The sequence below is a fragment of the Pseudoxanthomonas sp. 134C1 genome (assembly GCF_057773065.1).
Map to the genome: position 1 here is coordinate 1 of NZ_JBYMTH010000004.1, position 112,341 is coordinate 112,341.

Annotated in this window: 106 protein-coding genes, 1 tRNA gene and 1 riboswitch (1 of these 108 only partly in view); of the genes, 69 read left to right on the plus strand and 38 right to left on the minus strand. The window is 67.7% G+C overall.

The features are described from left to right. The coding region (locus AC3DEZ_RS09220) for a hypothetical protein (RefSeq protein WP_488387955.1) at nt 1-595 on the plus strand (595 nt) is incomplete at its 5' end. A gap of 2 nt (nt 596-597) precedes the next feature. Beyond that, entirely contained in the window at nt 598-1,830 is a 1,233-nt protein-coding gene (locus AC3DEZ_RS09225) for a Tle-like phospholipase domain-containing protein (protein WP_488387956.1), read from the plus strand. On the opposite strand, the gene AC3DEZ_RS09230 is transcribed toward AC3DEZ_RS09225, so the two are convergent. Further along, nucleotides 1,831-2,805 carry a mitochondrial fission ELM1 family protein gene (locus AC3DEZ_RS09230; protein ID WP_488387957.1) on the minus strand — a complete coding sequence of 325 codons (975 nt, stop codon included), beginning with the start codon at nt 2,803-2,805 and terminating at the stop codon, nt 1,831-1,833. It lies immediately after the preceding gene. Between the two features lie 231 nt (nt 2,806-3,036). Between AC3DEZ_RS09230 and AC3DEZ_RS09235 the strand changes: the two genes are divergently transcribed. The 4 genes from AC3DEZ_RS09235 (at nt 3,037) to AC3DEZ_RS09250 (ending at nt 6,484) form a co-directional block, all read left to right on the plus strand. Beyond that, nucleotides 3,037-3,612 (plus strand): YceI family protein, encoded by a 576-nt coding sequence (locus AC3DEZ_RS09235; RefSeq protein WP_488387958.1) that lies wholly within the window; start codon nt 3,037-3,039, stop codon nt 3,610-3,612. 209 nt (nt 3,613-3,821) lie between these two features. Beyond that, nucleotides 3,822-4,019: a zinc-finger domain-containing protein gene (locus tag AC3DEZ_RS09240; RefSeq protein ID WP_141455457.1), complete on the plus strand. Its 198-nt coding sequence runs from the start codon at nt 3,822-3,824 to the stop codon at nt 4,017-4,019. Between the two features lie 16 nt (nt 4,020-4,035). Then, entirely contained in the window at nt 4,036-5,178 is a 1,143-nt protein-coding gene (locus AC3DEZ_RS09245) for a glycosyltransferase (RefSeq protein WP_488387959.1), read from the plus strand. Continuing rightward, nucleotides 5,150-6,484: an O-antigen ligase family protein gene (locus AC3DEZ_RS09250; RefSeq protein ID WP_447103555.1), complete on the plus strand. Its 1,335-nt coding sequence runs from the start codon at nt 5,150-5,152 to the stop codon at nt 6,482-6,484. The genes AC3DEZ_RS09245 and AC3DEZ_RS09250 overlap by 29 nt, the downstream gene beginning before the upstream one ends. Nucleotide 6,485: 1 nt before the next feature. Here the strand turns inward: AC3DEZ_RS09250 and AC3DEZ_RS09255 are convergent, their stop codons facing one another. After that, a complete protein-coding gene (locus AC3DEZ_RS09255; RefSeq protein WP_488388289.1) occupies nt 6,486-7,385 on the minus strand; it encodes an LpxL/LpxP family Kdo(2)-lipid IV(A) lauroyl/palmitoleoyl acyltransferase in 900 nt (299 codons plus the stop codon). A gap of 49 nt (nt 7,386-7,434) precedes the next feature. Between AC3DEZ_RS09255 and waaA the strand changes: the two genes are divergently transcribed. Both waaA and AC3DEZ_RS09265 read left to right on the plus strand, forming a co-directional pair. Beyond that, nucleotides 7,435-8,733 carry a lipid IV(A) 3-deoxy-D-manno-octulosonic acid transferase gene (waaA, locus tag AC3DEZ_RS09260; RefSeq protein WP_488387960.1) on the plus strand — a complete coding sequence of 433 codons (1,299 nt, stop codon included), beginning with the start codon at nt 7,435-7,437 and terminating at the stop codon, nt 8,731-8,733. 7 nt (nt 8,734-8,740) lie between these two features. Then, entirely contained in the window at nt 8,741-9,982 is a 1,242-nt protein-coding gene (locus AC3DEZ_RS09265) for a CaiB/BaiF CoA transferase family protein (protein WP_488387961.1), read from the plus strand. 84 nt (nt 9,983-10,066) lie between these two features. Here AC3DEZ_RS09265 and AC3DEZ_RS09270 read toward each other — a convergent pair whose 3' ends face one another. The 3 genes from AC3DEZ_RS09270 to AC3DEZ_RS09280 form a co-directional block, all read right to left on the minus strand. Further along, nucleotides 10,067-11,455 (minus strand): TolC family outer membrane protein, encoded by a 1,389-nt coding sequence (locus tag AC3DEZ_RS09270; RefSeq protein ID WP_447103552.1) that lies wholly within the window; start codon nt 11,453-11,455, stop codon nt 10,067-10,069. A gap of 19 nt (nt 11,456-11,474) precedes the next feature. After that, nucleotides 11,475-12,131 carry a protein-L-isoaspartate O-methyltransferase family protein gene (locus AC3DEZ_RS09275; RefSeq protein WP_488387962.1) on the minus strand — a complete coding sequence of 219 codons (657 nt, stop codon included), beginning with the start codon at nt 12,129-12,131 and terminating at the stop codon, nt 11,475-11,477. A gap of 147 nt (nt 12,132-12,278) precedes the next feature. After that, entirely contained in the window at nt 12,279-12,944 is a 666-nt protein-coding gene (locus tag AC3DEZ_RS09280; protein ID WP_447103550.1) for a TetR/AcrR family transcriptional regulator, read from the minus strand. 110 nt (nt 12,945-13,054) lie between these two features. Here AC3DEZ_RS09280 and AC3DEZ_RS09285 point away from each other — a divergent pair, with 110 nt between their 5' ends. Next, the gene (locus AC3DEZ_RS09285; RefSeq protein ID WP_488387963.1) at nt 13,055-14,152 is read left to right on the plus strand and encodes an efflux RND transporter periplasmic adaptor subunit; all 1,098 of its coding nucleotides are present in this window, start codon (nt 13,055-13,057) and stop codon (nt 14,150-14,152) included. A gap of 76 nt (nt 14,153-14,228) precedes the next feature. After that, the gene (locus tag AC3DEZ_RS09290) at nt 14,229-17,399 is read left to right on the plus strand and encodes an efflux RND transporter permease subunit (protein ID WP_488387964.1); all 3,171 of its coding nucleotides are present in this window, start codon (nt 14,229-14,231) and stop codon (nt 17,397-17,399) included. 83 nt (nt 17,400-17,482) lie between these two features. Here the strand turns inward: AC3DEZ_RS09290 and AC3DEZ_RS09295 are convergent, their stop codons facing one another. The 11 genes from AC3DEZ_RS09295 to ilvC all read right to left on the minus strand — a co-directional run bounded on the left by AC3DEZ_RS09295 (nt 17,483) and on the right by ilvC (nt 27,965). Then, a complete protein-coding gene (locus AC3DEZ_RS09295) occupies nt 17,483-17,806 on the minus strand; it encodes a low molecular weight protein tyrosine phosphatase family protein (RefSeq protein WP_488387965.1) in 324 nt (107 codons plus the stop codon). Between the two features lie 8 nt (nt 17,807-17,814). Continuing rightward, nucleotides 17,815-18,510, minus strand: coding sequence for an aspartate/glutamate racemase family protein (locus tag AC3DEZ_RS09300; protein ID WP_488387966.1), 696 nt, complete (start codon nt 18,508-18,510; stop codon nt 17,815-17,817). A 74-nt stretch (nt 18,511-18,584) separates the two neighbouring features. Then, on the minus strand, nt 18,585-18,935 hold the full coding sequence (locus AC3DEZ_RS09305; RefSeq protein ID WP_488387967.1) for a hypothetical protein: 351 nt from the start codon (nt 18,933-18,935) through the stop codon (nt 18,585-18,587). 171 nt (nt 18,936-19,106) lie between these two features. After that, on the minus strand, nt 19,107-20,195 hold the full coding sequence (leuB, locus tag AC3DEZ_RS09310) for a 3-isopropylmalate dehydrogenase (protein ID WP_488387968.1): 1,089 nt from the start codon (nt 20,193-20,195) through the stop codon (nt 19,107-19,109). Then, nucleotides 20,185-20,766 (minus strand): 3-isopropylmalate dehydratase small subunit, encoded by a 582-nt coding sequence (gene leuD / locus AC3DEZ_RS09315; protein ID WP_488387969.1) that lies wholly within the window; start codon nt 20,764-20,766, stop codon nt 20,185-20,187. The genes leuB and leuD overlap by 11 nt, the downstream gene beginning before the upstream one ends. Next, on the minus strand, nt 20,766-22,193 hold the full coding sequence (leuC, locus tag AC3DEZ_RS09320) for a 3-isopropylmalate dehydratase large subunit (RefSeq protein ID WP_488387970.1): 1,428 nt from the start codon (nt 22,191-22,193) through the stop codon (nt 20,766-20,768). Before leuC ends, leuD begins: the two co-directional genes overlap by 1 nt. Before the next feature lie 46 nt (nt 22,194-22,239). After that, entirely contained in the window at nt 22,240-23,799 is a 1,560-nt protein-coding gene (locus tag AC3DEZ_RS09325; protein WP_488387971.1) for a 2-isopropylmalate synthase, read from the minus strand. After that, nucleotides 23,796-24,920: a threonine dehydratase gene (locus AC3DEZ_RS09330; protein WP_488387972.1), complete on the minus strand. Its 1,125-nt coding sequence runs from the start codon at nt 24,918-24,920 to the stop codon at nt 23,796-23,798. The genes AC3DEZ_RS09325 and AC3DEZ_RS09330 overlap by 4 nt, the downstream gene beginning before the upstream one ends. 78 nt (nt 24,921-24,998) lie before the next feature. Then, entirely contained in the window at nt 24,999-25,250 is a 252-nt protein-coding gene (locus AC3DEZ_RS09335) for an ACT domain-containing protein (protein ID WP_447103540.1), read from the minus strand. After that, entirely contained in the window at nt 25,234-26,958 is a 1,725-nt protein-coding gene (ilvG, locus tag AC3DEZ_RS09340; RefSeq protein ID WP_488387973.1) for an acetolactate synthase 2 catalytic subunit, read from the minus strand. Before ilvG ends, AC3DEZ_RS09335 begins: the two co-directional genes overlap by 17 nt. After that, nucleotides 26,955-27,965 carry a ketol-acid reductoisomerase gene (gene ilvC, locus AC3DEZ_RS09345; RefSeq protein ID WP_295377655.1) on the minus strand — a complete coding sequence of 337 codons (1,011 nt, stop codon included), beginning with the start codon at nt 27,963-27,965 and terminating at the stop codon, nt 26,955-26,957. Before ilvC ends, ilvG begins: the two co-directional genes overlap by 4 nt. Before the next feature lie 387 nt (nt 27,966-28,352). Here ilvC and ilvD point away from each other — a divergent pair, with 387 nt between their 5' ends. Continuing rightward, a complete protein-coding gene (gene ilvD / locus AC3DEZ_RS09350) occupies nt 28,353-30,194 on the plus strand; it encodes a dihydroxy-acid dehydratase (RefSeq protein ID WP_488387974.1) in 1,842 nt (613 codons plus the stop codon). Further along, nucleotides 30,191-31,078, plus strand: a complete 888-nt coding sequence (locus tag AC3DEZ_RS09355) for a phosphate/phosphite/phosphonate ABC transporter substrate-binding protein (RefSeq protein WP_488387975.1) — start codon at nt 30,191-30,193, stop codon at nt 31,076-31,078. The genes ilvD and AC3DEZ_RS09355 overlap by 4 nt, the downstream gene beginning before the upstream one ends. A 14-nt stretch (nt 31,079-31,092) precedes the next feature. Here the strand turns inward: AC3DEZ_RS09355 and AC3DEZ_RS09360 are convergent, their stop codons facing one another. Together AC3DEZ_RS09360 and AC3DEZ_RS09365 are read right to left on the minus strand one after the other, a co-directional pair. Further along, on the minus strand, nt 31,093-32,640 hold the full coding sequence (locus tag AC3DEZ_RS09360) for a BCCT family transporter (protein WP_488387976.1): 1,548 nt from the start codon (nt 32,638-32,640) through the stop codon (nt 31,093-31,095). A gap of 214 nt (nt 32,641-32,854) precedes the next feature. After that, nucleotides 32,855-34,756 (minus strand): S9 family peptidase, encoded by a 1,902-nt coding sequence (locus AC3DEZ_RS09365; protein ID WP_488387977.1) that lies wholly within the window; start codon nt 34,754-34,756, stop codon nt 32,855-32,857. A 144-nt stretch (nt 34,757-34,900) separates the two neighbouring features. Next, nucleotides 34,901-35,004, plus strand: a riboswitch (TPP riboswitch). Between the two features lie 70 nt (nt 35,005-35,074). Between AC3DEZ_RS09365 and thiC the strand changes: the two genes are divergently transcribed. From thiC to AC3DEZ_RS09385, 4 genes are all read left to right on the plus strand, one after another. Beyond that, nucleotides 35,075-36,952, plus strand: a complete 1,878-nt coding sequence (gene thiC / locus AC3DEZ_RS09370; RefSeq protein ID WP_488387978.1) for a phosphomethylpyrimidine synthase ThiC — start codon at nt 35,075-35,077, stop codon at nt 36,950-36,952. 109 nt (nt 36,953-37,061) lie between these two features. Continuing rightward, nucleotides 37,062-37,673, plus strand: coding sequence for a DUF4136 domain-containing protein (locus tag AC3DEZ_RS09375; protein WP_488387979.1), 612 nt, complete (start codon nt 37,062-37,064; stop codon nt 37,671-37,673). Continuing rightward, nucleotides 37,670-37,837 (plus strand): hypothetical protein, encoded by a 168-nt coding sequence (locus AC3DEZ_RS09380; protein WP_488387980.1) that lies wholly within the window; start codon nt 37,670-37,672, stop codon nt 37,835-37,837. Before AC3DEZ_RS09375 ends, AC3DEZ_RS09380 begins: the two co-directional genes overlap by 4 nt. Nucleotides 37,838-37,844: 7 nt before the next feature. Then, nucleotides 37,845-38,525, plus strand: a complete 681-nt coding sequence (locus AC3DEZ_RS09385; RefSeq protein WP_447103531.1) for an ion channel — start codon at nt 37,845-37,847, stop codon at nt 38,523-38,525. A 72-nt stretch (nt 38,526-38,597) separates the two neighbouring features. Here AC3DEZ_RS09385 and ppa read toward each other — a convergent pair whose 3' ends face one another. Then, complete coding sequence (ppa, locus tag AC3DEZ_RS09390; RefSeq protein WP_447103530.1) at nt 38,598-39,134, minus strand: inorganic diphosphatase; 537 nt, start codon at nt 39,132-39,134, stop codon at nt 38,598-38,600. Between the two features lie 183 nt (nt 39,135-39,317). Between ppa and AC3DEZ_RS09395 the strand changes: the two genes are divergently transcribed. The 3 genes from AC3DEZ_RS09395 (at nt 39,318) to AC3DEZ_RS09405 (ending at nt 41,322) form a co-directional block, all read left to right on the plus strand. Beyond that, nucleotides 39,318-40,109 carry a lytic transglycosylase domain-containing protein gene (locus AC3DEZ_RS09395; protein ID WP_488387981.1) on the plus strand — a complete coding sequence of 264 codons (792 nt, stop codon included), beginning with the start codon at nt 39,318-39,320 and terminating at the stop codon, nt 40,107-40,109. A gap of 105 nt (nt 40,110-40,214) precedes the next feature. After that, nucleotides 40,215-40,718, plus strand: a complete 504-nt coding sequence (locus tag AC3DEZ_RS09400; protein WP_488387982.1) for a hypothetical protein — start codon at nt 40,215-40,217, stop codon at nt 40,716-40,718. A gap of 94 nt (nt 40,719-40,812) precedes the next feature. Further along, on the plus strand, nt 40,813-41,322 hold the full coding sequence (locus AC3DEZ_RS09405) for a CcdC protein domain-containing protein (protein ID WP_488387983.1): 510 nt from the start codon (nt 40,813-40,815) through the stop codon (nt 41,320-41,322). A gap of 6 nt (nt 41,323-41,328) precedes the next feature. Here AC3DEZ_RS09405 and AC3DEZ_RS09410 read toward each other — a convergent pair whose 3' ends face one another. Next, nucleotides 41,329-41,964 carry a Rossmann-fold NAD(P)-binding domain-containing protein gene (locus AC3DEZ_RS09410; protein ID WP_488387984.1) on the minus strand — a complete coding sequence of 212 codons (636 nt, stop codon included), beginning with the start codon at nt 41,962-41,964 and terminating at the stop codon, nt 41,329-41,331. A gap of 131 nt (nt 41,965-42,095) precedes the next feature. On the opposite strand from AC3DEZ_RS09410, the gene AC3DEZ_RS09415 reads away from it, so the two are divergent. The 25 genes from AC3DEZ_RS09415 (at nt 42,096) to AC3DEZ_RS09535 (ending at nt 71,944) form a co-directional block, all read left to right on the plus strand. Next, nucleotides 42,096-42,497: a hypothetical protein gene (locus AC3DEZ_RS09415; protein ID WP_447103525.1), complete on the plus strand. Its 402-nt coding sequence runs from the start codon at nt 42,096-42,098 to the stop codon at nt 42,495-42,497. A 206-nt stretch (nt 42,498-42,703) separates the two neighbouring features. Continuing rightward, nucleotides 42,704-43,096, plus strand: a complete 393-nt coding sequence (locus tag AC3DEZ_RS09420; RefSeq protein WP_488387985.1) for an EF-hand domain-containing protein — start codon at nt 42,704-42,706, stop codon at nt 43,094-43,096. 173 nt (nt 43,097-43,269) lie between these two features. Continuing rightward, complete coding sequence (locus tag AC3DEZ_RS09425) at nt 43,270-43,611, plus strand: hypothetical protein (protein WP_488387986.1); 342 nt, start codon at nt 43,270-43,272, stop codon at nt 43,609-43,611. 55 nt (nt 43,612-43,666) lie between these two features. Beyond that, a complete protein-coding gene (locus AC3DEZ_RS09430; protein WP_488387987.1) occupies nt 43,667-44,014 on the plus strand; it encodes a hypothetical protein in 348 nt (115 codons plus the stop codon). 136 nt (nt 44,015-44,150) lie between these two features. Next, entirely contained in the window at nt 44,151-44,870 is a 720-nt protein-coding gene (locus AC3DEZ_RS09435; RefSeq protein ID WP_488387988.1) for an HAD family hydrolase, read from the plus strand. Nucleotides 44,871-45,080: 210 nt separating this feature from the next. Next, entirely contained in the window at nt 45,081-45,551 is a 471-nt protein-coding gene (locus AC3DEZ_RS09440; RefSeq protein ID WP_488387989.1) for a hypothetical protein, read from the plus strand. A gap of 83 nt (nt 45,552-45,634) precedes the next feature. Further along, on the plus strand, nt 45,635-46,108 hold the full coding sequence (locus AC3DEZ_RS09445) for a hypothetical protein (RefSeq protein WP_488387990.1): 474 nt from the start codon (nt 45,635-45,637) through the stop codon (nt 46,106-46,108). Between the two features lie 129 nt (nt 46,109-46,237). Then, nucleotides 46,238-47,254, plus strand: a complete 1,017-nt coding sequence (locus AC3DEZ_RS09450) for a sugar kinase (protein ID WP_488387991.1) — start codon at nt 46,238-46,240, stop codon at nt 47,252-47,254. 251 nt (nt 47,255-47,505) lie between these two features. Beyond that, nucleotides 47,506-48,345, plus strand: a complete 840-nt coding sequence (locus AC3DEZ_RS09455) for an HpcH/HpaI aldolase/citrate lyase family protein (RefSeq protein WP_488387992.1) — start codon at nt 47,506-47,508, stop codon at nt 48,343-48,345. Between the two features lie 97 nt (nt 48,346-48,442). After that, nucleotides 48,443-50,854 carry a sodium:solute symporter family protein gene (locus AC3DEZ_RS09460; RefSeq protein ID WP_488387993.1) on the plus strand — a complete coding sequence of 804 codons (2,412 nt, stop codon included), beginning with the start codon at nt 48,443-48,445 and terminating at the stop codon, nt 50,852-50,854. Nucleotides 50,855-50,939: 85 nt separating this feature from the next. Beyond that, nucleotides 50,940-51,815 carry a LysR family transcriptional regulator gene (locus tag AC3DEZ_RS09465; protein ID WP_447103515.1) on the plus strand — a complete coding sequence of 292 codons (876 nt, stop codon included), beginning with the start codon at nt 50,940-50,942 and terminating at the stop codon, nt 51,813-51,815. Nucleotides 51,816-52,093: 278 nt separating this feature from the next. Continuing rightward, nucleotides 52,094-54,349: a TonB-dependent receptor gene (locus tag AC3DEZ_RS09470; protein ID WP_488387994.1), complete on the plus strand. Its 2,256-nt coding sequence runs from the start codon at nt 52,094-52,096 to the stop codon at nt 54,347-54,349. Nucleotides 54,350-54,372: 23 nt separating this feature from the next. Then, nucleotides 54,373-55,680: a serine hydrolase domain-containing protein gene (locus tag AC3DEZ_RS09475; RefSeq protein WP_488387995.1), complete on the plus strand. Its 1,308-nt coding sequence runs from the start codon at nt 54,373-54,375 to the stop codon at nt 55,678-55,680. After that, complete coding sequence (locus AC3DEZ_RS09480) at nt 55,677-56,627, plus strand: ribokinase (RefSeq protein ID WP_488387996.1); 951 nt, start codon at nt 55,677-55,679, stop codon at nt 56,625-56,627. Before AC3DEZ_RS09475 ends, AC3DEZ_RS09480 begins: the two co-directional genes overlap by 4 nt. Nucleotides 56,628-56,653: 26 nt before the next feature. Next, nucleotides 56,654-58,840 carry a formylglycine-generating enzyme family protein gene (locus tag AC3DEZ_RS09485; protein ID WP_488387997.1) on the plus strand — a complete coding sequence of 729 codons (2,187 nt, stop codon included), beginning with the start codon at nt 56,654-56,656 and terminating at the stop codon, nt 58,838-58,840. A gap of 3 nt (nt 58,841-58,843) precedes the next feature. Then, nucleotides 58,844-60,751, plus strand: coding sequence for a glycoside hydrolase family 127 protein (locus AC3DEZ_RS09490; RefSeq protein WP_488387998.1), 1,908 nt, complete (start codon nt 58,844-58,846; stop codon nt 60,749-60,751). A gap of 138 nt (nt 60,752-60,889) precedes the next feature. Continuing rightward, entirely contained in the window at nt 60,890-62,074 is a 1,185-nt protein-coding gene (locus AC3DEZ_RS09495; RefSeq protein WP_488387999.1) for a CaiB/BaiF CoA transferase family protein, read from the plus strand. 107 nt (nt 62,075-62,181) lie between these two features. Next, nucleotides 62,182-63,135 carry a protein translocase subunit SecF gene (gene secF / locus AC3DEZ_RS09500; protein ID WP_488388000.1) on the plus strand — a complete coding sequence of 318 codons (954 nt, stop codon included), beginning with the start codon at nt 62,182-62,184 and terminating at the stop codon, nt 63,133-63,135. 170 nt (nt 63,136-63,305) lie between these two features. Beyond that, nucleotides 63,306-64,025 (plus strand): TorF family putative porin, encoded by a 720-nt coding sequence (locus AC3DEZ_RS09505; protein WP_488388001.1) that lies wholly within the window; start codon nt 63,306-63,308, stop codon nt 64,023-64,025. 11 nt (nt 64,026-64,036) lie between these two features. After that, complete coding sequence (locus AC3DEZ_RS09510; RefSeq protein WP_141455506.1) at nt 64,037-64,129, plus strand: potassium-transporting ATPase subunit F; 93 nt, start codon at nt 64,037-64,039, stop codon at nt 64,127-64,129. Between the two features lie 15 nt (nt 64,130-64,144). After that, nucleotides 64,145-65,863: a potassium-transporting ATPase subunit KdpA gene (kdpA, locus tag AC3DEZ_RS09515; RefSeq protein WP_488388002.1), complete on the plus strand. Its 1,719-nt coding sequence runs from the start codon at nt 64,145-64,147 to the stop codon at nt 65,861-65,863. Between the two features lie 10 nt (nt 65,864-65,873). After that, nucleotides 65,874-67,922, plus strand: coding sequence for a potassium-transporting ATPase subunit KdpB (kdpB, locus tag AC3DEZ_RS09520; protein WP_488388003.1), 2,049 nt, complete (start codon nt 65,874-65,876; stop codon nt 67,920-67,922). 35 nt (nt 67,923-67,957) lie between these two features. Then, complete coding sequence (kdpC, locus tag AC3DEZ_RS09525) at nt 67,958-68,563, plus strand: potassium-transporting ATPase subunit KdpC (protein WP_488388290.1); 606 nt, start codon at nt 67,958-67,960, stop codon at nt 68,561-68,563. Between the two features lie 4 nt (nt 68,564-68,567). Further along, nucleotides 68,568-71,198: an ATP-binding protein gene (locus AC3DEZ_RS09530; protein ID WP_488388004.1), complete on the plus strand. Its 2,631-nt coding sequence runs from the start codon at nt 68,568-68,570 to the stop codon at nt 71,196-71,198. A gap of 17 nt (nt 71,199-71,215) precedes the next feature. Next, nucleotides 71,216-71,944, plus strand: coding sequence for a response regulator (locus AC3DEZ_RS09535; RefSeq protein ID WP_488388005.1), 729 nt, complete (start codon nt 71,216-71,218; stop codon nt 71,942-71,944). A gap of 33 nt (nt 71,945-71,977) precedes the next feature. On the opposite strand, the gene AC3DEZ_RS09540 is transcribed toward AC3DEZ_RS09535, so the two are convergent. After that, entirely contained in the window at nt 71,978-73,081 is a 1,104-nt protein-coding gene (locus tag AC3DEZ_RS09540) for a PQQ-dependent sugar dehydrogenase (protein WP_488388006.1), read from the minus strand. Nucleotides 73,082-73,299: 218 nt separating this feature from the next. On the opposite strand from AC3DEZ_RS09540, the gene AC3DEZ_RS09545 reads away from it, so the two are divergent. From AC3DEZ_RS09545 to AC3DEZ_RS09580, 8 genes are all read left to right on the plus strand, one after another. Beyond that, complete coding sequence (locus tag AC3DEZ_RS09545) at nt 73,300-74,445, plus strand: sensor histidine kinase (protein WP_488388007.1); 1,146 nt, start codon at nt 73,300-73,302, stop codon at nt 74,443-74,445. A 2-nt stretch (nt 74,446-74,447) separates the two neighbouring features. Next, entirely contained in the window at nt 74,448-75,275 is an 828-nt protein-coding gene (locus AC3DEZ_RS09550) for a LytR/AlgR family response regulator transcription factor (RefSeq protein ID WP_488388008.1), read from the plus strand. Between the two features lie 116 nt (nt 75,276-75,391). Further along, on the plus strand, nt 75,392-75,883 hold the full coding sequence (locus AC3DEZ_RS09555) for a nuclear transport factor 2 family protein (RefSeq protein ID WP_488388009.1): 492 nt from the start codon (nt 75,392-75,394) through the stop codon (nt 75,881-75,883). Next, nucleotides 75,880-76,371 carry a YybH family protein gene (locus AC3DEZ_RS09560; RefSeq protein ID WP_488388010.1) on the plus strand — a complete coding sequence of 164 codons (492 nt, stop codon included), beginning with the start codon at nt 75,880-75,882 and terminating at the stop codon, nt 76,369-76,371. The genes AC3DEZ_RS09555 and AC3DEZ_RS09560 overlap by 4 nt, the downstream gene beginning before the upstream one ends. Before the next feature lie 198 nt (nt 76,372-76,569). Continuing rightward, the gene (gene dusA / locus AC3DEZ_RS09565; RefSeq protein WP_488388011.1) at nt 76,570-77,604 is read left to right on the plus strand and encodes a tRNA dihydrouridine(20/20a) synthase DusA; all 1,035 of its coding nucleotides are present in this window, start codon (nt 76,570-76,572) and stop codon (nt 77,602-77,604) included. Between the two features lies 1 nt (nt 77,605). After that, on the plus strand, nt 77,606-78,532 hold the full coding sequence (locus AC3DEZ_RS09570) for an arginine deiminase-related protein (RefSeq protein ID WP_488388012.1): 927 nt from the start codon (nt 77,606-77,608) through the stop codon (nt 78,530-78,532). Between the two features lie 640 nt (nt 78,533-79,172). Then, nucleotides 79,173-79,859 (plus strand): response regulator transcription factor, encoded by a 687-nt coding sequence (locus AC3DEZ_RS09575; protein ID WP_488388013.1) that lies wholly within the window; start codon nt 79,173-79,175, stop codon nt 79,857-79,859. Nucleotides 79,860-80,217: 358 nt separating this feature from the next. Further along, nucleotides 80,218-81,585: an ATP-binding protein gene (locus tag AC3DEZ_RS09580; protein WP_488388291.1), complete on the plus strand. Its 1,368-nt coding sequence runs from the start codon at nt 80,218-80,220 to the stop codon at nt 81,583-81,585. Between the two features lie 30 nt (nt 81,586-81,615). Here AC3DEZ_RS09580 and AC3DEZ_RS09585 read toward each other — a convergent pair whose 3' ends face one another. Next, nucleotides 81,616-82,359 carry a M90 family metallopeptidase gene (locus AC3DEZ_RS09585; RefSeq protein WP_488388014.1) on the minus strand — a complete coding sequence of 248 codons (744 nt, stop codon included), beginning with the start codon at nt 82,357-82,359 and terminating at the stop codon, nt 81,616-81,618. Between the two features lie 6 nt (nt 82,360-82,365). Then, a complete protein-coding gene (locus AC3DEZ_RS09590) occupies nt 82,366-82,701 on the minus strand; it encodes a hypothetical protein (protein WP_447103424.1) in 336 nt (111 codons plus the stop codon). A 182-nt stretch (nt 82,702-82,883) separates the two neighbouring features. Between AC3DEZ_RS09590 and birA the strand changes: the two genes are divergently transcribed. The 8 genes from birA (at nt 82,884) to AC3DEZ_RS09630 (ending at nt 87,722) form a co-directional block, all read left to right on the plus strand. Continuing rightward, nucleotides 82,884-83,897 carry a bifunctional biotin--[acetyl-CoA-carboxylase] ligase/biotin operon repressor BirA gene (gene birA, locus AC3DEZ_RS09595; RefSeq protein WP_488388015.1) on the plus strand — a complete coding sequence of 338 codons (1,014 nt, stop codon included), beginning with the start codon at nt 82,884-82,886 and terminating at the stop codon, nt 83,895-83,897. Next, nucleotides 83,894-84,646, plus strand: a complete 753-nt coding sequence (locus AC3DEZ_RS09600) for a type III pantothenate kinase (protein ID WP_488388016.1) — start codon at nt 83,894-83,896, stop codon at nt 84,644-84,646. Before birA ends, AC3DEZ_RS09600 begins: the two co-directional genes overlap by 4 nt. Nucleotides 84,647-84,668: 22 nt before the next feature. After that, complete coding sequence (locus AC3DEZ_RS09605) at nt 84,669-85,364, plus strand: SPOR domain-containing protein (RefSeq protein WP_488388017.1); 696 nt, start codon at nt 84,669-84,671, stop codon at nt 85,362-85,364. Nucleotides 85,365-85,397: 33 nt separating this feature from the next. Next, nucleotides 85,398-85,473: transfer RNA gene (locus AC3DEZ_RS09610), tRNA-Thr, on the plus strand. A 217-nt stretch (nt 85,474-85,690) separates the two neighbouring features. After that, the gene (rocF, locus tag AC3DEZ_RS09615; protein ID WP_447103420.1) at nt 85,691-86,614 is read left to right on the plus strand and encodes an arginase; all 924 of its coding nucleotides are present in this window, start codon (nt 85,691-85,693) and stop codon (nt 86,612-86,614) included. Nucleotides 86,615-86,770: 156 nt separating this feature from the next. Then, entirely contained in the window at nt 86,771-86,923 is a 153-nt protein-coding gene (locus tag AC3DEZ_RS09620) for an entericidin A/B family lipoprotein (RefSeq protein ID WP_141455525.1), read from the plus strand. 198 nt (nt 86,924-87,121) lie between these two features. Continuing rightward, complete coding sequence (locus AC3DEZ_RS09625; protein ID WP_447103419.1) at nt 87,122-87,256, plus strand: entericidin A/B family lipoprotein; 135 nt, start codon at nt 87,122-87,124, stop codon at nt 87,254-87,256. Nucleotides 87,257-87,506: 250 nt separating this feature from the next. After that, nucleotides 87,507-87,722, plus strand: coding sequence for a CsbD family protein (locus tag AC3DEZ_RS09630; protein WP_141455527.1), 216 nt, complete (start codon nt 87,507-87,509; stop codon nt 87,720-87,722). A gap of 74 nt (nt 87,723-87,796) precedes the next feature. Here AC3DEZ_RS09630 and AC3DEZ_RS09635 read toward each other — a convergent pair whose 3' ends face one another. Beyond that, nucleotides 87,797-88,615 (minus strand): hypothetical protein, encoded by an 819-nt coding sequence (locus AC3DEZ_RS09635; RefSeq protein WP_488388018.1) that lies wholly within the window; start codon nt 88,613-88,615, stop codon nt 87,797-87,799. Nucleotides 88,616-88,719: 104 nt separating this feature from the next. Here AC3DEZ_RS09635 and AC3DEZ_RS09640 point away from each other — a divergent pair, with 104 nt between their 5' ends. From AC3DEZ_RS09640 to AC3DEZ_RS09650, 3 genes are all read left to right on the plus strand, one after another. Then, a complete protein-coding gene (locus AC3DEZ_RS09640) occupies nt 88,720-90,015 on the plus strand; it encodes a tryptophan--tRNA ligase (RefSeq protein WP_488388019.1) in 1,296 nt (431 codons plus the stop codon). A gap of 1 nt (nt 90,016) precedes the next feature. After that, a complete protein-coding gene (locus AC3DEZ_RS09645; RefSeq protein ID WP_488388020.1) occupies nt 90,017-90,313 on the plus strand; it encodes a hypothetical protein in 297 nt (98 codons plus the stop codon). 240 nt (nt 90,314-90,553) lie between these two features. Continuing rightward, on the plus strand, nt 90,554-91,483 hold the full coding sequence (locus AC3DEZ_RS09650) for an MBL fold metallo-hydrolase (RefSeq protein WP_488388021.1): 930 nt from the start codon (nt 90,554-90,556) through the stop codon (nt 91,481-91,483). Here the strand turns inward: AC3DEZ_RS09650 and AC3DEZ_RS09655 are convergent, their stop codons facing one another. The 7 genes from AC3DEZ_RS09655 to AC3DEZ_RS09685 all read right to left on the minus strand — a co-directional run bounded on the left by AC3DEZ_RS09655 (nt 91,484) and on the right by AC3DEZ_RS09685 (nt 99,766). Beyond that, complete coding sequence (locus AC3DEZ_RS09655) at nt 91,484-91,867, minus strand: VOC family protein (RefSeq protein ID WP_488388022.1); 384 nt, start codon at nt 91,865-91,867, stop codon at nt 91,484-91,486. 46 nt (nt 91,868-91,913) lie between these two features. Then, nucleotides 91,914-92,297 carry a VOC family protein gene (locus AC3DEZ_RS09660; RefSeq protein ID WP_447103413.1) on the minus strand — a complete coding sequence of 128 codons (384 nt, stop codon included), beginning with the start codon at nt 92,295-92,297 and terminating at the stop codon, nt 91,914-91,916. Between the two features lie 71 nt (nt 92,298-92,368). Then, nucleotides 92,369-93,727, minus strand: coding sequence for a dihydrolipoamide acetyltransferase family protein (locus AC3DEZ_RS09665; protein ID WP_488388023.1), 1,359 nt, complete (start codon nt 93,725-93,727; stop codon nt 92,369-92,371). Next, nucleotides 93,724-94,092 (minus strand): SH3 domain-containing protein, encoded by a 369-nt coding sequence (locus tag AC3DEZ_RS09670; RefSeq protein ID WP_488388024.1) that lies wholly within the window; start codon nt 94,090-94,092, stop codon nt 93,724-93,726. The genes AC3DEZ_RS09665 and AC3DEZ_RS09670 overlap by 4 nt, the downstream gene beginning before the upstream one ends. Next, nucleotides 94,092-95,123, minus strand: a complete 1,032-nt coding sequence (locus tag AC3DEZ_RS09675; RefSeq protein WP_488388292.1) for an alpha-ketoacid dehydrogenase subunit beta — start codon at nt 95,121-95,123, stop codon at nt 94,092-94,094. Before AC3DEZ_RS09675 ends, AC3DEZ_RS09670 begins: the two co-directional genes overlap by 1 nt. 8 nt (nt 95,124-95,131) lie before the next feature. Then, nucleotides 95,132-96,208 (minus strand): pyruvate dehydrogenase (acetyl-transferring) E1 component subunit alpha, encoded by a 1,077-nt coding sequence (pdhA, locus tag AC3DEZ_RS09680; RefSeq protein WP_488388025.1) that lies wholly within the window; start codon nt 96,206-96,208, stop codon nt 95,132-95,134. Between the two features lie 333 nt (nt 96,209-96,541). Beyond that, nucleotides 96,542-99,766, minus strand: coding sequence for a lamin tail domain-containing protein (locus tag AC3DEZ_RS09685; protein ID WP_488388026.1), 3,225 nt, complete (start codon nt 99,764-99,766; stop codon nt 96,542-96,544). A 224-nt stretch (nt 99,767-99,990) separates the two neighbouring features. Between AC3DEZ_RS09685 and AC3DEZ_RS09690 the strand changes: the two genes are divergently transcribed. Together AC3DEZ_RS09690 and AC3DEZ_RS09695 are read left to right on the plus strand one after the other, a co-directional pair. Next, entirely contained in the window at nt 99,991-100,863 is an 873-nt protein-coding gene (locus AC3DEZ_RS09690) for a tryptophan 2,3-dioxygenase (protein WP_488388027.1), read from the plus strand. Between the two features lie 184 nt (nt 100,864-101,047). Next, the gene (locus AC3DEZ_RS09695) at nt 101,048-102,553 is read left to right on the plus strand and encodes a peptide MFS transporter (RefSeq protein WP_488388028.1); all 1,506 of its coding nucleotides are present in this window, start codon (nt 101,048-101,050) and stop codon (nt 102,551-102,553) included. Between the two features lie 106 nt (nt 102,554-102,659). Here the strand turns inward: AC3DEZ_RS09695 and AC3DEZ_RS09700 are convergent, their stop codons facing one another. Then, the gene (locus AC3DEZ_RS09700; RefSeq protein WP_488388029.1) at nt 102,660-103,184 is read right to left on the minus strand and encodes a MarR family winged helix-turn-helix transcriptional regulator; all 525 of its coding nucleotides are present in this window, start codon (nt 103,182-103,184) and stop codon (nt 102,660-102,662) included. A 99-nt stretch (nt 103,185-103,283) separates the two neighbouring features. On the opposite strand from AC3DEZ_RS09700, the gene hppD reads away from it, so the two are divergent. The 4 genes from hppD to AC3DEZ_RS09720 all read left to right on the plus strand — a co-directional run bounded on the left by hppD (nt 103,284) and on the right by AC3DEZ_RS09720 (nt 107,484). Continuing rightward, entirely contained in the window at nt 103,284-104,378 is a 1,095-nt protein-coding gene (gene hppD / locus AC3DEZ_RS09705) for a 4-hydroxyphenylpyruvate dioxygenase (RefSeq protein WP_488388030.1), read from the plus strand. Between the two features lie 91 nt (nt 104,379-104,469). After that, the gene (gene hmgA / locus AC3DEZ_RS09710) at nt 104,470-105,765 is read left to right on the plus strand and encodes a homogentisate 1,2-dioxygenase (RefSeq protein WP_488388031.1); all 1,296 of its coding nucleotides are present in this window, start codon (nt 104,470-104,472) and stop codon (nt 105,763-105,765) included. A 61-nt stretch (nt 105,766-105,826) separates the two neighbouring features. Further along, complete coding sequence (locus AC3DEZ_RS09715) at nt 105,827-106,453, plus strand: lectin (protein WP_488388032.1); 627 nt, start codon at nt 105,827-105,829, stop codon at nt 106,451-106,453. A gap of 83 nt (nt 106,454-106,536) precedes the next feature. Continuing rightward, a complete protein-coding gene (locus AC3DEZ_RS09720; protein ID WP_488388033.1) occupies nt 106,537-107,484 on the plus strand; it encodes a calcium/sodium antiporter in 948 nt (315 codons plus the stop codon). On the opposite strand, the gene AC3DEZ_RS09725 is transcribed toward AC3DEZ_RS09720, so the two are convergent. The 6 genes in view from AC3DEZ_RS09725 to AC3DEZ_RS09750 are tightly spaced (each overlapping or abutting the next) and all read right to left on the minus strand, a layout consistent with a single transcriptional unit that may run on beyond the window. After that, the gene (locus AC3DEZ_RS09725) at nt 107,485-107,847 is read right to left on the minus strand and encodes a Na+/H+ antiporter subunit G (RefSeq protein WP_488388034.1); all 363 of its coding nucleotides are present in this window, start codon (nt 107,845-107,847) and stop codon (nt 107,485-107,487) included. It abuts the gene before it with no gap. Then, nucleotides 107,844-108,128 (minus strand): K+/H+ antiporter subunit F, encoded by a 285-nt coding sequence (locus AC3DEZ_RS09730; RefSeq protein ID WP_295382420.1) that lies wholly within the window; start codon nt 108,126-108,128, stop codon nt 107,844-107,846. The genes AC3DEZ_RS09725 and AC3DEZ_RS09730 overlap by 4 nt, the downstream gene beginning before the upstream one ends. Further along, nucleotides 108,125-108,610, minus strand: coding sequence for a Na+/H+ antiporter subunit E (locus AC3DEZ_RS09735; protein WP_488388035.1), 486 nt, complete (start codon nt 108,608-108,610; stop codon nt 108,125-108,127). Before AC3DEZ_RS09735 ends, AC3DEZ_RS09730 begins: the two co-directional genes overlap by 4 nt. Beyond that, entirely contained in the window at nt 108,610-110,145 is a 1,536-nt protein-coding gene (locus AC3DEZ_RS09740) for a monovalent cation/H+ antiporter subunit D (protein WP_488388036.1), read from the minus strand. The genes AC3DEZ_RS09735 and AC3DEZ_RS09740 overlap by 1 nt, the downstream gene beginning before the upstream one ends. Then, nucleotides 110,142-110,537, minus strand: a complete 396-nt coding sequence (locus tag AC3DEZ_RS09745) for a Na+/H+ antiporter subunit C (RefSeq protein ID WP_447103398.1) — start codon at nt 110,535-110,537, stop codon at nt 110,142-110,144. Before AC3DEZ_RS09745 ends, AC3DEZ_RS09740 begins: the two co-directional genes overlap by 4 nt. Continuing rightward, nucleotides 110,537-112,341, minus strand: the 3' portion of a protein-coding gene (locus AC3DEZ_RS09750; protein ID WP_488388037.1) for a monovalent cation/H+ antiporter subunit A. The gene runs 1,030 nt beyond the window's last position; only the last 1,805 of its 2,835 coding nucleotides appear in the window; the start codon falls outside the window, past its right edge; the stop codon is at nt 110,537-110,539. The genes AC3DEZ_RS09745 and AC3DEZ_RS09750 overlap by 1 nt, the downstream gene beginning before the upstream one ends.

Genomic DNA, 112,341 nt, shown 5'->3' on the forward strand with positions numbered 1-112,341 from the left:
ATTCCTGCTGCTTTCCCTGTCCGCCTGTGGTGCCTCGATGAAACCCAAGCCCGTCTATCGCGAAAATCCCCATCCCACCCAGGCCTACCGGCTGACGATGCGCATTGCGGATGCGCCGGGGCCGTTGAGAATCATGCAGAGCGTGGCCTGGTATGAGGTGACCAATACCGAGTGCTTGCCGCCGCCCATGGAGAACTTTGGAGGTGTCCCGTCACCCATTCCGTTGGGGGACATCCCGATAGCGCTGACACGCGTGGCTGAGAATGAGTACACGGGTGTCTTTTACCTGGACGGCATGATTGACGAGGACTACCACGGCCGGGGTGTGTGCCGCTGGGAGATGAGCCAGGTGCTGATACACCTGGAGGCCACCGGCGCCGAAGGAGAGACCCTGTTTACGGCGAATCTGGAACAGCGATGGGATGGGTTCTCTTCGGACAAGCCGAAAACGACCTACTACTGGAAAAAGCGATACCCCCATTCAATGGTGGAAAACTATCCCGACCACGGTGAGGCAGCACGAGAGGAATACCGTCCCGAACTCAGAGACGACCTGTTCACCATCACGCTGGTGGCTGAAGAGGTGACGCGATGAGGTTGAGCTCACAGCAATATGCGAATCTTTCAGAGCATTGCTATGACGATGCCAGGACACTGCGCTCTCAAGTCGGTAAGGTGGCGAATATTGGAGGTGCGCGCTACAAGGTGCACGAATACGTCAACAATCCGCTTACCGGTTACCAGGGCGTCATCTACCAGCATGTCGACAGCGGTGCGGTGGTGGTGGCGCACCGGGGCACGGAAGGGGGCCGTGAGCCTCTGCAGGACGCGTTGCTGACCGATGCGGGCATGGTGTTGGCGCGGCACAATCTACAGACGCCCGAAGCCATGCAGCTGACTCAGCGGGCCATCAGGATTGCGCAAGACTACGTTGCCAACAAGGGACGAGAAGTTGAGGTCACCGTCACCGGCCACTCCCTCGGCGGCGCGTTGGCCCAGATCACGGCCCATCATTTCAACCTGCGCGGCGAGACCTTCAACGCCTATGGCGCCGCCAGTCTCAACCAGCGCATCCCCACGGGCGGCACACAGATGATCAACCATGTGATGGCCACCGATGTGGTGAGTGCCGCCAGTCCGCACTATGGACAGGTCCGTACCTACGCCCTGGCCCATGAGGTGGAGACCCTGGTGCGCAAGGGCGGTTACGACAACCACGCTTCGCGCCTGACCGACCTGCGTTCGCCGCTGGCGGCGGCCAGTCAGTCGCTGGGTTCGCACTCCCTGCACCACTTTCTGGCGGTGGATGGGGTGGGGCGGCCGGACCGTTCGGTGTTGGGCGATGCACGGGCCGAAGCGCTGGCCACACAGTTCGCACCGATGATCGGGAAGTACCGCGACGACATGCGGGACATGCGACGGGGCATGACGCTGCTGGCAAGCGGTTCGCAGGATTTGTTGCAGGAAAGCATCGACCGACTGCGGGGACTGGGCCAGTCGCGTCAGCCAACCGGGCGCTCCGGCTCACCCTCGCCGGCTTTGTCGCTGGAACCCTATGGTGGCGCGTCTTGGCCGGGCTGGGGCGGTCACGCGCCGAGCCCGGGTAAGGGGCGCGGGGCGTTGTCCCCCGAGGTTGATGCCCTGCTCCAGGCGGCGGGTTCGGGCGATTCGCGGGCATTGGACCGTGCCCTGCGGGACCTGGCCGGTTCCGCGGAGGGACAGCGCTGGGAACAGGAATGGCGGGGTCTGCATAACGCGGCGGCTTCCCGGCCGGCCGCGCCACAGGCGGAGTTCCCACCCCCGGAGTCGCGCGGCGGACGGGTGCGCTAGCTAGCCGTTCAATCGTTCCCGCAGCACCGCGGCCACCCGCGCGGTTTCGCGCAGGGGTTCGACGTCGAACGGCGCCGGCTTGCCGTCCAGCGCCCGGATCCGGCCACTGGCGAGCAGGGCATCGAGAAAACGGCGCGGACGTCCACTGACGCGCCGTGGATCGAAGACGAACACCGGCGCGCGGGTGGCGCAGGCCTCGGAGATCATGTTGACCGAATCCGGCGAGCACACCAGCCGATCCGCCCAGGCCAGCAGGCCGGCATAGGGATTGGGGCCGTCGCTTGCGTCGAGCCAGGCCAGCCCCGGGGTTTCCACGAAACGATGACGCAGGGCGGCCCGCACCTGGGCATCGGTGCGACGCGAGGCGGTGATCAGCAGGCTGCCGCCATCCCGCGCCAGCATCGCCTCCAGGCGACCGGCCAGGACTTCGAAGGCATTGCGATCAAAGCGCGCGTGCGCGCTGCTGCCGCCCAGCAGCACGGCGGTGCGCGGCGACGGCAACTGGGCGAACGCGGCGAAATCCATGCGCGCGCGCGCCAGCCAGTCGTCGTCGATCGGATTCAGACTGCCCTGCACGGTGAGCACGTTGGCTGCGCTCAGGCCGTCGTGTGCGGGGACGATCACCCAGTCCCAGCACGCCGTGTCCAGGCGCGGATGCAGGATCTGCACGGTCCGCGCACCCTGCGCGCGCAGCAGCCGGGTCGCCAATGCGGCCTGGCGGCCACAGCCGATGGCCAGCCGGGGCGGCGATGCGAGTGCCTGCCGGAATGCCGGACCGAACGCGCCGGCGTCGCCCGGCAGCCGGCGCGGGGCGAACCAGCGCCAAGGGACGCGTGAGCGCAGGACCTGCGGCGCATGCGCTCCCATCCCCAGCGCCACGGCCAGCGCCTCGGCCTGGCGGACATTGCCGGCGTGGCCGTCGGTGAGCGTCCAGAGGGGCTCGGAAGGGGGGGCGGGGCGGTCTATTTGTTCCACCTGTCAAAACAATCCGTTCCGGAGCAGCCGGATGATCGTCAAAGTCGGGACACTCTACACTGGCGCCGTTGTGATTCGACCGGCCGGGCGAATCCGATGCGCCCGATACCGCCTCCTTCCGGATATACCCCCGCCGGGTCATCCGCTGGAGCTTCGGTCGCGCCGCCGCCTCGACCCGGCCTTGACGAAGCCTGCCGTATTCGAAAGACCACCACCCCCGGAGATTCCATCATGCGCAAGACCCTGTTGATTGCCGCCCTGTTCGCGTTCGCCGGTTCCGCGTTCGCCGCCCCGGTCACCTACAAGATCGATCCCAACCACACCGACGTGATCGCCCAGTGGAGCCACTTCGGCTTCTCCAACCCCAGCGCCCATTTCGGCAAGGCCGACGGCACCATCGTCTATGACGCCGAGAACGTGTCCGCGTCCAAGGTCGAGGTGACCCTGCCGCTGTCCGGTCTCAACAGCTTCGTCGCCGATTTCGACGAGCACCTGCGCAGCGCCGATTTCTTCGACGCCGCCAAGTTCCCGGCCGCCACCTTCAAGAGCACCAAGGTGGAAGCCGCCGGTGAAGGCAAGCTCAAGGTCACCGGCAACCTGACCATCAAGGACATCACCAAGCCGGTGGTGCTGGACGTGACCCTGAACAAGTCCGGCGAGCACGCCATGGCCAAGCGCGCCGCGATCGGTTTCGACGCCACCACCACCGTCAGCCGCACCGAGTTCGGCGTCGGCAAGTACGCGCCGGCGGTCAGCGACGAGGTGAAGCTGCGCATCACCACCGAAGCGCTGGTACCGAAGGAGTAAAGCCCCCCGGGGCCGGTACCCCCGCTTCCCTCCCCCGACCGGCCCACCCGCGCCGCCCGGCTCAACCGGGCGGCGTTTTTCTTTCTTGTCCGGCTCCGGTTCCCGGGCTGTTCCGGGCTGGCCAGGCGCACGCTCTCCGCCGTGCGCGGAGGCTCCGTTCCCGCGCCGGTGGTAGACTTCCCCGGTTTTCCCGAATCGCATTCGTCGCCATGAGCCAGACCGCCACCGCGCCCGCCAACGCCGAGAAGCGCTACACCGTGCACCGCGCGGACCTGCCGTTGAGCTGCCCGCTGCCGTCGATGGCCCTGTGGAACTCGCATCCGCGCGTGTACCTGCCGATCGAGGATGCCCCGGGCGGCGAAGTGCAGTGCCCGTACTGCGGCTCGCATTTCGTCCTCGCCGACTGATTCACGCCGGGCCACGATGCCCCGCCTGACCGTGGTGCAACTGCTGCCGGCGCTGGAGTCCGGCGGCGTGGAGCGATCGACGCTGGAGATCGCCGAGGCGCTGGTCCGGGCCGGGCACCGCGCCATCGTCGTTTCGGCGGGCGGCCGGCTGGTGCCCGTGCTGGAACAAGCGGGCGCCGAACACATCGCGCTCGACATCGGCCGCAAGTCGCTGCTGACCTTGCGGCACGTCCGCACCCTGCGCGATCTGTTCCTGCGCATCGGCCCCGATCTGGTGCATGCGCGCTCGCGGCTGCCGGCATGGCTGGGCTGGAAGGCGCTGGGCGCGATGCCTGCGGCGCGGCGCCCGGGTTTCATCACCACCGTCCATGGCCTCAACTCGCCGGGACTCTACAGCGGCATCATGACCCGCGGCGAACGCGTGATCTGCGTTTCCGAGACCGTGCGCAGGTACGTGCTGGAACACTATCCGCGTACCGATCCCGGCACGCTGCGGGTGATTCCGCGCGGCATCGATCCGACATGCTTCCCACATCGGGCATGGCCTGATCGCGCCATGCGCGAACATTTCGCCAACGAACACCCGGCGCTCGGCGGGCAGGGCCCGTTGCTGCTGCTGCCGGGTCGCGGCACCCGGTTGAAAGGCCACGGCGACGCGCTGGCGCTGCTCGGCCGGCTGCGCGCCGGGGGACTGGATGCGCGCCTGTGGATGCCGGGCGCGCGCGAAGCCGGACGCGAGCAGTACATCGATGAACTGGAGCAGCAGGCCCGACGGGGTGGTTTCGGCGATGCGCTGGTGATCACGCCGCCGACCGCGCGCATCGCCGATGCCTACGCCGCCTCGGATCTGGTGCTGCAGCTGTCGCGCAAGCCCGAGGCATTCGGCCGCACGGTCATCGAAGCCCTGTCGGTGGGACGCCCGGTAGCGGGCTGGGCCCATGGCGGCGTCGGTGAACTGCTCGCCGAATTGCAGCCGCAAGGCGCGGTGGCGCCCTTCGACGAGGATGCCCTGCTGCAAGCCGCGCACACGTTGCTGGCGTCGCATCCGGCGGCGCCAGCGGCTACGATGCCGGCCTACACCCTGCGCGCGATGCAGGACGCCACGCTCGCCACCTATCTTGAACTCGCCCATGACCGTCACCGGATCGCCGCTCACTGAGAACGCGCAACGCGCGCCGCACGGTTGGCGCTGGGCGCCGGCCTGGGTGCTGACGTTCGTCGCGTTGTGGCCAATGCCGGGGTTCGCCGAGGGCGTGATGGTGCTCGGCGCGCTGGCGGCGATCATCCGCCTGCTGATGGCGCGCTTCCGCGGCAGTGCCAGCCTGCTCAGCAATCCGGCCTGGGCGCTCACCAGCGTGATGTTCCTGGCCTACTGGCTGCCCGAGCTGATTTCGGCGGTCGAAGCGGTCGATTCCGCGCGCGCGCTGCGCGAGTCCGTGGTGGATCTGCGTTACCTGCCGTTCCTGTGGCTGGTGGCCGCCGCGGTGGCCAACGAGCGTGGCCGGCGGACGACGTTCGGCGGCCTCGCCATCATCGTGGCGGTATGGACCTGCGACGCGCTGCTGCAGGCGGTGTTCGGCACCAGTCCATTGTTCTGGAGCCTGGATCAGCTCAAGCAGCTGACCAGCGGGCATTCGATGTGCACGCCCGAGGATGTGGCGGTGGTGGATCGCCTCAGCGGCTTCCTGGGGCCCTGCAACCTCAAGCTGGGCGTGGTCCTGGCCAGCCTTTCGCCGTTCGTCCTGTTCGGCGCGGGCCGCAGGCTGGGCACCTTCGGGTGGATCGTGGCGGCCGCGGCGGTGGGCGTGGTGATCATCCTGGCCGGCGCGCGCGCGGCATGGATCACCTATGCCCTGGTCCTGGTTTTCTCCGGCCTGCCGTTGCTGGGCTGGAAGCGACTGCTGGCGGTGTTCGCCTTCGGCGCGCTGGCGCTGGTCGCGCTCGGCGTGGCCTCGCCGCAATTGCGGGAGCGCCTGGACCGCACCAGCCAGGCGCTGGCCGCCGACGAGGATGGCGTGGACATGGCGTTGTCCGGACGCGCGCAGATCTGGGGCGCCGCCTGGTGCATGGCCAAGGAGCAGCCGATCAACGGGGTCGGGGTGCGTGGCTTCCGCAAGGCGTTCCCCGCATGCGATCCGCTGCATGGCGGGCGTCCGGCCTGGGGCCAGGGGCCGGCATTGCATGCCCACCAACTGGTGCTGGAAGTGCTGAGCGAAACCGGCGTCATCGGTCTGCTGCTGTGGCTGGCCGGCGCCGCGCTGGCCTGGCGCGCGTGGCGCTATGCGACCCCGCAGGCCAAGGAACGCGCGCGCCCGGCCATGCTGGCGCTGGCGGTGACCGTGTTCCCGTTCAATACCCACCTGGCCTTCTATTCGACTTTCTGGGGCGGCCTGACCCTGATGCTGGCCGCGCTGTACACCGGCAGCCTGCTGGCACGCGAGGGCGGTTCGCCATCCGCGTCCTGAGTCAGTCGTAGCGTTTGCTGCGGCCTTCGGGCTGGCGTTTGAAACGGCGATGGATCCACAGGTACTGGGCCGGCGCTTCCCGCACCATCGCTTCGATCCGCGCGTTGACGCGGGTGCTGTCGGCCACCGCGTCCTGGGTGGGAAAATCCTCCAGCGGCGGCGCCACCCGCAGGATGTAGCGGCCGCCCTCCCGCCGGTGGAAGAACGGCACCACCGCGCAGCCGGTCAACCGCGCGAGTTGGTGGGTGGCGGTGATGGTGGCCGCCGGCACGCCGAAGAACGGCGCGAACACCGTGTCCTTGCCGCGCATGTCCTGATCCGGCGCGTACCAGAGAAAGCCGCCCTGCTTGAGGTGGCGGACCGCGCCGCGGATCTCGTCGTTGGTGAACATGTGGGTGGCGTAGCGCAGGCGGCCGCGCTTGACCGCCCATTCGAACACCGGGTTGCGGTGGCGGCGGTACATGCCGGCCAGCTCGATGTGATCGCAGATCAGCCGGCCGCACATTTCCAGGGTCATGAAATGCCCGGACACCATCAGCACGCCACGCCCCTGCGCGCGCAATGCCTGCAGGTGTTCCAGGCCTTCGATGGCCACGTCGCGCCGCATCGGCGCGATCGAGCCCCACCAGGCGCGCGCGAATTCGAACAGACCGACGCCCAGCGCCTGGAAGCTTTCCTTCAACAGCGCCTGCCGCTCGGCATCGCCCATCTGCGGGAAGCACAGCGCCAGGTTGACCTCCGCCGCGCGTCGCCGGGACGGCGCCAGGTAGGGCGCGACCCTGCCGATGCACCAGCCCAGTCCACGCTGCACCGGCCACGGCAGCCATGCCCCGGCGACCATGACGCCCAGGCCGCACCACTTCAGCCAGAGGCGCGGGGAGAACGGAGGGCGGGTGGGCATCTGCGGGGCGGCCATGGCTTAATTCTAGCGTCTTACCTATCCTTTCCCGATGCGGAAGGACTTCACCGAGCGTTTGTTGCGTGGCCTGTACTCGGGCGCGCTGTACCTGTTGACGCCGGTCACCGTGTACCACCTGATCTGGCGCGGTTTCCGCTTCGCCGAGTATTTCCAGCGCTGGAACGAACGTTTCGGCAGCTACGAGCGCAAGCCGGAGCCCGCCGACATCTGGCTGCATGCGGTATCGGTGGGCGAGGTCAATGCCGCCGCACCGGTGGTGGAAGCGCTGCGCCGCGTCCGGCCCGACCTGCGTTGGGTGGTCACCACCATCACCCCGACCGGATCCGAGCGGGTCGCGGCGTTGTGGGGCGACAGCGTCGAACACGTCTATGCGCCCTATGATCTCCCCGGCGCGGTCGGGCGCTTCCTCGATCACTATCGTCCCGCCATCGGACTGGTGATGGAGACCGAACTCTGGCCCAACCTGCTGTTCGGTTGCCAGGACCGGCATATCCCCACCTACATCCTCAACGGCCGTCTGTCCGCGCGCTCGCTGCGCGGCTACAGCGTGCTGCGGCCCTTGATCGCGCGCACCCTGCGCACCCTGCGCCGGATCGCCGCGCAGTCCGACGCCGACGCGCGCCGTTTCGTGGTGCTCGGCGCGGATCCGGAACAGGTGCGGGACATCGGCAACCTCAAGTTCGACGTGCGCGCGCCGGACGGCCTGAACACCCTGGTGGCCGGATTCCGCGAGAGCGTCGGTCAGCGGCCGGTCTGGATCGCGGCCAGCACCCATGAAGACGAGGAATCGGCCGTGCTGGCGATCCATCGCCATCTGCGCCGGCAGTGGCCGGATCTGCTGCTGCTGTGGGCACCGCGCCACCCGGAACGCTTCGTGCGCGTGCAGGAGGCGGCCGAAGCCGCGCACCTGCGCACCGGAACACGCCGTGGACAGCGCTGGCCCGGTGCCGATACCGATGTGTTCGTCATCGACACGCTGGGTGAATTGGCCTCGCTCTATGCCTGTGCCGATGTCGCTTTCGTCGGCGGCAGCCTGCAGCCGATCGGTGGACACAATCTGCTGGAACCGGCGGCGGTGGGAACGCCGACGGTGACCGGCCCCCATCTGCACAACTTCGTCGAGATCACCAAATTGCTCAAGGAAGCCGATGCCTTGATCGTGGGCCAGGACGCGCAGGCGGTGGCCGCGGGCGTGCAGCGCCTGCTGGCCGACCCGGTGGAACGGCAACGCATGTCCGACAATGGACGCGCGCTGGTCGAGCACGGGCGCGGCGCGCTGGCGCGCACGCTGGCGATGATCGAGCCCGATCTGCCGCCCGCCGTGGATTGATGCGCCGATGAATGCCTCCCTTCCGTCGCCGCAATCACTGGCCGGCGTCCGCGTACTGGATCTGTCGAGGGTGCTGGCGGGCCCCTGGTGCACCCAGACCCTCGCGGACCTGGGCGCCGACGTGATCAAGATCGAACGTCCCGGCAGCGGCGACGACACGCGCGGCTGGGGACCGCCGTTCCTGCGCGATCGCGCGGGCGGGGAAACCGGCGAGTCCGCCTACTATCTGTGCGCCAACCGCAACAAGCGCTCGCTCGCGGTCGACATCGCTTCGTCCGCCGGACAGGCCGTGATTCGACGACTGGCGCGCGACTGCGACGTGGTGGTCGAGAACTTCAAGGTCGGCGACATGGCCCGCTATGGCCTGGACGCGGACAGCCTGCGTACCGCCGATCCGCGCCTGATCTATTGCTCGATCACCGGCTATGGACAGACCGGCCCGTATGCGCGCCGTCCCGGCTACGACTTCGCGATGCAGGGGCTGGGCGGTCTGATGAGCGTGACCGGCGAGCGCGATGGCCTGCCCGGTGCGGGGCCGCAGAAGGTAGGCGTCGCCGTCGCGGATCTGTTCACCGGCATGTACGCCACGGTCGCCATCCTGGCGGCGCTGCGGCATCGCGATGCGACCGGGGAAGGGCAAGTCATCGACATGGCCCTGCTCGATGCGCAGGTGGCGATGCTCGCCAATCTGGGCAGTCAGTACCTGGTGGGCGGGAGTGTGCCGCACAGGATGGGCAACGGCCATCCCAGCATCGTGCCGTACCAGGCGTTCGAGACCGCCGACGGCCACGTCATCCTCGCGGTGGGCAACGATGCGCAGTTCGCGCGCTTCTGCGCGATCGCCGGACATCCGGAATGGGCCGGCGATCCCCGCTTCGCGCGCAACGCCGATCGCGTGCGCAACCGGGAGGCGCTGGTACCGTTGATCGCCGGCGTGATGCAACGCCGCGGCCGCGCGGCGTGGCTGGCCGCGCTGGAAGCGGCCGGCATTCCCTGCAGCCCGGTCAACGGCATCGACGAAGTGTTCGCGGATCCGCAGGTGCGTGCCCGCGGTCTGCAGGTGGACATCGATCATCCGGAACAGGAGGCATTGCCGATGGTGGCCAGTCCGTTGCGCCTGTCGGCGACACCGGTGCGTTATCGCCGCGCGCCGCCGATGCTCGGACAGCACACGGAGGATGTCCTGCGCGAATCCGGTTGGTCGGTACAGGAAATCGACGAGCTCCGTGCACAGGGCGTCGTTGGCTGACGCCATCGCTGCTCGCTGCATGGCAGGGCAAAAAAAAACGGCGGGCCTGGCCCGCCGTCTTTCGTTCCCGCAGTGAATCGCCGATCAGTTCGTGGTGCTAGCCGGAGCCAGGCGGGCTTCGGCGTTGACGGTCAGCAGGCGGTTCACGTCCTCGATGTCGGTGCGCTCCAGAGTGCCGGCGGCCTGCTCCAGCAGCAGCCGGTTCTGCAGGTACTGGTACTTGGAGCGGGCGTACTCGACCTGCGCCTGGAACAGCGTGCGCTGGTTCTGCAGCACATCCAGCACGGTGCGGGTACCGACTTCCAGACCGACTTCGGAAGCGTCATAGGCGCTCTGCGCCGACACAACCGCCAGGCGACGAGCCTCGACTTCGCTCACGCCCGCGACCAGCGCCTGGTAGACGTTGCTGGTGTTGCGGACCAGGGCGCGCTTGGTCTGCTCGACGGTGTCGTCGGCGACGTCGCGTTGGGCCAGGGCCTGGCGCACACGCGACTGGGTGGCACCGCCGGCAAACAGCGGCACGTTCAGGGTGACGCCCCACTTGTAGCCTTCATTGTCCCGCGAGGTGCCCGGGCTGCCGGGGCCATGCACGGAATCCCAACTGGCGCCGTTGTTGTAGCTGCCGAGGAAACTGAGCGTGGGATAGTGGCCGGCGCGCGCGCTGGACACGCCAAAGTCGGCGGCCTGCTTCTGGAACTCGGCGGCCTTCAGCGCCGGATTCTGCTCCACTGCGCGATCCACCCAGCCCTGCGCCGACTGCTCGGCCGGCAGTTCGGGACGGAAATCGTCCGGCAGGCCCTGCAGGTTGCTGATCGGCTGGCCGGTCAGCTCCGTCAGTGCGCGATAGGTGTCGTCCAGGGTGTTGCGGCTCAGGATGGTGCTTGCGCGGGCACTGTCGTACTGCGCACGGGCTTCATGCACGTCGGTGATCGGCGCCAGACCGACCTCGAGGCGCTTCTGGGTGTAGTCGAACTGCTTCTTGGCGGCGGCTTCGTTGGTCTGGGCCGCGGCCAGCGACTCGATCGCGATCAGCACATCGAAGTAGGCCGCCGAGGTGCGGGTGATCAGTTCCTGGTTCGACGAGTTGAGGTTGTAATCGGCCGCGGCGCTGTTGGCGCGTTCGGCGCGCAGGTTGGAGATGCGGCTCCAGTCGAAGATCGACTGGCTCAGCGTGGCGCCGTACGAACGGCCCTTGGTGTCACCGACCGAGACGACATTGCCCAGCGCGTCGGTCTGGAAACTGCCGGGACGGCTGCTGTGGGTACGATCGTAACCGACCGAGCCATCGAGCTGCGGCAACAGCGCGGCACGCGCCTGGACCTTGCCTTCCTTGGTGTTCAGCGTATTGGCCTCTGCGATCGACAGCTGGGTATCGCCGGTCCGGGCCAGATCGAAGGTCTGGAGCAGGTCGGTGGCGCTGGCGCTGAAGGGCAGGGCAAGGGCGAGCGCGAGTACGAGGGGGCGACGGCTCATGCGGGTTCCTTATTTATCCTTAGAAAACGAACTTCGGCGCCGGGGCGGCACCGACAAGGTAGGCGAGATCGGTTTCGAACAACGATTCGATGCGGGCGCCGTTGACATCGGCGTGGTGCAGCACCGCTTCCATCACCGGTGACTGGCCACGGACCACGAACAGGCGGCCGCCCGGACGCAGCCATTCCAGGAAGCGCTCCGGGATGCTTTCCACCGCCGCGGTCACGCAGATCGCGTCGAACCGGCGATCGGTGGTGTAGTGCAGCGCGTCCGCGGTCTCGACGCGGACATTGTTGCCCAGCCCGGTGCGCTCAAGGCGCTCACGGGCAGCGGCGGCGAGTTCGGGCTGGATTTCCAGGCTGACCACATCGCGCGCGAGCGCGCCGAGGCAGGCGGCCAGGTAACCGCTGCCCGTGCCGATCTCCAGCACTTCTTCATCGGACTGGATGTTCAGCGCCTGCAGGGTACGACCCTCGAGGACCGGCTTCATCATTTTCTGGCCGTGGCCCAGCGGGATTTCCAGGTCCGCATACGCCAGGGCGCGATGAATCTCCGGCACGAACGCCTCGCGCGGCAGTGCGGACAGCACGTCCAGCACGCGAACTTCCAGCACGTCCCAGGGACGTACCTGCTGTTCGACCATGTTTTCGCGGGCGAGGGAATAATCGATCGTCATGGGGGAAGTCATCCGGCGCGTGGGACAGGGCCGAGCATTTTACCGGGACGGCTCCGGTCGCGCTCGGGAAGGATCGCGGCTGGCCCCCCCATGGCGCAGTGCCGGAAGTCACCGCGACCTCCGTCGGCAATCCGGGGCCGCACGAGCCTAGCGCTTGCCATACGCCCGCAGGAACAAGTCCACGCAGGCGTCGAGATGGCTGGCGACGTCGCCACGGCCCGGCCGTTCGCCGAAGCCGCACATCATGCGCCCGTGGAGGTCCCCCTTGATCAGGGTGAAGAACTGCTCGGCGGCCCGGGGAACGTCCGGGATGTCCAGTTCCCCGGCATCCACCCGCGCCTGCAGCAGGCCGGCGAAGGCGTCATGGGTCCGTTGCGGCCCGGCCTGCCAGAACACCTGTTTCAGGTTGTCGTCGATATTGCCCGGGACCATCATCATCCGCTGGGTGCTGATGGCCTCGTCACTGCTGATCAGCGCGAAAAAAGCCTGGGCGATGACCCGGAGCTGGTCGCGCAGCGGCCCCTCCAGCTCGATCTGGAACAGATCGTCGGGCAGCATTTCCTCGCACTTGGCCCGCACCGCCTCGGTGAACAAGGCTTCCTTGTCACCGAAGTGGCTGTATACGGTCAGTTTGGAAACGCCGGCTTCGGCGGCGATCTGATCCATCGAAGTGCCGCCGAAGCCCTCGCGGGCGAACAGCCGCTTGGCGGCGTCCAGGATGGCGGCGCGCTTGCCGAGATCCTTGGGACGTCCGGGCCCGGGAGCGGGCTTGGCGGCGGATCGGCGGCTGGCGGGAGGTACGGGGCTGGCCATTCGGCAATACTAGACTACTCGGTTCGATATTTATACTATACCGGCAAGTCCATTAATTACTGAATGACAACGGAGTCGCCATGCACGGGCAGGGCTTGCGCGGGATCGGAATGGGTCTATTCCTCGGATTGGCGTTGTCGGCCTGCGGGGACGGCGGGGAAACCGCGGAAACTCCGCGTCCGGCCATGGTGGTGCATCCCTCCGGAGGTGTGGAAGCCGCGCTGACGGCCTATGCCGGCGAGGTGCGCGCACGCGAGGAAAGCCCGCTGTCATTCCGGGTTGGCGGCAACCTGACCCGGCGCAATGTCGATGCCGGCGCGCGGGTCCGCCGCGGCGAGATCCTGGCGCTGCTGGATGCGGGCGATTTCGGCCTGCAGGAACAGGCCGCGCGCGCCGAACTGGCGGCGGCCGAGGCCGAGCTGGCGCGTACCCGCGGCGATCGTGATCGCTACGCGAAGCTGGTGGAGCAGGCGGTGGTCAGCCGTTCGGCCTACGACGCGCAGGTCGCGGCCTGGAAGGCGGCCGAGGGACGCGCGCGCGCGGCGCGCGCGCAGATGGAGGTGATGCGCAATCAGGCCGGCTACTCGCAGTTGCGGGCGCCGCGCGATGGCGTGATCGCCAGCCGCCAGGCCGAAGCCGGCCAGGTGGTGGCCGCCGGACAGACCATCTATACGCTGGCCGCCGACGGCGGACGCGAGGTGGCGATCGGCTTGCCCGAAAACCGCATCCGCGAGTTCAGCGTCGGCCAGCCGGTGCTGGTGGAGTTGTGGAACGCGCCGGATGAGCGCCTGCCCGGCGCCGTCCGCGAGATCGCGCCGGCGGCGGACCCGCAGACCCGCACCTACGCGGCGCGGGTCAGCCTGGTCGGCGAGGCGGTCAACGCAGTCGAACTCGGCCAGAGCGCACGTGTCTACGTGCAGGAACAGGGTGCGAAGGCGGCGCTGAAACTGCCGCTGTCCGCCGTGCAACGCGGCGCCCAGGGAGGCACCGCCGTCTGGGTCGTCGATCCGAAGACCGGCAAGGTGGCGCTGCGCCCGGTTCGCCTGGGTGCCTACGGCGATACCGAAGTGCCGGTGCTGTCCGGCGTCGCCGCGACCGACTGGGTGGTGGCCGGCGGTGGCCACCTGCTGCGCGAAGGCGTGGCGGTGACCCCGGTCGATCGCGACAACCGTCCCGTGCTGGCCGTGCCCGCCAAGGGCGCGCCGTGATGAAGGCGCCGGCAACGAAGGACCGCATGCCCGCAGGGGTTCCGGACGCCATGTGCGCTGAAGGGGACCGCTGACCATGCGCCGCTTCAATGTTTCCGAATGGGCGCTGACCAATCGCTCGCTGGTGTTGTTCGCGATGATCGTGCTGGCACTGATCGGCGCCTGGTCGTACCGCCATCTCGGCCAGTCCGAGGACCCGCCGTTCACCTTCAAGGCGATGGTCGTGCGCACGGTCTGGCCGGGCGCGACCGCGGACGAAGTGTCCAAGCAGGTCACCGAGCGCATCGAGAAGGCGCTGATGACCACCGGCAAATACGAGTTCATCCGCTCCTATTCGCGCGCCGGTGAATCGCAGGTCATTTTCATGGCCCGCGACTCGCTCAACTCCAGGGACATTCCCGAACTCTGGTACCAGATCCGCAAGAAGGTCGGCGACGTCCGTTACACGATGCCCGAAGGCGTGGTCGGACCGTTCTTCAACGACGAGTTCGGCGACACCTTCGGCAACATCTATGCGCTGACCGGACCGGGCTTCGACTATGCGGTGATGAAGGACTACGCCGATCGCATCCAGCTGGAACTGCAGCGCGTATCCGACGTCGGCAAGGTGGAACTGGTCGGTCTGCAGGACGAGAAGATCTGGATCGAACTGTCCAATACCAAGCTGGCGACCCTGGGCATTCCGTTGACCGCCGTGCAGCAGGCGCTGGACGAGCAGAACGCGATGACGCCGGCCGGTTTCTTCGAGACCCCGTCCGATCGCGTGCAACTGCGGGTCAGCGGTGAGTTCAGCTCGGTCGAGGAGATCCGCGAATTCCCCATCCACGCCGGTGGCCGCACGGTGCGGCTGGGCGACATCGCCGAAGTGCGGCGCGGCTTCGCGGATCCGTCCGCGCCGAAGATGCGTTTCATGGGCGAAGACGCCATCGGCATCGCGGTGGCGATGAAGGACGGCGGTGACATCCTCAAGCTCGGCGATACCCTGGAACACGAATTCCAGCGCCTGCAGAAGACCCTCCCGGTCGGCATGCAGTTGCGCAAGGTGTCCGACCAGCCGCACGCGGTGGAGGAGTCGGTCGGCGAGTTCGTGCGGGTGCTGACCGAAGCGGTCGTCATCGTGCTGGTGGTCAGCTTCTTCTCGCTGGGCCTGCGCACCGGCCTGGTGGTGGCGGTCTCGATCCCGCTGGTGCTCGCGATGACCTTCGCGGTGATGCACTACTTCGGGATCGGCCTGCACAAGATTTCGCTGGGTGCACTGGTGCTGGCGCTGGGCCTGCTGGTGGACGACGCGATCATCGCGGTGGAGATGATGGCCATCAAGATGGAGCAGGGCTACGACCGGCTGAAGGCGGCGAGTTACGCCTATGAGTCGACTGCCTTCCCGATGCTGACCGGCACGCTGGTCACCGCGGCGGGCTTCCTGCCCATTGCGACCGCAGCCTCCAGCACCGGCGAGTACACCCGGTCGCTGTTCCAGGTGGTGACAATCGCACTGGTGGTGTCGTGGATCGCGGCGGTGCTGTTCATCCCGTACCTGGGCGACAAGATGTTGCCGGATCTGGATCAGCCGCGCGTTCCGAAGCCTGGTTCGCTGGCCGCGCGCTGGCACGGGCTGCGCGCGCGCCTGGCCGACCGTCATCCGGCCCTGGCTGGATGGCTGGAACCGGCGCCGCACGATGCGCACGAGCATGATCCCTACCAGCGGCCGTTCTACCAGAAATTCCGCAAGCTGCTGGATGCCTGCCTGCGCCATCGCTGGCTGGTGATTGGCGTGACCGCGCTGGCGTTCGTGCTGTCGATCGTGATGTTCCGCTTCATACCCCAGCAGTTCTTCCCCGATTCGGTGCGTCCGGAGCTGATGGTGGATCTGGAACTGGCCGAAGGCAGTTCGCTCAAATCCACCGACGCGCAGGCGCGCCTGCTCGAGAAGCTGCTGGGCAAGCGCGAAGGCATACGGAACTACGTGGCTTACATCGGCACCGGCTCGCCGCGTTTCTATCTGCCGTTGGACCAGCAATTGCCGCAGGCCAATTTCTCGCAGTTCGTGGTGCTGGCCAGCGACATCGAATCGCGCGAGGCGACGCGCAAGTGGCTGATCGAGGAAGTCGCGCCGCAGTTCCCGCAATTGCAGTTCCGGGTAACCCGGCTGGAGAACGGGCCGCCGGTCGGCTATCCGATCCAGTTCCGGGTCTCCGGCGAGCACATCGAGCGCGTGCAGGCGCTGGCGCGCCAGGTGGCCGAAAAGGTGCGCGCGAACCCCCATGTCGCCAACGTCAATCTGGACTGGGACGAACCCAGCAAGATCGTGCGCCTGGTGATCGATCAGGATCGCGCGCGCGCGCTGGGCGTCAGCACCGCCCAGGTATCCCACTTCCTGACCAGTTCGCTGTCGGGTCTGCATGTCAGCACCTACCGGGAAGGCAACGAACTGGTCGAGATCCTGCTGCGCGGCCCGGAACGGGAGCGCGCGCGCATGGATCTGGTGGGCAGTCTGGCGGTTCCGACCAGCAACGGCGGCAGCGTGCCGCTGTCGCAGATAGCGAATCTGGAGTACGCGTTCGAGGACGGCATCATCTGGCATCGCAACCGCCTGCCGACGGTGACCGTGCGCGCGGATCTCAACACCGACGCGCTGACACCGCCCACCGTGGTGGGGCAGATCCAGCCGACCCTGGAGGACATCCGCAAGGCGCTGCCGGAAGGCTATCTGCTGGAGACCGGCGGCACCGTCGAGGACTCGGCGCGTGGCCAGAACTCGATCAACGCCGGCATGCCGCTGTTCCTGCTGGTGGTCGCGACCCTGCTGATGCTGCAACTCCGCAGTTTCCCGCGGATGGCGCTGGTCGCGCTGACCGCGCCACTGGGGTTGATTGGCGTGACCCTCGCGCTGCTGATCTTCCGGGTGCCGTTCGGGTTCGTCGCCATGCTCGGCACCATCGCCCTGGCCGGCATGATCATGCGCAACTCGGTGATCCTGGTGGATCAGATCCAGCAGGACATCGATGCCGGCCACGATCGCTGGCACGCGATCATCGACGCGACCGTACGCCGGTTCCGGCCGATCGTGCTGACCGCGCTGGCGGCGGTGCTGGCGATGATTCCGCTGTCGCGCAGCGCCTTCTTCGGACCAATGGCGGTGGCGATCATGGGTGGCCTGACCGTGGCGACCCTGCTGACGCTGTTGTTCCTGCCGGCGCTGTATGCGGCGTGGTTCAAGGTGAAGCCGGAGGAGGGCGACGCGGCTTGACTCGGGGGAGGCCCGGGGCCACGCCCGTTGGTCTGATCGGATCGCGTATCGTGCGGAAGATCCATGGTGGGCCGAGGCCCACCTTACGGAAGATGCGGCGGGACCTTCACGCGCAGCAGGCGGACCAGCATCGGATCCATGTAGTCGTACTCATCCGGGATGTCGAGGCAGACGACCCGTTGCCGTCCAAGGTGGGCACGGAAGCGCGACGACAGCTTGTTGCGGTGCGCCCGCTCCATGACGAACACCAGGTCCGCCCATTTCAGCAATTCCGGCGTGAGCGGGTTTTCCGCGTCGTTGTTCAGGCCGGCGGACGCGGTCTCCACACCAGGCCAATCCGCGAAGACCTGTTCCGCCGTGGGGCTGCGAAGCCGGTTCTGGCTGCAGATGAAAAGTACCTTGCGCATCGCCGTGCTCAATCGTCGAGTGCGTGGTCCGCGGCGGCTCGGGCATGCAGCGCGGTCGTGTCGAACAGTGGCACCCGCGAATCCTCCCGTCCCACCAGCAGCGATATTTCCGTGCACCCCAGGATCACCGCTTCCGCGCCGCCCGCGATCAATCGGTCGATGACGCCGCGATAGACGGCGCGCGATCCGTCGTCGACGATGCCCTGGCAGAGTTCCTCGTAGATGATGCGATGGACCTCGAGGCGATCCCCGGCGTCGGGGATGAGCACTTCCAGACCATGTTCGCCTTGCAGGCGTTCGCGATAGAAATTCTCCTCCATCGTGAACCGCGTGCCCAGCAGGCCGACGCGCCGGAATCCCGCTGCCACCACGGCGAGCGCAGTGGGATCGGCGATATGCAGCAACGGCAACGTGGTCGCGGCCTCGACCGCCGGCGCGACCTTGTGCATCGTGTTGGTGCAGATGACGAGGAAACCGGCGCCCGCGGCTTGCAGGCGCTGGGCGGCGTCGGCGAGCAGTGAGCCCGCGCGATCCCACTCGCCGGCATGCTGGAGTCGTTCCACTTCCTGGAAGTCCAGGCTGTAGAGCAGGATGCGCGCCGAGTGCAGCCCGCCAAGTCGCTCCTGCACGCGCTGGTTGATCAGGCGGTAGTAGGGCACGGTGGACTCCCAGCTCATGCCGCCCAGCATTCCGATGGTCTTCATGCCCGCATTGTAGGGTAGTGACCGGAATGCGCGGTGCGAAGCGGGGCGTCGCCGTGGACGGACACCTGCTGCGATCAGTCGGCGCGTTCCACGGCATCTCCGGCGCCGCCAACGGGTCCGGCGTCGGATTCGAGGATGATCTGCGCCAGCAGCGCCACCCACACGGGAATCACCAACCAGCCTCGCCAGACATCTTCTAGCACGCTTTTCGGCAACCCGTACTTCGCCACGGTGTAGAACACGCCGAAGAACAGCAGGGCGAAGAGTGGAATCAGTCGCGGCTGCATGAGGCCCATGACGCCGGAGTCGGAGGATTCGGCGGGGTCCGTCCGTGAATTGAGCAGAAAGATCAACGAAAGCGGAAGGAAGCCTCCCAGCACCGGCCACCCCGCCAGCGAGCCAACGCCCCACAGGGTGATCAGCAAGGTGGACGTCACCCGTCTCAATCGATGTTTCGCACCAGGCGTCATGTCCGCGCCCCTCCCGAGAGAGGGACTATCGCCGCCCGGGCGGCACGGCCGCAAGCGGGTGGGAAGAGACCGGCAAGATACGCAAAAAAAAGGCGGGCCGAAGCCCGCCTGTCAGAGAGAGCAGACTCAGTCCCGGAGTTCGGCGACGTAGCAGTGCTCGTTCAATTGTTCGATCACGGCCTGCGCGGCCGCCTGGGTGGAGACGCCGCGACCACCCGCGGCCAGATCGTTGGTGAATACTTGTGCGTTCAGGGCGCCGTCGACGGCGCGCTCGATGCAATCGGCTTCCTCGCTCAGTCCCAGCGAATGGCGCAGCAGCATCGCGCAGCTCAGTATGGTCGCGTAGGGATTGGCGATGCCCTTGCCGGCGATGTCGGGTGCCGAACCGTGAATCGGTTCGTACAGGCCGACCCGGCCATCGCCCAGCGAGGCGGAGGGGAGCAGGCCCAGTGAACCGGCCAGCATCGAGGCCTCGTCGGTCAGGATGTCGCCGAACATGTTTTCGGTGACGATCACGTCGTACTCGCGCGGGCGGGACAGCAGATGCATGGCCATCGCATCCACCAGCACGTGTTCCAGCCTGACGTCCGCGAATTCCTCGCGACCGATGCGCGCGGTGACGTCGCGCCACAGGCGCGAGGTTTCCAGCACGTTGGCCTTGTCCACGGACACCAGGTAGCCACGGCGCTCGCGGGCCAGGCGGAAGGCGCTGCGCACGACCCGCTCGATCTCGGTGACGCTGTAGCTGCACAGGTCGCTGGCGCCGCGCTCGTCGCGGGTCTTGTCCCCGAAGTAGATGCCGCCGGTCAGTTCGCGCACGACCATGATGTCCACGCCGGTCAGCAGGTGCGGCTTGATCGGCGAGGCGTTCAGCGCGGCCGGATGCGGCCGGACCGGCCGCAGGTTGGCGAACAGCCCCAGGCCCCGGCGCAGCGCCAGCAGGCCCTGCTCGGGACGGATCTTCGCGTTGGGATCGGACCATTTCGGCCCGCCCACCGCCCCGAGCAGCACCGCGTCGGCCTGCTGGCAGGCGCGCAGCGTGGCGGCGGGCAGCGGATCGCCGTGGCGATCGATGGCGACGCCGCCGATGTCGTGCTCGGTGAAGGTGAAGTCATGGCCGTGGCGGCGGGCCACGGTACGCAGGACGGAGACGGCGGCGGTGGTGACTTCAGGGCCGATGCCGTCACCGGGCAGGACGGCGATTTCAGCGCGCATGGCGGGTTTCCTCGTAGTGTTCGATATCGGCCTCGCGTGCCAGCAGGTAGCCCATTTCGTCGACGCCCTCGAGCAGGCAGGTCTGGGCGAAGGCATCCAGAGGGAAGGTATGGACGCGGCCATCGGGCGTGCGCAGCTCGCGCGCGGCCACGTCGATGGTCAGTTCATCGTCCGGGCGTTCCATCAACGCCTGCACGTCGGCCTCGGCCAGGACCACCGGCAGCAGGCCGTTCTTCAGGCTGTTGTTGCGGAAGATGTCGGCGATCTCGCTGCTGACGATGGCGCGCAGTCCCAGATCGGTCAGCGCCCACGGTGCGTGTTCGCGCGAGGACCCGCAGCCGAAGTTGCTGCCGGCCAGCAGGATGCGGCGCCCGGCGTTCTCCGGCTGGTTGAACGGAAACGCTGGATTGGGCGAACCGTCGGCCTGCCAGCGCCAGTCGTTGAAGGCGTTCCGGCCCAGGCCGGCACGCTCGGTGGTGGACAGGAACCGGGCCGGGATGATCTGGTCGGTGTCGATGTTGGTCTGGCGCAGCACGACGCTCTGCGATCGCAGTTCACGGAAGTGGTTCATCAGGCCACCTCCTTGCGTGCCGCGAACAGCTCGCGCGGATCGCTCACGCGTCCGTTCACCGCCGCCCACGCCGCGCTCAGCGGCGAAGCCAGCAGGGTGCGTGAACCAGGGCCCTGGCGGCCCTCGAAATTGCGGTTGCTGGTACTGACCGCCAGTTGGCCGGGCGCCACCAGATCGCCGTTCATGGCGATGCACATCGAGCAACCCGGTTCACGCCATTCCGCGCCGGCGGCGCGCACGATGGCGTCGATGCCCTCGGCCTCGGCCTGGCGCTTGACCTGTTCCGAACCCGGTACGACCAGCATGCGCACGCGCGCATCGATGGTGCGGCCGCGCAGCACCGAGGCGACCTCGCGCATGTCGCTCAGGCGGCCGTTGGTGCAGGAGCCGACGAACACCACGTCCACCGGCGTACCCGCCAGTGCATGGCCGGCCTCGAACGCCATGTAGTCCAGCGCCTTGCGCGCGGCGGCGTCGTTGGCGGCGGGAATGGGCGCATCGATTGCGATCGCCGTCCCCGGATGCGTGCCCCAGGTCAGGGTCGGGCGGATGTCGCACGCATCGATGCGCACGTCCACGTCATGGCGCGCGCCCTCGTCGCTGCGCAACGATGACCAGTCGTGCTTCGCCTGTTCGAAGTCGGCGCCCTTGGGCGCGCGTGGCGCCTGCGCCAGCCAGGCGAAGGTGGTCTCGTCCGGCGCGACCATGCCGGCGCGCGCACCGGCCTCGATCGACATGTTGCACAGGGTCATGCGCTGTTCCATGTCCATCGCGCGGATGGTCGAGCCGCGATACTCGATGACGTGGCCGGTGCCGCCGTTCACGCCGATCACGCCGATGATGTGCAGGATGACGTCCTTCGCGCCGACGCCCGGCGCCAGTTCGCCCTCCACCGTGATCGCCATGGACTTCGGCTTGCGCTGAAGCAGGCACTGGGTCGCCAGCACATGGCCGACCTCGCTGGTGCCGATGCCGAACGCCAGCGCGCCGAACGCGCCGTGGGTGGAGGTGTGGCTGTCGCCGCAGACGATGGTCATGCCCGGCTGGGTGAAACCCAGTTCCGGCGCGATGACATGGACGATGCCGCGCTGGTCCGAACCCATGTCGAACAATTCGATGCCGTGCTCGGCGCAGTTGCGCGCCAGGGTCTGGACCTGGGTTTCCGCGGCGGCGGTGTAGTAGGGCAGTCTGCCGTCGGCGTCGGCGGGCAGGGTCGGGGTGGAGTGATCCATCGTCGCCTTGGTGCGGTCCGGGCGGCGTGGCTTCAGGCCGCGCGACTTCAACTCGGTGAACGCCTGCGGCGAGGTGACTTCGTGGATCAGGTGCAGATCGATGTACAGCACCGCGGGCGCGGCGTCGCTTTCGGGACTGACGACGTGCGCGTCCCAGAGTTTGTCGAACAGGGTACGGGGAGCTTGGGTGGTCATGGTCGATGGGTCGAATGGATTCATGTCGCGGGCGATGGACGGGCGATCAGGCGGCAGCCATTTCCTGGCTGGTGACGCGGCGACGGCGCAGCAGGCGGTTGGCGACATCCAGCCAGGCCAGCGCCGAGGCCTCGATGATGTCCTTGCTGGTGCCGGTGCCTTCGTATTCCTCGCCTTCGCAGCGCACCGACAGACTGGCTTCGCCCCGCGCGTCGGCGCCGATGCCGACGCTGTGCACCTGGTAGCTCTCCAGCTGCAGCTGCACGCCGGTGGCGGCGGACAGTGCGCCGAACAGGGCGTCGACCGGACCGTTGCCCTGCGCGGTTTCGGCGACGCGGTTGCCATCCGGATCCGACAGTTCGACCAGCGCATTGGCGCGGCTGCCGACGTCGCTGATGGTCATCGAAGCCAGACGGTAGCCGTCGCTGACGGAAGCGTCCTGCATCAGCGCCTGCAGATCGGCGTCGCCGACGACGCGCTGCTTCTCGCACAGCGCCTTGAACTGCTCGAACACCAGCTTCAGCTCTTCCTCGTCCAGCCAGTAGCCCAGCGCGCGCAGGCGCTGTTCGACCGCGGCGCGGCCGCTGTGGCGGCCCAGCACCATCTGCGAGGACGGCCAGCCCACGTCCTGCGGCTGCATGATTTCGTAGGTGCCGCGATGGCGCAGCATGCCGTGCTGATGGATGCCGGATTCGTGGGCGAAGGCGTTGGCTCCGACGATCGCCTTGTTGCGCTGGACCGGCATGCCGACCAACCGCGACAGCAGTTGCGAGGTCGGGACGATGCGGCGGGTGTCCACACCGGTGTCCAGGTTATAGAAGGCGTTGCGGACCTTCAGTGCCATCACGATTTCCTCGATGGCGCAATTGCCGGCGCGTTCGCCGATGCCGTTGATGGAACCCTCGACCTGGCGCGCGCCGCCCTCGATGGCGGCCAGCGAGTTGGCGACGGCCAGGCCCAGGTCGTTGTGGCAGTGGGTGCTGAACACGACCTTGTCCGCGCCAGGCACCTGCGCGATCACGCGCTGGAACATGCCGCGGATTTCCTCGGGGGTGGTGAAGCCGACCGTGTCGGGCAGATTGATGGTGCGCGCGCCCGCGGCAATCGCGGCGGCGACCACTTCGTGCAGGAAATCTTCCTCGGTGCGGGTCGCGTCCTCGGCGGAGAATTCGACGTCGTCGATGTGCGCACGCGCCATGCCGACGTGCTTGTGGACCGATTCCAGCACCTGCTCGCGGCTCATCCGCAGCTTGTGCTCCCGATGCAGGGGGCTGGTCGACAGGAACAGGTGCAGGCGTGGCCGGGCGGCGGCCTGCACCGTGCGCAGCGAGGTCTCGATGTCGCCGGCCAGACAACGCGACAGCACCGCCAGGGCTGGCCCGCGCAGTTCACGGGCGATCAGCGCATGCGCCTCGCGGTCCGATTGCGAACTGGCGGGAAAGCCGGTCTCGATGATGTCCACGCCCAGTTCGGCCAGGCCGCGCGCCATCACCAGCTTCTGCTGCGGCGTCATGCTGCAGCCGGGCGACTGTTCGCCGTCGCGCAGGGTGGTGTCGAAGATGCGGACGTGGCCTGACGGATGGGGTTCGGAAATGTTCGTATTCACCAGCTGGATTCCTCTGCGACTGCGGCGGTGCGGCGTTGGCGGGGCATGGGCGGCACGGCGATGGATGGGGGAGAAGCGGGGCTGCGCGATGGCGTCCCTGCAAGCGAAGGCTCGCCTTCGCGGTTGCGGCGGCGCGGCTTGCGCGGCGCGCGCGGGCGGACTTCGGACAGCAGGCGCGCCAGCACGGTCGCGTCGATGTTGCCGCCGGACACCACCGCGCACTTGCGCTTGCCGGCCACGCGCCGGCCCGCGGCCAGCGCCAGCGCGCCGGCCCCCTCGGCGATGACGTGTTCCTCCAGCGCCAGCCGCACCAGGGTTTCGCGCAGTTCGGCTTCGCGCACGATGACCACGTCGTCCAGCAGGTGCGCGCACAACCGGCGGGTGATGAAACCGGGAATCTTGACCCGCACGCCATCGGCCAGCGAGGCGGCCGGATCGCGCGCGGCGGTGTCGCCGCGGATCGCGCGCGCCATCGAGTCCACGCCTTCCACCTGCGCGCCGATCACGCGGATGCCCTGGGACTTCAGCGCCAGCGCGACGCCCGACGCCAGCCCGCCGCCGCCGATCGGCACGATGACCACGTCCGGCGCGTGCGGCGCGATCTCAATGCCGACCGTGCCCTGGCCGGCGATCACGTCCGGATCGTCGAAGGCGGACAGGAAGCGGTAGCCGTTCTGTTCAGCCAGTTCGCGGGCGAAGGCGAAGGCCTCGTCGTAGCTGGCGCCATGCTGGCGCACGGTCGCGCCCCAGTGGGCGACGCCGGCGATCTTGGTTTCCGGCGCGCCATGCGGCATCACCGTGATGGCCTGCACGCCCAGCCGGTACGCGGCCCAAGCGACGCCCTGCGCATGGTTGCCGGCGGAAGCGCAGATGACCGGGCGGCTGTCGCCGCGCTCGCGTGCGGCCAGCAGCGCGTTCAGCGCGCCGCGCACCTTGTAGGAGCCGGTGCGCTGCAGGTTTTCCAGCTTGAGCAGCACGCCGAAGCGCTCCGCATGATGCAGCGGCGTCGGCGGCAGGTAGCGGCGCAGGCGTGCCTGCGCGGCCAGCACGTCGGCCACGCTGACACGGACGTCGCCGACGTCCGGGTCTTCGCTGCTGGCGGCGCGGCCGGCATCAGGCATGGCGGCACGCGTGCGGCTGATGTTGAAGAAGACGCCTCCGGACGTGGGTGTCGACGGCGTGGACGGACAGCGTGTTCATCACGCGGCCTCCCCGTTGTCGACGGCGGTGATCTCGACCGATTCGCAGTCGTAGATCTTCTGCATCTGCAGGCGCAGGGTTTCGGGCGGGCGCTGGCCGTCGACCACCAGCTGCACGCGCCAGCGCCCGTCGGAGGGCGCGGGTTCGCCGCTGATCGCGCGCGGCGCGAAGCCGCGTCGCTCGGCCATGCCGATCACGCGAGTCAGCGCGCCCTCGGCCGGTTTCAGCACCAGGTCAAGCCGGTATCGCATGGGGGGAGGGCTCCGGACTCTGCTTGGCGGGATTGCCATCCAGCATCGAGCTGTTGGCGTGATTGGGCGGCACCAGCGGCCAGACGTTGGCCTTGATGTCGATGGCGACGTGCAGCAGCGCCGGGCCGGGCTGGGCCAGCAGTTCGGCCAGCGCGTCGTCGACCTGGTTGCGCAGTTCGATGCGGCGGGCGGGAATGCCGAACACCTGCGCCAGCGCGGCGAAGTCGGGGTTGTCGGACAGATCGATCTCGCTGTACCGCTCCGCGAAGAACAGTTCCTGCCACTGCCGGACCATGCCCAGCGCGCTGTTGTCCAGCAACACGATCTTCACCGGCAGCCTGCAGCGGGCGATGGTGGCCAGCTCCTGCACGTTCATCATGAAACTGCCATCACCACTGACCAGCACGACGGTGCGGTCCGGGCAGGCGAACTGCGCGCCCATCGCCGCCGGCAGGCCGAATCCCATCGTGCCCAGCGCGCCGCTGGTCAGGTGGTTGCGCGGATGCCCGAACTTGCAGTGCTGGGCCACCCACATCTGGTGCTGGCCGACATCGCAGGCGACGATCGTGTCGGCGGGCGCCACTTCGGTCAGCCGCTTCAGCAGGGCCGGCGCGTAGATGTCGCTGCCCGGCGCGTCGTAGCGGAAACCATGCCGCTCGCGGTTGCCGGCGCAGCGCTTGCGCCATTCCTCGCAAGTGCTGCGCGCCGCGCTCAGGGTGCGCAGACCGGCGGCGACGTCACCCGGAATGGCGATGTCGGCGCCGCGCAGCTTGGAGATCTCGTAGGCGTCGGCGTCCAGGTGCACGACCCGTGCGAATGGCGCGAACTCGGCCAGCTTGCCGGTGGCGCGGTCATCGAAGCGGGCGCCCACGACGACCAGCAGATCCGCTTCCTGCACCGCCATGTTGGCGGCGCGGGTGCCGTGCATGCCCAGCATGCCCAGGAACTGTGGATGGTTGCCGGGCAGCGCGCCCAGCGCGCGCAGGGTCAGCACGGTCGGGATGCGGGTGGCCTCGACGAACTGGCGGAACGCATCCACCGCATCGGCCAGGGCGATGCCACCGCCACCGTAGATCACCGGCTTTTCCGCACCGGCGATCGCCGCCAGCGCCTCGGCCAGCCGCGCGTCGGCCGGTGCGGGCACCGGATCGATCGCGGCCGGCGCATGATCGGGCAGGTGCGAAGCGTCTGCCATCTGCACGTCCTTGGGCAGGTCGATCAGCACCGGTCCGGGGCGACCTTCGCGCGCGATGCGGAAGGCCTCGCGGACCATCTCCGGCAGATCCTCGACGCGCCGGGCCAGGAAGCTGTGCTTGACGATCGGCATGGTCAGGCCGAATACGTCCAGTTCCTGGAACGCGTCCGTGCCGATCAGCGGAGTGGCGACCTGCCCGGTCAGGCAGACCATTGGTACCGAGTCCAGCATCGCGTCGGCGATGCCGGTGACCAGGTTCGATGCGCCGGGGCCGGAGGTGGCCACGCAGACGCCGACCTTGCCGCTGGCGCGGGCGTATCCATTGGCGGCCAGCGCCGCGCCCTGCTCATGGCGCACCAGGATGTGCTTGAGCGAAGAGTCCACCAGCGCGTCATAGAACGGCATGATGGTACCGCCCGGATAGCCGAACAGCGTTTCCACGCCTTCGGCTTCCAGGGCCTGGGTCAACCAGCGGGCGCCATTGCGTGGGGCAGCGGCAGCGTCGGCGTTCATGCGGCGGCGGCCTGTTCTGTATCGGGTTGGGAGGCGTTGGCCTGCAGCCACACCATCTTGGCGCGCAGCTGCTTGCCGACGACTTCGATCGGATGCTCCAGGTCGGCCTGCTTGTACTTCTTGTAATTCGGCAGGCCGGCTTCGTACTCGGCGATCCAGTTCTTGGTGAAGGTGCCGTCCTGGATGTCCTTCAGAACGTCCTTCATGCGCGCCTTGGTGCCTGCATCGATCACGCGCGGGCCGCTGACGTAGTCGCCGTACTGCGCGGTCTCGGACACGAACTCCAGCATGCGGGTGATGCCGCCTTCGTAGAACAGGTCGACGATCAGCTTCAGTTCGTGCAGGACTTCGTAGTAGGCGATTTCCGGCTGGTAGCCGGCTTCCACCAGGGTCTCGAAGCCGGCCTGCACCAGCGAGGAGGCGCCGCCGCACAGCACGGCCTGCTCGCCGAACAGATCGGTTTCGGTCTCTTCCTTGAAGCTGGTCTTGATGATGTTGGCGCGGGCGCCGCCCAGGCCGGCGGCGTACGCCAGCGCCAGCGCCTCGGCCTGACCGCTCTTGTCCTGGTAGACGGCGTAGATGCAGGGCACGCCGCGGCCGATTTCATACTCGCGGCGGACCAGCGCGCCCGGACCTTTCGGCGCGACCAGCACCACGTCCAGGTCCTCGCGCGGGGCGATCAGGCCGTAGTGGACATTCAGGCCGTGGGCGAACAGCAGGCAGGCGCCGGCCTTCATGTTCGGCGCCAGCACCTCGTTGTAGAGCTGCTTCTGGACCATGTCCGGGGTCAGCACGGCGACCAGGTCGGCGTCCTTCACGGCCTCGGCCGGCGACTTGACCAGGAAGCCGTCGGCCTGGGCCTTGGCCTCGGTGGGACCGCCCGGACGCAGGCCGACGGTGACGTCGAAACCGGATTCGCGCAGGTTCAGCGCGTGCGCGCGGCCCTGGCTGCCGTAGCCGACGACGGCGATCTTGGGTTGCGGGGCGGAGGAGGCGGCGGTGGTCATTTGCGGAGTTCCTGAGTTGGGAAGGGCAGGGTGGGTTGGAAACTGCGGCAACAAAAAACCCCGCACTTCTCAGTGCGGGGTTTTTGCGAATCTGGCGTTGTTTTCTGCTTACACGCCGGTTCGTCCCGCACCTGTTGGCGAGGTAATAAGGACGACGACGAGAATGGAGGCCGCGCTGGGCGCGGTCCGCAGGTCGTGGGTCAGGGGCGTGTGGCGATGCAACATGCAGCAAGAGAAACATGCCCGTTCGAGGCTTGTCAAGCGCAGCGGGAAAATTTTCGGTAATGTCCCGATGAGAGGCCGGTTTGCGTGGTGATGGTTGCAACTGCAACCATGAAAAGCCCGCAGAATCGCGGCCTTCCGCGCAACACGACACCTCCGCAGACCATGCCTGAATACCGATCCAAGACCTCCACCCATGGGCGCAACATGGCCGGCGCCCGTGCGCTCTGGCGCGCCACCGGCATGAAGGACGGCGACTTCCAGAAGCCGATCATCGCCATCGCCAACTCGTTCACCCAGTTCGTCCCGGGCCACGTCCATCTGAAGGATCTCGGCCAGCTGGTCGCGCGCGAGATCGAGCGCGTCGGCGGGGTCGCCAAGGAATTCGACACCATCGCGGTCGACGACGGCATCGCGATGGGCCATGACGGCATGCTCTATTCTCTGCCCAGCCGCGAGGTCATCGCCGACTCCGTGGAATACATGGTCAATGCGCACTGCGCCGATGCGCTGGTGTGCATTTCCAACTGCGACAAGATCACTCCGGGCATGCTGATGGCCGCGTTGCGGCTGAACATCCCCACCGTGTTCGTGTCCGGCGGACCGATGGAGGCGGGCAAGACGCGGCTGGCCGATCACAAGCTGGATCTCATCGATGCGATGGTGATGGCGGCGGATCCGAACGCCAGCGACGAGGCGGTGGCGGCGGTCGAGCGCAGCGCCTGCCCGACCTGTGGATCGTGCTCCGGCATGTTCACCGCCAACTCGATGAACTGCCTGACCGAGGCCCTGGGCCTGTCGTTGCCGGGCAACGGCACGGTGGTCGCCACCCACGCCGATCGCGAGCAGCTGTTCCTGCGCGCCGGGCGCCTGGCGGTCGAGCTGTGCCACCGCTGGTACGGCGCGGAGGATCCGACCGCGCTGCCGCGCGGCATCGCCACCTTCGAGGCGTTCGAGAATGCGATGACGCTGGACATCGCGATGGGCGGTTCGACCAACACCATCCTGCACCTGCTCGCCGCCGCGCAGGAAGGCGAGGTGGCGTTCGACATGCGCGACATCGATCGGCTTTCGCGGCGCGTGCCGCAACTGTGCAAGGTCGCGCCGAACACGCAGAAGTACCACATCGAGGACGTGCACCGGGCCGGCGGCATCATGGCGATCCTGGGCGAACTGGCACGCGGCGGTCTGCTGCACACGCAGGCGGCGACCGTGCACGCGAAGACGCTGGGCGACGCGATCGCGCAATGGGACGTGGGCGTGGTGGAGGACGAGAAGGTCCACACCTTCTACAAGGCCGGGCCGGCGGGCATTCCGACCCAGGTCGCCTTCAGTCAGGACACGCGCTGGCCGTCGCTGGACACCGATCGCGCCGAAGGCTGCATCCGCGACGTCGAACATGCCTTCTCGCAGGAAGGCGGCCTGGCGGTGCTGTACGGCAACATCGCCCGCGACGGCTGCGTGGTGAAGACCGCCGGCGTCGACGAATCCATCCACGTGTTCGAGGGCAACGCGCGTGTCTACGAAAGCCAGGACGCCGCGGTGAAGGGCATCCTCGGCGATGAAGTGAAAGCCGGCGACGTGGTCGTCATCCGTTACGAGGGACCGAAGGGTGGACCGGGCATGCAGGAAATGCTGTATCCGACCAGCTATCTGAAATCCAAGGGCCTGGGCAAGCAGTGCGCGCTGCTGACCGACGGGCGTTTCTCGGGCGGCACCTCCGGACTGTCGATCGGCCACGCTTCGCCGGAAGCCGCGGCGGGAGGCGCCATCGGTCTGGTCCGCGACGGCGATCGCATCCGCATCGACATTCCCGCCCGCGCCATCGACCTGCTGGTGGACGACACGGAACTGGATGCGCGCCGTGCCGGACAGGACGCGCTGGGCTGGAAGCCGGCGCACCCGCGCGCGCGCCGGGTAACCACCGCGCTCAAGGCCTACGCGTTGCTGGCCACCAGTGCGGACAAGGGGGCGGTGCGCGACAAGGCGCTGCTGGATCGCGCATGAAACCGCGCAGCCCACACAATCCGCGCGGCATGGGATGCCTGGCCGTTGGCCTGCTGATGGCGTGGACGGTGCTGTCCGTCCCGGCACCGGTCGGCGCGAAGGATCCCGAACCGCTGGTCGTGGCGACATACGCTTACCCGCAACGGGATCGTGCGGCGGCGATCCGGCCATTGGCCGATTATCTCGGGCGGCAGCTCAAGCGGCCTGTCGAAGTGCGCGTACTCGCTTCGCCCACCGCCTTGATCGCGGGCCTGGCGTCAGGCGAGATCGATGTCGCGGTGCCCAATCTTCACGGCTATCTGCAGGCGCTGCGGCTGCCGGCCGGCAGCGTCGCCACGCTGCCGGTGCCCGCCGTCCCGCCCGCGCAGGCGCAACGCTATCGCGCGGTCATCGTCAGTCGCCGTCCCTTGTCCGGCGCCGCGCTCGCCAGCGAGGCGGCGGGTCTGCGGCTGGTGCTGGTCGGTCCGGATTCGGCCTCGGGTGGATTCGTGCCCCGCGGCCATCTGGCGGACCTCGGCATCGAGACACCGGAAACGGCGTTCGCGCGCGTCGACTACGCGGGTTCGCATGCCGCGTCGCTGGCCTGGCTGCAGGAAGGTCGCGCCGATGTCGCCGCGTTGGCGGCGGATGTCTACGACGCCGCGCCGCATGCGGATACGCATGAACTCTGGCGTTCGCCGGTCATTCCACCCGGACCGTTGCTGTGCCGCCCGGCCGCGCATCTGGATTGCGCAGGCGTCGGTGCGGAACTGCTGGCCGCCGAGGGCCACGATCCCGCGGTGATGGCGGGATTGCGTGCCGGCTGGCCGGAGTTCGGCGACGCCACCCGGCTGGAGCCTGCCGACGAGGCGGCGCTGGCGAAGCTCGCCGAACGCATCGACTGACGGAACGCGCGCCGTCAGTCGCCGCTGGACTGGTTCGCGTCCTCGCGTGCGATCCAGTCCATGATCAGTCGCCGCGCGCGTTGCTCGCGCCGGCGCTGCAGCAGGTACTCCTGGTTCAGGGCCCGATACAGGCCGAGCATCACCAGCAGCAGCAACAGCGCGAAGGGCAGGGCGGCGATGGTGATGATGCCCTGCAGCGCATCGAGCCCGCCGGCCAGCAGCAGGGTCGCCGCGACCAGCGCCACGCCGACGCCCCAGACCAGACGACGCCGGAGCGGCGGATCACCGGGCGTGTCCGTGGACATGCTGGCCAGCACCAGCACCGCCGAGTCGGCCGAGGTGACGAAGAAAATCATCAGCAGCACGACCGCGATGCCGGCCAGCACGGTCGACAGCGGAAGATGGTCGAACAGGGTGAACAGCACGGTTTCATAACCGCGCGCGAGCGCATCGCTCATGTCGACGCCGCCGAGGATCTGCATCCACAGCGCGGTGCTGCCGAACACCGAGAACCACACGAAGCCCAGCAGGCTCGGCACGACCACCACGCCGAACACGAACTCGCGGATGGTGCGGCCGCGCGAGATGCGGGCGATGAACGCGCCCACGAACGGCGCCCACGCAATCCACCAGGCCCAATAGAAGATGGTCCAGTCGGCCACCCAGGTGCTGCCGGAGAACGGCGACATCCGCAGACTCATGTTGACCAACTGGTTGAGATAGGTGCCCAGCGTGGTCGTGAAGGTATCGAAGATGAAACCGGTGGGCCCCAGCACGAGCACCATCGCCAGCAGCAGCGCCGCCAGGCCGAGATTGAAATTTGACAGCCACTTGATGCCGCGATCGACACCGCTGATCGTGGATGCCATGTAGAGCACGAATGCCACGCCGATGATCGCCAGCTCGGTCCCGATGGAGTCCGGAATCCCGGTGACCCGTGCCACGCCCGCGGCGATCTGGATGGTGCCGAAGCCCAGCGTGGTGGCCACGCCGACCGCGGTCGCCACCACCGCGGCGATGTTCACCGCGTGGCCGATCCAGCCACGGTGATGCCGGCCGATGACCGGTTGCAGCAGATCGCTGATCAGGCCACGCCCGCCGCGATTGAACTGGAACCAGGCCATCGCCAGTCCGATCAGCGCATAGATCGCCCACGGATGCAGGCCCCAGTGGAAGAACACGTAGCGCATCGACGCGCGCGCGGCGTCCAGGCTTCCGGGCGCCAGTCCTTCCGGTGGCTTGAAGTAGTGGGAAACAGGTTCGGCGGCCCCCCAGAACACCAGTCCGATGCCCATGCCGGTCGCGAACAGCATCGCCAGCCAGCTGGCGTTGGAGAATTCCGGCTCGGCATCCTCGCCACCGATGCGCAGGCTGGCGAAACGCCCCACCGCCAGATAGAGCAGAAACACCAGCGCGGCGAACACGATCAGCAGATACAGCCAACCGGCACTGGAGATGATCCCGGTCAGCTGTTGCTGGATCCAGGCATTGAACGGACCGGGTGCAAGACCGGCAGCGGCGACCAGGATGGCCACCAGCAGGATGGAGATACGGAAAACCACGCAGGCCTCCTTGTCATGAACGGAGTCGCCCGCCGGTGGAAAAAAGGCCCGCGCTAGGGCTTGGCGTCACCGGCGAGCGCGCATGATAGCAATCCGCTCATTTACGTTCCCTGATGACGGGATCACCGGTGGAATGCAGGTTACAGCCTGTTTCCGGAGCGGAATCGGACGCCGCGGGCGAGCCCTCCGCCCAGGGACGGAAGGCGGGCCGCGATCATTGCTTGCCGGGACCGATGTTCCTCGAAAGGAAGGCTTCCAGTCGCTGGTAGAACGCGATGTTGTTTTCTTCCTTGTAGAAGCCGTGGCCTTCCTTCGGCACGGCCATCCATTCGGGCTTGTTTCCCGCGCGCTCCAGCGCATCCTTCATCGCGCGCGCCTGCGCGAACGGCGTTCGTTCGTCGATTTCGCCGTGCACCAGCAGGACGGGCACCTTGATGCCTGCCGCCAGCGAGGTGGGTGAATTGGCCGCCAGTTCCGCATCATCCTTGCCGACCACGCGTTCCAGGTAGTTGCGGCCGTAGCGGGTCGATTTGATGTCGCCCTTGCTGTACATCATCTTCAGATCGTAGAGACCGGATACACCGACCGCGCATTTGATGAGATCCGGCGCCCTGGCCGCGGTCATCATCGCGGAGTAGCCGCCGAAGCTGGCGCCGTAGGAACAGATGCGAGCGGGATCCGCGTAACCCTGTCCAATCGCCCAGCGCATGCCTTCCAGCAGATCGTCCTGGATGCGGGTGCCCCATTTCAGGTAGCCGGCCTGTTCGAAGCGATAGCCGCGTCCCTTGGAACCGCGGAAATTGACCTGCAGGACGAGGTAGCCGCGGCTCGCGAGGAACTGCGCATCGGTATCGAATGCCCAGTCGTCGCCGACCGCGTGCGGTCCGCCGTGGGGAAGCAGGATCATCGGCAACCGCGAAGGCTGCTGGACGCCCGCCGGGAGGGTCAGGAAGCCATCCAGTTCCATGCCATCGCTGGCCTTGAAGCGGAAGGGACGACGTTCGCCCATGCGCGCGGGATCCAGGCCTTCCCGTCCCGCCAGCAGCCGGGAGACCTTCATCTGCTTGCGATCGAACAGATACCAGGCACCGGGATCGCGATCGCTGTAGGCGTACAACAGGGACACCGCGCCGTCGCCACTGTGATTGACGTAGGTCACGTACATGCCCGGGAAGCTCTGGTTGAGCTTCTGGTGCAGTTGGGCTTCCGCGGACGCGGCGTCGAAGTAAACCATCCGTGGCTTGCCCTCGCCCAGCGTGGCGGCGAAGGGCTCCATGGGCGTCGTGGTCCACTCCACGTCGCCCACGCTGCCGAAATCATCCCTGGCCAGCACGGTGCGGTTCCGGCCCCGCAGATCGGACTTGACCAGCATGGATGGCCCGCCGTCTTCGCTGAAGAACGCGAACAGGTGCTGTCCGTCCGCGGAAAACGAATAGGGCACGAACTTGCCGCCCAGTTCCTTGCTTGAAACAGGCGACCAGTTTTCGCCCTGCGCATCGGCGGCGTACAGCAGGTAGTTGTTGTTGTCGTCGGTTCCCGACGCGAAGCGCGGGATGCCGTCGCGGTCGAGGGTGAATGACAGGTCCTTGACCGGAATGTCGGCGACCAGACGGGCGGTCGTGCGTTCGGCATCCACGTCGTACAGCTGCGAGCGGGTCGTGCCCATGGACAGCCGGCGCATGTAGAAATGGCCGTTCCGCACTTCGGGCACGCCCTCGATGTAGCCGAAACCCGCGTCAATCCCTGCCGTGCGCGTGCTCTGCTGGTAGCCGAACACGTATTTCTGGTTCTTGCCGTCGAAGTCGGTGGCGATGATTTCGCCCATCGGGGTGGGCTCTTCGCGCGAGCCCATCTGCCGCCCCTTGGCAATCACCAGACGCTTCGGGCTGACCCAATGGATCTGCGCGGGCAGCTCATAGCGGGGCAGGCGCAGCAGCGCGGTCTGCTGCATGTCCTGCAGGCGGTAGATCAGCAGCGCATGGTTGCCATCGCCGAAGTCGGCGGCGACGGAGAGATGCTGTCCGTCGGGCGACAGGCGCGGCGAATGCAGCTTGTTGGATTTCGCGAAAGCCTCGACCGGAACCGGTTCGGCCGCGGTGAGGTGTGACGACAGCACGCACAATGCTGCGAATGCAGCAATCTTCCCTGTGTTCATGTTTCCCCTGGTGGCTTCGTGTATCCCCGGGAGGAGGGTAACCCGTCGCCTCGGCCGACGTCATCGGCCGCCAATGGCGTTCCGGGCCTTTTGGTTGTCTAATAGCGCCCGAAGCGGGGGTATCGTCGGCCCGGTGGGCGGCGGTTGAGACAGACCCTTCGAACCTGATCCGGTTAAGACCGGCGTAGGGAAGCTTCGCAGGACGCGACCGATCGCCAGCGATCCCTCCGCGTTCCATGCGCCGCCGCTTCGTCCCGCTTTCCAACCAGGACGATGCCGATGAACGCCGTGCCCTCCCGCCTGCTGCAGGATACCCAGCAGCTTTCCGAATCCGTCACCCGCCCGATTCCCGGGTCGCGCAAGGTCTTCGTGGCCGGTTCGCGTCCGGATCTGCGCGTGCCGATGCGTGAAATCGCGCTGACCCGCACGCCGACCCTGTTCGGGGGCGAGGAGAACGCGCCGGTCACCGTCTACGACACGTCCGGTCCGTACACCGACCCGGATGCGCATATCGATCTGGCGACCGGCCTGCAGGCGCTGCGTGCGCGCTGGATCGAGGAGCGTGGCGATACCGAGGCGCTGTCCGCGCTGAGCTCGGAATTCGGCCGTTCGCGCGAGACCAATCCGAAGCTGGATGCGGTCCGCTTCCCCGGCCGTGCGCTGCCGCGCCGCGCGAAGGCGGGCGCCAACGTCAGCCAGATGCACTACGCGCGCAAGGGCATCGTCACGCCGGAGATGGAATACGTGGCCATCCGCGAGAACCAGCGGCTGGAAGCGGTGCGCGAAGCGCTGCTGCTGGCACAGCATCCGGGCGAGAGTTTCGGCGCGAGCATCCAGAAGATCATCACGCCGGAATTCGTGCGCGACGAAATCGCCCGTGGTCGCGCGATCCTGCCGAACAACATCAACCATCCGGAGAGCGAGCCGATGATCATCGGCCGCAACTTCCTGACCAAGATCAACGCCAACATCGGCAACAGCGCGGTGTCCTCCGGGATCGCCGAGGAAGTGGAGAAGCTGGTCTGGTCGATCCGCTGGGGCGGCGACACGGTGATGGATCTGTCCACGGGCAAGCACATCCACGAGACCCGCGAGTGGATCATCCGCAATTCGCCGGTGCCGATCGGCACCGTGCCGATCTATCAGGCGCTGGAGAAGGTCGACGGCCGCGCCGAGGAGCTGACCTGGGAGATCTTTCGCGACACCCTGATCGAGCAGGCCGAGCAGGGCGTGGATTACTTCACCATCCATGCCGGCGTGCTGCTGCGCTATGTGCCGCTGACCGCGAAGCGGGTCACCGGCATCGTCTCGCGCGGTGGTTCGATCCTGGCCAAGTGGTGCCTGGCGCACCACAAGGAGAATTTCCTCTACACGCATTTCGAGGAAATCTGCGAAATCATGAAGGCCTATGACGTGGCCTTCAGCCTGGGTGACGGCCTGCGCCCGGGCTGCATCGCCGATGCGAACGATGCCGCCCAGTTCGGCGAGCTGGAAACACTCGGCGAACTGACGAAGATCGCCTGGAAGCACGACGTCCAGACCATGATCGAAGGCCCGGGCCACGTCCCCATGCAGCTGATCAAGGAAAACATGGACAAGCAGCTGCGCGAGTGCGGTGAGGCACCGTTCTACACGCTGGGACCGCTGACCACCGACATCGCGCCGGGCTACGACCACATCACCAGCGCGATCGGCGCGGCGATGATCGGCTGGTACGGCACCGCGATGCTCTGCTACGTGACGCCCAAGGAACACCTGGGCCTGCCCAACCGACAGGACGTGCGCGACGGCATCATGGCCTACAAGATCGCCGCGCACGCCGCGGATCTGGCCAAGGGCCATCCGGGCGCGCAGGTACGCGACAACGCGCTGAGCAAGGCGCGCTTCGAATTCCGCTGGGAGGATCAGTTCCACCTCGGCCTGGATCCGGAGAAGGCGAAGGAATTCCACGACGAGACCCTGCCCAAGGACGCGCACAAGCTGGCCCACTTCTGTTCCATGTGTGGCCCGCACTTCTGCTCGATGAAGATCACCCAGGACGTGCGCGACTACGCGGCCGAGCATGGCGTGGATGAACAGCAGGCGATCGAGGCCGGCATGGCCGAGAAGTCGGCCGAATTCCTCGCCCAGGGCGCGAAGGTCTACCACGAAGGCTGAACCATGCGGCGGACGGATGCGTCCGTTCGCCGCTTTTCCGGGGCGGCGGGGCTTGTGCCGCCGGCGCGCCCGCGCGACGCTTGGGGTCCCGGACAGGAGATTGCCGAACATGCGCCAAGCCACCCCATTCCTCACCCGCGGCCTGCTGCTGGCGTGGGTCCTGCTGCTGGCGGCATGCGCCACCGGCCCCCGCATCAGCAGCGAAGCCGATCCTTCGGCCGATTTCGCCGGCTACCGCAGTTTCTCGTTCTACTCGCCGCTGGCGGTGGAGAGCGAGGGCTACGCCACCATCACCAGCGCCCGGCTCAAGGCGGCGGCCCGCGCCCAGATGGAGTCGCGGGGCTATGTCTACGACGAGAAGTCGCCGGACCTGTGGTTGAACATCAACGCCTACATGCAGGAAAAGACCGATGTGGTCAGCATGCCGGACGTGGACTACAACTATTACTACAGCTACCGCGCCCGCCGATACGTGGCCGTTCCCTACTGGTACGACCGCACCAACGTCTATCAGTACACCGAGGGCACCCTGAACTTCGATCTGGTCGATGCCAAGCGCAACCAGCTGGTCTGGGAAGGCATCGCGGTCGGCCGGGTCGCCAACGCCAAGCCGGCCGAGCGTGCCGCGCGGCTGGACCAGGCGGTCGCCGACATCTTCGCGCGCTATCCCTACCGGGCCGGCAGCGGTACGCCGATCGTTCCCGCGGCGCCGCGCAAATGAGCGGCGCGGCGAGTGCGGCCAGGGCGGGCATCGGATTCGGCACCGCGCTGGCGATCACCATTTCGTGGACCGCCAACAAATCGTTGCTGTGGGCGATCATCCACGGCCTGTTGTCGTGGATCTACGTGATCTATTACGCGCTGGTCTACCACTTCAAGGGATGAGATGGGCATGACCTGGCTCCGCTGGCTGGTCGCGGCACGCCGGCATCCGTCGGCATGGTTGCTGCTGGTGCAATTGCTGGGCGTGCTGCTGTACCCGCTGATGGAAGACACCGCCGGCGGCCGCGCGGTGTTCGGCGCATTCGGCATCCTGGTGCTGGCGCTGGCCCTGTGGGTGGTGAACCGCAGCCCGTCGCGGCTGTGGATCGCACTGGCGCTGGCGGTGCCGGCGATGGCGCTGTCGCTGCTGGCCGCAGCCTTCGACAATGCCGATCTGGGTGTGTTCGCGCACCTGCTGGAGAGCGGTCTGTACTTCTATACCGCCGGCAGCCTGATCGCCTACATGCTGCAGGACCACCAGGTCACCAGCGACGAGTTGTTCGCCGCCGGCGCCACGTTCACCCTGCTGGCATGGGCGTTCGCATTCGCCTTCTCGGTCTGCCAGCAGTGGTACCCGGGCAGTTTCATCGCCGCGGTGGCGCCGGACCAGCCCCGCACCTGGATGGAACTGCTGTTCCTCAGTTTCAGCGTGCTGTCGGGGGTGGGCCTGAGCGACATCGTTCCGGTGCAGGCGGAGGCGCGCGCACTGGTGATGCTGGAGCAGTTCGCCGGGGTCATGTACATCGCGCTGGTGGTGTCGCGGCTGATCGGCCTGACCACGCTGCGGATGGGCATGCGCAAGGACGGCTGAAAACGCCGGTGCTCGCCGCAAGAACGAAGAAAGCCCGCCGACGGCGGGCTTTTTTCCGTCCGAAGGGAAGATTTACTTCTTCAGTTCGGCGTAGCGCTGCATGGCATCCACCAGTACCTGCTTGGCGTCGGCGGCGTTGCCCCAGCCGTCGAGCTTCACCCACTTGCCCTTCTCCAGATCCTTGTAGTGCTCGAAGAAGTGGCCGATGCGCTCCAGCCAGTGCGGGCTGACCTGATCGATGTCGTTGATGTGCTTGTAGCCGGAGAAGACCTTTTCCACCGGCACGGCCAGCAGCTTCTCGTCGCTGCCGGCTTCGTCGCTCATGCGCAGCACGCCGACCGGGCGGCAGCGGATGACCGAACCGGGGATCAGCGGCAGCGGCAGCACCACCAGCACGTCGGCCGGATCGCCGTCGCCGCACTGGGTGTTCGGCACATAGCCGTAGTTGCAGGGATAGCGCATCGGGGTGGAAAGGATGCGATCGACGAAAATCGCCCCGCTTTCCTTGTCCACTTCGTACTTCACCGGTTCCGAGTCCTTCGGGATTTCGATGATGACGTTGATTTCTTCCGGCGGGTTCTTGCCGGTGGAAACGTGGTCCAGACCCATGATGCGTGTGCTCCAGAGCGTGCGGAATGACAGGGCCGGCAATTCTACGCGCTTGCCTGCTGCGGCGCAGCAGCGGCGGCCCGGAGCCCGTCGGGGCGGGGCTTCCCGTCCGTCCGGAAGGTGCCTCGAAAGCCGTTTCCAGGGGGGTTGCCGCTCAGCTTGCCGGCCCTAGAATCCGCCCCCATGCGTCCCTCCCGCGCCCTTGTCATGGTCTGCCTGCTGGCCGTTTCGGCCGGCTTCGGCGTGCCCGAGGCCCAGGCGCGGACGGTCTACCGCTGCGTCCGCGACGGCACGGTCAGTCTGGCCACCGCGCCGGAGCCGGGTTCCCGCTGCGAGGCCCGCCAGATCGAGGACAACGCGGTCCAGTTGCCGAACCTGTGGGGGCGGATGGGCGTTTTCAGCGGCACCCTGTACGAGCGGGAGCAGGACGGGCAGCAGGTCTACAGCACCCGCAACCTGCCGGGCTCGCGGGTGTACCTGAAGTTCACCGTCGCGACCCCACCGGGCGAACCGGCCCATCCCGGGCTGGGCAAGGTCGGCAAGCCGCGCCTGAACATGTACCCCGGGGATTTCCGCACGGCGGCGAAGAAGACCGGTGTGGACGACGCGTGGCTGCGCGCGATTGCCCACGCGGAGAGCGATTTCGACTCGGCGGCGGTGTCAGCGAAGGGCGCCAAGGGCGTCATGCAGCTGATGCCGGAAGTGGCCACCGAATACGGCGTGACCGATCCGTTCTCCTCCACCCAGTCCATCGATGCCGGCGCACGCCACCTGAAGCTGTTGATGCGGCGCTACAAGGGCGACCTCACTCTGGTCGCGGCGGCCTACAACGCGGGCATCGGCACGGTGACCCGCTATGGCGGCGTGCCGCCGTATGCGGAAACGCAGGAATACGTGGCCAAGGTGACCGCCCTGTACGACCTTTACCTGCGCGCCCTGGGCCGCAAGAGCGCGGCTGAACGCCCGGCGCAGTGACCCTCGCCGGGCACCGGCGGGCACGGCTTTTCTTCACCTCCGCATCCCGCACGCGGGCCTATCGTCGTCCCGAGGCTGGATGACAGCCGCCCACGGGAGTCCGCCATGAATCGACGTGTTTTCAGCGCTCCGGACCTGGGCACCGCGGAACAGGCGATGGGTGCCGCGCTCCGACTCGGCATTCGTCCCGGCCATGCCGCGGTGCTCGCCCAGTCCGACATCGAGATGACCCTGGTTCCCGATGCGGAGAAAGAGGCTTCGCCCACCGATTTCATGCCCGCCGCCTGGCGCGGCATCGTGGGTGGTGGCGCGATCGGCCTGATCGGCGGCCTGATCGGGATGTGGCTGCCGCAGGCCGGTTTCCACGTGATCGGGGTGCTCATCACCACTCTGGTTGGCGCGACGGTCGGCGGCTGGTCGGCGGCGCTGGCCGGTTCGACCGTGCCGAGCGAGGTGCGGCGCGACTACGAGCGCGAAATAGAAGCCGGTCGCCTGTTGGTGGTGATCGACGGCGAGGATGACGCCCTGCTGGACCGCGCGAGCCAGGCGATTGCCGCCACCGACGGCATCCAGCCGCTGCGCCAGGTCCCGCACGGCCTGTTGCGCTGAGCCGGGGGCTCCCCCGCATCTGATGACAACTGTCACTGGTCCCGGCGATGCGCCGGGACCTAAGGTGGGCGCCACCCGATTCCTGGAGCGCCCCATGCCCGCCGTCGCCCTGCCCGCGCTGACCCCCTATCTCGTCACCGCCGGTATCGGCTGGGTCATGTATCGCCGCATCCGCCGCAGCTTCGGCCGCCAGCCCTGGCAGCCGAAGCGCACCATGTTGCGCCTGGCGCTGATGGTGTTGCTGCTGGGCATGCTGATGATGGCCGCGATATTCCTGCCCGGGGTCGCGATCGGGATTGCCGCCGGATTGGCGGGCGGACTCCTGTTGGGGAGCTTCGCGCTTCGGCACACCCGGGTGGAGTGGCACGACGGGCATCCGACCTACGTGCCCAACCCCTGGTTCGGCGGCCTGCTGACCCTGTTGCTGATCGGACGCCTGGCCTGGCGCTGGTCGCACGGTGCGTTCGCCGACGGCGCCGCGGCCACCGCCCAGCAGGCCAGCCCGTTGACGATGGCGTTCGCGGGCGCGCTGGTCGGCTATTTCCTGCTGCTCAATGGCGGATTGCTGTGGCGCATGCGGCAACTGCACGCCGCGGCCGGCTGACCGGCGTCAGCGGGGAATGTCTTCGGATTCGACGATCCGCACGCCGGGCCTGGCGGCGCGCACGGCCCCCAGCAAGGCGGCGGCCACCGCGGTCGCCGGCACCACCCGGTAGCGCGCGGGGACCAGCGGAGCGAGTGCGGTCAACACGCGCAGTGCGGCATGTTCGCCCGGGCGTCGCCGCGCGCGTTCCCCACCCAGCAGCGACGGGCGGACGAAGGTGAGCGACGCGAAACCGCATGCGGCCAGCGCCTGCTCCAGTTCTCCCTTGGTGCGGCTGTAGAAAATCCGCGAATCCGCGCGCGCGCCGGCGGCCGAGGCAACCGCCAGGGTGTGCGCGCCATGCCGATGCGCGAGGCGGGCGATGGCCAGCGGATAGTCGAAATCGACCCGCTGGAACGCGGCCCGGGAGCCGGCGTCGCGCAGGGTCGTGCCCAGCGCGCAGATCATCGCCTCGGCGCGCCAATGGTCCGCGTCCGGATCCAGCCGGTCGAAATCGACGATCGGGTTCAACAGGCGCGGATGTGGCGGCAACGGGCGCCGGGTGGGCGCGATGACGGTGCCGACGCGGGAATCCGCCAATGCGAGCGCGAGTGCCGCCTGGCCCACCAGGCCGGTGCTTCCCACCAGCAGCAGACGTTCCATCCCCATCCTCCTCCTGCGGAGCCACGCGGCCCGCATGCCTCACGTATCCTATGCCATCGGTTGCCGGCCGCCGCCGGCCCATCGCGATCCGGATGCGCGGATCTTCGCGTGACGGGAGCACGCATGACCCCATGAACCTGCCTTTGCACTTCGGATTCCTCGGCGCGCTGGAAGCGTGCCTGATCGCCTTCGCCGTCGGGCTGCTGGTCTATGCCGGCTGGCAGGCGATCTGCCGCGCGCTGGGCTGGTCGATCGGGCACGCGGTGGGCTGGGCCTGCCTGATCGCGGTCGCGATCGGCGCCGGTGTCGATACCTGGAACCTGTTCTACATCGGCATGGTGAAGCTGGAGTCGCCGCTGTACGCGCGCATCGCACTGAAGGCGATCCACGATCCCGACGCGCTGGGCATGCGCGTGGTGCTGGAGATCGTCGGCGCGCTCACCGGCGTCGTAATAGGTTGGCAATGGTTCAGCCGAGGCTGGCGTGAAGGAGTCGTTTCCCGGGAACAAAAAAACACGCGGATTGAACACTGATCTGACGTGCGCATCACGCCGCGATGCCGCCTCCACATAGCCATCACGTATCGCTAACGAAGCAAGTAATCGAAAAAAAATCGCGTGTGGTTAAGCCTGCGTGCACGTTCATTTCAGGGCGCAGGGTTGATTCAGAAGCACAACGGCATCGTCGGCATCGTGCGCTACAGGACGCACTTCCTAATTCCATAACGGAGCAAACGACGATGACCAAGAACAACACCCGCAAGCCGCTGATTGCCCTGATTGCCCTGGGTGCCGCCGTCGCCATGCCGATGGCCTTCGCGCAGGACACGCAGGCTCAGCAGCAGCCGGAGCAGACCCAGCAGGCCGAGCCGGCGCAACAGGCCCAGCCGACCACGGATCAGGCGACGGGCGGTGCCGAGCAGTCTGCACAGCAGTCGACCCAGTCGGGTAGCCAGCAGGGCTGGGCTGACATCGACAAGGACGGCGACGGCAACATCACCAAGGAAGAGGCTGCGGCCAATGCCGGCCTTTCCCAGGTCTTCGACAAGGCCGACGCCGACGCCGATGGCAAGCTGACCGCCGACGAGTACAAGTCGTTCGTCGAAAAGAACTACAGCGAGCCGCAGAAGTAATACGCGCACCGCGGTCATCCGCATGACCGCACCGCGATGGCGCAAGGGCGCCATCGCGCAGCGCCCGCGGAGGGCGGCCACGCCGCCCTCCGCCTCCCGCGAGCCGTTGTCTTCCCGCCATCCGATGCGAGCGAAAGCATCCGGGAACACGAACGCAGCAAGAGGAGACGCGCATGAAACGATCATCCCGCCGGTTCCCGGCGCCACTGGCCTTGTTGGCCATGACCGCGTTGCTGATTCCCGCAGGGGTGTCGGCGCAGGAACGCGACGCCCGGGAACAGCGCCAGGAAACACCGCCGCAGCAGACCGACTCGCCGCCTGCGAGTGACGCGTCGGCGCCAACGCCGCGACCTTTCGAAGAGCTGGACGCGAATGGCGATGGCAGCATCGGCAAGGACGAGGCGGCGGTCGATCCCGCGCTGACCCAGGCCTTCGGCACGCTTGACCAGGATGCCGACGGCAAACTCGCGCCGGCCGAATACTCCGCCTACAAGCCGGCCGGCAACGGCCGTTGATTTTCATCCGTCGCGGCACGATCCGCGGATCGGCGCGACAATCAGGAGGAAACGAATGAACTCCCATGTCCACAGCAACACGCAGATCCGCCCGCGGCCCGCCTGGCTGCTGGTGGCGGTGCTGGGTGGCGCGCTGGCATTGACGGCTTGCAGCAAGACGCAGGACGAAACCATGCCGCCGCCGACCGACACCGCGCCTCCGGCGGAAACCACGCCGCCGCCGGCGGAACCGGCCACCACGCCGCCACCGGCCGATCCGAATGCGCCGCCGGCCACGGATCCGAATGCGCCCGCGACGACGACACCGCCACCGGCGGACGGCACCACGCCGCCGGCCAGCGATCAGACGCCGCCGCCTCCGGGTGATTCGGGTAGCGGCAGCACCACGCCGCCGGCGAAGTAACAGCAGGCGTCGCCTCCACCCGGCATGGGCCGGGTCGGATGCATGCACGAACGAAATGCGAAGGGCGGCCACAGGGCCGCCCTTCGCATGCCGGCTGGTATGCTGCGCGCCCCACGAAAACAAGAGGCAGCACGGTATGGGCGGTATCCGCTGGGTAGGTTTCGACGGTGACGACACGCTCTGGAAGAGCGAGGACTACTACCGGCAGGCCGAGCAGGATTTCGAAGCTATCCTGGGCCGATACATCGATCTGGGTGACCGCCGCATGCAGCAGCATCTGCTGGACACCGAACGGCGCAACCTCAAGGTGTTCGGCTACGGTGTAAAGGGCATGACATTGTCGATGCTGGAAACCGCCATCCAGCTGACCGGGGAGCGCATCAGCGCCCGTGACCTGCACCGGGTGATCGAAATCGGTCGCGCGACCCTGCAGCATCCGGTGGACCTGCTGCCCGGCATCCGCGAGGCGGTGGAAGCCATCGCCCGGGATCACGAGATCGTGCTGATCACCAAGGGCGATCTGTTCCATCAGGAAGCCAAGATCGCGCAATCGGGACTGACGGACCTGTTCCACCGCATCGAAGTGGTGTCGGAGAAGGATGTGCCCACCTATACGCGCGTGTTGCAGGAACTGGAGGTGGAACCCTCCGGATTCGCGATGATCGGCAATTCCCTGCGTTCGGACATCGAGCCGGTGATCCAGCTCGGCGGCTGGGGTATCCACATGCCCTACCACGTCACCTGGGCGCTGGAAGCCGAACATGGCCTCGGCGATGACGTCCCCCGCCTGGTGACTGTTTCCGGCGCGGTCGAACTGCCGGCCGCGCTGGCCGGCATCGAGGCGAGGACGGCCTGATCGGTGCTGCGCCGCGGGCTCCTGCCGCGCGCCGGCCCGCCTGGAGCGGCGGCACGAGTTGAACGGAACGTGTCCGCCGTCGACATCGCGGATGCCACCCCCGCGGGGTTAAATCCGGGTTCACGCGTCAGGCGACATCTTTCACACACAGGTCCCCAGGGACGGACCTTTCACCCATCGGCCCGTGCAGACGGGCCACCGGAGGATGTCATGGCAAGCTTCTCACTCACGCGTCTGTTGGCTCCCACCGTCCTGGCCGCCGGCCTTGGACTGGCGGCGCTGGCCCCTTCGCCGGCCCGCGCGGACGATGACCTGGTCCGGGTCATCGTGGACGTGGCCGATGTCATCTACAACGGCGGGCAGCCCTATTACCGCTACGGGGACGGAGACCGCTACGGCTATGGCAATCGGGTGGTCATCGTGCGTGATCGCTACCATCGCCCGACCTACTACCGTTACGTGCCGCGGCAGTACTACCGCGTCCCGCCGCGCGGCAACGCCTACGGTTACTACCGCAACAACCCGCACTACGTGCGCTACGTGGATCGGGACCGTTACGACCGTTATGACCGCCATGATCGATATGACCGCCGCGATCGCCATGATCGTCGCGATCGCTGGGACGACGACGACCGTCGCTGGCGTCGTCACGACGGACGCCGTCATCACGACGACGATTGATCCGGACATCGCTTCCTGATCCGCAGGCGGCCGGCATGCGCCGGCCGCCTGCACGGAAGGAGGCACTGCGGCACAATGCCCGCATGTCCGTGCCTTCCCGCCATCGCACCTGTCTCTTCCCGCTGGGCCTCGCGCTTGGCCTGATGGCGTGCGCGCCTGTCCACGCCGCCACGCCCGCGCCGCCACAGGCCGAATGGCCCGGCAGCGGCGATGCCTCGGTGGATCGCCACCTCGAGGACATCAACGAATACGCGGCGCGCTATCCGGCGGCGTTCGCCGACGAGATGGCCCGCTACTACAGCGTGCCGCGCGCGTACGTGGAAGCCATGATGAAGCAGCCGGACTGGTCGGCCGGCGACATCTACATGGCCTGCGCGGTGGCGCAGGCGGCGGGGCAGCCGTGCCGCGCGGTGGTGCGCGAATGGTCGCGCGATCATGGCGGAGGCTGGTGCGCGGTCGCCGAGCGCCTGGACGTGCGCCCGGGTACTGCGGGCTATCGGCGCCTGCGCAAGGGACTGGATGACACCTACCGACGCTGGGAGCGTCCGTCCCCCTGATCGGGCTGTGCGCGGTTCCTCACTTCTGACCGGATCTCTCTCCGGCTTCCCGCCGGCGGGCGGGCAGGCGAACGGGGCTCGCCGTACACTCCGCGTCCGGCACATGAAACGACAGGGAAGGGAGGCACGGTGGGGAAGGTCGTCTGTTTCGGCGAGTTGCTGTTGCGGCTGGGTGCGCCCGGGCGGGAAACCCTGCTGCAGTCGCCCGCGCTGGAAGTCCATGTCGGTGGCGCGGAGGCCAACGTCGCGGTGTCGCTGGCGCGGTTCGGCCATGCCGCGCGCATGGTCGGCGTGGTCGCCGACAACGCGCTGGGCGAAACCGCCGTCGGCGAATTGCGCCGGCACGGTGTCGATACCGCCGCCGTGCAGCGGGTGCCGGGGCGGATGGGACTCTACTTCCTGACCACCGGCGCGATCCATCGTCCCTCGCAGGTGCTGTATGACCGCGCCGGCTCCGCCTTCGCGCAGGCCGGTGGCGGGCGCCATGACTGGGCCGCGTTGCTGGATGGCGCCGACTGGCTGCACGTGTCCGGGGTGACCCCGGCGCTGGGCGCCGACGCGGCGCAAGGCGTGCGGGAAGCGATGCGCGCCGCGCGTGCCGCCGGGGCCAAGGTGTCCTTCGACGGCAATTACCGCCCGCAGTTGTGGCAGGCCTGGGACGGGGATGCCCCGACCCTGCTGCGCGGCTTGATGGCGGAGGCGGACGTGATGTTCGCCAGCCATCGCGACATGGAAGTGGTGCTGGGCCGCGCGTTCGAGGGTGACACCGCGCAGGAACGTTTCGCCGCGGGGGCGCAGGCCGCGTTTGCGGCGTTCCCGCGGCTCCAGCTGATGGCCGCGACCGTAAGGGCGCAGCGCAGCGTGGACCACCATGCGTTGTCCGCGGTGGCGCTGCGCCGCGACGGACGCCCGCAGGGCACGCCGGAGTACGAGATACCCGGCATCGTCGATCGCATCGGCACCGGGGATGCCTTCGCCGCCGGCGTGTTGCATGGCGCGATGAGCGGCCGCACCGACGCCGACGCGCTGCACTTCGGACTTGCGGCGGGTTGCCTCAAGCATTCGTTGCCTGGTGATTTCAGTACGCTGGGCGTCGCCGACGTGGAAGGTTTCCTGGCGCAGGCGGGATTCGACGTCCGCCGCTGAGTGATGCGTCGGCGCGGGTTGCATCGCAGCAAATCCGGCGCGAGCGAACCGGGTGGGTGATCCGGACGACGTATCGCGGCGGCGGGGCCGGCTTGAACATGCGGCCGGGGGGCCGCCGGATCGCAGGCGCCGCAAGGTGTGGCCGGCGCGGAATCGGGTATCGCAAGCAAATGTTGGGTCTGAAGATGCCGGGCACGACTTTTCTTTGTGTCCGCATCGTTGAAACTGCCTCGCCATGAAGAGTGCGGTCCATGCGTAGCAAGCTGTTCGTGCCCGGCAACCGTCCGGAACTGTTCGCCAAGGCCATGGCGAGCGGTGCCGATGCGATTTCCTTCGACCTGGAGGACGCCGTGCCGCAGGCACGCAAGGCGGAGGCGCGCGCGAACCTGGCGGCTTTCCTGGACAGCCCCGACCTGCCCACCGGCAAAGTGATCATCGTCCGCACCAACGCGCCGTCGTCGCCGGAGTTCGAAGCCGATCTCGCCGCGCTGGCCGGGCGCAAGGTGGATGTGATCAACCTGCCCAAGATCGATCACGCGCGCGAGGTGACCGTGGCGGTGGTCGCGATGGCCTCGCTGCTCGCGGACGAACAGGCGCCGGAACTGCTGGTCAACATCGAGACACCGCTGGGCCTGCGCCAGGCCGCCGACATCGGGCGTGCGCATCCGCGCGTGGTCGGCCTGCAACTGGGGCTGGGGGATCTGTTCGAAGCGCTCGGCATCGACCGCCAGGATCCCGCCAACCTGCACGCCGTGCTCTACACGCTGCGCATGGCCGCCGCCGAGGCGGGCGTGTTCGCCTACGACAGCGCGTATCCCGACGTGGATGACGCGTCCGGCTTCCAGGCCGAAGCGGGCATCGCCCGCCGCCTGGGCTACCTGGGCAAGAGCTGCATCCATCCACGCCAGATCGCCCTGGCCAACGTTATCTTCCAGCCGTCCGGGGAAGAAGTCGCCCGCGCGCGACGGATCGTCGCGGCCGCCGCCGAGGCGGCGCGGCTGGGCCGCGGCGCCTTCCTGCTGGAAGGACGGATGATCGATCCTCCCTATCTCCATCGCGCGCAAGCCATCGTCGCGGCGGCGGACGCATGAAGCACGCGGGGGAGCGCAGGGGATTGCCGTCCACGCGGCGCATGGCGGGCACGCCGGGCGTCGCGATCACACCGAATTTCGAAAGCATGGAAACACGATGAGCCGAACCGCCGTCCTGCCTGTATCCAAGGAGGCGACCGGCTTCCTGCGAGCCGCGTTGTACCTGCTGCTGTTGCTGGGCGCCGCCATTCCCGGCGTGCACGCCGAGAGCCTGACCTCGGTGGAGCGGGGCGTGCTGCCGGCGTTGCCCGCGGGGGCGGCCGTGGAGATGCTGCGATCGATCGAGGATCGTCCGATCGCGCTGGGCGGGGGCGGCGCATGGGTCCTCTCCGCGGATGGCCGCCAGTGGCAGGTGCTGGCGTGGCAAGGCGGCCAGCCGCCGCGGGTGATCGATGCCGGCGGCGACGGCCGCCGCCTGTTCGCGTTGGTGTCCGCCGGAACGGAACCGGCGCGGATGGAAGAACTGCGGCTGACCGGCAACACGCTGGCGCGCCAGCCATTGCCCACGCTTCCGCAGGCGCTGAACTGGGCGCGCTTCGCCGTCCTCGGCGATGCCCTGTACGTGGCCGGCGCCGGTGACGGCGCGCCGCGGTTGTGGCGCGTGGCACTGACGGCGCCCACCGCGTGGACCGATGGCCCGGCATGGCCGGAGGGCGCGCCGGCCGGCGATCTGCTGGCCCAGACGAATGCGCTCTACCTGATGGGCACCGGCACGACCTCCCAGCCGCTGTGGCGCTGGACGGTGGATCGCGGTTGGGAAGCCAAGCCGGCGGTGCCGGGCACGCGCCTGCCGGGTTCGGCGCGCGCGCTGGGCCAGGCGCACCTGCTGATGCTGGTGCGCGACAACCGCGGCATGCACCTGATGACGTACCACACCATCACCAGTGTCTGGGCCACGTTGCCGACCGGGATCGGCAGCGAGGTGCGAATGGCCACCGGTTGGCACAACGGTCTGGTGTGGGCCGCCGACGACGGCAAGGGCGGACAGGTCCTGGAATCGGCGCGGCTGGCGTCCGGCAAGCATCTGCTGAAGTGGATGGACTGGCTGGTGATCATCGTCTACCTGGCGTCGATGATCGGCATCGGCATGTACTTCTACCTGAAGGAAAAACGCAACTCGACCTCGGACTTCTTCGTCGGCGGACGCAGCATTCCGTTCTGGGCGGCGGGCGTGAGCCTGTATGCCACCAACACCAGTTCGATCAGTTTCATCGCCATCCCGGCCAAGGCGTTCGAGACCAACTGGCAGTACATGACCAACAATCTCATCGCCGTGATCGGATTGATGTTCGTGGCGGTGTGGATCGTGCCCCTGTTGCGTCGGCTGGATCTGATGTCGGTGTTCTCGTACCTGGAAACCCGGTTCCATCCGGCCATCCGCATGCTGGCCAGCGCGCTGTGCATCGCCATGCAGGTGGGCGCGCGGATGAGCGTGATCCTGTTCCTGCCCGCGCTCGCCATCGCCACCATCACCGGCATCAGCGTGGTCTGGAGCGTGATCCTGATGGGCGTGTTCACCATCATCTACACCGCGATGGGAGGCATGAAGGCGGTGATCTGGACCGATTTCGTGCAGGTCTTCGTCAAGATGGGCGGCGCGATGTTCGCCATCGGCTTCATCATCTGGCATCTCAAGGGCGGCACATCCGAGTTCTTCGCCACCGCGATGGCCGAGCAGAAGATGCATACGCTCGATTTCAGCTTCGACCTGACCAAGGCCACCGTCTGGGGCTTCATCTTCCTGGTGATCTTCGACGTCGTCCTGACCTTCCCGAAGGACCAGGTGCTGATGCAGCGCACCCTGTCGACCAAGTCGGACAAGGAGGCCGGGCGTTCGATCTGGGCGTTCGCCGCGATCATGATTCCCGGCGGCTTCATCTTCTACGGCATCGGCACCGCACTGTTCGTCTACTACAAGAACAATCCGGAGCGGTTGAATCCGCTGCTGCCGATCGACGCCACGTTCCCGCTGTTCATCGCCGCCGAGCTGCCGCCGGGCGTCACCGGGCTGATCATCGCCGGCATCTTCGCCGCCGCGATGGCCACGCTGTCGAGCATCATGAACAGCGTCGCCACCCTGATCTCGGTCGATTTCTACGAGAAGCTCTCGAAGAAGGCGGACCAGAAGAAGAGCGTGCTGTTCGCCGAGATCACCACGGTCATGGTCGGCCTGGTCGGCATCGGCCTGGCGCTGCTGCTGTCGCGCTACGACATCCATTCGCTGTTCGACATCTCCATCGAACTGGCCGGCCTGCTGGGCGGTGGTTTCGCCGGCGCCTACACGCTGGGCATGTTCACCCGCCGGGCCAACTCGCCGGGCGTGGCGATCGGCATCGGGTCGAGCATCGTGCTGACCTTCCTGGCGTGGTCGATGGATCTGGTGCATCCGTACTTCTACCTGGCCATTTCGATCCTGCTGTGCATCGTCATCGGTTACCTCGCCAGCCTGCTGTTCCCGGCGCCGCAGCGCTCGCTCAAGGGCCTCACCATCTATCGCGATGCCGAATGAGCGCGCCTTCCGCCCCTGCCGTTGGTCCTGTCGCGCCCGCGGCGGGGCTGCGGTAGCCTGCTGAGCGCACGCCAGGGGGAGAGCCGTGGATACCCAGTTCCTGAATACCTTCGTCACCGTGGTCGATCGTGGCTCGATGGCGGCGGCCGCGCGCGAACTGAACATCACCCCGGCGGCGGTGGCCCAGCAGATCCGCACGCTGGAGCGCGAGCTCGGCGCATCGCTGATCGCACGGGTGGGACGGACCGTCAGCGTCACCGAGGAGGGCTCGCGGATCATCCAGCGGGCCCGCGACTTGCTGCGCGACGTGGCCGACATGCGCAGCGTCGCCAACGACAGCGCGGTTTCCGGGGAACTGCGCCTGGGCGCCTGTCCCACCGCGCTGGCCGGCATGCTGCCGGACATCCTGGCGCGGATGGTGGAAACGTTTCCGCAGATCAACGTGTTCATCAAGCCGGGCTATTCGGCCGACCTGTATCGCGCGGTGGAGTCGGGCGAACTGGATGCGGCCATCGTGCTGCAGGCGCCGTTCTCGCTGCCCAAGACCTGCCAGTGGCAGTTGCTGCGCGAGGAACCGCTGGTGGTGCTGGCGCCGGCGGCGATGGCCGGCCGGGATCCGCACGAGCTGCTCGCCAGCCAGCCGCTGATCCGCTACGACCGCAACCAGTGGGGTGGCCGTCAGGCCGACGAGTACCTGCGCAACGCCGGTATCGTTCCGCACGAGCGTTTCGAACTGAACGCGCTCAACGCCATCGCGGTGATGGTGGATCGCGGCCTGGGCGTGTCGCTGGTGCCCAACTGGGCCAGACCCTGGCCGGAAGGACTGGACCTGGTCCGGATTCCGTTGCCGAACGAATGCGTGCCGCGCCGCATCGGCATGGTCTGGTCGCGCTCGACCGTGCGCATCCGCCTGGTCACCGTGCTGCTGCAGGAAAGCCAGGCCGTCTCGCAGCTGTCCTGAACACGGGCGATGCTGCACTGCATCGATACCGCCGGCCGGGATCACCCAACAAAAACTAGGCTCTGAACATAGGTGCGGAGGATTCTTTCCGTGACGGCGTGCACCTAGGCTCTGTCGACATTGTCGAGGCTGTCGCCGGCGTCTGGGAGGAACGTCTGGCAGCGCGGGCGCCATTCTCTCCGCCGCCCGCGGATGCGCAATAACAACAAGAACGCTATCGGAGAGCCCTGCGGCCAGCGCCGCGGTTCTTGCAGCCCACCATCTCAGAGAAGAACACCATGAAGCACGTGCCCGCCGCATTCGGCGTATTCCTGCTGGCCGCCGCCGTCAGCGCCAGCGTCAAGGCCCAACAGAACACCCCGCCACCCCCGGCCGAGGCGTCAAAGGCCGGGGAAGTGGAAGCCACCAATCTCGATCAGGTGATCGTCACCGGCGTGCGCACGCCGAAGGCGGTGGACAAGATTCCGGGTGCGATCACCCTGGTGTCGAAGGAAGACATCGCCCACACGCTGCTGGTGACCGAAGATGCCACCGCCGTGCTCGCGCGCACCGTGCCCGGCTACGCCGAATCGTCGCAGGCCATGAGCAACACCGGCGAAACCCTGCGCGGCCGCATCGCGCTGCGCCTGTTCGATGGCGTGCCGCAGGGTTCTCCCCTGCGCGAGGGCGGACGCAATGCGACCTTCACCGACATGGGCATGGTCGGCCGCATCGAGGTCATCAACGGTCCGTCGGCGTCCGAAGGCATCGGCGCGGCGGGCGGCATCATCAACTACCTGTCGAAGAATCCGACCAAGGAAGGCCACGAAACCACGGTCACCACGCGCTATTCCACCCAGTTCGGAACCGACAGCGCCGGCTGGAAGCTGGGTGTCAACCATGCGTACAAGCAGGACAACGCGGACTTCATCGGTGGCGTCTCGTTCATCGATCGCGGCATTTCCTACGACGGAAATGGCCGCCGCATCGGCATGAACACCAGCGGCTCGGTGTCCGATTCGGAAGCCAGGAACCTGTTCCTGAAGGGCGGCATCAACTTCGGCGAGAACGGCGAGCAGCGCATCCAGGCGACCATCAGCCACTTCAAGATCGAAGGCAAGGGCAACTATGTCCAGGTGGTGGGCTGCCGCGGTCCTGAAGACGAGGACGCCGATCCGCCGTGCACCGTGCCGCGCACCAATACCTCCGAGCGCGGCCAGATCTTCGGCCAGAAGGCCGAGTTCAACGATTTCAAGCAGTACGCCGTCAAGTACACCCATGGCGACTTCTTCGGCGGTACGCTGGGCATCGATGCCTACTATGCCGACCAGGCCATGCGTTATCTGCCGGAGAACGGCGATGACAAGCAGCTGGTCAAGGTGGACGACGACTTCAACGAGGCCGACCGCATCTACGACCAGTCCGAAATCGTCACCGACAAGAAGGGCTTCCGCGTCGGCTGGACCCGGCCGGAACTGTTCAACGTCTCCGGACTGGAGCTGCGTACCGGTGTCGACGTGGTCAAGGACACGGCCGAGCAGCGTCTGGCGCTGACCAATCGCCTGTGGGTGCCGCCGATGAAGTACGAAAGCACCGCCCCCTATGCGCAGCTGACCTACGACATCGGTCCGGTGACCCTGAGCGGCGGTTATCGTCGCGAGGACGGCGAGCTGAACGTCGACAGCTACACCACCACGGCCTACCGTAACAGCGTGTTTGTCCAGGGCGGCGGGGTGAAGTACAAGGAAAACCTGATCAACTACGGCGCGATCTGGCGCATCACTGATCAATGGTCGGTATTCGGTTCCTACGGCGAAGGCTTCGGTCTACCGAACATCGGCATCCCGCTTCGCAACATCAACGTGGTGGGACAGTCGGTGGATCGCATCGCCGATATCGCCGCCATCGTCGTCGACAACACCGAGTTCGGCGTCAACTGGCGTGGTGATCGCGGTTCCTTCAGTGCCTCGCACTACGACTCCAAGACGCCGTTCGGCACTTCGCTGGCAATCGATCCCAACTCCAACGACTTCATCCTCAGCCGCGCGCCGACGCGCATCAAGGGTGTGGAAGTCAGTGGCGACTGGCGCTTCAATCCGCAGTGGAAGGTCAGTGCGCTGTACTCGCGCATCCGCGGCAAGACCGCGTTCTGGGCGGCCGACCCGGCCGGCAACTACGGCGCCGGCGCGCTGAACAAGCCGATGGGCGTGCTGGACATCAACCCCGACAAGATCTCCGCCGCGGTGACCTGGAATCCGACCGCGAACATCGACGTCACCCTCGGGGCGACCCGCCTGGCGGATCGGAATCTTTCGGGCAGCGATACCCGTGCCTACGACAACCGCTTCTTCGAGTACGAGGAAAAGACCACCGGCTACACCCTGTTCGATCTGGGTGTGAACGTCCAGACCGAAAGCTTCGGCAAGTTCTCGCTCGGAATCGAGAACCTGACCGACAAGCAGTACATCCTGAGCTGGTCGCAGCTGGCGGGCTACCAGAACTACTGGGCGGGCCGTGGCCGCATGGTCTCGCTCACCCACACCATCAACTTTTGAAACGGACGACTCCCCCACGTCGGATGTTTCAGGGAACGCACGCGCAGCGGGTGTGGCCGCTGCTGATGGCCGCCCTGATGGTCGCACCCGCGGCCAAGGCGGCTCCCCCGGTGGTGGACCTTCCGGCCGCGGCGCCCACCGCGGCGGAGGGTTTTTCTCCCTCCCGCCTGCGGCGGCTGGACGACTTCCTTGATCGGGCAACCGGGCCGGAGGGCTATCTCGGCGCGGTCGCCCTGATCGCGCGCGATGGCAAGGTCGTGGCCGTGCAGGCCTACGGTAGCCGTGATCTGGCGCGTAGCCGGCCGATGACGGAAGACGCCATCTTCCGCATCTATTCGATGACCAAGCCGATCACCTCGGTGGCCGTGCTCCAGTTGATGGAGCAGGGCAAGCTGGGCCTGGACGATCCGGTGAGCCGCTACCTGCCGGAGTTCGCGCACATGCGGCGCTTCGCCGGCGGCACCGCGGACAAACCGGTGCTGGAGGCGGCGCGACGACCGATCACCCTGCGCCAGCTGCTCACCCATACGGCGGGTTTCGCCACCGGCGGCGAAGGCTCCGAGGAAGCCACGCGGCTGCTGGAGCGCGCGGATCTGCACGGGTCGCCGGATCTGGCGACCTTCACCGCTCGTCTGGCGAAAGTGCCGCTGGCGACCGAACCGGGTACCCGCTTCAAGTACGACGGCACCGGCATCGAAGTGCTGGCACGCGTGATCGAAGTCGTGAGCGGTGAATCTTTCGACGCCTACCTGCGTGGGCACATCCTCGCGCCGCTGCGCATGCGCGACACCGGATTCAGCGTGCCGGAAGCCTCGCGCGGGCGCGTGGTCGATCTGACCCGCATGGGCGCCGATGATCGTCTGGGGCTGGACGACAGTCGCAGCGCACGGCGACCGGGCGTGTCGCTCAACGCCTATCCCAGCGGGGCGGGCGGCCTGTACTCCACGATCTCCGACTACGCGCGGTTCTGCCAGATGCTGCTGGATGGCGGCGCACTGGATGGCCAGCGCATCCTGGGTCGCAAGACGGTTGAGCTGATGATGATGAATCATCTGCAGGGACAACTGGATCCGCCCGTCACCGAGTTCAGCCGCGCCGAAGGCTTCGGCCTGGGGGGTTCGGTGATTCTCGACGTCGCCGGCCGTGGCCGGCTGGGTTCGGTCGGCGCGTTTGGCTGGTCCGGCGCGGCCTCGACGTACTTCACGGTTGATCGCCAGGAACGCATGTTCGCGATCCTCCTGCTGCAACATCTGCCGGATGGTCAGCCGCACGATCTTCCCCGCCTCGCGACGCCTTTCTACAACCTGGTCTACCAGGCACTGGAACCATGACCGCCGTAACCAGGCACATCCTCGTCGCCGGTTCGGCGAACCTCGATTTCGTCGTCCGCGCCGCGCACGTGCCGGCGCCGGGCGAGACCGTGCTGGGGCGCGACTTCGCCACCTTTCCGGGCGGCAAGGGCGCCAACCAGGCCGTGGCGGCGGCACGCGCCGGTGGCGCGCCCACGCGCATGCTGCTGGCGCTGGGGCAGGATGCGTTCGCCGCGACCATCGAGGACTCGCTGCGCGGCGCGGAGGTGGATCCGGTGATCGTGCGATCCCGCAGATTGCCCACCGGCACCGCCTTCATCTGCCTGTCCGACGACGCGGAGAACGCGATCACCGTCGCGCCCGGCGCCAACAACTCGCTCCGCGCCAGCGATCTGCCACCGCTTGCCGCGGTGTCGCATTTGCTGCTGCAACTGGAAACCCCGATTGAAACCGTCACCGCGTACGCCGCCACCGCGCGTCACGCGGGGGTGACGGTGGTACTCAATGCCGCACCCGCGCGGATGCTGCCCGATGCGCTGCTGCGGGCGGTCGATGTGCTGATCGTCAACGAGGGCGAACTCGAGGCACTGGCCGGCCCGGCGGGCGGCATCGCCGATCGCCTCGCGCGCCTGGCCGTTCCCTGCGTGGTGGTCACCCTGGGTGCGCGTGGCTGCATCGCGCGCAGCGCCGAGGGCCTGTTCCTGCAACCGGCGTTCCGCGTGGATGCCGTCGATACCACCGCCGCGGGCGATACCTTCTGCGGCGCGCTGGCGGCGCGGATGGCGCAGGGCGATGCCCTGGCCGATGCATTACGCTACGCCTGCGCGGCGTCGGCGCTGGCCTGCACGCGCCTGGGCGCGCAGGCCTCGGTGCCCGCGCGCGAGGCGGTCGAAGCCTTCCTGCGCGACGCGCCGGCCACCACCGCGCAGGCCCGCGAGGCACTGGCCACGCAGTTTGGCCTGACCTGAATCCCCCTCCCTGAAAGAACCACGCCATGAACGCCGCACCGGATCCGTTTCCTTCCGCCCACGACGATGACGCGCCGCGCCACGTGCCGAAGACCGAATACAAGTTCTCGCACGTCACCACCCAGCGCTACCTGCCGACGCCGGGCAAGGCGCCGGGCTGGCCGTTCGCCGAGATCGGCCATTGGAAGATCGACGTCAGCGCCACCTCGGCCGACTGGATCGCCGAACTGCGCGACTGGCGCCGCGAGCACCTGACCCGCATCGGGTACGACGACGCCAACTACCGCCGCCCGGAACTGCAATGGGCGCAGCGCAACTTCGTGCACGCGCAGATGATGGTGGAGGACCGCTATTTCCATGATCCGGCCACCGGCCGCTATACCGTGGATCGCTATCTGGATGATCTGGAGCAGCGCTTCGGCGGACTGGACAGCGTGCTGCTCTGGTACGTCTATCCGAACATCGGTATCGACGATCGCAACCAGTTCGACATGGCCGCCGACCTGCCCGGCGGCCTGGCCGGACTGAAAAGCGCGGTCGATGATTTCCATCGCCGCGGCGTCAAGGTGTTCCTGCCGACCATGCCGTGGGACAACGGCACCCGCGCACAGGGCGAGGCGGATTGGCAGGCCGTCGCGCGGCTGGTCGAGGAGGTCGGCGCCGACGGCATCAATGGCGATACCTACAACGGCGTACCGCGCGCGTTCTTCGATGCCTGCGACGCACTCGGCCGGCCGGTGGTGGTACAGCCGGAATCCACGATCAGCGCCGAGGAGCACCTGATCTGGAACGTGCAGAGCTGGGGCAAGAAGGCGCCCAACGAGGTGATTCCGCCGGTGGCCAAGTTCAAGTGGCTGGAACCGCGCCACATGATCAACTACGAGAATCGCTGGGGTCGCGATCGCAACCACGATCTGCAATACATCTTCTTCAACGGTATCGGCTACAACGCGTGGGAGAACATCTGGGGCCTGTGGAACCAGTTCACCCCGCGCGACGCCGAATCGCTGCGCCGCATCGCCACCCTCGAGCGCCGCTTCGCCCCGCTGATGGTCAGCCGCGACTGGACGCCGTACTTCCCGACCCTGCAGGCGGGCGTGTTCGCCAGCCGTTTTCCGGGCGAGGGCCAGGTGTTGTGGACGCTGGTCAACCGCAACGAGTACGACGTGGAGGGCGAACAGCTGGCGCTGCCGCACCAGCCGGGCCGCCAGTATTTCGATGTCTGGCACGGCGTCCGGCTGCAACCGCTGATCGCGGGCGATCGGGCGGTGCTGGAGATGAACCTGGAAGGCCGCGGCTTCGGCGCCGTGCTGGCGCTGGACGAGGGCGTGCAGATCGAAGGCCTGGCGGCATTCCTGTCGCTGATGGCCGATCTGGCGCGGGTGCCGCTGCGCAGCCTGTCCAACCGCTGGCATGCGATTCCGCAAGAGATCACGCCGATCGCGCCGACCGACGTGCGCGCGCAGGCGCCGGAAGGCATGGTGACGGTGCCCGCTGGCGAATTCGTGTTCGTCGTCGGCGGCGTGGAGATCGAGGGCCAGACCTGGGAAGGGCTGGACGTGCAGTATCCGTGGGAAGGCAGCGCCCGGCGCCACCATCGGCGGCGGATGGCGATGAAAGCGTTCCACATCGACCGCCACCCGGTCACCCATGCGCAGTTCAAGCAGTTCCTGGAGGCCAGCGGCTACACGCCGCGCGATGCGCACAATTTCCTGCGCGACTGGCAGGACGGCGCGCCGCGCCCGGGTTGGGAAAACAAGCCGGTCACCTGGGTCTCGCTGGAGGATGCGCGGGCTTATGCCGCGTGGGCGGGCAAGCGCCTCCCGCACGAATGGGAATGGCAGTACGCCGCGCAGGGCACCGATGGACGGCTCTATCCGTGGGGCAATGACTGGCGCGCGGATGCGGTGCCGCCGGTGAACCGCGAGCGCCGCCTGCGGCCACCGGCCGACGTCGGTGCGTATCCGCAGGGAGCGAGCCCGTTCGGCGTCGAGGATCTGATCGGCAACGTCTGGCAGTGGACCGACGAATACGCGGATGAACATACCCGCGCGGCGATCCTGCGCGGCGGCAGCGCCTACCAGCCGCAGACCTCGCACTGGTATTTCCCGCAGGCCTACCGGCTGGATCAGCACGGCAAGTACCTGCTGATGGCGCCGAGCAAGGATCGCTCCGGCATGCTCGGCTTCCGTTGCGTGGTGGACGCGGAGTAGGGCATGGCGATGAACGGACAGGAGCGGCGGGGTGATCGCTTCGCCCCCGCAGCGGCCGGCGCGGTGGCGCTGGGCGGCGTGCTGGGAGAGGCCATCGAAGCCAGCCGGCGCGGTCGCCTCGGCCACTTCATCACCGGCGCGGACAGCCCGGCGATCGCGATCTTCCATCCCGAGCACACCCGCGAGAATCTGGAAGGCGACTGGTACGGCGAACATGCGGGCAAGTGGCTGTACGCGGCCGCGCGCGCGGTGGCGCGCAGCGGTGACGACATCCTGCGCGAGAACCTGCGCGCCGTCGCCGATTACCTGCTGTCGCGCCAGGCCGATGACGGCTATCTGGGCAACTACGCGCCCGAACGCCGTTTCATGCGCCCGCAGCCGCCCAAGCCGGTCAGCTGGGACGGCGCGCCCGCCTGGCGCACCTGGGACATCTGGACCCACAGTTACCTGATCCTCGGCCTGATCGAAACCTGGCGCGCACTGGACGATGACCGCTACCTCGCCGCCGCGCAGCGCATCGGCGATCTGTGCTGGCGCACGCTGGGCGAAGGCGGCATCGACATCACCACGCTCGGCAACCACTTCGGCATGTCGGCCACGGTGCTGATGGATCCGGCGGTGGAACTGCACCTGGCGACCGGCGACCTGCGTTACCTGGAATTGGCCGAGCGGATCGCCGAACAGGCCGACGCGGAGCCGCGACTGCGGCTGATCCGCCGGGCGCTGGAAGGCGCGGACGCATCCGAGATCGCCACCGGCAAGGCCTACCAGCTGGCCTGGAACCTGGTCGGGCTGGCGAAGCTGCACCGGGCGACCGGGAAAGCGCGCTACCGCGATGCGGTCGAACATCTCTGGCGCAACATCCGCGAACACCATCTGACCCTGGGCGGTGGTCCCTGGGGCGGCGTGGCGCATCGGTCGCGCGAAGTATTCAATCCCGCCGGCGTGTTCAGTCCGCAGGCCTACGTGGAAACCTGTTCGGTGCTGGCGTGGCTGCAACTCAACCGCGAGCTGCTGCGGATCACCGGTCACGCGCGCCACGCCGAGGAAATCGAGCGCATCGCCTACAACGATCTGCTCGGTGCCGCCGCGCCCAACGGCGAGGATTGGTGCTACTACTCGTTCCCCAACGGCCCGCGCGTGCATACCACCTACTGGCGTTGCTGCAAATCCAGCGGCGCGATGGCCTGGGAGGAACTGCCGCCGCTGGCCTACGGCGTGGCCGACGACGGCGCGTTGCAGGTCAATCTCCATGGTCCCGGACAGGCGCGGCTGGCGCTGCCGGGTGGCGAGGTCGGGGTCGTCCAGTCGGGCGGTTACCCGTTCGACGGCGACGTGATGCTGGAGCTGCAACCGGCACGGGCGATGCGCTTCACCCTGCGCCTGCGCGTTCCCGCCTGGGCCGAAGGCGCCCGTGTGGCGGTGAACGGCGAAGCACTGGATATCGCCGGCACGCCCGGTGAATGGCTGGATGTCGATCGCGACTGGCAGCCGGGCGACACGGTGTCGCTGCGCCTGCCGATGACGCCGGTCCTGCATCACCGCCGCAGCCGCAACGTGCAGGAATCACGCGCGCCGGACGGTTCGCCGGTGCGCCAGCAGGTGCTGCGCTACGAGTATGTGGGCCTGACCCGCGGGCCGCTGGCGTATGCGACCGGGCTCATCGACGGCTTCAAGCACGAGGAGGCGGTCCGCCTGCCGGACGACGCGCCGATGGATTGGCTGCGCGAATCGCCGGCGGCCGATGGCGGGCCGGGCGTGGACGTGGAAATGCGCCTGTCCTGCCGCGCGCCGCTGCGCTTCAGTCCCTACTACCGCGCCGGTGGCCGCGACGACGGCGCCTGGCGGCTGGGCTGGCTGTCGCTGGCGCCGGATCGCTGGCGGGCGGATCCGGAACCGGAGGCCGGTTGATCCGGGAGGACGCCATGCACGCGCCGGGCAAGCAAGAATTTGTCGCCGCAGAAAATATCCGTCCCCGCTGTTTTGCCACCGGGGCATGCGGGAGACTGGCCCCGGCACGGCTCGCGGCACCCGATGGAAAATTCACGCATGGATAACCCGTCTCCCTTCGCCCTGGCGCGGCGCGAAGGCCCCGCCGGACCGCTCAGCGGCGTCAAGGTGCTGGATCTGAGCGCCTACATCGCCGGGCCGTATGGCTGCACCCTGCTGGCCGATCAGGGCGCGCAGGTCATCAAGATCGAGCCGCCCGACGGCGACAACCTGCGCAAGTATCCGTCCACGCTCGCAGCCGAAAGCCGCGCGTTCATGGGCGTGAACCGCAGCAAGATCGGCATCGTCCTGGATCTGAAGAGCGCCGGGGGCCTGGCCGCGCTGTTGCGGCTGGTGCGCGAGGCCGACGTGCTGGTGCACAACTTCCGCCCCGCCGTGCCGAAACGGCTGGGCATCGATTTCGATCGGCTGGCCCTGATCAATCCGCGCCTGATCTATTGCGCCGTCACCGGCTATGGCGAACACGGCCCGATGAAGGACAAGGCCGGCTACGACCAGGTCCTGCAGACCATGACCGGCATGTGCACGCTGCAGGGCAAGCGCGGCGGCGCGCCGGAAATCACCTACGGTTCGGTGGTGGACTACTATGCCGCCGCGCTGCTGGCGGCGGGCGTGTCTTCGGCGCTGTACGAGCGCGAGCGCAGCGGCCGTGGCCAGTTCGTCGGCGTGTCGCTGCTGCGCAGCGCGCTGACCATGCAGTCGGCGCGGATGATCTGGGCCGAGGGCGAATCGCTCGACATCGGCCGCGACATGCGCTCCGGCGGCGTCACCGGCATCCATCCGGCGCGCGAGGGCCACATCTACATCTCCGCCAATACGCCGCGGTTCTGGAAGGCATTATGCGAGAAGACCGGACTGGACGCGCTGGCCACGAACGAACGCTACGACAGCGTGCGCAAGCGCGCCGAGCATGCGAACGAGATCGTGCCGCTGCTGCACGAGGCGCTCGCGACCCGCACCGCGCTCGAATGGGAAGCCCTGTTCGGCGATGAAGTGCCCTGCGCCGCGGCGCGCCGGATCGAGGATATGTTCGATCACCCGCAGGTGCTGGCCGAGGACATCGTCGCCAGCATCGAACACCCGGCCGTGGGCCGCTACCGCGGCGTGACCCGGCCCATCGCGTTCGGCCGCACGCCCGGGCCGGCGCCTTTCGCCGCGCCGGTGTTCGATCAGCACACCGACGCCGTGCTGGGCGAAGTCCTGCCCGAGCACGAAGGCGACTGACCGGCCACCGGCGTTACGCCGGTTTTACGCGGATGGGGCCACCCGCGAATGGTGGCTTTATGCCACCTGTCTCCATCATGTCGCGCTCTGTTCAAGCGGACGCGACATTGAAGCTCTTTCCTCTGCGCCTGGTGCCGGATCAACCGCGCATCGATTTCATGCGCTGGCGCCGGTTCACGCTGGTGGGCGCGGCACTGCTTGCATTGGCGGCGATCACCATCGTCGCCGTCAAAGGCTATCGATTCGCGCTGGACTTCACCGGCGGCGTCCTGGTTGAAGCCCGCTTCGAGCGGCCGGTGGGGCTGGAAGCGCTGCGCCGGGATCTGCGCGCCGTCGGCTTGGAAGGCGCCCAGGTGCAGCAATACGGCAGCGGCCACGACGTACTTATCCGTACCGGCAGCGATGGCGTGCGATCGGACGAACAACAGGCGATCCGTGACGCCGTCGACGGCGTGCTGTCCACTTGGGACGGCCACGTGCTGCGCACGGAATACGTCGGCCCGCAGGTGGGCCGCGAACTGGCCGGCAACGGCCTCATGGCGCTGCTGGTGGTGTTGGGCGGATTCCTTGTCTATGTCGGCTTCCGTTTTGAATGGAAGTTCGCCGTCGCAGCCAGCGCCACCACCCTGTTCGATCTGCTGCTGGTGGCAGCGCTGGTCTCCTTGCTGGAATGGGACGTGGACCTGACCGTCATCGCGGGCCTGCTATCGGTGATGGGCGTTTCCATCAACGACAAGATCGTCGTGTTCGACCGGGTCAGGGAGAACTTCCGCCGTCACCGTGGAGATCCGATCCCGCTGATGAACACCGCGATCAACCAGACCCTGTCACGCACCTTGGTCACCTCGCTGGTGATCTTGCTTTCGGTGCTGGCGCTCTATCTCTACGGCGGCGATTCGCTGCGCGGGCTGTCGTCCACGCTGATGGCCGGTGTGGGTATCGCCACCCTGTCCTCGATCCTGGTGGCCTGCCCGTTGCTGTCCGTCGGCGCACTGCGGATCCAGCCGAAAGACCTGATTCCACGCACGGCCGACCGGAGCGATCTGGATCGACGCCCCTGAACGCCGCCGCCGCCCGATCTCCCGCAACACCCACGCAAAGCCTTCCGTAAAGCCATTTCCGCGCGTTTTTACGCCGAATTTACGGGGTGGGGTGGGCACTCGAATGGAGAGTTTACGCGGCGGCTACGCACACTAATCCCCGGCCGAAAGGCCTTACCAAGAGCAAAACCATGAAGTCTCGCATTCAAGCCGTCCACCCGCGCCACCGGCGCTTCCTGTCGCTGATGACGGGAGCCTTGCTGCTGGGCGCGTTGCCGCTGGCCCATGCGGCCACCGTGAGTGGCAACGCCACCCTCACCACCGACTACATCTGGCGCGGCACCAGCCAGACCCAGGGCGATCCGGCGATCCAGGCCGGCTTCAAGGCCGCCGCCGGCAACGGTCTTTACGGATCGGTGTGGGGCTCCAACGTGGAATTCGCCCCCGAAACGCATGCCTCCAGCGAATTCGATTTCGTCGTCGGCTGGGCCGGCAACCTCGCCGATGACTGGGCGCTCGACGTCAATCTCACCCACTACCGCTATCCCGGCACGACCGTGGACCTCAACTGGTCCGAACTCAACGGCACCGTGACCTGGAAGCAGAACACCTGGGTGCAGGTCGGCTGGTCCAACGACGCGCTGGCGACGGACCGCAACGGCACCTACGCACAGTTGGGTACGCGTGTTCCGCTGGGCGAACAGTGGCGGCTGGAAGGGGTGGTCGGCCACTACTGGCTGGACGACGCCTATGGCGACAGCTACGCGCACGCGCAACTGGGCGCGGTGTGGGCGTTCAAGGCGCCGTTCGAACTGCGCGTGACCGCGCACGCCACCGATGATTCCACCAAACGCCTGTTTCCGGATCTGGCCGGCTCGCGCGTCGAGGCGGCCCTGCAAGCGTCTTTCTGAGGAGAACTCCCATGCCTGGTTGGCTGGCCCTGTTGTGTGGCATCGCGGTGATCGTGGCGGCGGGCTATCTGCTGTACGTGATCCTGCGTCCTGAAGAATTCTGATGCGGATGAACGACAATGACTGAAGCATTTCTCGTCTTCACGCTCGCCATCGCGCTGGGCTGGCCGCTGGGCCGTTACCTGGCGGCGGTGATGCGTGGCGCGCCGATGCGCGGCGACCGGCTGTTCGGCTGGATCGAAAAACCGATCTACGCGCTGCTGGGCACGCGTCCGGAACGCGGCATGAACTGGCGCGGCTACGCCGGCGCGTTCCTGCTCAGCAACCTGATCGTCGGCCTGATCGCCTGGATCATCTTCATGACCCAGGCCTGGTTGCCGTTCAATCCCGACGACATCCCGAACATGCGCTGGGACACCGCGCTGCACACGATGGTGTCGTTCCTGACCAACACCAATCAGCAGCACTACTCCGGCCAGGCGCAGCTCTCATACCTCTCGCAGATGACCGGCATCGTCGGGCTGCAGGTGGTGACGCCGATGATGGGCCTGGCGATGGTGGTGGCGACGCTGCGCGCGCTGTTCGGTGGCCGCGGCGGCGCCAACGCCGCGCAGGAGGGTGGCGCAGGACAGGCGAGCGAGCGCGTGGACGTGGGCAACTACTGGTCCGACGTGGTGCGTTCGACGGTCCGCTTCATGCTTCCGCTGTGCCTGGTGTGGACGCTGCTGCTCACCAGCCAGGGCGTGCCGTCCACGCTCGCCGCCGGTCCGGTGGCGACGCCGGTGGACAGCAGCGCCGGCATGGGCGAACAGAAGATCCCGCTGGGCCCGGTCGCGGCGATGGTCGCGGCCAAGCAGCTGGGTTCAAACGGAGGCGGCTGGTACGGTCCGAACAGCTCGGTGCCGCTGGAAAACCCGACCCCGCTGTCCAACCTGCTGGAGACGCTGGGCATCCTGTTGATCCCGGTGTCGGTGGTGTTCATGGTCGGCGCGTTCACCGGCCGCCGGAAATTCACCGCGCTGGTGTTCGGCAGCATGATGCTGATGTCGGCGGTCTCCACCGGCGCGGCGATCTGGTCCGAGGCGCATTCGGCGACCGCCGCCGATCCGGCGCTGATGGAAGGCAAGGAGGTGCGCATCGGCGCCGACGCGTCCGCGCTGTGGGCGGCGGTGACCACCCAGGTCAACAACGGTTCGGTCAACGCCATGCACGATTCGCTGGCGCCGATGACCGGGCTGGTGGCGCTGGTCAACATGCTGGTCAACGCGATCTGGGGCGGCGTGGGCTGCGGCCTGCAGCAATTCATCGTGTACCTGCTGCTGAGCGTGTTCCTGGCCGGCCTGATGACCGGACGCACCCCGGAACTGTTCGGCTGCAAGATCGAGGCCGGCGAAGTCCGCCTGCTGGCGCTGCTGATCCTGCTGCAGCCGCTGGTGGTGTTGGGCCTGACCGCGATCACGCTGGCCGTTCCATCGATCACCGGCAACTCCAACCCCGGCTTCCACGGGATCAGCCAGGTCTTCTACGAATACACCTCCGCCTTCGCCAACAATGGTTCCGGCTTTGAGGGACTCGGCGACGCGACCTACTGGTGGAACCTGAGCTGCGTGGTGGCGCTGGCGCTGGGACGCTTTCCCGCCCTGATCATCCCGCTGGTGGTCGCCGCGCGCATGGCCGGCAAGCGCCGCGCCGCCGAATCGGCCGGCACCCTGCACATCGAAACGCCTACCTTCGCGCTGACCCTGGTGGCCGTGGTCGTGATCCTCACCGTGTTGCAGTTCATGCCTGCGCTGGTGCTGGGACCGATCGCCGATCACCTGTCGCTGGCCGCGCACTGAGAACACTTCCATGACGACGATTTCATACCAGGAAAAAACCCGCCGGGATCATCCGGCGCTGATGGACGGCGCGGCCTTCCGCGCGGCCCTGCGCGATGCCTTCCTCAAACTGGCGCCGCGGCATCTGATCCGCAGCCCGGTGATGGCGGTGGTGATGGGCGGCACCCTGCTGTCGGCGGTGATCACGCTGGCCGGGGTGGCGCCGGCCGGCTTCGGCGGGGCGGTGACCGCGATCCTGTTCGTGACGGTGCTGTTCGGCAACTTCGCCGAGGCGGTGGCCGAAGCGCGCGGCCGTGGTCAGGCCGCATCGCTGCGGCGCGCGCGCAAGGATCTGGTCGCGCGCCGGGTGGAGACCGCGCTGGGAGGCGCCGAAACCCGCATTCCCGCGGCCGAACTGCGCCCGGGTGACTACGTCATCGTGTCGGCGGGCGAGCAGATTCCCGCCGACGGCGAGATCATCCGTGGCCTGGCGACCATCAACGAGTCGGCGGTGACCGGTGAATCGGCGCCGGTGCTGCGCGAGGCCGGCACCGATCGTTCCGGCGTGATCGGCGGCACCAAGGTGCTGTCCGACGAGATCGTGGTGAAGATCACCGCCGAGCCCGGGCACAGCTTCCTGGACCGGATGATCGCGTTGGTGGAAGGTGCCAACCGCCAGAAGACCCCCAACGAGATCGCGTTGACCCTGCTGCTGGCGGCGATGACGCTGACCTTCCTGATCGTGGTGGCGACGCTGCCGGCGATCGGTGCCTTCGTCGGCGTGAAGGTGGAGCCGCTGCTGCTGATCGCGCTGCTGGTGTGCCTGATCCCGACCACCATCGGTGGCCTGCTGCCGGCCATCGGCATCGCCGGCATGAACCGCGCGCTGTCGGCCAACGTGTTGGCCAAGTCCGGCAAGGCGGTGGAAGTGGCCGGCGACGTGGACGTGCTGCTGCTGGACAAGACCGGCACCATCACCCACGGCGATCGCCAGGCCACCGCGTTCCATCCGCTGGCCGGCATCGACAAGTCGCAGCTGCGCGACGCCGCGCTGCTGGCCTCGCTGGCCGACCCGACCCCGGAAGGCAAATCGATCGTGCGGCTTGCGCGCGAGCAGGGCTGCACCCTGGACGAGCCGGATCAGGCGACGTACCTGCAGTTCACCGCCCAGACCCGGATGTCCGGCGTGGATGTGGAAGACCGGGTGATCCGCAAGGGCGCCGGCGACGCCATTGGCCGGCACGTACAGGCGCAGGGTGGCAACGTGCCCAACGAACTGGCCGCGCGCATCGAGCAGGTCGCCCGCGGCGGCGCCACCCCGCTGGTGGTGTCCGAGGGCCGGCACGTGCTCGGCGTGGTCGAACTGTCCGACGTGGTCAAGCACGGCATCAAGGAGAAATTCGCCCGTTTGCGCGCGATGGGCATCCAGACCGTGATGATCACCGGCGACAATCCGCTGACCGCCGCGGCCATCGCCGCCGAAGCGGGTGTCGACGACTACATCGCCGAGGCCAGGCCGGAGGACAAGCTCGCCCGCATCCGTCGCGAACAGGCTGCCGGACGACTGGTGGCGATGGTCGGCGACGGCACCAACGACGCGCCGGCGCTCGCGCAGGCCGACGTGGGCCTGGCGATGAACTCGGGTACCCAGGCGGCCAAGGAGGCCGGCAACATGGTCGATCTGGATTCGGATCCGGCCAAGTTGCTGGCGGTGGTCGAAGTCGGCAAGCAGCAGCTGATCACGCGTGGCGCGCTGACCACTTTCTCGCTCGCCAACGACGTATCCAAGTACTTCGCCATTCTGCCGGCGCTGTTCGCCGCCGCGCTGCCGCAGATGGCCGCGCTCAACGTGATGCGCCTGTCCAGTCCCGCCAATGCCGTGCTGGCCGCGCTGATCTTCAACGCGATCATCATTCCGGCGCTGATTCCGCTGGCCCTGCGCGGCGTCCGCTTCCGCCCCGCCACCGCCACCGTGCTGCTGCGGCGGAACATGCTGATCTATGGCGTGGGCGGCGTGCTGCTGCCGTTCGTGGGCATCAAACTGATCGACATGGCGCTGTCACTCGTGACCGGCGCCTGAGGAAAAACGACATGCAATCTCCCGTTAGTTACAAGATCGTCGCGTCGCCGCAGATCACCCGCGCCGGCCTGCTGCGTCCCTCCATCGGTCTGGCGCTGGTGTCGTTGCTGGGTTTCGGCCTGCTGTACTCGCTGGCCGGCACGGGGCTGGGACGCGGCCTGTTCCCCGCGCAGGCGACCGGCTCGATCCTCAACGTACAGGGCCACGTGGCCGGGTCGTTGCTGGTGGCGCAGCCGTTCGCCGACCCGCGCTACTTCCAGCCGCGTCCATCGGCGGCCGGCTACGACCCGATGGCGGCTGCCGGCAGCAACCAGTCGCGCGGCAATCCGGACCTGCGCAAGCGCATCGACGAGACCCGCGCGGCGGTGGCCGTGCGTGACGGCATCGCGCCGGCCGACGTGCCCGCCGATCTGGTTACCCAGTCCGGCGGCGGCCTGGATCCGCATGTCAGCCCGCGTGGCGCGGACGTGCAGATCGCCCGCGTTGCCCAGGCGCGCGGCCTGCCGCCGGCGACGGTGGCGGAACTGGTCAAGCGCCACACCGAGTCCCCGCAGCTGGGCCTGCTCGGCGAGCCCCGGGTCAACGTCCTGCGCCTGAACCTGGCGCTGGACGCGCTGCCCGCCGCCACGCAGGCACAATAGACGCATGACCGACGTCCGCAGCCGCCAAGCCGACGCCCTGATCGACGGCCTGCACCGCGAGGCGGGCGGCCGCCTGACCATTTTCCTCGGTGCGGCGCCAGGCGTCGGCAAGACGTACACGATGCTTTCGCGCGCGCGGGAAATGCGCAAGCAGGGTGTGGACGTGGTGATTGGCGTCGTCGAGACCCATGGTCGCAGCGAGACCGCAGCGCTCACCGAGGGCCTGGAGGTGGTGCCGCGCAGACGGGTCAGCTACCAGGGACGCTGGCTGGACGAGATGGATCTGGACGCGTTGCTGGCGCGCAGGCCCAAGGTCGCGCTGGTCGACGAACTGGCGCACCGCAACGCGCCCGGCAGTCGCCACGAGCGCCGCTGGCAGGACGTGATGGAACTGCTGGAAGCGGGCATCGATGTCTACACCACGATCAACATCCAGCACCTGGAAAGCCTCAACGACGTGGTCCACCGGATCACCGGCGTGCGGGTCAGCGAGACCGTGCCGGACGCGGTATTCGATCGCCTGCGCGACATCGTGCTGGTAGACCTGCCGCCGCGCGAGCTGATTGAGCGCCTGCACCAGGGCAAGGTCTACCTGCCGGATCAGGCGGCGCAGGCGTTGCAGGCGTTCTTCTCGCCGTCCAACCTGATCGCGCTGCGCGAGCTGGCGATGCAGACCGTCGCCGATCGCGTCGACAACGATCTGCGCGATACCCGGACCGCGCGCGGCCTGCCGGGCATGGCGCTGCGCCGGCGGGTGCTGGTGGCGATCGATGGCATGGGCCAGTCGGAGTACCTGGTGCGGGTCGCCCGCCGCCTGGCCGAGCGCCGCGACGCGCCATGGACGGTGGTCACCGTGCAGGCGCGCGAAGCCGGCGAAGCGACCCAGCTGGAACTGGATCGCGCGTTCGCGCTGGCGCGCCGGCTCGGTGCGCAGACCGATGTGGTGCACGGCAACAGCATCGCCGACGCGCTGCTGGATCACGCCGCCCAGAGCGGCGCGTCCACGCTGGTGCTGGGGCGCACCCGCGAGCGCCCGGTGGCGCGGATGTTCAATCGCACCCTGACCCAGCAACTGCTGCAGCGGGCCGCGCACTACGAACTGGTCATCATCAACACGCCGGAAGCGCGCGCGCGATCGCGCCGACGCTGGAACCGCGCCGACATGCCGATGCTGCGCAACGATCTGCTGTTCGCGGCGATCGCGGCGATGCTGGCGGTGGGCGTGTCCTGGCTGGTCGAACGCTGGACCGGCATCGATGATCTGTCGATGGTGTTCATCGTCGCGGTGGTGCTGGTGGCCACCCGCACGCGGATGGCGGCGGCGGTGGTGGCGGCGCTGCTGAGTTTCCTGGCCTACAACTTCTTCTTCATCGACCCGCGTTTCACCTTCAACATCGGCGCCTCGCAGGGCGTGACCACGGTGTTCCTGTTCCTGCTGGCCGCGCTGGTCGCCGGCCGGCTGGCCTCGCGCCTGCGCATGCAGGTGCTGGCGCTGCGCGCGGCGAATGCCCACGCCACCGCCTTGCAGACGCTCGGGCGGCAGCTCACCAGTGCGGCGGACCTGGGCCAGGTACTGGCCGCCGGCCGCGATGCGCTGGCCGTCGCGATGGACGCGGAAGCGTGGCTGCGCTGGGACGGACAGGTGGCGGCGTCGAACGGCGTGGTGCTGGAGGGCAAGGATCTGGCCGCGGCCGACTGGGCGCAGCAGCATGCGCAGGCCACCGGCCGATTCACCGATACGCTTGCCGGGTCCGCCTGGTGGTTCCTGCCGCTGCGCGATGCACGCGGGGTGATGGGGGTGGCCGGCGTGCGCTTCCCGCGCGAGTTGCCGCGCCTGGCGTTCGAGCGGCGGAGGATGGCCGAGGCGATGGCCGACGACATCGCCCAGGCCGCGCTGCGCACCCGGCTGGTCGCGGATCTGGAAGGCGCGCGCATTACCGGTGAGACCGAGCGCCTGCGCTCGGCGTTGCTGTCTTCGGTCTCGCATGACCTGCGCTCGCCGCTGGCCTCGATGATCGGCTCGGCCAGCAGCCTGGCGAACTACGCCGACGCCATGGACGCGGAGGACCGCAAGGCGCTGCTGGACACCATCCAGCATGAGGGCGAGCGGCTGGATCGCTACATCCAGAACCTGCTCGACATGACCCGCCTGGGCCATACCGGGCTGACCCTCAACCGCGACTGGATCAACGTGGACGAACTGATCGGCTCGGCGGTCGGACGGCTGCAGCGCTACCAGCCGGAAGTGCGGCTGCAGACCCGGATCGCCACCGACCTGCCGCCGATCTGGGTGCATCCGGCGCTGGTCGAGCAGGCGGTGTTCAACGTGCTGGAGAACGCCGCCAAGTTCTCGCCGCGCGGCGAGCCGGTCGAGGTCGAGGCGCGCCTGGCTGACGGGCAACTGCGCATCGACGTGCGCGATCGCGGTCCGGGCATCCCGGAGCAGGAGCGCAGCCGCATCTTCGACATGTTCTACAGCGTGGAGCGCGGCGATCGCGGCCGCCAGGGCACCGGCCTGGGCCTGACCATCTGCCAGGGCATGATCGGTGCCCACGGCGGCAGCGTGGAGGCGCTTCCCGGGCCGGATGGCCGCGGCACCACGATCAGGATTACGCTTCCCCTTCTGCATCCCTGAGTCTCGCCGGTCCCGCCTTGAATCCCGCCGACACCGTCCCGGTTTCGTCCGCGCCCCCGGTCCGCATCCTGGTGGTCGACGACGAGCCGCAGATCCGCAAGTTTCTGGATATCAGCCTGCGCGCGCAGGGCTACCGGGTGCTGCTGGCCGAGGACGGCGCCTCCGGCCTGGCCGCGCTCGCTTCGCCGGGTGCGGATCTGGTGATCCTGGACATCGGCCTGCCGGATCGCGACGGCCACGAGGTGCTGCGCGAAATCCGCGGCTTCTCGCAGGTGCCGGTGATCATGCTGACCGTGCGCGCGGGTGAACAGGAGAAGGTCGCCGCGCTCGACGCCGGCGCCAACGACTACGTGACCAAACCGTTCGGCGTACAGGAATTGATGGCGCGCATCCGCGGCCTGCTGCGCATCCAGGTGAGCGCGACGGCGGAGGCGCCGGTGGTGTTCGACGACGGTCATCTGCACGTCGATCTGGTCCGGCGCGAGGTATTGCTGGACGGCGAACCGCTGGCACTGAGCCGCAAGGAATTCGCGCTGCTGTCGTTGTTGTTGCGTCACGCCGGCCGGGTGGTCACCCAACCGCAGCTGCTGCGCGAGCTATGGGGACCCACCCACCAGCAGGACACCCACTACCTGCGCATCCTGGTCGGCAAGCTGCGCCAGAAGATCGGTGACGACGCGTCCGCGCCGCGCTACATCGCCACCGAGCCGGGCGTGGGCCTGCGCTTCATCGATGGCGGGCACTGACGCGGCACGCCCCACGCGGGTGGCATGCACGGATCACGGGCGTCGCTCCAGCCGCAGGAGCCGTCCCTCCGGCTCGTCCGTCAGCAGATAGAGCGCGCCGTCCGGCGCCTGCTTCACGTTGCGCAGGCGCGTCCCCGTGAGCAGCACTTCCTCGCCGAGCACGCGATCGCCCTCCACATCCAGCCGCAGCAGGCTGCCGGTGGACAGACCGGCGAGCAGCATGTCGCCGCGCCATTCCGGGAACTGCGAGCCGCTGTAGATCACCAGGCCGGTGGGCGCGACGGTGCGATCCGTCCAGGTCCATGCGGGCGCGGTGTAGATCGCTCCGGGCAGCGTCTGTGGCCGATAGCCGGTAGTGCGGTAGCGGCCCGAGGTATGCACCGGCCAGCCGTAGTTGGCGCGGGGGCGCAGCACGTTGACCTCGTCGCCGCGGTGGGTGCCATGTTCGGACATCCAGATGCGTCCGTCCGCCGCCTGCGCCAGTCCCTGCGCGGCGCGGATGCCGAGCGCGTAGAGTCCCGGCACCGCGTTCGCGCCGAAATCGGGATTGCCGGGCGCCGGTTCGCCGTCAAGGGTGAAGCGATAGATCTTGCCGCGCCTGTCCGCGGGATCCTGAGCGACCGGCAGGGGCGGGTTGTCGCCTTCGCGGAAATGCCGTTCGCCGACGGTCAGGTACAGGTGGCGCTGGCGGTCGATCAACAGGCCGCCGCCATAGTGGAATCGTTCGGCCGAACGCGGAGTGGCCGCGAACAGCGGGCGGACCTCGGACAGCCGGTCATCCAGCAGGCGCGCGGTGGCCAGGCCGGTGGTCAGGCCGTCCGCGCCTTGCGACGCGTAGGTGAAGTAGAGGCGCCGGTTGCTCGCGAAATCCGGATGCAGCACCACGTCGAACAGGCCGCTGTTGTCGCCGCGGCCCTGGAAGGTATCGACGAGGTCATCCGGCATGCCGGCGATCGGATGCTTCGCGCCATCCGGTCCGATGCGGATCAACCCGCCTTCCTTTTCGCTCACCAGGAAGTCCCCGTCGGGCAGGAACGCCATCGACCAGGGACGCCGGAGTCCGGTGGCGACGGGAATGGTTTCCACAGGGGCGGGTGCGGTGGTCATGCCCGCCGCCAGCATCAGTTCGAACAGCATCGACGATTCCTTTGTTATGGTGCCTCGCCGTCCGTGCCGGACGCGCGTCCGTCTTGGAGGAGGGGTTTGCCCGTGTCGTGGTCGAGGCTAGCCATTGCCGCAATGCCTGTCGGTCCATTTGCGCCAGGACGTTGCGCATGCGCGCCGAACCGAGCCGCGCCGGAAAGCCCGGCACGCGGCGCGACCTATCCTGTCCACCGGCCCGCACCACACGCGCCATGACTCCGGATCCCGCTTCCCTCCCTCCTTCCGCTTCGTGGCAACCGACCGTCGAGCCGCCGCCGGCGTGGCCCGGGAACGCGCTGTTCTGGTGGCTGCACGTGGGCGGCTGGGGCGGTGTGTTCCTGGTCAACTACTTCTCCGCGCTCGCCAACGGCAAGCCGGCCGAGTACTGGACCGTGTTCCTTGCGGTGGCGATGACCGGATTCCTCGGTACGCTGGGACTGCGCTATCTGTTGCGGGCATGCGCCGATCAGCCGCCGGCGCGGATGGCGCTGCTGATGATCGTGCCGGTGTTGCTGATTGCGGCGGCGATGGCGCTGGCCTACAAGCTGGTCACCGACCAGGGCGGGTGCAGCCAATGCCTGCCTTTCACCCGGTTCGGCTACTTCACCTACACGATCAGCCAGCTTTACGTGCTGGTGGGCTGGACCAGCCTCTACCTGGTCATGACCACCTGGCGGAAACTGCGCATGCAGACCGAAGCGGCGCTGGCGGCGACCGCGATGGCGCACCAGGCGCAGCTGAAGATGCTGCGCTACCAGTTGAACCCGCATTTCCTGTTCAACACCCTCAACGCCATCTCCACCCTGGTGCTGGATCGCGACAACGCCACCGCCAACCGGATGGTGCAGGGATTGAGCGCGTTCCTGCGCCACTCGCTCGACAACGATCCGATGCAGCGGGTGACGCTGAAGCAGGAACTGGATGCGATCGGCCTGTACCTGGACATCGAGAAGACCCGTTTCGCCGATCGCCTGCGGGTGGAAGTCGAGATCGAGCCCGCCTGCTGGTCGGCGCTGCTGCCGAGCCTGTTGTTGCAGCCGCTGGTGGAGAACGCCATCAAATACGCGGTGGCCAAGCGGGTGGAAGGCGGCACGATTGGACTGCGCGCCGCGCGCGAGGGCGAACGCCTGCTGCTGTCGGTCCTCGACGACGGCCCCGGGTGGCCGGCACTCGACCACGGTGGAGCGCCGCCGGATACCGCGCCGCGCGGCAACCGCGTGGGCCTGGCCAACACCCGCGACCGGCTGCGCGTGCTCTACGGCGAGCGGCAGCGCTTCGACATCCGCAACCGCGAGGAGGGCGGATTCATCGTGACGATGATCCTGCCGTTCGAAGCCGGCGGCGCACCCCGGGAGTGACCATGCCACCAGCTGCGAACGACAGGATGATCCGGACCCTGATCGCCGATGACGAGCCACTGGCGCGGCGCGGCCTGGAACTGCGCCTGGCGGGCGAACGCGACATCCATATCGTCGCCCAGGTCGGCGATGGCGCGGCGGCGGTGCGCGCGGTGTCCGAGCATGCCCCGGATCTGCTGTTTCTCGACGTGCAGATGCCGGGCCTGGACGGCTTCGCCGCCCTGCGCGCGATTCCGGCGCAGCAGATGCCGCTGGTGGTGTTCGTCACCGCCTATGACCACTATGCGCTCAATGCATTCGAGGCGAGCGCGGTGGACTACCTGCTCAAGCCGGTGGACGACAGCCGCCTGCACCAGGCCCTGTACCGGGTGCGCGAGGCGCTGGACCGCCGCGACGCCAGTGATCATCGCGCCAGACTGCTTGGTCTGCTTGGCGCGCTCAGCGGCCGGCCCGCACTGACCCTGGGCGAGGCGCTGGAGGCCGGCGGCGCACGGGAACTGCGCGACGCGGATACGCCGCTGGCCATCCGCGACGGCGCACGCACGTTGCGCCTGCCGCGCGCCAGCATCCGTTGGGTCGATGCCGCCGGCGACTACCTGTGCATCCATACCGATCGCGACACCCATGTGCTGCGCGCAACGCTCGGGCAGTTGGAGAAACGACTGGATCCGGCCCGGTTTCCGCGCATCCACCGTTCGACCCTGGTCAACGCCGGGCGGGTCAGCTCGCTGCGCCCACACCTCAACGGCGAATACTTCCTGACTCTGGATTGCGGACAGGAACTGAAGCTATCGCGCAGCTATCGCGACCGGCTCGCCCTGTTCAAGTAAGGCCGGCCCACGGCGCGACCCTGGTTGCGCCGAAGCGTGCGGAATCCGCGGTGGAAGCCATTGTCCGGGGATGTCGCGCCCGCCACTCTGAGGCTGCATCCCCAAGGAGACGTGCAATGAACCAGCAGCGGTTTCGTGGCCTGCTCGCGGGCGCCCTCATCACCCTGACCGCAGGCGTCCAAGCGCTGCCTGCCGAAGCGCCCGCGGCCCGCCCGGCGGCGCAGCAGGATCCCGCCGCGCAGGAAGGCATGCGCCAGGCGATCAATCACTACTTCCGCGGACAGGCCACCGGCGAAGCGTCCCACATGCGCCAGGCCTTCCTGCCGAGCGCGCGGATAGAGAGCGTGCGCGACGGCAAAGTGGCCTCGCTGACGCTGGACGAGTTCTGCTCGTTCTTCAAGGGCAAGGCCGCGGCCGACGAAGCGTCCCGCGTGCGCAGCATCGATTTCATGGACGCTTCCGGAAGCGCCGGTACCGCCCGCATCACCCTGGATCATGGCGCGGTCGTGATCACCGACTACTTCCTGCTGCTGAAGGTCGGCGCCGAGTGGAAGATCGCCAACAAGATTTCCTATTTTGGACGCAAGGCGGAAGGCCAGGCGGGATGAGGCGCTGGAAATCCGCGCGTCTGTTCCTCGCCACGCTGTTGTTCCTGTCCATCGCCGCGCCTCACGCGACGGCGGCGGACGCGCCGGCAACCCACGACGCCGCCGAAGCGATCCGCGCCATTGACACCCGATGGTCCGAGGATCTCTTCGCGGGCCGCCTGGATCGGGTGATGGAGAACTACGACGAGGACGCGGCGTTCCTGACCCACGGCGGCCCCATCATTCGTGGAAAGGCGGCGATCCGCGCATGGTTCCGGGAGCGCCTGGATACGCCGGGGTACTCGGCCAGGTTCCGGCCGACGGAAATCATTGCCGCGGCGTCCGGCGACATGGCCTACGAACTGGGCGAGTTCGAGGCGACCGTCCTGTCCGAAGGACGGCGGATGCGGGTCAAGGGCAAGCATCTGGTCACCTGGCGATGGAATGGATCGCGCTGGGTGGTCACCGCCGAGGCAATCAGCACCGATGGCCCGGCGGTGGCCGGGTAGGGCGCACGACCTTCCGGGAAGCCGGCGTCACCCTGGCGGCGCCGACGGCTGGACGAGGCGGACAGTCCGCATCCGGCGATTCGGGCGACATGGGCGATAATGGCCCGCGCAGGCGCCTGGCGGCCGCGGATCCGCGGCCCGGATCGCCGCACCAGGCCGCCCGAATGTCCGCGCGACGCCATTGGAACCCCCACGAACATGCAGCCGCTGGAAACCGCCGTCCCGACAGGGGCGAAGCTCCGCAGTCCCGAAATAGAGGAAGGCGTGACCCTGTCCGTCGCCCCGATGATGGACTGGACGGATTCGCATTGCCGCGTGTTCCACCGGCTGCTGTCGCCGCATGCGCGTCTGTACACCGAGATGGTGCACGCGCAGGCGGTGATCCATGGGGATCGCGATCGCCTGCTCGGTTTCGATGCGGGGGAACATCCGGTCGCACTGCAACTGGGTGGCAGCGAGCCCGAGCTGCTGGCGCGGGCCGCGCGCATCGGCGAGGAGTGGGGCTATGACGAGATCAACCTCAACGTCGGCTGTCCTTCCGACCGCGTGCAGGCCGGCCGCTTCGGCGCCTGCCTGATGAAGGAGCCGGCGCTGGTGGCCGACAGCGTGGCGGCGATGATCGCCGCGGTCGCCATCCCGGTGACGGTGAAGTGCCGGCTGGGCGTGGACGAACTGGAAGACTACGAGCGTTTCCGCGCCTTCATCGACACCGTGGCGGATGCGGGCTGCACGACGTTCTTCGTGCACGCGCGCAAGGCGTGGCTGCAGGGACTGTCGCCGAAGGAGAATCGCGAGATTCCACCGCTGCGCTACGAATGGGCCTACCAGCTCAAGCAGGAACGCCCCGACCTGACCATCGCGGTCAACGGCGGCATCGCCACCGAAACCGACGTGCAAGTCCATCTTCGCCATAGCGATGGCGTGATGCTGGGCCGCGCCGCCTATCACGAACCCTATCTGCTGCATGCGCTGGAAGCCTCGTTGTGGGGCGCGCCGCTGCGCGGCCGCGCCGAACTGCTGCGCGCATTGCGCCCCTATGTGGAAGCGCGGCTGACGGCGGGCGTGGCGCTCAAGCACATCACCCGTCACGTCCTGGGCCTGTTCCATGGCCAGCCCGGCGGACGCATGTTCCGCCAGATCCTCAGCGAAGGCGCCCATCGACCGGGTGCGGACTGGTCGCTGGTGGAGCGCGCCCTGGCGGCGACCGAATCGCGCCTGCAGCCGGCCGCCTGACATGTCCGGCACGCAGCCGACGCGGGACTGTCAGGCTTTTCTGCGCGCCGCCCGCGACACCGCGCCGGACTTCGGGCCGGCCACCGCCCGGGCCGCGTTCCTGGTCACTCCGGAGGGCTTCGTCCGCGCGGAACAATCGGCGTCCGACAACCGCTACATGGCCGATGCTCCGGATTTCGATGCCGGCGCGGCGCTGGCCGAACACCGGGCGCTGCAGCGCGCCCTGTCCAGCGAACTGCCGGTGATTGCATTTGCCGGGGACCCGGCGACGCCGGACGCCGTATTTCCCAACAACGTCTTCGCGACCGCGCCCGGCCGACTGATCGTCGGCCGCATGCGCCACGAGGTCAGGCAGCGCGAAGCGGCGCGCGGGGATATCCGCGGATTCTTCCGCGATACCCTCGGCTATCGGGAACACGATCTTTCGGCACAGCCACATCCCTGCGAACTGACCGGGGCGCTGGTCATCGACCGCGCGCGCGGCCTGGGTTTCTGCGGCCTGTCCGAGCGCTGCGACGAGGCCGGCGCGGCGCTGATGCACCAGGCCTTCGGCCTGCGCGCCACCCTGATCTTCGATCTGGCCCCGGGCGAGTACCACACCAACGTCGTGCTGGCGGTCCTCGCGGGCCGTGCGGCCCTGTTGTCTCCGATGGGCTTCGCCGACCCGCGGGTGCCGGCCACCCTGGCCGAGCTCTACGGCGCGCTGGCCATCCCCCTGTCGGCGGATGAGCAGGCCGCCTTTGCCGCCAACGCGATAGCCTTGCGTCCGGACAGCGTGTGGATGAGCCGGCGGGCGGCGGAAGCGCTTTCGGCGGCCACGCGCCGGCAATTGGAAAGGACGGCGGGATTCACCGTCCGCGAGGTCCCGCTGGCCGCCATCGAGGCGGGCGGAGGTTCGCTAAGGTGTTGTGTCGGCGAGATTTTCTGAGCGTTCCGTTAGCTGAATGGACCCGGCAGGCTTGTGGATAAGTTCAGACCGGATTCACCGCCCGAAGCCAAGACTTTGCGTCCATTGGTCTAGAAGTGGTTTCGGCTTCCGTTCAGTTTGGCGAGCCGAGATCCGTTACGATTCCGTTATGCATCGCACACTTTCTTCCATCGCGTTCGTGGCACTGCTGGCCCTCGCCGGCAGCATGACCGTTGTGGCCGGGGCCAACGCCCAGGCTCAAGGCCGGGGACAGGGACAGGGACAGGGACAAAGGAATAGTGAGCGTGACGAACGGTCCTCCGAGCGCGGTGGGCGTGCGTCATATGGTTCGCGTGAAAACAGCCACGATTCGCTTGCTGATTCAGTGCGGCGATTGCAGCGGGGGCGCGATATCCGTGTGCTTAGCGCAGAACAAGTACCTTTTGATGGTCGGGACATAAATCGCATCAAGTACGTCGATGAGCGTGGTCGCGTACGTTACATGGACGATACCAGCGGTAGTCGTCGTCGTTCTTCGAAAGGGGAAGACAACGAGCAGTCTCCCCCTTCTGCACGCGGAAATAACCTTTAATAACAGTAGTCTTACGTAGAATCGTAAGCACGGGCGGCTCAGAGGTCGCCCGCATTCCAAGGAGAGTCCATGCGTATCTTGCTGGTCGAAGACGAAGCCCCCCTGCGCGAAACCCTGGCCGCCCGTCTGAAGCGCGAAGGCTTCGCCGTCGACGCCGCCCAGGACGGCGAGGAAGGCCTCTACATGGGCCGCGAAGTCCCGTTCGACGTGGGCATCATCGATCTCGGCCTGCCCAAGATGTCCGGCATGGAGCTGATCAAGGCCCTGCGCGACGAGGGCAAGAAATTCCCGATCCTGATCCTGACCGCGCGTTCCAGCTGGCAGGACAAGGTCGAGGGCCTTAAGCAGGGCGCCGACGACTATCTGGTCAAGCCGTTCCACGTCGAGGAACTGCTGGCGCGCGTCAACGCGCTGCTGCGCCGCGCCGCCGGCTGGAGCAAGCCCACCCTGGAGTGTGGTCCGGTCGCGCTGGACCTGGCCGCGCAGACGGTCAGCGTCAACGGCGGCAACGTCGATCTGACCAGCTACGAATACAAGGTGCTGGAATACCTGATGATGCACGCCGGCGAACTGGTCTCGAAGGCCGATCTGACCGAGCACATCTACCAGCAGGATTTCGATCGTGATTCGAACGTGCTGGAAGTCTTCATCGGCCGCCTGCGCAAGAAGCTGGATCCGGAAGGCGAACTGAAGCCGATCGAAACCGTGCGCGGCCGCGGCTACCGCTTCGCCATCCCGCGTACTAACGAAGAATGAGTCACCGGGGGAACGACAACAATGGGGCAGGCGAAGTATCACCTGCCCCATTATTGGTTATTTCATCTTCGGTTCCATAACGCGAATAACGATAAAGCGACCACTCTTGTCCCAGTATCCCTTTACGCAGTAGGAAGAATTGCAGAGAGTGGTAACTCGTCCCGGGGCCGGCCCCGACTGTGCGAGCGCTGTAGTGGAAGCAAACGCGACGATCAATCCAAGAAGAATAGATGTTTTTTTCATTTCACTTTCCTGTGACTTTTCCTGGCGGCTTGCCAGAAGTCGGAAGCTACCATTGTTCAATAGCGATGAAAGGATGAGTTGAGTGACAATGAAAGCGCGCTCAATGCCGGTTTCATTGCGTGCTAGACAGTTGCTCGCAGCTAGTATTGGTTTGGTTGCTTTTCTGGCTCTTGCTGGATACGCGTTGGATAAGGCTTTCCAAGCGACAGCAAAAGACAATCTATTACAGCAGCTTCGCAGCTATGCAATAGCCTATTCAAAAGTTGATTTTGCAAGGGACGGTAGCCTCATTCCGCCTGAATACCCACCGGATCCAAGATTCGATACGCCAGATAGTGGGTTATTTGCCGAAGTTCTTCTTCCTGGGGGGAAATGGAGTACAGCTTCCACATTAGGTCCCGTGCTGCCTGCTGCGCCCGCACTTGCGGGGCGTGAGGAATCTTTTGATGGCCCCCTAACATATCGCCGCGCCGATGGCAGTGAGAGCCAGGTCTATCGCTATGGCGTGGGCTTCGTCTGGGCCGAACGCGGCCCCGAGGCGGAATTTCCCTACAGCATCTATATCCTCGAGGACGCGCAGGCGCTCAACGCGCAGATGCGGGTGTTCCGCGGCGCCTTGTGGGTGTACCTGGGCAGCGCGGGTTTCATTCTGCTGTTGCTGCAGATGGCGGTACTGCGCTGGAGTCTGCGCCCGCTGCGGCGCGTGATCACCGAACTCACCCGCGTGCAGGGCGGACAGATCGATCGCATGAGCGAACGCCATCCGCGCGAACTTGAGCCGCTGACCGACAGCATCAACGCCTTCATCGAGAGCGAGCGCGAGAACCTGGAGCGCCAGCGCAACACGCTGGCGGATCTCGCGCACAGCCTGAAGACGCCGTTGGCGGTGCTGCGCACCCAACTGGACAGCGGCGCCAGCGAAGCCGCGCTGCGCGAGGAACTGGACAACCAGCTCAAGCGCATGAACGGCTTGGTGTCCTACCAGCTGGCGCGCGCCGCCTCGAGCGGTCACAAGCTGTTCTCCGCGCCGGTGCCGATCGAACCGCATGCCGAGGAAATCGTCAGCGGGCTGGAAAAGGTGTATGCCGGCAAGCGGGTCCTGTGCGAATTCGAGATCGAACCGCAGGCGCGTTTCTATGGCGAGACCGGCGATCTGCAGGAACTGATGGGCAACCTGCTGGAGAACGCGTTCAAGTGGGCGCGTTCGCGCGTCCTGCTGACCGTGCGACCGCTGCCCGCGGCGCCCCAGCGTCGCGCGGGACTGTACCTGTCGGTCGAGGACGACGGTCCCGGCATCACCGAGGAAAACATTCCAGTGGTCCTCCAGCGTGGCGTGCGCGGCGACGAGCGCGTGCATGGCCACGGTATCGGCCTGTCGATCGTGCAGGACCTGATTCGCGACTATCGCGGTGAATTGCAGGTCAAGCGTTCGGAGGAACTGGGCGGCGCCCAGTTCGTGGTCACCCTGCCACAGGGCCTCTGAGCGGTTGCCATCCGCATCCGCGGATGGCGCTCACCACTCCGGTGGTGGACCGTAGAACCGCCGCAGGTGCGCGGCCACGTCCGGCATCGCCTGGCGCAGCAGGCGCGGCGCCGAGAAGTGGTACTCGGTGGCCACGGCGAAGAACTCGTCCGGGCCTTCGGTCGCATAGGGATCGATGCGCGTCTCGCGCCCCAGGTCCACTTCCTGGCACAACTGATCGTAGGCGCGCTGGAAATCCTGCGCCCAGCGACGTCGCCATTCGCCGGGAAGGGGCGGCGTGCCATCCATCTCGCCATCGAGCGCATCCAGCTTGTGCGCCACTTCGTGCACGGCCACGCAGAAGCCGGCATCGGGTTCGGCCAGATCCGCCTGCACGTCGGCCCAGGACAGAATCAGCGGGCCGGCGTCCCAGGACTCGCCGGCCAGGTCGTCTTCCCATTCGTGCTGCACGCCGGTCGCGTCGGTGTGGCTGCGATGTACGCGGAACGCGTCCGGATAGACGATGAGCTGCGACCAGCCGCGCCAGCCGCGGTGCCCGTATTCCAGCAACGGCAGGCAGCACAGCGCCGCCAGTTGCGCGCATTGCGGCTCATCGAGCGAGAGTTCGTCCAGCGGCGTGATGGTCTTTTCGTGCAGGAAGCGTTCGGTCAGCGCGCGCAGGCGCCAGCGGCGCGCCTCATCGAGTCGATGGATCCAGGGCGTTTCGCGGCAGACGTGCTGCCAGATCGTTTCATCCAGGGGAGCGGGCGGACGGAGCCGTCGGAACAGGCGCAACACTGGTCAGCGGAACATGCCCGGCAGGAAGCTGTGCCATTTCGGCGCGCGCGGGCGCGGCAGCACCGGCGTCGGATCACTCTCGTCCTCGCCACCGCCGCCACGGCTGCCCGCGACGGGCAACACGGTATTGGTCGAAGTGGTCGCGGCGGGAGTGTACTTGTCGCGCACGGATGCGCGCGCCGCGCGGGTGGATGCCTCGCTGGGTGGAGCCGCATCGGTGGCCTTGGCGACAATCTCCTGGCATGCCGATGCGGTCACGGTCGACAGCACGCGACCGTTCTGCGCCATTGCCGGCGCGCAGAGGCAGGTCAGCAGGACGATGAAGCTGGCGCGAAGCATCGGAGGACTCCTGTCGGATGGCACCGCAGCGGCGGCCATCCTGCTGAATATAGCCGGAAAAGGGATTGCCGGCCTGAACAGGCCAAGGCCCGCCGGGAACGGCGGCGAGGCGTGCCGGCGGCGCCTGTTCCGCCCCGGCATAATGTCGGCATGCGCCATTCGCTTTCCACTCCCCAGGACTTGTGTTTTCCGACCCGCGCCGTCGGTCGGGGGCGGGCCGGGTGAGCGCGGAGCGCGAGCTGCTGTCGCGCCTGCTGGCGGGTCCGGTATCCGGCGATGCCCTGGCCCGGGACGCCGGCCTGACCCGGGCGGCGATGTGGAAGCGCATCGAATCCCTGCGCGAGGCGGGAGTTCGGATCGATGCCAAGGCGGGCCGGGGCTATGTCCTGGCCGAACCCCTGACGCTGCTGGACGCCAACGCGATGGAACGGGCCCTGGCGCCGGTCTGCCGAGCCGGCCTGGCGGCGCTGGAGGTCGCCTGGTCACTGGATTCGACCAACAGCGAACTGCTTCGCCGGGACACGCCCGCGCAGGGCGCGGCGGTGCTGCTGGCCGAGCAGCAGACCGGCGGTCGCGGACGGCGCGGTCGCCACTGGGCGTCGCCGGTCGCGGCCAACCTCTACCTGTCGCTGGCCCGCCACTTCTCCGGTGGACTGGCACGTCTGGGCGGGCTCAGTCTGGTGGCCGGCATTGCGACGGCGGAAGCTTTGCGCGCGCTGGGGTTCGCCGGGGTCGGGCTCAAGTGGCCCAATGACCTGATGGTGGACGACCGCAAGTTGGGGGGCGTGCTGGTCGAGGGCGGCGGCGAGCACGGCGGTCCGGTGCGGGCGATCATCGGCATCGGCATCAACGTGCGCATGCCATCCACGTTCGCGGCCCGGATCGATCAACCGTGGATCGATCTGGCGACGCTGCATGAATCGGAACCGGTTGCGGACCGCAACACGCTGGCGGTGGCACTGCTGTCGCGGTTGCTGCCCGCGCTGGACGAATTCGATCGGGATGGCCTGGCGCCGTTCCTGGCGCGTTTCGCGTCGCTGGACGTACTGGCGGGACGGGAGGTGGCGATCCGGGATCCGCGCCAGACGCGCCACGGTGTCGCCGGGGGGCTGGCAGGGGACGGCGCGCTGCGCGTTCTCGTCGATGGCGCCTGGGAGAGCGTGCATGCGGGCGAAGTCAGTGTGAGGACGCAATGACGCAGTGGTTGTTCGACCTGGGGAATTCGCGGCTCAAATGCGCGCGAGTGGATGGCGGCGGAAAACCGGGCGCGGTGACCGCGTTCGGCCATGACGAGCGCGGTTTTGCCGATGCGCTGCGGCGCCATCTGCCGGAGCGAGCCGATTCGGCCTGCCTGGCCAGCGTGGCTTCACCCGCCTTGACCCTGGCCGTGCTCGATGCCCTGACCGAACGATTCCAGCGCATCTCGCTGGCGCGCACGCAGATCGCGTTCGCGGACGTGCGCATCGCCTACGCGCGGCCGGAGAAACTGGGCGTGGATCGCTTCCTGGCCATGGTCGCGGCGCGCGCCCGCGGCGCGCGCGCATGGATGGTCGTGGGCGTCGGTACCGCCATCACCCTCGATCTGATCGATGCGCAGGGCCAACACCGTGGCGGACGCATCGGACCCTCCCCCGCGTTGATGCGAGGCGCGCTGCACCAGGCCGCCGCGCACCTGCCGTCGACGGGGGGCGCGTACCGGGAGTTCGCCGACGATACCGAGGATGCATTGGCTTCCGGTTGCGAGGGCGCCGCGCTCGGCCTGGTCGAGCGCAGCCTGCGGCTCGCCACGCAGGCGCTGGGGGAAACACCTGCGCTGCTGTTGCATGGCGGTGGTGCCGAGGCGCTGCGTGATGGGCTGCCGGCGTCGGAATTCGCGCCTTCGCTGGTGCTGGAGGGCCTGTCGCAGTGGGCCCGGGCCGGCGGGCCCGTCCATGCTGCGGAGTGACCGCCATGGATAGAATCCACGCATGCTGATTCGCGCCCTGATCGTCCTGCTGGTCGTCCTCAACCTGGGAGTGGCCGCCTGGTGGCTGACCCGCTCCGAACCACCGCCGCCACCGCCGCCGGAGATTCCGGCCGGAGTCGCGACCCTGGAACTGGTGGACGCGCGGGCGCCATCGGCGGACCGCCCCGCCACGGTATCCGCCGCGCCTTCTTCCTCGGCTCCGGTGATTGCGCCGGCCGCTGCCGCGCCCGCCGCGCACCTCTGCTTCCGGGTAGGGCCATTCGCCGAACGGATCGCCGCGGAGCAGTCGCAGGGCAGGCTGGCGCCGGCCATCGGCCGGGCGGCGTTGCGCGAAGCGCCCGGAACCGGTGCCAGCGGTTACCGCGTATCGCTGCCGCCGGCGCCGACGCGCGAGGAAGCGGTGGCGACCGCGCAGCGCATCGGCGCCGCGGGCTTCGACGATTTCCTGGTGGTCAACCAGGGCGAGGAGATCAACGGAATCGCATTGGGACGCTACCGCAACCGCGAAGGCGCGCAGCGTCGGCAGGCGCAACTGGCCGCCGCCGGGTTTCCCGCCCAGGTCCATGCGATAGGCGAGGAAGGTCCGTCGCACTGGTGGTTGGATGTCGCGGCGCCGGCGGGTACCCGAGCGACGGCATTGCGTCCGGTTGCCGGTGCGCCCGTCGAGCCGCAGGACTGCCCTGCCGCGCTGCGGTAGAATCCCCGTGCCGGCGCAACGCCGGCCTTCCGTGCCGCTTTAGCTCAGCTGGTAGAGCAACCGCCTTGTAAGCGGTAGGTCATCCGTTCGATTCGGATAAGCGGCACCACTCTCCGGTATTCCGGGAATTCCAGGCATCACACGAGGTGCGGCGGCGGGAGCCGCACGCGCCTGCCTGCCGGCTCGTGGTCCGGCCGCTTCCATGTGAGCGGGCGCCGCATGCCGTTGCCAGTCGTCGGCGCAGGGCGGCGCTGTTGCAGCGCCACAGTCCGGTCATGCGAATCGGACTAGACTTGCGGATCTTTCCCGAACCACCGAGTGTCGCGATGGCCCGTACGTTCCCTCCCGTCTCCCTGATTGGCGTGCCCACCGATGTGGGTGCCGGACACCGCGGCGCGCGGATGGGGCCGGATGCCCTGCGCATCGCCGGACTGGGCGAGGCGCTGGCGGCGCGTGGCGTGGATGTGGCGGACACCGGCAACGTACAGGGTCCGCCGAATCCCTGGACCGAACCCGCGCGCGGCTATCGCCACCTGGACGAAGTGGTGGCCTGGAACCGGGCGCTGATGGACGCGACCGCGGCCGAACTGGCGAAAGGGCGGTTGCCGATCATGATGGGTGGCGATCATTGCCTGGCGATCGGTTCGATCACTGCCATCGCCCGTCATTGCCGGCAGCAGGGCAAGCGCCTGCGCGTGCTGTGGCTGGATGCGCATTCGGATTTCAATACCAGCGACGTCACGCCGTCCGGCAACATCCATGGCATGCCGGTGGCCTGCCTGTGCGGTATCGGTCCGGACGCGCTGACCCGGCTGGGTGGCGACAGCCCGGCGATCACGCCGGCGATGGTGCGCCAGATCGGCATCCGTTCCGTGGATCCGGAAGAGAAGAAGCTGATCAAGGATCACGCGGTCGATGTCTATGACATGCGGTACATCGACGAGGTGGGCATGAAGCGGACGATGGAAGCGGCGCTCGAAGGCGTGGATGCCGATACCCACCTGCATGTCAGCTTCGACGTGGACTTCCTGGATCCCAGCATCGCACCGGGCGTCGGCACCACGGTGCCGGGTGGACCGAACTACCGCGAAGCGCAGCTGGTGATGGAGATGATTGCCGACACCGGCCGGATGGGCTCCCTCGACATCGTCGAACTCAATCCGGTCCTGGACCGTCGCAACCGGACCGCCAAGCTGACCGTGGATCTGGTGGAAAGCCTGTTCGGAAAATCCACCTTGATGCGCGACTGAACCAGGCCTGCGCGGAGCCTGATTTGCGCCTGAATGCCGCCCGCCGGCTTCACGTGCCGTGAACGGCCGCCTGTCCATGGTGGAACCACGCTGCAAGGGCCGCCCGCCGCGCCGATGCAGCATCGTTCCACCAGACATTTCACCAAGGAGGCGAACATGAAACGTTGGATGGCTTTGCTGATGCTGGCGATGTTTTCCACCGCGGTTCTTTCCGGCTGCAACACCATGGCCGGCGCGGGCAAGGACGTGCAGAAGGTCGGCGAGAAAGTCGAGGACAAGGCGCAGGACTGCAAGGACGGCAAGTGCTGACGTCGTAACCCCTCTGGGCGCAGCGACGAGGCGCGCCTTCCGGAAGGGCCGGCAATGCCGGCCCTTTCGTTTTGGGGCGTCTTGGTCAGCCTCGATGCAGCATGCTTTAATCAGACTCGCCGCCGCAGGGGAAGGCCGGCGCGGAAGGACCGCCGCCGCATCCCCGGTGTAGAGTCACCTTACAACCAGGAGTTTTCCATGAAGCGCTACGCCGCTCTGTTGTTCATTGCCCTGTTCTCGATCGTCGCGCTGTCCGGCTGCAACACCGTCAAGGGGTTCGGCAAGGACGTACAGAAGGTGGGCGAGAAGGTCGAGGACGCCTCCGGCAAATAAGCCGGTGGGCGGACCGGCGTTCGCCGCCGGTCCGGCAGGAAATACGGAAAGGGCCGGCATTCGCCGGCCCTTTCCCGTTGGGGCACCGGGCGAGTCCGCGTGTGCATGGGATCGGTGGCGCCTGCGTTTCACGACAGCGTTCGCTTGACGAAAATAATATGTCGTTGACGTCGCCTTGATCGTGCGGGAATGGCAGGGATGCGATGCTGGTCACGCGGTATCCCCCGCCGCGAAACCAAGAGGACATTCCATGAACCAGGACATCATCGCCGGCAACTGGAAGCAGCTGAAAGGCAGGATCCAGGCCAAGTGGGGCGATCTGACCGACGACGACTTCCAGATCGCGGAAGGCAATGCCGAATATCTGGAGGGACGCCTGCAGGAACGCTACGGTTGGGGCCGCGAACGCGCCCACGATGAAGTGAAGGCATTCGAGCGCAGCCTGCGCTCGGACATGAAGCACTGATTCCTGGGCGACAGGAAAAAAAGCGACGGGCCGCGCGAGCGGCCCGTCGCTTTCATGCTCCGACGTTTCGCGCTTCAGCGCCAGCGCGGCGGATCGGCGACGAAGCCATTGGGGAACGCCTGCGGCGCGCGCTCGCGATAAGGCGGCCGGTACGGCGGCGGCAGGATACCCAGGGCCACCAGCCGACGCGGTTCGTCATAGCGGATTTCGCTGACCTGGTCGGGCGCGCGACGGGCGCGCACGAAATCGGTGGAACCGACCGGCGCCCATTCGCGTTCACCGTGGCCGGTGCCGATGCGCTGGCGGCTGGCCATTGCCTCGCCGACCGCGTCGGCCGCGCTCGGGGCGGCGGCCTTCTCGGCGCTTTCCGATTGCGGGCGGGCTCCGGCGTAGGGCGGGTAGGGGGCCGGCGCGGGGGACGAGGGATAGTACGGCGGGTAGTAAGGCCGGGCCTCGCGGAATGCCGCGACACCGATGACTCCGACGTTGCGTGGACGTCCGGTGCGCGCGGCGTAGCTGTCGCGGTGGTTGGTGAAGATGAACTGGGCGATGTCGTCCAGCGATTTCCGCCAGCCGGCGATCTCGGCGGTCTCCCACGGATCCAGCACGTAGCCGGCCTGGGACGGAGCGGCGGTTTCACCGGTGACGGCGTTGACGCCGTCCACCGACAGCACCACCAGTATGCGTTCACCGGTGGTGTTGGTCAGGCGCACGGCGTAGCGGTGGCCGGGTTCGCCGGCGACCCAGCGGTCACCGCGATGCGGATAGCTGGGCAGCCATTGGCCGGTGTCGCGGTCGACCACCGCCACGTCCACCAGTGGCCCGGCTTCGGCGCGGGAACAGGCGGCCAGCGGAAACAGCGAGGCGAGCAGCAGGATGCAGGCGCGGAACATGGCGGTTCTCCGGGAGGGACGTGCGTGTCAACGCGTCGCCGCCGCGGATGGGGTTTGCGCCGCCAGCGGTTAAACTGGCCGTGTTCAGACTTCAGAAAGACGCAATGACCACCCGAGTCCTGACCGGCATCACCACCTCCGGCACCCCCCATCTGGGCAACTATGTCGGCGCGGTCCGCCCCGCCGTGGCGGCCAGCCGCAATCCCGGCGTGGAAAGCTTCTATTTCCTGGCCGACCTGCACAGCCTGATCAAGGCGCAGGACCCCGCGCGTACCCAGCGCTCGACGCTGGAGATCGCCGCGACCTGGCTGGCGGCCGGCCTGGAACCGGACAAGGTGTGGTTCTACCGGCAGAGCGACATTCCCGAGATCACCGAGCTGACCTGGTTCCTGACCTGCGTGGCCAGCAAGGGCATCCTCAACCGCGCGCATGCCTACAAGGCGGCGGTGGACAAGAACCGCGCGGATGGCGAGGACGATGATGCCGCGGTCACCGCGGGACTGTTCATGTACCCGGTGCTGATGGCCGCGGACATCCTGATCTTCAATGCCAACCAGGTACCGGTGGGACGCGATCAGATCCAGCACATCGAGATGGCGCGCGATTTCGGCCAGCGTTTCAACCATGTCTACGGCAAGGAGTATTTCGCCCTGCCGGAAGTGCTCATCGATGACAACGTCGCCACGCTGCCCGGCCTGGATGGGCGCAAGATGAGCAAGAGCTACAACAACACCATTCCGCTGTTCGTGCCGCGCGAGGAGTTGAAGAAGCTGGTTTTCTCGATCCTCACCGATTCGCGCGGGGCGGGTGAGGCCAAGGACACCGAGGGCTCGGCGCTGTTCCAGCTGTACCAGGCTTTTGCCAGCGCGGAGGAGACCGCCGCGTTCGCCCGGGCATTTGCCGACGGCATCGGCTGGGGCGACGCCAAGCAGAAGCTGTTCGAGCGCATCGATGCGGAAATCACCCCGCTGCGCGAGAAGTACCTGACGCTGATGGCGCGGCCCGAGGAGATCGAGGCGATCCTGCGCGACGGCGCGCAGCGCCTGCGCACGAAGTACGCCATCCCGTTGCTGGCGGAACTGCGCCACGCGGTCGGCCTGCGCAACCTGGCCGACCAACCGGTGGCACCAACGAAAACGGCCACGGCCAAGGCCGCGCTGCCGCAGTTCAAGCAGTATCGCGACAAGGACGCGCGGTTCTATTTCAAGTTCACCGATGCCGACGGCCAGCTGCTGATCCAGAGCAATGGCTTCGACGCGCCGAAGGATGCCGGCCAGATCATCGCCGTGCTCAAGCAGGCCGAACGCGCGGATCAACTGGAAACCACCGGGATCGTGCTGCAGGTTCCTGTCGCCGAGGTGCTGGCGGCGTTGAAGCAGCTGCGCGACGCCGAGGTCTGAGATGCCGTTCCTGGCGATGGTGCTGTTCCTGCCGTGGTTCGCGCTGCTGGGCACGCTGTTCTGGCTGTTTCCACGGCAGCCACGCGATGGCCGGCGCAAGGCCTTCGATACGATCAGCCTGATCGTGGCTTTCGTGCTCAGCATGTTCGGCATGTACTGGGGCTACGCGCTGGGGCTGGCCGACATCGGCACCGGCGCGATCTGGAAGCAGGTGCTGGCGACCCTGGTCGGCTACGGCGGTTTCCTGTTCGTGCTGAGCGTGGCGGTGCTGCTGCGGTCGTGGTGGCTGGAGCGCTGAGCGCGCCGGCGGGCAGCACCCGACCCCTGATGTGGGAGCGACGTGAGTCGCGAAGAAGCGCTCCGAATTCATGTCCTCACTGCAGGAGAGACATGAATCGCGCCGCGGAGGGTCGCCGATTCGCGACTCACGTCGCTCCCACAGTGAGGTGGACGGTGGGCTTCTGCGACCAAAGATGCATCGTGGCGCCTCCGCCGCGTCGGTAGAATCGACGTCATCCTCGCGTTACCCCACAAGCGTATGGACACCACTGGCATCCACACCATCGATACCGCGTTCCAGCGGGATCATTTCGATGCCGCCTACCTGATTGTCGAGCAGGGACGCGGTGCATTCATCGACACCGGGACCAACCACGCGGTGCCCCGTCTGCTGCAGGCCGCGCGTGACGCCGGCCTGGAGCCGGACGACATCGACTGGGTGATGGTCACCCATGCGCATCTGGATCACGCCGGCGGCGCGGGCGAACTGATGGCGCAGCTGCCCCGTGCGTGCCTGGTCGCGCATCCGCGCGCCGCGCCCCACCTGATCGACCCCGCCAAACTGATCGCGGGCGCCACCGCGGTCTACGGCGAAGTGGAGATGGAGCGCAGCTACGGGCGCATCCGGCCGGTGCCGGAAGCACGCGTGGTTGTCGCCGAGGATGGACACACGCTGGCACTGGCCGGCCGCCGCTTGCAATGCATCGACACGCCGGGGCATGCGCGCCATCACTACTGCGTGTGGGACGAACGCAGCCGGAGCTGGTTCACCGGCGACACCTTCGGCCTCTCCTATCGCGAGATGGATGGCCCGCACGGGCCGTTCATCCTGCCGACTTCCTCGCCGGTGCAGTTCGAGCCCGAGGCGCTGAAGACCTCCATCGCGCGGTTGCTCGCCTACCGGCCGCAGGCGATGTACCTCACCCACTACGGCCGGGTGGAGGAGCCGGATCGCCTGGCGGCGGAACTGTTCGAGCAGATCGACGCGATGTGCGCGCTGGCGCGGCAGTGCGACGGCACGCCGGATCGACATCGCGCCCTGGTCGCCGGATTGACCATGATGTACGTGGAACGCGCCCGCGCGCTGCGCTGCCCGCTTGATGATGCCGGGGTGACGCGGGTGCTGGAGATGGACATCGAACTCAACGCGCAGGGCCTGGCCTGCTGGCTGGATCGCGATCGCCGCTGATCAATCCCAGCGGTTGAGGCCTTCGCGCTCGCCTTCGCCCATCGGCACGATGCAGAAGCGCTGACCGGTGGGGGCTTCCATCACCCACCACCGCTCGTGGACGAAGCGGATGCGGCGCGCGCCGAGTCGTTCCAGACGAGCGGCCTCGGCTTCCGGATCGTCGGCTTCGATATCCAGATGTACGCGCGAGGGGTGATCGACTTTCTGCACCTCCACGTGCAGCCCGCCGGCAGCATCCTTCAGTCGGTCATACAGACCGCCGCCGCCATCATCGGCGCTGACCACCGGCAGGCCGAGCGCGCGACTCCAGAACGAGGAGGCGGCGCCCAGTTCGTCGGTCTGGCAATCGATGATGAATCCGGCAAGACGGCTGTGATGGGCCATGTCGATGCTCCGGGAAGACTCGTTCCCGCGTCCGGTGGTGAGGGATTCAGTCCCAGTGGTTCGGCTCGACGCCGCGTTCGGGATGGCGCATGCGCACAACGCAGAAACGCTGCCCGGTCGGCGCTTCCATCACCCACCAGCGTTTGACGAAACCGATCCGCTTGGCGCCCAGTTTCTCCAGCCGGTCGGCTTCGGCGTCCACGTCGTCGGCCTCGATGTCCAGGTGCACGCGCGAGGTGTGCGCGACCTGTTGCACCTCCACGTGCAGTCCGCCCGGCGCCCCTTCCAGCTCGGCGTAGTGGGCTTCGCCATCCTGGTAGGTTTCACCGCGCGGCAGGCCCAGCGCCTGGCTCCAGAACTGCGCGGCGGCCTCGTGGTCGTGGGTCTGGCAATCGATGATGAAACCGGCGAGACGACTGCGATGCGCCATGTCCGTTCTCCGCGGGAGTGGGGCAGGAAACGCGACCCGCCGCCGTTGCCGGCGGCGGGAGATGGCCGGATTTACGCCGGCAGCGCCAGATCGTCGATCAGCGCCTTGAGGAAGCGCGCGGCTTCGCCGCCGGTGCAGGCGCGGTGATCGAACGTGACCGACAGCGGGATGATCTTGTGCGACTCGAAGCCGCCCATCACCGGCGTGACCTGGTGGCGGGCGCGGCCGGCGGCGACGATCGCCACGCACGGCGGTACCACCACCGGGGTGGCGTAGCGGCCGGCGAACATGCCGAAGTTGGACAGCGAAATGGTATAGCCGCTGAGCTCGGACGCCGGAATGCTGCGGTCCTCGACCTGCGCGCGCAGGCGGTTGATGCCCTCGCGCACGCCGCGCGCATCCAGGATGTCGGCGTTGCGCAGCGCGGGCACGAACAGGCCGTCGTCCGTGTCCACGGCGATGCCGATGTCCACGTGCGGATGCAGGGTGCGGCTGAGCTTGTCGCCGTCGAACCAGGCGTTCATCGCCGGCACTGCCTTGCAGGCGCGGACGATGGCGCGGATCAGACGCACGGTGACGTCGTTGCCCGGCGTCCAGGCATGCACGTCGGCGTCGTCGCTGAGCGTGGTCGGCACGACCTTGGCGTGCGCGTCGGCCATCACCCGGGCCATGTTGCGGCGCACGCCCTTGAGCTGTTCCGGCTGGCCGCTGACGGCCACGCCCGGTGGCTGGGTACGCATCGGCTTGCCGGAGGCGGACAGCGCGGTGCGCTGCGCGGCGGCGGGCGCGGACGCCGGAGCGGCCTCGGCCAGCGCGGCGCGGGCCGGCGCCGCGGGTGCCGCGCCCACGCGGGCGGAACCGTCGGCGGCGGCCTGCTTCACGTCGGCCATGGTCACCGCGCCGTCGGCGCCGGTGGCACGCACACGGGCCAGATCCACGCCCAGCTTCTTCGCCATCGCGCGTACCGCCGGCATCGCCTTGACGCCACCGACCGCGACCGCCTGTTCGGCGTGCACGGCGTTGGAAGTCTGCATCGCGCCGACCACGGTGCCGGCGTCGTCGCGCTCGGTTTCAGCGGCGGCTGGCGCAGGCGCGGCGGCGGCCGGCGCGGGTTCGGGCACCTGCGGCTTGGCCGGGCCGTGGTGATGGCCGGTGTCCTGGCCTTCCGCGCGCTGCGGCAGGTTGGGGTCGGGCTGGAACACCGCCAGCATGCTGCCGGTGACGACCACGTCACCCGCGCCGCCGGCCAGCTTCAGCACCTTGCCGGAAACCGGCGACGGCACTTCCACGATCGCCTTGGCGGTCTCCATCGACACCAGCGGCTCGTCCAGCCGGATCACGTCGCCTTCCTTGACGAACCATTCGACGATGGTGGCGTCGGGCAGGCCTTCGCCCAGGTCGGGAAGATTGAAGGTCTTGCTGTCGCTCATTCGGATTTCTCTTGTGCAGGTGTTGCTAGGAAAGGTTCCAGGTTGCGCGCGGGGATCCAGCCGGTCTGGCCATGCGCGTTCTCCGCCCACCACCAGTCCGCCATTTCGTGGTGCAGGGTCAGGATTTCGCCCGCCTCCGCATCCAGCTCGCGCGTGTCGTACTCGTCCGTCGCGGTGGCCGCGCCATGCTCGGCGTCGAACAGGGCGACCGGAATCCAGCCGCCGAGTCCACTCGCCAGACTGGTCCAGACGAACTGCGGCCAGTCGGTGTCGCGTTCCCCCAGGGTCACCGGATCGCCGGCGGCGACCCGGATGGCCGGTCGTTCCGGCGCGCGGTGCCTGGCGATGACCCGCGCGCGCTCCATCAGCCGTTGGCCAGGGTGCGCTTGGCCGCGGCGACGATCTTGTCGACGCTGGGCAGGTACTTCATCTCCAGGCGGAACAGTGGGATGTGGGTGTCGTAGCCGGTGACGCGCTCGACCGGCGAGAGCAGGTCGTACATCGAGTGCTCGGCCAGGCGCGCGGCGATCTCGGCGCCGAAGCCGGCGGTGCGCGGGGCCTCGTGCACGATCACGCAGCGGCCGGTCTTGGACACCGACTCGGCGATGGTGTCGAAGTCCAGCGGACGCAGCGTGGCCACGTCGATGACTTCGGCGCTGATGCCTTCGGCGGCGAGCTTGTCCGCGGCTTCCAGCGCTTCCTTCACCTGCGCGCCCCAGGTCACGAGGGTGACATCGGTGCCGTCGCGCAGCACGAAGCACACGTCCAGCGGCAGCGCTTCGCCGTCATCGGCGACCACTTCCTTGTACTGGCGGTAGATGCGCTTGGGTTCCATGTAGATGACCGGATCCGGATCCCGGATCGCCGCCAGCAGCAGCCCGTAGGCGCGCTGCGGCGAGGACGGCAGGACCACGCGCAGGCCCGGCACGTTGGTGAAGATGGCCTCGTTGGCCTCGCTGTGGTGTTCCGGCGCGCGGATGCCGCCGCCCCACGGCACGCGCAGCACCATCGGGCAGTGCAGGCGGCCACGGGTGCGGTAACGCATGCGCGCGGCGTGGCAGATGATGTGGTCGACCATCGGGTAGACGAAGCCGTCGAATTGCGCTTCGGCGACCGGTTTCATGCCCTGCACGGCCAGGCCCACGGTGAGGCCGGCGATGGTGGTTTCGTCCAGCGGGGTGTCGAGGATGCGATCGGCGCCGAAGCGCTGTTGCAGGCCGGCGGTGGCACGGAACACGCCGCCGTTCACGCCCACGTCCTCGCCCAGCACGATGACCGAATCGTCGTGCGCGATCTCCCAGGCCAGCGCCTGGGTGATGGCTTCAATCAGGGTGATCGCGGTCGGGGTCGCCACGGTATCGGTCGCCTTGGCGTTGGCGGTGGTCTTGTTTTCCATCACGGTGCTCATGAGCGGCCCTCCGCGGCGAGCGCGGCGGCCCGTTGCGCCAGCAGTTCCGGCGGCGGATCCGCGTACAGATAGTCGAACATCGCTTCGACCGGCTGCACCGGCGTGTTGAGGTAGGCGTTCACTTCCTCGTCCACGCGCGTGCCGCATTCCTCCTTCCACCTGGCCTCTTCGGCGTCGTTCCAGACGCCTTGGGCAACCAGCCAGGTGCGCAGGCGGGTCATCGGCTCGCGCTCCCAGGCCGCCTTCACTTCGGCGTCGTCGCGATAGCGGCGGGCATCGTCGGCGGTGGTGTGATCGGACAGGCGGTAGGTGACGAATTCCAGCACGGTGCCGCCCTGGCCCTTGCGCGCGCGCTCGCCGGCGCGGCGCATGGCTTCCAGTACGGCGATGAGATCGTTGCCGTCCACCTGCAGGCAGTGCAGGCCGCCGGCCAGGCCTTTCTGCGCCAGTGTCTGCGCACCGGTCTGGGCCTTGCGCGGCACCGAGATCGCCCAGCCGTTGTTGACCACGCACAGGATCAACGGCAGTTCATAGGCGCCGGCCGAATTCAGCGCGGCGTAGAAATCGGTCTTGGAGGAACCACCATCACCACAGGTCGCGACGGCGAGGTGCGGCTGCCCGCGCAGCTTGAACGCCAGCGCGGCGCCGGCGGCATGCAGGCACTGGGTGGAAATCGGCACGCTCCAGGCGAAGTCGTGGCGGGCGATCTTGAAATCGTTGCCGCGCTCGTCGCCGCCCCAGTACATCAGCACGTCACGGGGCTGCACGCCGCGCATGAACTGCGCGCCGTACTCGCGATAGCTGGGAGCGAACACGTCCTCGGGCTTCATCGAGGCGCCGATGCCGACGTGGGTGGCCTCGTGGCCCAGGCAGGAGGCGTAGGTGCCCAGCTTGCCGGTGCGCTGCAGCGCGATGGCCTTGGTGTCGAAGGTGCGCACGAACAGCATCTGCTTGAACAGTTCACGCAGGCGCTGGGTATCGCGCCCGGCTTCGGGCAAGTCGTCGCGGACGAGCTTGCCGTCCGGACCGAGGTATTGGAGGAATTCGATTTCGAACTTGGCGGCGATGGTCATGCCGGGCGTCACTCTTCGGATGTTGCAACGAATGTTGAGGGATCCAATGTTAAGGAACCGGAGCCGACCGGCCTTCCTGCGCTGCAACAACACAGCGCCGCATGGGACAGGGAAAGGCCGGGAAATCCAGCCGTGACAGGCGCTTGCCGTCAGCCGCCTGGCACCCGCGCGGGAGTTGTCCGGAGGTTGGACCAGCGGGATTCTGCGCGGAAAAACCCCGGGTTGACGCGCGTGCGCGAATGGTGTCCCGAATCGACCGTCCGCCGGAAATCGGTCACCGGAAACGACAAGGGCGCGGCATTGCCGCGCCCTTGTCCGTTCATCGTCCGCGCGTCAGCGAATCAATTGCGCGCGGTTGTTGCCGGTGTCCGGATCCTGCGTGGCGCTCTCCACCTGGGCGGTGAAGGCGAACACGGTGCCGCGCTTGGGCCGGTTCGGCACCACCAGCGCGAACGCCAGCATCTGCGTCGAACCGGTCGCCATCGGCGTGTCGCGCGTGCACTGCGCGGCCGAGCCGGTGGCCGTGTCGGTCACCCGGCCACACGACCAGCCACGCGGTGCGGCCACGGCCATGTGGCGCGCCCCGACGTTGCTGGCCAGCACCACCTTCACCTGTTCGGCGGCATCCGGACCGGCGTTGCGCACCGGTACCAGCAGGGTGGCGATGGCGCCGCGGCGGAAGGGTACCGCCGCGCCCAACAGACGTACCGACAGGTCGGCCTGCGGCAGCGCGGCCACGTCGACCGCCACGGCGGCGGTGTTGTCGGCATTGGCGGGATCCGGCACCGGCGAATGGGCCGATACCCCCAGGCCGAGCGCGCCGCCGGCGACGCTGGACGGCACCACGACCCGCAGGCTGAACCCGGCTTCGGCGCCGCTGGCCAGCGACGGCGTGGCGCAGGTCACGCGGGTGCCGCCGCCGGACTGCGCCGGCGCGTCACAGTTCCAGCCCGGGGCGATCGCGCCCAGCATCGGCGTCACTTCCGCGGCGAACGCGAAGGCGACCGTCGCCGGCGCCGCCGCACCCGGACCCGCGTTGCGGACGGTGGCGGTGTAGGTGACGGTATCGCCGACCGAAGCGCTGCCGCGATCGGCGCTCACCGTCGCCGACAGGTCGGCGCGGGCGAAGGCGGGGACGCGGATGCTCAGGCGGACCGGATCATGATCCGAGGAGCGCACCGCCACGCTGGCGTCGCCGAAGTTGTCGACACCGAAGTCCGCGTTGATGCGCGCGTGGTCCACTCGCACGTCCGCGCCCAGCACCAGCGCCTCGTTGACCAGCACGTGATCCAGGGTCTGCGCGTTGCCGCCGAACACATAGGAGTAGCGCTGCGCGGGATCGGCGATCAGCTGCGAGCCGTCGATCAGCGGTGTGGTCACCGGACTGGCGGCCCAGGACAGGACCTGGTCGGCCGGCGCGGCGTTGCCGCCCAGGATGCCCATCACATCCACGTAGCCGTCATTGAACTCGAACGCATTGAAGTCGCCGACCAGCACGATCTTCTCGTCCGGGTCGGCCTGCTGCATCTGCTGCGCCAGCCCGCCCAGGTAGGCGGCCTGCGCGGCGCGCTTGGCGCGCACCCGTTCGCCGCCGGTGGGCCAGCCGCTGCTGCCCGGCGCGGTATCGTCCATGTCGTTGAGCGAACGCAGATGGTTGACGATCACCGTGACCGGATAGCCGTCGCCGGCGCCCTGGTGGATGCGCGCGCGCAGTCGCAGCGGCGGCCGGTCGTTGAGCAGGCTGGTGCTGCCGTCGGGATTGGCCAGCGTGGTGTTCTTGCCGAACTGGGCCACGTCCAGCACTTCCACCCGCGGCGTGCCGTCGCCGGTGGCGCGGGTGCTGACCAGGAAGCCCACGTTGATGCCACCCACGTCGTTGCCCGGTTCCAGGTAGGGCACGTAGCCGGGGCGTTGCGGGCAGGTCGCGTCGATGCGCTCGGACAGCAGCTGCAGGACGCGCAGGTTCTCGACCTCGACCACGCCGAGGATGTCCGGCGCCTTCAGGAAACCGCAGATCGCCAGCGCCGCCTTGGCCAGGCGCTTGTCCAGCGCGGCCGGGGTCAGGGTGACCGCGCCGTTGCCGTCCGCGACGTCGTCGAACAGACGCAGCAGGTTGAAGCTGCCGATGGTCGCTTCGTCGTAGCGCGCATCCGGCACCGCCTGTGGCGCCATGCCGCCGCTCACCACCGGCGGCGTGGCCGGATCCGGCAGCAGGGCCCAGGTTCCGGAGAAGTAGTCGAGCACGCCGGAAAGGCCGCTGACATCGGTACCGGTATCCACGGAGACCGGCTGCGCGCCGATCTGTCCACGGCTGCGCACCATCAGGCGTTCCTGGTTGGTGTCGAAGCGCGGCGGCTGCTTGCCGCCGGGAATCGGGATCACGTCCATGACGCCGATGCCGGGTTCGCGGAACGGCCGGGTGACGCCGGGCAGGGTCACGTGGAAGACGCCATCGCTGCTGGCGGTGGCGTCGTTCTCGTCGATGCTGCCGCCCGAGGGCGCCACCACCACCGCGCGGGCCACGCTCACGCGCATGCCTTCGAGCCGTTCCAGCGTGCCGGGCAGGGCCTCGGGCGCCAGTTCCGCGGTCGACAGTTCGACTGGCACCGGCAGGGCCACGCCGGTTTCCAGCACCTCGATGGTGGGACCGGTGATCTGGGTGATGGTCAGCTGATGCGGATTGGAGGCCGGCACGAACTCGGCGACCGTGCCGGTCACCCGCACCCGGTTGCCGACCCCGGCGGTGGCCGGCGGCGCGCTGCCGGTGAACACGAACAGGCCTTCCGACGTCGCCGGATCGCCATCGTCGTTGGCCGCCTGCAGAAAGAAGCCGTTGTTGAATTTCAGCGCGGTGACGACGCCTTCGGTGATCACCCGCTTCTCCATGTAGGGCGAAGCCAGGCCATTGCCCTGGATCTGCGGAATGGTGCGGGCCACCGGCGGATCCGGCGGCGCCGCGCCGCTGTTGCGCGGATTGGGCGTGCCGACGCTGAAGTCGGCGCCGTTGTTCTGGGTATCGATGCTGCCTTCGCCGTTGCGCAGCGCGGCGGTGGTGTTGCTCAGCGTGCCGGTCGCTGCCGCGCCCTCGAAGCAGTTGGCGGCGCTGCCGAAACCGACGAAGTCGACCACGTTGGCGTCGGTGAGCGGGCACGCGCCGGACAGCGCGGCGGTGCTGCGGCTCAAGGCGATCTTGCCGGCGGTGCCGGACAAGGTGAGCGTGCCGGTGGCGTCCGGTGTCGGCAGGTCGACCGCGCCGCCGCTGCCCTGGGCCTGCTGGATCAGGTAGTAGCCGCCCGGGGCGATGCTGCCGGCGAGGTTGGTCCGGCTCCAGGTCGTGCCGGCGGACGAGGCGTACTGCACGCTCCATCCCTCCAGGCTCACCGCCGTCGAGCCGTTGTTGCGCAGTTCGATGAAATCGTTCTTCAGCGTGGCGCCGCTGTTGCCGCCTCCGCCATACACCTGGCTGACCACCACCTGCGCCTGCGCCGTGGCGGCAAGCAGCAGGGTGGCGACGGAAAACAGCATGACCGCCATGCGGCGGCTTCGAGGCATGCTCATCAACAGACTCTCCCTGGCCGTGAATGCGTGCGCCGCCGCCCGATGCTGCCGTGGTCGGCTCCGGTTGGCGCAATGTAGCGGAAGCCTCCGGCCCGCGCATTGCACGGCGATGACATAAGTCCCGGTTTTTGCTGGCAACCGCCGGCAGGGAAGGGCGCTGCCGGCGGTATCGGTTACGCTGGCGGCCCCGCTGCGCCCCGCAGCCTTGCCCCGCCTGTCGACGGATGTCCGTAGAAAAGAACGAGCGAGCCCTGGAAGCAGGCATTCATACCGATCTGGAGGGACGCCTGACCTACGGCGGCTACCTGCGCCTGGACCGGTTGCTGGCGGCGCAGCAGCCGGTGTCCGATCCGGCCCATCACGACGAACTGCTGTTCATCATCCAGCACCAGGTCTCCGAGCTGTGGATGAAGCTGATGATCCACGAGCTGCGCGCGGCCATCGTGCATCTGCAGCGTGACGAGGTGTGGCAGACCCGCAAGGTGCTCGCGCGCGCCAAGCAGGTGCTGCGCCAGCTGACCGAGCAATGGTCGGTGCTGGAGACGCTGACGCCGTCCGAGTACATGGGCTTCCGCGATCTGCTGGGTCCGTCCTCGGGCTTCCAGTCGCTGCAGTACCGCACCATCGAATTCCTGCTGGGCAACAAGAACGCGCACATGCTCAAGGTGTTCGCGCATGACCCCGCCGGCCAGTCCTCGCTGCAGCAGGTCCTGGACGCGCCCAGTCTGTACGACGAGTTCCTCCGCTACCTGGCGCGCTTCGGCCACGCGGTACCGCAGGAACATCGCGAGCGCGAATGGCGCCAGCCGCATGTCTCGGATCATGCTTTGCTGCCGGTGTTCGAACGCATCTACGAGGACACCGATCGCTACTGGCGCGAGTACTCGCTGTGCGAGGACCTGGTGGATCTGGAATCCCAGTTCCAGCTCTGGCGTTTCCGCCACATGCGCACGGTGATGCGCATCATCGGCTTCAAGCGCGGCACCGGCGGGTCCAGCGGGGTGGGTTTCCTCAAGCAGGCGCTGGAACTGTCGTTTTTCCCGGAGCTGTTCGAAGTCCGGACCTCCATCGACGGCGCCCGTCCGCCCGCGCCCTGAGGCCGCCGCGCAGGCGGTCCCCTTGCTCTGGAACCGGCGGGTTTTCCCGCGGTTCGGGCGGTCCGGCGACCCCCGTATTCAGGAAAATCGGCATTGACGGAGCCGCGGGCGTCGGTAATTCTCCCCCGTCCCGCGCGGCTTTCGCGTGGATTTGTCATTCCTGAATAACGAGGGGGGAGACCGCATGAGCGGTGCCGTCGATACGCAAGACCCGGTGCAACCGATACCGGAATTCCAGCAGGCCCTGGGCCACCCGCGCCCATTGTGGATGCTGTTCATGACAGAATTCTGGGAGCGGTTCGCCTTCTACGGCATCCGCTGGGCACTGGTGCTGTATATCGTGGCGCAGTTCTACGGTGGCAGCGGCACCGGCGAGACGCCGGCCAACCAGGTCTATGGCGCCTATCTGGCGCTGGTCTACGCGGCGGCCATCTTCGGTGGCTACGTGGCGGATCGGGTCATCGGCTACCAGCGATCGATCCTGCTGGGCGCGGCCATCATGGCGGCCGGCCTGTTCATGATCGCGGTGCCGGACCAGAACATCTTCAAGGTCGGCCTGGCCACCATCATCGCCGGCAACGGCCTGTTCAAGCCGAACATCTCGACCATGGTCGGCAAGCTCTACACGGTCGGCGACGAGCGCCGTGATTCGGGCTTCACCCTGTTCTACATGGGCATCAACCTGGGTGCGATGATTTCGCCGCTGCTGACCAGTTGGCTGGCCGAGAAGGTGTTCGGCACCGACACCATGCCGGTCTACAAGATCGTGTTCATCACCTCCGGCATCGGCATGTTGATCAGCCTGGTGTGGTTCTGGTTCGGGCGCACCCAGCTCAAGGGCATCGGCGTGCCGCCCGTGGGCGGCGAGAGCATGGCGCGGCTGGCGATCACGGCAATCTGCGCGATTGCGGCGATTCCGGTGTTCTATTTCCTGCTGAACCTCGGCGCCGATTCGCTGCAGTGGATCCTCACCGCGATGTTCATCGGCCTGGCGATCCTGCTGTTGGTCGAGGGCATCCGCAACGGGCCGAAGCAGCGCGACATGGTGATCGCGATGCTGATCATCTTCGCCTTCAACGTGCTGTTCTGGTGCTTCTTCGAGCAGGCCGGCAGCTCCTTCAGCTTCCTCGCCGACAAGATCGTCAATCGCGACTTCGGCGGCTGGATCTTCCCGGTGGGCTGGTTCCAGTCGGTCAACTCGGTCGCCATCATCACGCTGGCGCCGCTCATGGCGTGGCTGTGGGTCAAGATGGGCCGCGCCAATCCGTCGATTCCGCGCAAGTTCGGCCTGGGCCTGATCTTCAACGGCCTGGCCTTCCTGCTGCTGATGTTCGCGCTGTCCAGCCTGGTGGATCCGCAGAGCCTGAAGATTCCGTTCTGGACGCTGTTCGCGGTGTACTGGATCCAGTCCATCGGCGAGCTGTGCCTGTCGCCGATCGGCCTGTCGATGGTGACCAAGCTGGCACCGGTGCGCCTGGTCGGTTTCGGCATGGGCGGCTGGTTCCTGTCCACCGGCATCGGCAACAACCTGTCCGGCATCTTCGCCAGCCACGTCAGCGGCGAAACCGGCATGACCACCGCCTCGGCGCTGTCCGGCTATACCTTCGGGTTCTGGACGCTGCTGGGCTTTGGCGTGCTGCTGTTCCTGATCGCGCCGCTGGTGCAGAAGCTGATGCACGGCGTGAAGTAAGCCTGCGATCACGTGGCAAGAAAAAGGCGGCCTGCGGGCCGCCTTTTTTCTTGGCTGGAGATTGGCTGGATATCGGCGGGGGCATGGGTCGCCGCGGCGATCCGGATCAGTCCGACTGCTTCCACGGCGTGGAGCCGGTCATGTGGACCACGCCGTCGGACAGCTTGTCGATCAACCGGCTGATCTGCTCCCGCTCTTCCGGACTGAAGCCGGACAGCAGCCGGCGTTCGCATTCCAGGGTCATCGGCGCGACTTCGTCATAGACCGAGTAGCCGACTTCCGACAGCGCCAGCACCGAGCGGCGGCGGTCGTCGCCATGGGTATCGCGCTTGATCAGTCCGCGTTCCAGCAGCTTGGCCACGGCGCGGCTGACCGCCACCTTGTCCATCGCGGTGCGTTCGGCGACCTCGCCGGCGGACAGATCCGAGAATCGCCCCAGCACCGCCATGATCCGCCACTCGGTGATGGCCAGGCCGAAACGCTGGTCATACAGGTGGGCGATGGTCTGGCTGACCCGGTTGGACAGCACGCTGAGGCGGTAGGGCAGGAAGCGTTCCAGCTCCAGCACGGCGTGGGGATGTTCGGCCGGCGAGGCGGAAGGGGCGTCTGGGGTGGGATTGGGGTCGTTCATGGGGCCGGTTCGGAAAAGGATGGCGCGGCGCAGCTTGCAAGTAGTTTCAATTGAAACTATAAAGCAGGCTGTCCCACCGCAAGCCTAGCGAGGCGCTCCATGAACGCACAACCCAACCTCGGCATGCAGGTCACCACCTTCGAGAACCCGATGGGTATCGACGGCTTCGAGTTCGTCGAATTCGCCGCCCCGGATGGCCAGGGCGAGGCCCTGCACGACTACTTCCGCCGGCTCGGCTTCACCGCCGTGCTGCGTCACCGGACCCGTCCGATCACCGTGTACCGCCAGGGCGGGGTGAACTTCCTGGTCAACGAGGATCCGGATTCGTTTGCCGCCGATTTCGCCCGCGCGCACGGCCCCTGCGCCTGCGGCTTCGCGATCCGCTTCAGCAAACCGGCGGAACAGGTGTTCGACACCGTCATCGGCAATGGCGGTGAGGCGATCGATCACAAGCCGGAAACCCGCGCGGTGTCCGCACCGGTGGTCAAGGGCATCGGCGATTGCATGCTGTACCTGGTGGATCGCTATGGCGGCGCGGGGAGCATCTACGACGGTGATTACTTGCCGGTGCAGGGTACGGAGCAGAATCCGAAGGGATTCGGCCTGACCTTCATCGATCACCTGACCCACAACCTGTTCTTCGGCAACATGGACAAGTGGTCGGACTACTACGAGCGCCTGTTCAACTTCCGCGAGATCCGCTACTTCGACATCAAGGGCGCCAAGACCGGCCTGCTGTCCAAGGCGATGACCGCGCCGGACGGCATCGTGCGCATCCCGCTGAACGAATCCTCGGATCCGAAGTCGCAGATCAACGAATACCTGGACGCGTACAAGGGCGAGGGCATCCAGCACATCGCCTGCTTCACCGACGACATCTACGAGACGGTGGAAGCCATGCGCGACGCGGGTGTCGAATTCCTCGACACGCCGGACACGTATTTCGACGTGATCGACCAGCGTGTGCCGGATCATGGCGAGGATGTGCCGCGGCTGGCGAAGAACAAGATCCTGATCGACGCCGATCCGGAAACCCACAAGCGCAAGCTGTTGCAGATCTTCACCCAGAACGCGATCGGCCCGATCTTCTTCGAGATCATCCAGCGCAAGGGCAACGAAGGCTTCGGCGAAGGCAACTTCCAGGCGCTGTTCGAGAGCATCGAACGCGATCAGATGCGCCGCGGCGTGCTCTGAATCCGGACGGCGCCCGGCGCCGCGCCGCAGTTCAGGCAGAATCGCGTCATCGGCATCGCCGCGACGTCCGTCGCGGCCACAGGCAGGCACCATGAAGAGCAGCGGCTACCAAACCGGTTTCGGCAACCATTTCGCCAGCGAGGCCGTGGCCGGCACGCTGCCGGTCGGACGCAACTCGCCGCAGCGGGTGGCGCATGGCCTGTATGCCGAACAGCTCTCGGGCACGGCGTTCACCGCGCCGCGCAGCGAGAACCGGCGCAGCTGGCTTTACCGGATCCGGCCGGCGGCGATGCATTCGAACTTCGAAACCTACGCGCAGCCGCGTTTCCACAACGATTTCGGCGACGGCCCGGTCACCCCGGATCAGTTGCGCTGGAATCCGCTGCCGTTGCCGGACGCCGCGACCGATTTCGTCGAGGGGCTGTACACCATGGCGGGCAACGGGTCGCCCGCCGGCCAGCACGGCGTCGGCGTCCATCTGTACGCGGCCAACCGATCGATGCAGGGTCGCTTCTTCTATGACGCCGACGCCGAACTGCTGATCGTGCCGCAGCAGGGCAGGCTGGTGCTCGCCACCGAGCTGGGCGTGGTCGAGGTGGAACCGCAGCAGATCGCGGTGATTCCGCGCGGCGTGCGCTTCCGCGTCGAGCTGCCCGATGGCCCGTCGCGCGGCTATGTCTGCGAGAACTTCGGCGCCGCGCTGCGGCTGCCGGATCTGGGGCCCATCGGCGCCAACGGCCTGGCCAATCCGCGTGATTTCGAAACCCCGCACGCGGCCTATGAGGACGTGGAAGGCGGGTTCGAACTGATCGCCAAGTTCCAGGGCCACCTGTGGCGCGCCGCCATCGGCCACTCGCCGCTGGACGTGGTCGGCTGGCACGGCAACTACGCGCCGTACCGCTACGACCTGCGCCACTTCAACACCATCGGGTCGATCAGTTTCGATCACCCGGATCCGTCGATCTTCACCGTGCTGACCTCGCCCAGCGACACCCACGGCACCGCCAACCTGGATTTCGTGATCTTCCCGCCGCGCTGGCTGGTGGCGCAGGACACGTTCCGGCCGCCGTGGTTCCACCGCAACATCGCCAGCGAGTTCATGGGCCTGATCACCGGCGTGTACGACGCCAAGGCGGACGGTTTCGCGCCGGGTGGCGCGTCGCTGCACAACTGCATGACCGGGCATGGTCCCGATGCGGCGACCTTCGAGAAGGCCAGCAGCGCGGACCTCGGCAAGCCGGACGTCATCCGCGACACCATGGCCTTCATGTTCGAAACGCGCGCGGTGATCCGCCCTGCGGCACAGGCGCTGGAAGGCGGTCATCGCCAGCGCGACTACCTGGCCTGCTGGGCCGGACTGCAGAAGCACTTCCGCAAGCCGGACTGAGGCGTTCGCGACAGTTTCACGGCGACGCGCTAGGCTGCGGCTTTCCCACGGAGTCGCCGCCATGACGTTCGCACCCAAGCCGGTCCTGCTGACGCTTGCAATGACCCTGGCGCTGGCCGCCTGCAAACCGCCGCCCGCGGAAGCCGACGCGCCGGCGCCCGCACCGCCACCGGCCGCCGACATTCCGGCCGGATCCACGACACCTCCCGCCACCGACCCGGCCGCCCCGCCCGCGCCGGCGCAGGCGGGCCTCGCCGGTTTCGGCGACATGAAGCTCGGCAGCAGCGAGGACGAGGCGAAAACGGCCTGGGGCGGTGAACTCAAATCACTACCCTCCGGTGAAGGCAGCACCTGCCACTACCTGTTGCCGAAGTGGGCCAAGGACGGAAACGAACTGGCCTTCATGATCGAGGACGGCAGGTTCGTCCGCTACGACGTCGGCACCGACAAGGAAACCGCGCCGGGTGGCGGCAAGGTCGGCATGCAGGCCGAAGCGTTGCAGAAGCTCTACAACGACGGCCTGGAATCCACTCCGCACAAATACGTCGAAGGCGGTCGCTACCTGTCGATGGCCGCCAGCGGGGTGGCGCCGAGCAAGCTGGTGTTCGAGGTGGGCGCGGACGGCAAGGTCACCCGCTGGCGGGTCGGCCTGACGCCGCAGGCCGATTACGTGGAAGGCTGTTCCTGAGCCGCGCCCGCCTGCCGGCGCCCGGCTGGTGGCGGGCCGCCGGCCGGGCATAGAATCGCCCATCGACGCGAGGAGGCGCACGGATGGAAGCATGGGGATTTTTCCTGCTGGGCCTGGTGCTGCTGGCACTGGGTGGTGATTCCATCGTCAAGGGCGCCTCGGCGCTGGCGCAGCGCCTGGGGGCTTCGCCCTTCGTCGCCGGCCTGCTGCTGATCGCCTTCGGCACCTCGCTGCCGGAACTGGCGGTCAACGCGCGCGCGGTCTGGGTGGGCGCACAGGATCTCGCGCTGGGCAACGCGGTCGGCAGCAACATCGTCAATCTCGGCCTGACCCTGGGCGTGGCGGCGCTGTGCGCGCCGCTGCTGGTGCGGATGCGGTTGCTCTCGCCCCTGCTGGTGCTGCTGATCATCGCCACCCTGGCGCTGATCGTGCTGGGCCTGGATGGCGTCATCGGACGCATCGAGGGCGGCGTGCTGCTGCTGGCCTTCGTCGCGATGCTCGGCTTCCTGCTCGCCCGTGGCGCGCGCGAGGCCGAACCGGTGCGCGGGGACGTCGCGGCCTACGCCGGCCCGGCGGTCGCCTGGTGGCAGGCGCTGCTGCGGCTGGGCATCGCCATCGCGCTGCTGTATTTCGGTGCGAAGTTCATCGTCCAGTCCGCGACCACACTCGGCGCCAGCCTCGGCCTGACCCCGTTGCTGTCCGGCTTGTTGCCGGTGGCGATCGGCAGCGCGTTGCCGGAAGTCGCGGCCGCGGTCGCCGCGGCGCGGCGCGGGCAGGGCGACATGGTGGTGGGCCACGTGATCGGTTCCAGCCTGTTCAACCTGCTGGTGGTGGTGGGCGGCATGGCGGTGTTCCGGCCGTCGCCGCTGCCGACGTCCTTCGTCCGCCTGGAGCTGCCCGCGGCGATCGCCTTCGCGGTGATGCTGTTGCCGATGCTGCGCGGCGACCTGCGCGTCAGCCGCGGCGAGGGCGCCGTGCTGGTGCTCGCGTTCGTGGCCTGGGTGGTGCTGGAAATCGCGATGCTGGCCTGATCAGGCCGGATCGTCTTCCGCGCGCCCGTCCACTTGCCCGTCCGCCCGGCCCGGTCCGGGCGGGCGCGTGGCCATCTTCAGCGACAGCGCGGCCTTGGCCATCAGGTGCGCGCTGATTGGCGCGGTGATGAACAGGAACGCGGTGACCAGCAGTTCGCGCGGCTGCGGATCGTGCCCGAGCGAGGCGTGGTAGCCGACCGACGCCAGCAATACACAACCCACGCCCAGCGTGCTGGCCTTGGTCGGGCCGTGCAGGCGCTTGAAGAAATCCGAGAGCTTGGCCAGGCCATAGGAGCCGACCAGGATGAAGAAGCTGCCGATGGCCAGCAGCGCGGCGAGCAGCAGGGCGATCAGCATGTTCATTCGACGATGTCCCGGCGCAGGATGTACTTGCTCAGCACCACGGTGCCGACGAAGCCCAGCATCGCGATGATCAGCGCGGCTTCGAAGTAGATCGGCGTATCCAGATGCATGCCGAACAGCATCAGTTCGGCGATGGCGGCCACGAACAGGGTGTCCAGCGCGAGGATCCGATCCGGCACGGTCGGCCCGCGCAGCAATCTCCATAGCGCGAGCAGCATGGCCAGGCCGACCACGTGCATCGAGGCGACGATGGCGACGGCGACGATGGATTCGGGCGTCATGGGAATATCTCCATCAGGGGCGCTTCGTAGCGCTGCTTGATCTGGGCGATGACCGCTCCGGGATCCTTCAGATCGAACACGTGCACGAGCAGATGGCGGCGATCGTCCGACAGTACCGCCGACAGGGTGCCCGGCGTCAGGGTGATGATGCTGGTCAGCGCGGCGATGCCGTGGATGTTGCCGATGTCCAGCGGCACCCAGATGAAACCGGGGGTGATGGCCGATTCCGGCCCCAGCACGCGGCGCGCGACCTCGATGTTGGAACGCACGATGTCCCAGCCCAGCACCCACAGCATCCGTGGAATCAGGCGCAGACGGCCGATGCGCGCGAACTCGCGATCCAGGCGGGCGGCGAACAGCGGAATGACCACCGCCAGCACCAGCGCGAGCACCGCGTGCCCCCAGCTGAGCACCGAGTTCATCAGCAGCCAGAAACAGAAGATCGTCAGGCTCAGCGGCCAGGAGGGAATCCAGCGCTTCATCAGGGCGCCCTCATCGCAGGCAACTGCGCGCGGACCTGCTCCACGTAGGCGGCTGGCGAAAGCAACTGCGTGGCCGCGGCGCGCGTGTAGTCCAGGATCGGCGCGGCGGCCAGCGCCATCGCCACGCCGTATCCCAGCAGGAGCAGGGTGGCCGCGGTTTCCAATGTGCGGGCCGGCGCCGGCGACGCATCCGTCTGCATGATCGGTGCGGCGTCGGGCGGTACGCGCCAGAACAGCCGCGTGCCCGCGCGCGCCATGCCCACCAGCACCAGGAAGCTGCTCGCCAGCAACACCGTCCAGACCCAGCGCTGCTCGACCGTGGCCATCAACAGCAGCAGCTTGCCGACGAAGCCCGACAGCGGTGGCAGCCCGGCCAGCGAGACCGCGGCGATCAGGAACATCAGGCCCGGCAGGGTCTTGGCCGGCACCGGCAGGCCGCGATCGCCGCGGTCGCCATCCTCGCCACGGCGGCGGCGCACCAGATCGGCGATCAGGAACAGCGATGCGCCGGCGAACGTGCTGTGGGCCAGGTAGTACAGGCCGGCGCCGATCGTGCCTTCGCGCGCCAGCGCGAACGCGATGAACAGCGTGGCCGCCGAGACCAGCACCAGGTAGGCGGCCAGCGCCCGCAACCGCACTGCCGCCATCACGCCCAGCGACGCCAGCACCAGGGTGACCACGCCGGCGGGCAGCAGCCAAACCCATGCGAATCCGGCCAGTGCGCCGGCGGAAGCACCGAACAGCAGCAGGCATACCCGCAGCACCGCGTACAGGCCGACCTTGGTCATGATCGCGAACAGCGCGGCGACCGCCGCCGGCGCGTGCGCGTAGGTCTGCGGCAGCCACAGGTACATCGGCAGCAGTGCCGCCTTGGTGCAGAACACCAGCAGCAGCAGGCCGGCGGCGGCCTGGATGAGAGGCAGGTCGGCGGCTGGCGCCTGCGCGACCTTCATCGACATCTCGGCCATGTTGAGCGAACCCAGCAGGCCGTACAGCAGGCCGAGCGCCATCAGGAACAGGGTGGACGCGGCGATGTTGACGCTGACGTAGTGGAAACCGGCGCGCATGCGATCGCCACGCCCGCCGCTGAGCATCAGTCCGTACGAGGCGATCAGCAGAACCTCGAAGAACACGAACAGGTTGAACAGGTCGCCGGTCAGGAACGCGCCGTTCAGGCCCATCAGCTGGAACTGGAAGAATGCGTGGAAATGCGGCGCGCGCCGATCCCAGCCGGCGCCGGCATGCAGCAGGCAGGCCACCGCCAGCAGCGCCGACACCAGCACCATCATCGCCGACAGGCGATCCGCCATCAGGCTGATGCCCAGCCGCGCCGGCCAGTCGCCGAGCAGGTAGACCAGCACGGTGCCGTCGGCGACCGCGCGCAGCAGGCAGATCGCCACCACCAACTGCACGGCCAGCGACACGCCCGCGATCACGCGTTGCGGCACCATGCCGAAACGGCGGTGTTCGGCGAACAGCGCCAGTGCCGCGGCGAACAGCGGCACCAGGATCGGCAGCAGCGGCAGATGGCTCATGCCTTCCTCCGCCGATCTTCGTGGTATGCGTCCACCCGCGTGTCATGCCGCCGCTCGCCGGCCGCGCCGTCGACGTGATCGCTGCCGGTGTCGGCGCGGCTGCGGATCGCCAGCACGATGCTGACCGCGGTCATCGCGAAGGCGATCACGATCGCGGTCAGGACCAGCGCCTGCGGCAGCGGATCGGTGTAGTAGGCGAGGGTGGTCGCCACTCCGTCGCGCAGCACCGGCGGCTTGCCGGCCACCACCCGTCCGCCGGCGAAGATCAACAGGTTGGTGGCGTAGGACAGCAGGGTCATCCCGAGGATGACGTCGAACGTGCGCGCGCGCAGCAGCAGGTACACGCCGGAGGCGGTGAGCAGGCCGATCGCGCTGGCGAGGGCGAGTTCCATCAGCGTTCCACCTCGCCGGTCCGGAGTGAGCGCTGGTCAAGGTCGATGACGCCCTCGCGGGCGACCTGCGTGCGCGAGGGCTTGATGGTGCCCAGCATCGACAGGATCAGCATCGCGCCGCCGAACACCACCAGGTACACGCCGGTGTCGAACACCATCGCGCTGGTGAGTTCCAGATCGCCGACCAGCGGCAGGTTCCATACCACGTGGCCGCTGGTCAGGAACGAATGGCCCAGCGCCAGCGGCGCGACCCCGCCCAGGCCCGCCACCAGCAGGCCGACGCCGATGCAGCGCACGTAGTCGAAACCGAAACGCGATTCCACCGATGCCGCGCCCTGCATGACGTACTGCATCAGCAGCGGCACCGCCAGCACCAGGCCGGCGACGAAACCGCCACCCGGCGCGTTGTGGCCGCGCAGGAACAGGAAGAACGACACCGTCAGGGTCAGGGGGAACATGATCTGGGCCAGATCCGCCGGCACCGGCAACGGGATCGGCGGGCCGGGCATGATCTTCTCCGGCGCCATCCGCGCGCGCCGCAGCAGCGCATGCACCAGCAGCGCGGCGATGCCGAACACGGTGATCTCGCCGAAGGTATCGAAGCCGCGGAAGTCGACCAGGATCACGTTGACCACGTTGCGGCCGAACGCTTCCGGCAGCGAGCGCGCCAGCATTTCCTCACCGATGCCGCCGGCAGGCCGGGTCATCACCGCATAGGCCAGCAGGGCCACGCCGATCCCGGCCGCCAGCGCAATCGCGATGTCGCGCCAGCGGCGCGCCGGTTGCCGTTCCGGCGGTGAACGGAATGGCAGGTAGTGCATGCCCAGCAGCAGCAGCGGCAGGCTGACCATCTCCACCAGCAACTGGGTCAGCGCCAGATCCGGCGCCGACAGGAACACGAAGGTCAGGCTCACCGCCAACCCCGCGCCGCCGAGCAGGATCAGCACGACCAGGCGCTGCCGGTACCAGCGCAGCGAGGTGATCGCGCAGGCCGCCAGCAGCAGCCAGAGGATCCAGCCCAGCGGCGGCATCGGTTGCGGCGCGCGCCAGGCGATCGGGGCGTGGCCGGACAGGAACGGCGCCAGCCCGACCGCGATCGCGGCCAGCACCAGCCAGGCCAGGCTGCGCTGCAGGCTGCCGTTGGCTATGCGGCGGGTCAGGCGCTGCGCCAGCGCGAACAGGGCATCGACGTTGAACAGGAAAATCCGCCGTCCCAGCGACTGGCGGACGATGGCGTGCAGATCCAGCAGGCGGCGCAGGCCGAAGTACAGCGCGACGCCGCCGACCAGGCTGATCACGCTCATCAGCAGCGGCAGGTTGAAGCCATGCCAGACCGCCAGGCTGTACTCCGGCGCGGCGGCGCCAAGGGTGCCGCGCACCGCCGCACCGAGCACCGGCGCGATGGTCCAGGCGGGGACGATGCCGACGATCAGGCAGAGCACCACCAGGATTTCCACCGGGATCTTCATCCAGCGCGCCGGTTCGTGCGGCATCTGTTCCAGCGCGCGCGGGCCCTTGCCGAAGAAGGTGTCGTGCACGAAGCGCAGGCTGTAGGCCACGCCGAAGATGCCGGCCAGTACCGCGATCAGGCTCATCGCCGAGCGCATGGTCGCATGCGCATCGCTCATGTCGAGCGTCTCGGCGAAGAACATCTCCTTCGACAGGAAGCCGTTGAGCAGCGGCACGCCCGCCATCGCCAGGCTGGCGATGATCGCCAGCGCGCTGGTGAAGGGCAGGTAGCGGCGCAGGCCGCCGAGCCGGCGCATGTCGCGGGTGCCGGTTTCGTGGTCGATGATGCCGGCAG

Bases quoted from the DNA above. Each gene is read 5' to 3' on its own strand.
- AC3DEZ_RS09235 (WP_488387958.1), top strand. From the start codon at position 3,037: ATGCGCAAGACCCTGTTGATTGCCGCCCTGTTCGCGTTCGCCGGTTCC.
- AC3DEZ_RS09240 (WP_141455457.1), top strand. From the start codon at position 3,822: ATGAGCCAGACCGCCACCGCGCCCGCCAACGCCGAGAAGCGCTACACC.
- AC3DEZ_RS09245 (WP_488387959.1), top strand. From the start codon at position 4,036: ATGCCCCGCCTGACCGTGGTGCAACTGCTGCCGGCGCTGGAGTCCGGC.
- AC3DEZ_RS09250 (WP_447103555.1), top strand. From the start codon at position 5,150: ATGACCGTCACCGGATCGCCGCTCACTGAGAACGCGCAACGCGCGCCG.
- AC3DEZ_RS09255 (WP_488388289.1), bottom strand. From the start codon at position 7,385: ATGCCCACCCGCCCTCCGTTCTCCCCGCGCCTCTGGCTGAAGTGGTGC.
- waaA (WP_488387960.1), top strand. From the start codon at position 7,435: ATGCGGAAGGACTTCACCGAGCGTTTGTTGCGTGGCCTGTACTCGGGC.
- AC3DEZ_RS09265 (WP_488387961.1), top strand. From the start codon at position 8,741: ATGAATGCCTCCCTTCCGTCGCCGCAATCACTGGCCGGCGTCCGCGTA.
- AC3DEZ_RS09270 (WP_447103552.1), bottom strand. From the start codon at position 11,455: ATGAGCCGTCGCCCCCTCGTACTCGCGCTCGCCCTTGCCCTGCCCTTC.
- AC3DEZ_RS09275 (WP_488387962.1), bottom strand. From the start codon at position 12,131: ATGACGATCGATTATTCCCTCGCCCGCGAAAACATGGTCGAACAGCAG.
- AC3DEZ_RS09280 (WP_447103550.1), bottom strand. From the start codon at position 12,944: ATGGCCAGCCCCGTACCTCCCGCCAGCCGCCGATCCGCCGCCAAGCCC.
- AC3DEZ_RS09285 (WP_488387963.1), top strand. From the start codon at position 13,055: ATGGGTCTATTCCTCGGATTGGCGTTGTCGGCCTGCGGGGACGGCGGG.
- AC3DEZ_RS09290 (WP_488387964.1), top strand. From the start codon at position 14,229: ATGCGCCGCTTCAATGTTTCCGAATGGGCGCTGACCAATCGCTCGCTG.
- AC3DEZ_RS09295 (WP_488387965.1), bottom strand. From the start codon at position 17,806: ATGCGCAAGGTACTTTTCATCTGCAGCCAGAACCGGCTTCGCAGCCCC.
- AC3DEZ_RS09300 (WP_488387966.1), bottom strand. From the start codon at position 18,510: ATGAAGACCATCGGAATGCTGGGCGGCATGAGCTGGGAGTCCACCGTG.
- leuB (WP_488387968.1), bottom strand. From the start codon at position 20,195: ATGCGCGCTGAAATCGCCGTCCTGCCCGGTGACGGCATCGGCCCTGAA.
- leuD (WP_488387969.1), bottom strand. From the start codon at position 20,766: ATGAACCACTTCCGTGAACTGCGATCGCAGAGCGTCGTGCTGCGCCAG.
- leuC (WP_488387970.1), bottom strand. From the start codon at position 22,193: ATGACCACCCAAGCTCCCCGTACCCTGTTCGACAAACTCTGGGACGCG.
- AC3DEZ_RS09330 (WP_488387972.1), bottom strand. From the start codon at position 24,920: ATGCCTGATGCCGGCCGCGCCGCCAGCAGCGAAGACCCGGACGTCGGC.
- AC3DEZ_RS09335 (WP_447103540.1), bottom strand. From the start codon at position 25,250: ATGCGATACCGGCTTGACCTGGTGCTGAAACCGGCCGAGGGCGCGCTG.
- ilvG (WP_488387973.1), bottom strand. From the start codon at position 26,958: ATGAACGCCGACGCTGCCGCTGCCCCACGCAATGGCGCCCGCTGGTTG.
- ilvC (WP_295377655.1), bottom strand. From the start codon at position 27,965: ATGACCACCGCCGCCTCCTCCGCCCCGCAACCCAAGATCGCCGTCGTC.
- ilvD (WP_488387974.1), top strand. From the start codon at position 28,353: ATGCCTGAATACCGATCCAAGACCTCCACCCATGGGCGCAACATGGCC.
- AC3DEZ_RS09355 (WP_488387975.1), top strand. From the start codon at position 30,191: ATGAAACCGCGCAGCCCACACAATCCGCGCGGCATGGGATGCCTGGCC.
- thiC (WP_488387978.1), top strand. From the start codon at position 35,075: ATGAACGCCGTGCCCTCCCGCCTGCTGCAGGATACCCAGCAGCTTTCC.
- AC3DEZ_RS09375 (WP_488387979.1), top strand. From the start codon at position 37,062: ATGCGCCAAGCCACCCCATTCCTCACCCGCGGCCTGCTGCTGGCGTGG.
- AC3DEZ_RS09380 (WP_488387980.1), top strand. From the start codon at position 37,670: ATGAGCGGCGCGGCGAGTGCGGCCAGGGCGGGCATCGGATTCGGCACC.
- AC3DEZ_RS09385 (WP_447103531.1), top strand. From the start codon at position 37,845: ATGACCTGGCTCCGCTGGCTGGTCGCGGCACGCCGGCATCCGTCGGCA.
- ppa (WP_447103530.1), bottom strand. From the start codon at position 39,134: ATGGGTCTGGACCACGTTTCCACCGGCAAGAACCCGCCGGAAGAAATC.
- AC3DEZ_RS09395 (WP_488387981.1), top strand. From the start codon at position 39,318: ATGCGTCCCTCCCGCGCCCTTGTCATGGTCTGCCTGCTGGCCGTTTCG.
- AC3DEZ_RS09400 (WP_488387982.1), top strand. From the start codon at position 40,215: ATGAATCGACGTGTTTTCAGCGCTCCGGACCTGGGCACCGCGGAACAG.
- AC3DEZ_RS09405 (WP_488387983.1), top strand. From the start codon at position 40,813: ATGCCCGCCGTCGCCCTGCCCGCGCTGACCCCCTATCTCGTCACCGCC.
- AC3DEZ_RS09410 (WP_488387984.1), bottom strand. From the start codon at position 41,964: ATGGAACGTCTGCTGCTGGTGGGAAGCACCGGCCTGGTGGGCCAGGCG.
- AC3DEZ_RS09415 (WP_447103525.1), top strand. From the start codon at position 42,096: ATGAACCTGCCTTTGCACTTCGGATTCCTCGGCGCGCTGGAAGCGTGC.
- AC3DEZ_RS09420 (WP_488387985.1), top strand. From the start codon at position 42,704: ATGACCAAGAACAACACCCGCAAGCCGCTGATTGCCCTGATTGCCCTG.
- AC3DEZ_RS09425 (WP_488387986.1), top strand. From the start codon at position 43,270: ATGAAACGATCATCCCGCCGGTTCCCGGCGCCACTGGCCTTGTTGGCC.
- AC3DEZ_RS09430 (WP_488387987.1), top strand. From the start codon at position 43,667: ATGAACTCCCATGTCCACAGCAACACGCAGATCCGCCCGCGGCCCGCC.
- AC3DEZ_RS09435 (WP_488387988.1), top strand. From the start codon at position 44,151: ATGGGCGGTATCCGCTGGGTAGGTTTCGACGGTGACGACACGCTCTGG.
- AC3DEZ_RS09440 (WP_488387989.1), top strand. From the start codon at position 45,081: ATGGCAAGCTTCTCACTCACGCGTCTGTTGGCTCCCACCGTCCTGGCC.
- AC3DEZ_RS09445 (WP_488387990.1), top strand. From the start codon at position 45,635: ATGTCCGTGCCTTCCCGCCATCGCACCTGTCTCTTCCCGCTGGGCCTC.
- AC3DEZ_RS09455 (WP_488387992.1), top strand. From the start codon at position 47,506: ATGCGTAGCAAGCTGTTCGTGCCCGGCAACCGTCCGGAACTGTTCGCC.
- AC3DEZ_RS09460 (WP_488387993.1), top strand. From the start codon at position 48,443: ATGAGCCGAACCGCCGTCCTGCCTGTATCCAAGGAGGCGACCGGCTTC.
- AC3DEZ_RS09470 (WP_488387994.1), top strand. From the start codon at position 52,094: ATGAAGCACGTGCCCGCCGCATTCGGCGTATTCCTGCTGGCCGCCGCC.
- AC3DEZ_RS09475 (WP_488387995.1), top strand. From the start codon at position 54,373: ATGTTTCAGGGAACGCACGCGCAGCGGGTGTGGCCGCTGCTGATGGCC.
- AC3DEZ_RS09480 (WP_488387996.1), top strand. From the start codon at position 55,677: ATGACCGCCGTAACCAGGCACATCCTCGTCGCCGGTTCGGCGAACCTC.
- AC3DEZ_RS09485 (WP_488387997.1), top strand. From the start codon at position 56,654: ATGAACGCCGCACCGGATCCGTTTCCTTCCGCCCACGACGATGACGCG.
- AC3DEZ_RS09490 (WP_488387998.1), top strand. From the start codon at position 58,844: ATGGCGATGAACGGACAGGAGCGGCGGGGTGATCGCTTCGCCCCCGCA.
- AC3DEZ_RS09495 (WP_488387999.1), top strand. From the start codon at position 60,890: ATGGATAACCCGTCTCCCTTCGCCCTGGCGCGGCGCGAAGGCCCCGCC.
- AC3DEZ_RS09505 (WP_488388001.1), top strand. From the start codon at position 63,306: ATGAAGTCTCGCATTCAAGCCGTCCACCCGCGCCACCGGCGCTTCCTG.
- AC3DEZ_RS09510 (WP_141455506.1), top strand. From the start codon at position 64,037: ATGCCTGGTTGGCTGGCCCTGTTGTGTGGCATCGCGGTGATCGTGGCG.
- kdpA (WP_488388002.1), top strand. From the start codon at position 64,145: ATGACTGAAGCATTTCTCGTCTTCACGCTCGCCATCGCGCTGGGCTGG.
- kdpB (WP_488388003.1), top strand. From the start codon at position 65,874: ATGACGACGATTTCATACCAGGAAAAAACCCGCCGGGATCATCCGGCG.
- AC3DEZ_RS09530 (WP_488388004.1), top strand. From the start codon at position 68,568: ATGACCGACGTCCGCAGCCGCCAAGCCGACGCCCTGATCGACGGCCTG.
- AC3DEZ_RS09540 (WP_488388006.1), bottom strand. From the start codon at position 73,081: ATGCTGTTCGAACTGATGCTGGCGGCGGGCATGACCACCGCACCCGCC.
- AC3DEZ_RS09545 (WP_488388007.1), top strand. From the start codon at position 73,300: ATGACTCCGGATCCCGCTTCCCTCCCTCCTTCCGCTTCGTGGCAACCG.
- AC3DEZ_RS09550 (WP_488388008.1), top strand. From the start codon at position 74,448: ATGCCACCAGCTGCGAACGACAGGATGATCCGGACCCTGATCGCCGAT.
- AC3DEZ_RS09555 (WP_488388009.1), top strand. From the start codon at position 75,392: ATGAACCAGCAGCGGTTTCGTGGCCTGCTCGCGGGCGCCCTCATCACC.
- AC3DEZ_RS09560 (WP_488388010.1), top strand. From the start codon at position 75,880: ATGAGGCGCTGGAAATCCGCGCGTCTGTTCCTCGCCACGCTGTTGTTC.
- dusA (WP_488388011.1), top strand. From the start codon at position 76,570: ATGCAGCCGCTGGAAACCGCCGTCCCGACAGGGGCGAAGCTCCGCAGT.
- AC3DEZ_RS09570 (WP_488388012.1), top strand. From the start codon at position 77,606: ATGTCCGGCACGCAGCCGACGCGGGACTGTCAGGCTTTTCTGCGCGCC.
- AC3DEZ_RS09575 (WP_488388013.1), top strand. From the start codon at position 79,173: ATGCGTATCTTGCTGGTCGAAGACGAAGCCCCCCTGCGCGAAACCCTG.
- AC3DEZ_RS09590 (WP_447103424.1), bottom strand. From the start codon at position 82,701: ATGCTTCGCGCCAGCTTCATCGTCCTGCTGACCTGCCTCTGCGCGCCG.
- AC3DEZ_RS09600 (WP_488388016.1), top strand. From the start codon at position 83,894: ATGACGCAGTGGTTGTTCGACCTGGGGAATTCGCGGCTCAAATGCGCG.
- AC3DEZ_RS09605 (WP_488388017.1), top strand. From the start codon at position 84,669: ATGCTGATTCGCGCCCTGATCGTCCTGCTGGTCGTCCTCAACCTGGGA.
- rocF (WP_447103420.1), top strand. From the start codon at position 85,691: ATGGCCCGTACGTTCCCTCCCGTCTCCCTGATTGGCGTGCCCACCGAT.
- AC3DEZ_RS09620 (WP_141455525.1), top strand. From the start codon at position 86,771: ATGAAACGTTGGATGGCTTTGCTGATGCTGGCGATGTTTTCCACCGCG.
- AC3DEZ_RS09625 (WP_447103419.1), top strand. From the start codon at position 87,122: ATGAAGCGCTACGCCGCTCTGTTGTTCATTGCCCTGTTCTCGATCGTC.
- AC3DEZ_RS09630 (WP_141455527.1), top strand. From the start codon at position 87,507: ATGAACCAGGACATCATCGCCGGCAACTGGAAGCAGCTGAAAGGCAGG.
- AC3DEZ_RS09635 (WP_488388018.1), bottom strand. From the start codon at position 88,615: ATGTTCCGCGCCTGCATCCTGCTGCTCGCCTCGCTGTTTCCGCTGGCC.
- AC3DEZ_RS09640 (WP_488388019.1), top strand. From the start codon at position 88,720: ATGACCACCCGAGTCCTGACCGGCATCACCACCTCCGGCACCCCCCAT.
- AC3DEZ_RS09645 (WP_488388020.1), top strand. From the start codon at position 90,017: ATGCCGTTCCTGGCGATGGTGCTGTTCCTGCCGTGGTTCGCGCTGCTG.
- AC3DEZ_RS09650 (WP_488388021.1), top strand. From the start codon at position 90,554: ATGGACACCACTGGCATCCACACCATCGATACCGCGTTCCAGCGGGAT.
- AC3DEZ_RS09655 (WP_488388022.1), bottom strand. From the start codon at position 91,867: ATGGCCCATCACAGCCGTCTTGCCGGATTCATCATCGATTGCCAGACC.
- AC3DEZ_RS09660 (WP_447103413.1), bottom strand. From the start codon at position 92,297: ATGGCGCATCGCAGTCGTCTCGCCGGTTTCATCATCGATTGCCAGACC.
- AC3DEZ_RS09665 (WP_488388023.1), bottom strand. From the start codon at position 93,727: ATGAGCGACAGCAAGACCTTCAATCTTCCCGACCTGGGCGAAGGCCTG.
- AC3DEZ_RS09670 (WP_488388024.1), bottom strand. From the start codon at position 94,092: ATGGAGCGCGCGCGGGTCATCGCCAGGCACCGCGCGCCGGAACGACCG.
- AC3DEZ_RS09675 (WP_488388292.1), bottom strand. From the start codon at position 95,123: ATGGAAAACAAGACCACCGCCAACGCCAAGGCGACCGATACCGTGGCG.
- pdhA (WP_488388025.1), bottom strand. From the start codon at position 96,208: ATGACCATCGCCGCCAAGTTCGAAATCGAATTCCTCCAATACCTCGGT.
- AC3DEZ_RS09685 (WP_488388026.1), bottom strand. From the start codon at position 99,766: ATGAGCATGCCTCGAAGCCGCCGCATGGCGGTCATGCTGTTTTCCGTC.
- AC3DEZ_RS09690 (WP_488388027.1), top strand. From the start codon at position 99,991: ATGTCCGTAGAAAAGAACGAGCGAGCCCTGGAAGCAGGCATTCATACC.
- AC3DEZ_RS09695 (WP_488388028.1), top strand. From the start codon at position 101,048: ATGAGCGGTGCCGTCGATACGCAAGACCCGGTGCAACCGATACCGGAA.
- AC3DEZ_RS09700 (WP_488388029.1), bottom strand. From the start codon at position 103,184: ATGAACGACCCCAATCCCACCCCAGACGCCCCTTCCGCCTCGCCGGCC.
- hppD (WP_488388030.1), top strand. From the start codon at position 103,284: ATGAACGCACAACCCAACCTCGGCATGCAGGTCACCACCTTCGAGAAC.
- hmgA (WP_488388031.1), top strand. From the start codon at position 104,470: ATGAAGAGCAGCGGCTACCAAACCGGTTTCGGCAACCATTTCGCCAGC.
- AC3DEZ_RS09715 (WP_488388032.1), top strand. From the start codon at position 105,827: ATGACGTTCGCACCCAAGCCGGTCCTGCTGACGCTTGCAATGACCCTG.
- AC3DEZ_RS09720 (WP_488388033.1), top strand. From the start codon at position 106,537: ATGGAAGCATGGGGATTTTTCCTGCTGGGCCTGGTGCTGCTGGCACTG.
- AC3DEZ_RS09725 (WP_488388034.1), bottom strand. From the start codon at position 107,847: ATGAACATGCTGATCGCCCTGCTGCTCGCCGCGCTGCTGGCCATCGGC.
- AC3DEZ_RS09730 (WP_295382420.1), bottom strand. From the start codon at position 108,128: ATGACGCCCGAATCCATCGTCGCCGTCGCCATCGTCGCCTCGATGCAC.
- AC3DEZ_RS09735 (WP_488388035.1), bottom strand. From the start codon at position 108,610: ATGAAGCGCTGGATTCCCTCCTGGCCGCTGAGCCTGACGATCTTCTGT.
- AC3DEZ_RS09740 (WP_488388036.1), bottom strand. From the start codon at position 110,145: ATGAGCCATCTGCCGCTGCTGCCGATCCTGGTGCCGCTGTTCGCCGCG.
- AC3DEZ_RS09745 (WP_447103398.1), bottom strand. From the start codon at position 110,537: ATGGAACTCGCCCTCGCCAGCGCGATCGGCCTGCTCACCGCCTCCGGC.